We start from the raw sequence: 115,343 nt of genomic DNA, 5'->3' as shown, positions 1-115,343 counted from the left end.
AGGTGCCTACGGAACGTCCCGACGTCGTGCTCAAGGCGGTCGAAGACATGTTTGCCGCCCAGCACTGACCCCAGGACGCGATCTCCCCACCGACCGCAAGCGTCCCCGCTGCGTTCGGTGAGCGGTGTGCAGCGCGTAACTGCTGGTCACGAGGCTGGTGCTGTGTTGGATCCCTGCGTCCGCTCCCTGCTTGATGAGACTGGTGCAGCGGCTTCTTCCCGCGTCGGGGATCTGGTCGTGCAGCAGCACCGCAGACGGTCTCGAAGTCGTGCGGTCGGAAGCGTCGGTCGCACCGCAATTCTTCAGGCCCAGCGTGGACGACCACATGTTCACCACTCTCGGGATGGGACGTTCCGGCCGCGGCTGTTCACCGTGAGAGGGAGGGCGGGACGGGCGGCGCGGACGCCCCGGGGACCGGGGTGCGGTGTCCGCCGTGACAAGCTGTGCTTCCCACTGCCCGGTACCAGGAGGTCACCATGGCTGCAGAGTCTCCATTGCCCGAAGAGCCGGTAGACGGCGAGAGCCTTTCCCTCTCGCCCGACGATGATGCCCAGGACGACTTGAAGCGCAAGTTCCGGGAGGCCCTGGCGCGCAAGCGTGGTACGCAGGCGGACGCCGCCCTCACCGCGAGCACCAACACGTCGAAGATCCACGGCGCGCACGGCCCGGCCGCGAGTCAGCGGTCGTTCCGTCGAAAGAGCGGTGGCTGAGTCGTAACGGCCTCAAGAAGGGACTCGGCAGCGTCAGGCGATTTCTGGCGCTGACCAGTCGAGCCGCGACCAACCACGACATCACCGTTGCCCACCGGTCGGCGGCGAGCAGTTGCTGGAAGGTGGGCGCTGTGTCGTCGGCGGCCGCGACGTCGACGGCGACCAGGCCCGGCCGGCTTGCGTGAGTCTCGTTGATCGGGTCCATGTAAGGCATTACGCCCGGGCGTTCCGGGAGGGTCCGAGGAGAACGGCATCGAGCTCGCGGGGCGCCGAAGCCGGACCTTCGGCCTCGCACTCATCGGCCTCCCATGCATGCTTCGGTCCGAAGCATGCATGACCCGAAACTGGCGGGGGAAGGCAGAACACCTCCCCATGGGACTGCCCGGCATGCCTACGCCATGCCGGAGAAGGCGGCCTGGGATGCGGGATACGGGGCCTGGTCGCAGGCGGGCGCGGTAACCGACCCCGGGGCGCTCTGGCAGCACTCCGGGCGGCCGGTGAGGCAAATGACCTTGCGCCTGCGTGATCCAGCGCGAGAGCCAGCTCCCTCGGCCGGCGGCGGATCGCGCGATGCCGCGGCGAAGAAGGCCGCCCAGCCGCGGAACGCGTTCTGGCTGTCGGTCGGCGTGCCGTCCAGGTCGAGCAGGGCGAAGGCGGCGGGGCGGTGCGTGGCGGCCATCTGGGCGGCCTGGCCGGCCGGCAGGTCCTGGGCGAAGAGCTGCCGGAAGTGGGCGGTGTCGATGTAGGCGTCGGCGTCTGCGGTGGCGGCGCCGGGGAAGGGACGGGCGGTGATGTGCTGCAGCAGGTCGGTGGTCCCGCCGCCGAGGGTGGTGGCCTGGGCGACGGTTTCGCCCTGGTCGGGGGCATAGGCGGCGATGTAGACCAGGGTCTTGACCGCGGGGTTACCGGTGGCGGCGCAGGTGATGACGGCGCCGCCGTAGGAGTGGCCGACGAGGACGACGGGCCCGGGATGGTGGCCAGAAACGACTTGAGGTATGCGGTGTCGCCGGTCAGGGAGTGCAGCGGGTTTGCCGGGGCGTGGACGGTGTAGCCGCGTTTTTGCAGGGTGTGGAGTGGATGACGTCGTTCCAGCCGGAGGCGTCGGCGAATGCGCCGTGCTCCAGCACGATGGTGGGCCTGGGTCCGGCGGTTTTGGTGTCGTCGGTGTTCGAGGCTGCGGCGGGGGTGAGGGTCAGGCCGAGGGCGAGCAGTGCGGTCGGTGCGGCGACGGGGCCGGCCTTGCGTGGGACGCGTCGGATGGTGGGGGACAGGTGCGGCATTGAGTTCTCCGGCTGAGGCGGGGTCTCGGGTGGGTTGGGGCCAGGGACTGTGTCGAGTTGAGATCATGGGTTTGGCTGTCCGGTCCCGGTGATGCGTAGGCAGTCCCGCACTTCTGTAGGCAAGTGCGGGATGATCGCAGTCATGTCTTGAGGGGGACTGATGAGCGCCTACATAGCCGCAGCTGTCTTTTTCGGCCTGCTGGGCTTGATTCCGGTCAGGAAGGCGAGAGGGGTTCGTCGCCTCATAGCCCATGGAGAGCGCGCACCTGGTGTGTGTGACTACGTCACCTGGGACGACGGCAACGCGAGCGCCTGGTGTTCGTTCGTCACTCCAGACGGCAAGAGCAGACGGGTTGCGGTTCAGGGGTATGGATCTCCACGCTTTGAGGCCGGCGACGTGGTGGAGATCGCCTACTGGAAGGGCAGGCCACGTACCGCGGTGGTGGTGCAAGACGAGGAGAACCACCGGCGCACCCACCTCGTCGCTGTGATCGTCTGCTCCGTACTGGCCGGCGTTTTCGCGCTGGCCGCGATCCTGGCCGCAGCGCTCTAGGAGCTTCGGCAGCGCGACAAGATGCCCACAGTTCTCCGAGACGATTTGCGCTCTCGTGTCTCACATAGAGCTTGTAACACGATCATGCGACCCAGTCCCAGTAGTCGTGTCGTGGTGGAGCGTAAAAGCGTGGCCCTGGATCGTGGGCGATGACCTGTGTGGGGAAGAGGGACTGGATGAGCGTGGTGTGGGCGGCGACGTCGCCGGAATCGGGACTGTTCCATCCGGTTGAGAGACATTCAGAGATGAAGGATCTGTCAGACCGCTTCAACGACCTGCGTTCCCGTGGTCAGGGGTACGTCGAGGTCCGGTCGCCGAACAGGGAGTTCCCGGTGCTGATCCTGGCCTTCCGAGATGATCACGCGGTCGTCCATCTGATGAGTGACACCGAGCGGATGTCCCTGCTCGTAGGAGACGGCACCGTGCCCTCGGGTGCCGAGGTCGAAGTCCCGATCATGGACGACCTCGCCGCGTTCACGGGCGACTTTGTCCTGGATATCGATCGGGCGTGGGACCTGGTGCACGACTTCACCCAGACGCGGGCGGCCGGCTCTCTGGGTGAGTGGTGTGAGTTGTAGCTAGTGCCGCATCAGGCAACGTTCGCCCTGTTGATGAACCACGCGAACACAGCCGCGCCGACGGGTACGGCGACAACGTAGCCGATGAGGATACCGACGTCTGAGTCAGCCGACTCGGGAAGGGCCCAGTTCGCTGCTGCAGCCACGAGCAGTGTCACCGTTGCCAGCGCAAGGACAGCGGCAACAACGGCGAGCCGTCGGGGCGGTCCCGCACGGTGCAACTCAACCGCAGGCCAGAGCGCAAGCATGCTCGTAGTCAACATACCGAGAGTGGGATCGGGCAGCCACCCAAAAAACAGCCACGCCAACAGGGTGGCGATCCCGAACAAAGCGAGGCCGACGAGTTCCAGCAAGACGGTCTCCACCACCAGGTCCCACGGACGTTGCCGGATCGAGCCGTTCCCGCTGTCCTTCTCATCGGCCACGTCTGCACAGTACCCACCGAGAGGGTGAATGTTGCCTGATGCGGCACTAGAAGCTCGTGCCAGGATCATGATCGGTGCTTCTTCAGCCGCCTCCAGCAGATGAGGCCGCAGGCCAATGAGACGAAGGCTTCGTGGAGTTCGGTTCGGCGTTCCCAGCGGACGGCGAGTCGTTTGAAGTGGTGGAGCAGGGCGAAGGTCTGCTCGACGACGTAACGGAGCTTGCCCATGCCCTTGATGTTCGGGGCGCCCTTGCGGGAGATGACCGGCAGGATCCGCCGCTTGCGGAGCTCTTCGCGGTTCGGATCGGAGTCGTAGCCCTTGTCTCCGAGCAGGGCTTCGGGACGCCTGCGAGGACGGCTGGGGCGGCCGGCGACGGGTGAGATGCCGTCGACCAGGGCGAGGGTCTGGGTGACGTCGTTGACGTTCGCCGCGGTCGTGATGACCTTGAGCGGGGTGCCGCGTCCGTCGCAAGGTCCGCGCCTGGCTCGCCGATCACCCCGACCGGATCGAACTGCACTTCCTGCCGTCGTACTCACCCGAGCTGAACCCCGACGAGTTGGTCAACGCCGACCTCAAACGCAGTCTGCCGATGCGCAGTCGGGGCTGCGACCAGGCCCGACTCGCTGCCGAAACCCGCAGGTTCTTCTACCGCCGCCAACGCCAGCCGCACATCATCCGAGGCTACTTCGGCGGACCTCATGTCCGCTACATCCTCGAATAGAACTGATTGGGTTTCGGATCCGGATGTAGCGCGCCGGTTCGCCCGCGCCGGGGTCAGAGGAGGAGGAGAACGGCGAGAGCGAGCCCCACATCCAGGGTGGCGAGCAGGAGTATCACGGGAGTGATGGCGACGAGAACGAGCCGGTGGAAACGGATGGCCTCGCTCAGCAGGTCCGCCACCTCTGCAACGGCCGGGAACACGGGGTCGTACACGATAGGGAACGTGCTGCCGGGCGAGACAGATGTCCGCGACTCGTGGAAGGAGTCCGCCTCGTACTTCGTGCCGTCCGCGAGAGCGTAGGAGAAGCGCACCGAGACGTTGTCCTGGCTCCATGACAGCGATGTGCACTGCCCTGTCGTCTCCACACCTGACGCCTTCAGCCGCAGGCATGCACGATGGCGGCGGAAGGCGTGGGTGGCGGCGGCGCCGAGGCCGACGCATGCGACGGTCAGGAACAGCATGCACACCAGTGCACCCGCCATGCCGATCCCCCATCGATTGCGGCGACGTCGAGTAGTCACATCATGGAGCAACTGCTGTGTGCTGTCGACGTTTTGTGTGGCACCTGAGTCGCCGGTACGGCCCGCGCACCAGCTTCTCGGCGAGGCTGGCGAGCCGTGCGAAGGCGAATGCCGGGGGCAGCCAGACGCTCTTCGCCGACCAGGTCGGTATCTGCTCCGACCAGGTCACCGACCGCACCGGGGGCGAGCAGAGGCGCGCCCCCGACGAACTGTTCAACGACGGTCTCAAGCGCAGCCTGCCGATGCGCAGCCGGGCCCGCGACCAAGCCCGACTCGGCGCCGAGACCCGCAGCATCCTCGAATGAAACCGATTGAGTTTCGGATCGATAGGGGTTGGGCTCGCTCTTTCACGAGGCGGGCTTTTTGACTGGTGGTCAAGAAGACGCGAAGTTCCTCTGACCAGCGAGAATTAGGATTGCTGAGGTACTTGTTCCCGCCGCCGTCGGCGGCTCGGTAGCATGCAACGCATGGGCATCAAATTTGAGAACGTCGGCATCGCCGTTCGCGACCTCGAAGAAACGATCTCCTTTTTCACCGACCTCGGCCTCACGGTCGTCGGCCGTGACACGGTCAGTGGTGAGTGGACCGACACTGCCGTCGGTCTTGACGGCAATCACGCCAAAATTGCGATGCTCCAGACTCCGGACGGTCATGGTCGCCTTGAGCTCTTCGAGTACATCCACCCCGAAGCGATCGAGTCGAAGCCCACTCGTCCCAACGAGATTGGCATGCATCGCGTCGCTTTCTCGGTCGACGACATCGATAAAGCCCTTGAGGTAGCCGCAAAGCACGGATGCCACCCGCTTCGCGGTGTGGCGACGTATGAGGACGTCTACAAGCTCACGTACGTCCGCGGTCCCAGCGGCATTCTTGTGATGCTCGCCGAGGAGCTGAAGAAGAACTGACGGCAGATCGGGGGCCCAGCTGGATAGTTCCGTTACCCGAGCGATGAGCCGTTTGTGCCGCTGATGGATAGAGCATTCCAAGTAGGCGTGGATACGCCACAAGAAGCGGTCGACTCATTCTGGTGCGCCGGCGGTAACCGGGGCTGCCATGCCGGGCCCGAGGTCCGAGGTCCGATAATGGATCCAGCCTGCCCATGCGGACAGCAGCCTTCACGGGCAGGCTGGACAGACGAGGTCATTCCACTCGCAGGTGGCCCCGAGAAGATCATCGCCGTGGACCTCGTCCCCCCGAGGCCGGAGGCCGTCAAGCGTCTTGGCGCCTCCGTGACGGCCATGGCCGTTCCCGTGGAATCACCGGACGGCTGGGCCGAAGAGCAGCGCGGGTGCCTGGAGCGCGTCCTTCAGCTGACGTCGAAGTCCTGGCTGCCTCCACGCCGAGTTCGACATCCGTGAGCACGTGGTGCTCAGGACCGGTTTGTCGGCCTCAGTCCGCCGTGAGCAGATCCGCGGCTCGTTCCCCGATCACGATGGACGGGGCGTTGGTGTGGCCCCGGATGATCGTCGGCATGATCGAGGCATCCGCCACCCGCAGGCCCCGCACTCCCCGTACCCGCAGACGCGGGTCCACGACGGAGGCGTCGTCGCGGCCCATCCGGGCCGTGCCGACGGGGTGGTAGAGCGTGTGGGAGTGGTCGGCCAGGGCGAGCGCGTCGCGCCGGTCCCGTGGCATGTCCTCGGCCCCGGGCGGCATGAGGAAGCGACCCTTGGACAGCCCGCGGTCGGCGAGCCGGCCGATGATCTCCTCGCAGACGTCGAGTCCGGCCAACAGGGCCGCGCGGTCGGCGCCGTCCGGGTCCGTCAGATAGCGCGGGTCGATGACCGGCTTGGCGAAGGGGTCCGCCGAGGCCAGGGTGACCGAACCGGTGCTCTCGGGGCGCAGCAGGATCGCCCCCACGGTCAGCCCGTGCTCCGGCGCCTTGACGAGACCCTCGCCGAGGAAGGGCACCGGAGCGAAGATGATCTCGATGTCGGGCAGCTCGAGGTCGGGCCGGCTGCGGACGAATCCGTACGCCTCGCCGATGTTCGAGGTGAGCATCCCCCGGCGGCGGGTGAGGTATTTCAGCAGCTCGGAAGGCCGCTCGGCGGCGAACAGGGTCCGGTCGGCGGCGTCGACGGCGAGGCCGCTGATGAGATGGTCGGTGAGGTTGGCGCCGACCTGCGGGGCGTCCACCAGCACCTCGATGCCCCGCTCGCGCAGGTGTCCGGCGTCGCCGATGCCGGACAGCATGAGCAGCTGGGGCGTGTTGACCGCGCCCGCGCTCAGGACGACCTCGCGGCGGGCCAGCACCGTGCGCGTGACGCCCCCGGTGACGTACTCGACGCCGATCGCGCGGCGGTCCTCGAAGAGCACGCGGGTGGCCTGCGCGTCCGTGACGACCCGCAGGTTCGGGCGGCGGCGGGCCGGCTTGAGATAGCCGTCCGCGGTGCTGCACCGCGCGCCGCGCCGCTGGCTCACCATGGTCTGCGAGAACCCGTCGGGCGTCGCGGTGTTGGCGGGTTCGACGGTGTGGCCGAGTGCCCGGACGGCGTCGAGGAAGGCAGCCGTGTGCGGGTTCGGGTCGCGCTGCGGCTCGACACTCATGGGGCCGGTACGGCCGTGGTCGGGGTCGGTGGCGCCGAGGACCCGTTCCGTGCGGCGGAAGTACGGCAGCAGGCCCTTCCACGACCAGTCGGCGCCGCAGAGGTCGCCCCACTCGTCGTAGTCGGCTGCGAATCCGCGTACCCACATCATGGCGTTCATCGAGGAGGAGCCGCCGAGCATCCGGCCCCTGGGCCAGTAGACGGGGCGCCCGGAGAGCTCGGGCTGCGGGGCGGTCGAGTAGTCCCAGTCGAGCTCGGTCCTGAACAGCTGGGAGAAGGCGGCGGGTATGTGCACGGCCGCCTTCCGGTCCCGGCCGCCGGCTTCGAGGAGGACGACCGAGGCCGGGCCGCTCCCGGTCAGCCGGCCGGCGAGGGCCGCCCCGGCCGATCCCGCTCCGACGACGACGTAGTCGGCGCTTTCCGGGGCGCTCACCGGGTCACCCCGGTCGTGCTCCGGTCCGTGCGGCCGGGCGGCGTGCTGTTCCGGTCCGTACGGTCGAGCGTTCCCGCCGTCGGCCGGGCGGCGAGGCCGGGGGAGGCGACGCCGGGAGAGGCGACCCACCTCGCCCTCCTGCGGGGCCCGAACGGTGGCGCGGAGTGTGGTGCGGTGTCCGTCATGACGTCCTCCTCGTCGAGGTTCGCTCCAGAGCTTCCGGCCGGGCCGGTGCCACGGGGTAGCCCCTGGAGGTGATGAGTTCACGGAATCGGCCGGCGAACGGGCCCCGACGGCCGCCGAACGGCCGGCCGCCGTCAGGGAAGCGAGGTGTTGCGGGGCCCCTCAGGGTGCCGTGGGCGCGTCCCGCAGTTCGCGCTTGAGGATCTTGCCCGTGGCGTTGGTGGGCAGCCCGTCGCGGAACTCGACCAGGCGCGGGTACTTGTAGCCGGCCATCCGCTCCCTGCACCACGCGATCAGCTCCTCCCCGGTGAGTTCGGCCCCCGGGGCGAGGACCACGCAGGCCTTGACCTCCTCGCCATGGGTGGCGTGCGGCACGCCGAGGACGGCCACCGTGCTCACGGCAGGGTGGGTGAGCAGGACCTCCTCGATCTCCCGCGGATAGACGTTGAAGCCCCCGCGGATGATCAGGTCCTTGGTGCGGTCGACGACGTAGAGCCATCCGTCGGCGTCCCGGCGGGCCAGGTCCCCGGTGCGGAACCAGCCGTCGCGCAGCACCTCGGAGGTCGCCTCGGGCCGGTTGTAGTAGCCCTTCATGACGTTGTGCCCGCGCACGACGATCTCGCCGATGGCGTCCGGACCCTTCACCGGCGTGCCGTCCTCGGCGATCAGGTCCACTTCCACGCCCCAGACCGGACGGCCGACGGAGCCCGGGCGCGCCGGCTCGCCGCGCGGTGTGAACGTCACCGCGGGGCTGGTCTCCGACAGGCCGTAGCCCTCCAGGACGGTGACCCCGAAGCGCTCCTCGAACCGGCGGTGCGTCTCGACCGGCAGCGCCGAGCCCCCGGAGCCTGCGATCCGCAGGTTGCCGGCGATCTCCGCCCGTTCCGCCTCGGGCACGTCCTCGGCGAGCAGCGCCGCGTACATGGTGGGGACGCCCGCGAAGAAGGTGACGGCGTGATGCCGCATCAGGGCGAGGGCCGAGCCGGCGTGGAAGCGCGGCAGCAGGACCAGCGTCGCGCGGGCGGCGAGGCCGGCGTTCATCTGCACGACCTGGCCGAAGGAGTGGAACAGCGGCAGGGCGATCAGATGGACGTCGTGCCCGACCTCGCCGAACATCTTGTGGCAGGTCAGCGCGTTCAGCACCAGGTTGGCGTGGGTGAGTTCGGCGCCCTTGGGCCGGCCGGTGGTGCCGGAGGTGTAGAGGATGACCGCGGTGTCGTCCGCCTCGGTGGCGACCGTCTCGAACTCGGTGCTCCGGCCGGCCAGCGCCGACGTCAGGGTCCGCGTGCCCGGGATCGGGGAGGCCTCGGTCGGGGCCGCGGTGAGCAGGAAGAAGTGGTCGCAGCTCTCGGTCTCGTTGAACCCGTCCCATCCCTCCTGGCCCGTCCGGAGTTCGGAGGTGCCCTCGAAGCAGAAGTACGCCTTGGCGTCGGAGTCGGCCAGGTGATAGGCGATCTCACGGCCCTTCAGGAGCACGTTGAGCGGTACGACCACCGCGCCGGCCTTCAGGATGCCGTAGTAGACCACCGGGAACCACGGGAGATTCGGACAGGACAGCGCCACCTTGTCGCCGGGCTCGATGCCGCGAGAGCGCAGCAGGCCGGCCACCTGGCGGGCGGCGGTGTCCAGCTCCGCGTAGGTCATCCGCCGGTCGCCCAGGACGACCGCCGTACGGTCGGGCACGGCGTGGGCGCTGTTCTCCAGCATGACGGCGAGGTTGAGCATGGGCTGTTCTCCGTAGGGGTGTCGGCGGGGGTCGGTGCGGGCTGTCGGGCTCAGCCGCGCAGCGCGGAGGCGAAGAGGGCGGGCAGCCGCAGCGGACTGGGCGCCGTGGTGAAGCGGGTGAGGCGCTCCACGGTGGTCAGCGCGGTGCGGTTGGTGACGAAGTACGGCGGGCGGGGGGACAGCGAAGGGTCGCCCGTGACGAGCCCGCGGGGTGCGGGCGTGAACGGGGCACGCAGCACGGTCTTCTCGATGTCCTCGCCCCGGAGCATGAACGCGTTGTGCACGAAGCCGACGCCGCTGCCGATGTCCTGGCGGGTGTGGCCGGGGAAGGCGCCCCAGGGGGTGAAGCCGAGCAGGAAGCCCACCGCGGACCAGCAGTTGACGCCGAGGGTGCCGTAGCGCAGGTCGGCGACGGCGGCGTCCACCGCCGCGCGGTCCTGTCGCGCGGTCCTCGGGTGCACGATGAGGGTCGCCCCGAGGGTGCCGGGGAGACGGTCGTTGGCGAAGTCGACGGCGTTGCGGAGGAACGTCGCCGTGGTCGCGCCCGGCAGCCGTACGACGCCCAGCGCGCTGGCGAAGACCTCGTCGGTGACCAGGACGTCGTCGGGGTCGGTGACGTCGGGGACGAGGAAGCGGCACCCGTCGCCGTACCGTTCCGCCCGCGGGTGTGCGGCGAGAACGGCGTCGAGGCGCTCACGGGCCCCGGGGTAGTAGTCGGCGCGGGACGGCAGCGCGCGCAGCACCCGGCGGATCTCGTTCAGCAGCTTCTCGGTGCCGTCCCAGTCGCGCGGTACGACGAGGATCTGGCCGGCGATGCAGTTGTGGCCGGAGTTGTTCATCTTGCTGGTGACGATGTGTTCGGCCTGGAAACGGAAGTCGGCGTCGCTCCACGGGCCGGGAGCGACGACGCACGGGCTGATCCCGCCGAGTTCACTGCTGAAGGGCTTGCCGATCAGTGGCCGGTCCTCGAGTCGGCGCCGCCCGGCGTCCTCGTCCGTCCCCCAGACGATCGCGTCGTGCGTGCGGTCACTGCCGGTGACGTGGATCGCGTCGACGTCCTCGTGGTGGGCGAGGTATCCGCCCTCGGCCGCGCCGCCGTCGACGAAGCAGACCCAGCCGCGGGTGACGAACTCCGCGAAGACATGCTCGAAGTGGGGGCGCAGATAGGCGTTGACGGGGTTCATCTTGGCGACGACGACCTGGCCCTCGGCGTAGAGCTTGTGCAGGATGTCGAGCGCGGTGATGGAGGCGACGTTCCCGGCGCCGAGCACCAGGGCCACGGCCGAGGGCTCCGGCCGGCCCCGGTACGGGCCTGCCGCGCGGTCGCGCGTCTCGTCGGCGGTGACGCCCGGCCGCATCCACACCTGGGCGCTGAAGCCGTTGAGCAGCAGCCGGTCCCAGCCGGTCGCGGGGAACACGTCGACGCGGGTGCGGCCGGCCGTCTCCCGCACGGTCTTCGCCTCGAGCGGCTCGCGGCCCGCGGCGACGCGCCGCAGCACGTGCAGATACGCCGCGGCGTTCTGCGCGAGCGCCCACGGACCGCCGATCCAGTCCTCGGCGGCCCACGGGGAGTCAGGAGCGTAGCCCTTGGCGCGGGCACCGGCCGCGGCCAGTTCGGCCGCGCCGGAGTCCACCCGGCGCAGCAGCCGTTCGAGCAGCGCGATGCGTTCGGTGAGCGGGACGGCGGACCAGGACGCGGCACTGCCGCGCAACTCGGCGACGGCCCGGTCCAGGCAGGAGGTGTCGAGGGCGCTGGGGTTCACGTCATTCCTCGCGGTAGGGAAGGAGCGGGGGAGGCGGTGGGGGAATCGGTGGGCGGGGGAGTAGGAAGCAGGGCGAAGTGGTGGCGGAGGTGCCGCGTCCCCGGCCGGGAGGTCGGCTCACGGGGAGACGGGGAGACGGGGAGACGGGGAGACGGGGAGACGGGAGAGGCCTGCGCCGCTGGGAGACAGCTCGCGGCGCGGAGCCCCCTCCCGCGTGCTCCACTGGGCCCGTGGAGGCACGCGGGAGTGGTCGTCAGGCGAGCTGCCGCGGGGCGTCGTGGTCCGGGGCGAGAGGGTCGGCACGGCGTGCCGACAGCAGCCGGGCGTCGCGGGCCGGGTCGATCAGCGTGACGGCGGCGATTCCGCCCAGCAGGAGCAGTACCCCGGTGATCAGGAGCGCCTGCCGGTAGCCCGCGGTCCCGTGGGTGTCCACGAGATGCCCGACCAGGGTCGGGGCGATCAGACCCGCGGTGGTCACCACGGCGTTCATGATGCCCAGCGCCCCGCCGCGGCGGTCGGCCGGAGCCAGTTCGGCGACGGTGGTGGCGGCGACGCTGCCCATCGCCCCGGCGCAGCCGAATCCGGCGACCAGGAGCACGACCGTCGCGGCACCGGCCGGTGCCGCCGGCAGGGCGAGGCACGCCCCCGCGCCGACGAGGAGCAGGACGCCGCCGACCCCGCCGCGCGCCCGTCGGCTCGACGTCCCGCGACGCAGCAGCCATCCGGTCAGGCCGGCCTGACCGAGCACCACGACACCGCTCAGCCCCCAGACCAGCATGAGGAGCCGGGCGGAGGTGACCGAGGAGTACCCGAGGCCGTCATGGAGATAGGAGGGGAGCCAGACCAGGCAGAAGGCGATCACCCAGTAGGTGCCGAAGTAGGCGGCCGTGGCCCCGATCCAGGTACGGGTCGCGAGGATCCTGCGGTACGGCGTCCCGCGCGCGGCGCCGGCCGCCTCGGCCACGTCCTCCGCCGCCTCGGCCACGCGGTCCGCTTCGCGGCTGTCGGCCGCCGGGTCGGCTTCGGAGCCATGGGCCGCCCGATCGGCACCAGGGCCGTCGGCCGGGACCGGCTCCGGAGTCCCGCTGCCCCGTGTCCCCGCGTAGGGCCCCTCTCCGCCGAAGGGGATCCACAGCAGCGCCCACACCGCGCCGGCGACCGCGACCACCGCCACCGCGGTGCGCCAGCCGTGTTCGTGGATGACCCAGGTCAGCACCGGGGCGGCGACCAGGACTCCGAGGGTGATCCCCAGCACGATCAGTGCGCCGGGCAGGTTGCGGCGGTGGTTGGGGAACCAGGACAGCGTGGTCTGCTGGGCCACCGGGAACGCCGGCCCCTCGGCGGCGCCCAGGAGAACGCGCGAGGCGACGAGCACGGCGAGCCCTCCGCCCAGGACCAGCGGTGCCTGGGAGAGGGACCACAGGACGGCCATCGTGAACAGCAGCCACTTGGGCCGTACGCGGTCCGCGAGCAGTCCCACCGCGGCGCCGCAGATCGAGAACAGCAGGAAGAACGCGCTGTTGGCGAGTCCGAAGGCGGACGCGGACAGGCCGAGGTCCTCGCGGACGGGGTCGGCCGCCAGGCCCAGCACGGACTTGTCGGCGAAATTGACCATCATGAAGACGACCAGGAGCGCGGTGACGGTCCACGCGTGGCGGCGCTGGTCGGGTGGTGTCTTCACAGGGGCGGCGGGCACAGCGGGTACGACGTCGGTGTCGGTCACAGGGGCTCCGCGGGGACGGGTCGGGATGGGGAGACGGAGGGAGGGGCACGGGAAGGAGGCGGGGGGCACCCCTGGGACGCCGGCCGGGGAATCCGGGCCGGTACCCGGCCGGAGGACAGCCCGGATGTGGTCGGCGACGGGACGCCGTGCATGGCCGCGGCGGACGTCCGTCCGCCGCGCGTGTGCCCGCCCGGCCGACGAGGCGTGGGCCGGCCGGGCGGAAGCCTGCCGAGGCGGGCGGGTGCCCGTCCTGGCAGCGGGGCGTCCGGGCAGGAGCCCCGGGCGACGGGTCTCAGGACAGGGGCTCGCCGGCGATCGCGATGCGCTCCATGACGCGGCGCTGCGGGTAGTAGTCGTTGATCGCGTAGTGCTGCGTGGCGATGTTGTCCCAGATCGCGACGGAGCCGGGCTGCCAGCGGAAGCGGACCTGGTACTCGGGGATACGGGCCTGCAGGACCAGTTCGCCGAGCAGCTCATGGCTCTCGGACTCCGGCAGACCGGTGATCCGGGTGGTGAAGGGCTCGTTGACGTAGAGCAGCTTGCGGCCGGTGCGCGGGTGCCGCACGACCACGGGGTGCTCGACGGGCGGCAGGGCCTCCCGGTGCGCCGCGATCTGGCTGTCCGTCATTGTCAGGCCCCAGCTGGCGACCCAGTCGTGCACCGCGGTGAGCCCCTCGATCCGGGCCTTCGTCCGCTCGGACAGGTTGTCGTACGCGGCGCCCATGTCCGCCCAGAGGGTGTCGCCTCCCGCGGCGGGGACCTCGACGGCCCGCAGGACCGAGCCGAGGGCCGGTGCGGCCATGAAGGAGTGGTCGCTGTGCCAGATGTTCTCCGTGCCCACGGCCATGGCGTCCTTGGCCAGGCGCGAGACACCGGCGGTGTCGCCGGCGGGGAAGAACGGGTTGGGCTCCGGCGCGCCCCACAGGGCGGAGAGCGTGAGCTGGGAGCTCGGGTCGAAGGCGTGCTGGTCACGGAAGAAGATCACCTTCCACTCCAGCAGGGCCTGCTTCAGCTCCGCGGCGAGGTCCTCGCCGATCGGGAGCGAGAGGTCGACGCCGGCGATCTCCGCACCGATGTGCGGGGTGAACGGGCGGATGTCCATCAGCCGGTACTCGGTCGGGGCGGCACCGGGCGCGGTGCGCTCCAGCACCCGCTTTCCGTAGTGCATCAGGGGCTTGTCGAGGGTGGGCGCGGGAGGGGTGACGACGCTGTCCATGGGCTCTCCAGAACGACAACCGGGATTTCGTTACCTGGAGTATCGTTATTAAGGTGCGAGGTGGCAAGGGTCTGGAGCGATCGTTGTGAAGGGGCCTTTCGCGCGGGGCGGGGGCCGGGGCTGTCGGTCGGGCCGGCTGTCGACTGACTGCCGGAGCGATGCGGGTGCTAGCCGGCCACGAGGCCCGGTCGGCAGGTTCACGGTGATCTCCACCGGTCAGCCGTCGTCGTGGAGGGCGTCATCGACCGTCCCGGGACTGTCGTTCAGGTCGGAGTCGCGTCTGGCGACCGAGCCGGTCGAAGGCGTGGAAGCCTCGCTCGCCCTGGGGCCGGGGTACACGCAGGCGTCGGACCGCGCGCCGGCGCCCCCACATCGTGCCGTGCCGCACTGCGCGGACCCCGGCGGGTGTGCTGATGTGCCGGCCGGGCGGTATGTGCTCGGCCATTGCCTGCTTGTGAGGGGCCGTCATGCGCTCCAGCCGCCGTGCCGCGTCATGCGTGCTGTGCGCGCGGGTGTTCCTGACGGGCTGCACGCTGGCCGCAACCAGCGGATCGACCGCGCCGCCGGCCACCACGTCTTCGAGGTCGCCGACCACCGCGTCTTCGAGCGTGGACGCAGGCGGCGGGCCGGGCGCTGACGGTCGGACCGACCCGCAGGCTGCCTGCACCGTCAAGAGACAGCCTCCAGCCGGGAGTTGCCCTTTCCCGTACGAGAAAAGGGAGCCGCTGGAGGACCCGGCGTGCACGCGGGTGTGATTTCTCCGGTGGTCACGCAGACGAACCTGGAGACCGCGATCTGCCGCAGGGACGGGTGCACGTCCGGCAGTGACCGGTCGGGCACGGCGGTCCGTCGACGTACATGACGTCACGGACGGGCCTCGACTCAGTCTTCGACGAGGGCGTCCACCACGGCCTTGGCGACGCGGGCGGTTCGCTCGGTCGTCCAGTAGGCGGGCTCCTCCACGGAGGAGACGGCGTGCGCGAGGGTGCTCCCATCCAGCCTGCCGTCGACCCAGGCAGAGCCGAGCGGCCGCGGCCCAGGGTGTCAAGGCTCGGCCGGCCTCGCGCGAAGCGGCACCGCTCGGCCGGCCGACGATTCCTTGAAAGGACAGCCCGAAGCGTCAATCGTTCGGTGGGTCGGACTCCCGAGCGATGCCGCAGTCAATCCTCACAGTCGTTCGTACAGTGGTGCGCTCCACCTGGACTCCCTGAACCACGCCCGCTCCACGGTGTGTGGGCCGACGGCAGACGGGATGGGAGCTGGGGTGAGTGGTGGGTGAAGGTAGATCGTTGACGCGCCCAAGGGAACCCGCCAGGATGCGCGTCATGTCGCAGCTCAGCGCGCAAGCCACCCACGGCGGCCGGGTGTTCCTCTTGATCTGGGGGCTGGGCGCACTGGTCGTGGGATTGACACTCGCTTCGAAGACGGGAGTCGCCTGGTTTCGCGCAATGGTCGTGTCGGGGCTCCAGGGGCGACCTGTGGGGCAGGCCCGAGCGCAGAACTTCGGTGGCCTGCGAGTGATAGCCACAGTCGTTGCCATAGCAGGGCTGATCGGAATCGGGGCGGCTATCGTCCTGCTGTCCCGAGGCTAGAGCGCTCGGGCTTGTCAAGACCGCGCGTATCGGTTGACGCCGGCGGCTGACACCAACAGGCATGAACAGCGGCGGTCAGCGACGGTTTCCGGGCGGACAGTCGGCCAAGGCCCGCAAGGCATTGTCCCTCGTTGTCGATACCCCGTGATCGACCTGAAAAGGATGAGAGCCCTCAACGATGCTGGTCACGTGGGCGTGTCAGGCCAGAAAGCTTCGTCTTCCTCTGAGGGTTCCAGCGGTGCGAACTGTCGCAGTTTGCCGCCTCGAATCATCCACAGGCGGAAGAATGACTCCTCCTGATCCATGACGAAGAGTTGCACGGTGAGGTCGTGCACGACGTCGACGACACCGTCCAGCGGGCGCGTCGGACCCGCGCGACGGCGGCGCTGTGTCGCTTTCCAGCTGCCCGGTGAGCGTGACCGCACCGTCGTGGACGGCGACTTCGGAGATCTGGGGGCTGACCCGGAGCGCGTCGGCGAACACCTCACGTCGCACGGCCTGCCAGATCTCCTCGGCGGAGCGCGGGAGGACCTGGGGCAGGTCGCGGCGGCTGGCGATGTCGACGAGCCGGTCCTTTTCGTCGACCACCGGGAGTCGTTCGATGCCGTGTCGCGTCATCGGCCGGGTGGTCTCCGGCAGGGCCGCCTCCGCGGGACTGTCACGGCGGGCGCCGACACCAGCCCGCCGGCGGTGCGCGCCCGGACCTGGCAAGCCCCCGAGCTGACGGCGAGTCAGGTAAGACCTGTGGACCGCTCTGAGGTCCCCTCTGTTTCGGCGGTGTGTGCCGTATCACGCCTCCAAGAGTCGCCCAAGTTGCCTTAGTCACAGCCTAAATGTCCCTTTCGGGTCCATGCTCGACCTGGACAGCGACTCCCGAAGTGGAGCCCGTCGGCATGGGCGCGAAGTTCCGAAGCGGCCCATGACGCAGCCCTCGTGACGTTCCTCCTTGTTCCCCTGGAAAGGTGCCCATCATGGCCGCATACCTCTGCCCTCCTGCCGTGATACACGGCGAGCACGCCGTGGAGACCCGCCAGATCGTGGCGGAGGTGCGCGACCGGCACCCGCATGCGGCGTGGGCGCCGCGGATCGACGGCATCGCGGCCAGTACGGGCATCGAGACCCGCGGGTGGATGCTGCCGCTGGAGACCGTCGTCGCGCCCGGCGACGGCAGCGGCCTGCAGGCTGTCGGCATCGAGACCGCCCAAGAGGCGCTGGCACGCGACGGGTTCACCCAGCAGGACGTGGACCGCGTGATCGCCGCCCTCGAGGCGATACCCGCGCCGCAGACCGTCCAGGAGCGCACCGCGCCGGCCTGGGAGGCCGTGCAGTCCTACGGGGAGCGTGCGGCGCGCGGGGCCCTGCAGATCGCCGGGCTGGACCCCGCAGACATCGACTGCCTGATCACCAGTCACTCCACCACCCCGGCGCTGCCCGGTCTGGACATCGCCCTGGCCAACAAGCTTGCGCTCCGCAACGACGTGATGCTGCTGCCGGCCACGCAGTGGGCCTGTGTCGCGGGGACCCGCTCCCTGGCCCTGGCGGCTGATCTCGTGGCCGCGGACCCCGATCGGGTGGTCCTGGTCGTGATCGCGGAGGCGCTGAGCACGACCTACCAGCCCGCGGACGACACCCTCGAGTCCCTGATCGTCCGGTTGCTGTTCGCGGACACCGCGGTCGCCGCGGTGGTCACGGGCCGCCCGAGGCGCGAGTCGGTCCTGCGGCTGGACGCGGCCTGGCACCACACCGTGCCCGACACCCAAGACCTGCACTGCCTGGAAACGCGGGCGGACGGCACCCACTTCGTGATGGACCGGCGCGGGCCGCGCGCCGTACAGGAGACGGTCACCGCGATGTGGGAGTGGCTGCGCGTCCGTTACCAGGACGACCCCGACTCCTGGCACCCCGACGTGCTGCTCGCGCACCCCGGCGGGACCCGGGTGCTGGAGTACATGGAGCAGACGATGCCCGACGCGTGGCCGTCCGGGCTGCTGGACTACAGCCGGGACAGCTACACCAGCGGCAACCGTGGAGGCGCCGCCGTATTCGACATCCTGAGGCGGGCGCACGACGCCGGACAGAAGTCGGGCAGTCGCGCCGTCCTGTACGCGGCGGCACCGGGCCTCACCGCCACCGCCCTGGAAGGGGAGTGGCTGTAGTGCGAGCCCGCGCCACCCGTAGCAGCGAACGGGCCGCCCGCATCACCGGTCACGCCACCGGTACCGCTGAGGGCGCCTTCCGTACCGTCGGTGGCGCCGGCTGACACGCACGCCGCCCCTGCCCTCGCCGCGCTCGCGTACGCCGGGCAGCGCCCCGCCCCGCAGCCGCGTCATCTTGCGACATCCGCCCAGACCACCTTGCCGGTGTCCGTCCACCGCACCCCCCACCGGGTGGTGAGCCGGTGCACGATGTGCAGGCCACGCCCGCCGTCGTCGAGGAGGCCGCCCCGGCTCAGACGCGGCCTGCCGTTGCCGGTGTCGCCCACCTCGCACAGCAGGCCGTGACCACCGGCCCTGATCAGTCGTATCGTGATGGGACCGGCGGCAAAGCGCACCGCGTTCGTGACCAGCTCGCTGACCAGCAGCGTCATGTCGTCCTGGGTGTCGCTCCTGGTGTGCCATTGCCGCAGCAGTGCGGAGACGTGCGCGCGGGCACGGGCGGGCGCGTCGTCGCGAGCGGGTAGCCGCCAGGTCGCGGTGTCCCCCTTGCGGTAGCCGATCATGCGCGCGAGCAGCAGGGTCACGTCGTCGCGCCGGCGCACGGGCGCCAGTGCGGAGACGACGTGCCGTGCGGCCTGCTGCAGGGCATCCCAGGGGTGCACCGTGGAAACGGCATCCGCCAGCCTGCTGATGCCCTCGTCGATCGACAGGGCCGGATCCTCCACCAGGCCGTCGGTGTAGAGGGCGAGCAGGGAGCCCGGCGGCACGTCGAACGTGTGCACGTCGAACGGCTCCCGCAGCGCGAACTCGGCGCCAAGGCCGGGGTGAGGGCGGACCGCGAGCGGGCTTGCGTGCCCGTTCGGAAGCACCAGGACCGGAGGGAGGTGGCCCGCGCTGGAGAGCGTCACATGGTGGCTGACCGGGTCGTAAAGGGCGATGCAGCAGGTGGAGCCGAGGGCGCTGTAGCCGGCCGCCAGCCCGGACTCCGCGTCGTCCAGCAGCGTCACGGTCTCGTCCAGGTGCTCCAGCACCTCGTCGGGTGCCAGCCCCGCGGACAGCAGCGCGCGGGCCTCCATGCTCAGCTGGCCCATAGTCGCCGCGGCTCCCAGGCCGTGCCCGACGACGTCACCGACCACCAGCGCGGTACGGCCGTCCGGCAGCGGAAAGCTGTTCACCCAGTCGCCGCCGACGCCCGCGCTGTCGGGGGTGGCGGGCTGGTAGACGCTGGCGATCTCAATCGTGTGGCCGCCGGTCCGGGGCAGCAGCCGGCGCTGCAAAGCCAGCACCTGCGTGTGCTCGCGCTGGTGCTGACGGGCCAGGTCGACGTGATGGGCGGTCCTGGCCACCAGTTCCTGCAGGTCGAACAACTCGCTGTCGCGGAAGGGGCGGTCCGCCCGCCGCCAGACCTCCGCCAGGCCCAGCACGACGGGTGGCGCGCCGTCCAGGACCAGCGGCACGCACGCCACACTCACCGACCGGTCACCGGGCACCAGGGCACGGATCACTCGCTGACTGCCGAGCAGCCGCTCGACCGCCTCCCGGTCGGGTATGACGATGGGCTGCGGGGCATCGTCCCGCCGTACCGCCTGTGCCAGCAGGCGACTCGCGTCGCTCGGAAGATCGCCGCCCGGAGTCACGTAACCCTCGGGCCACGCCCGGTCCGGCACCAGGGCTGCCCGCCGTAGCCGGATGCGCCCCTGCGCGTGCTCGGTGACTCCCTCGCCCGTCCACACGGCGAAATCGAGGTCGACGGCGGCCACGTCTCCCCAAGCCAGCAGGGACTCCGCCAGCGACTGCGCGGTCTCGCCGATGTCCAGCGAGGTGCCGATCGCGGTCTCGGCGGCGTACAGGTGCAGCCTCCTGGCCATGGCGATCACGGAGACGGTCAAGCCCTCCTGAGGCGCCGCGGCGGGCAGGATGCTCAGCGAGACCACCAGCTCCGACCCGTCGGCGCGCCGCAGGCGCTGGATCCGGGCGACGTGTGCCTCACCGATCTCCAGGACCTGCCGCAACCGTCGTGTGACCGTCGGTGCGTCCCCGGCGGGCAGGAGATCGGCGAAAGGACTCCCGGCCTCGGCGTCCAGACCCGCGAATACGGGGGCGTCCAGATTGCAGCGGGTGATTCTCAGATCCCTGTCCAGGTTGACCACGCCGAGAATCTGATCCTGACGGTCGGCTGTCGGATTGTCGGGTACGCGTTGGCGGGTGGCGCGGTCGCCCTGCGCGTTCGCAGGACCGGCCGCCGCTGGCGCTCCGCCGCGCGGGATGTAGCGCCCGAGGGCACTGCTGACCGTGTCGAACGGCGAAGGGGACGAGGGGGAGGGTGTGGAGTCCATGCGGCTCTCTCGCAATCCCCGGCGCAGCGCCGGGGCTGTACTCGGACCCATGCGTCGGGGCACCGAGATCCCGGATCGCACACCTCATTGAATACCACCGGGGGTCGCTTCGCCCACACCAGCGGATCGCGCGGTGAACGCTGCCCCTGAGGGAATGGCGCGGCCGGTGGGGCCGTGCTGACCTTGCCGGGGGCGTCGCCCGCCAGGGTGCGACGACCGCCGCAGGATCACCGGGCGCCGGCGCCGACGGTGATGGCCGGTCCGAGTTCGCTGGAGAGACGCGCACAGGAGCAGCATGATCAGGCCGCCCTCGAGCGCATCACCGCGCAGCCGGTCGGCCTTGGCTTCTTGGATCTCCTGGAGAGCTTGCGGAATGCGGCCAATCAGTTCGGAGCCGGGCAGCTTCACCGGAGAACGCTTTTCGGCAGGCAAGGAGCCGAACCGGGAGTCGGTCGGCACGGACCGCGCGGTCTGCAGGCCGGTGACCAGGTGGCCGACGTGCCCATCGGGGGTACCGCAGCGGGGTCATCGGGTATTCCTCGCACGCTTGCGTGAAGGGGGCGGGCGGGTCGAAAGGGCAACCTGTGGGGCGCTGCAGAAAAGGCTGTGCTGAGTGATTCCCGGCTGCTTGCAAATGCGCCGTGAAAGACCTGGGGCCTCATCGGCGGAGGGGAATCGGGGGAGGCTGTACAAGCCGAAATTCTCCCACGACTGTCCCTAGGGTTCTCCTTAGAGATTCCCGGCTGTCAATGCTCGTGCACGACGATTATTGGGGATTCCCCTAAAGCTGATCCGATGCAGCGACGGAGCGCGGCTGCGGGGCCGAAACTAGGGTCACACCGCAACTTGTTGCCGCCCGGTCGAACCGATCGCCTGTGCCGTGGCCGGCACGGTGTGGTGCCTTTTCATTCTCTGTGCGGGTGGGTGGAGTGCAATATGGTCGAGTCCGAGCTCAGCGGAATGGTGAATCGGTCCGGTTCGGCTTCGGCGGATTCGGCCGATGGTATTGCTGTGATCGGCTTGGCGTGCCGACTGCCGGGGGCCGCCGGCCCAGCCGCCTTCTGGCGGCTGCTCAGCGAGGGCGCGGACGCGATCACCGACGTCCCCCCGGACCGGTGGGACGGGGCCGCGGTGGGTGACGCCGACCCGTCCGCACCCGGCAGGACCGACATCCGACGGGGAGGATTCCTCGACCGCATCGGCCACTTCGACGCCGGGTTCTTCGGAGTCTCCCCCAAGGAGGCCGCCGCCATGGACCCGCAGCAGCGGCTTGTGCTGGAGCTGGCCTGGGAAGCGCTGGAGGACGCGCACGTGCGTGCCGGGACGCTGCGCTCCACCCGGACCGGGGTATTCGTCGGCGCCATCTGGGACGACTACGCGACCTTGCACCACCGCTCCGGGCTCACCGCCATCTCTCCGCACACCGTCACCGGCCTGCACCGCAGCATCATCGCCAACCGGGTCTCGTACTTCCTCGGGCTCAACGGCCCCAGCCTGACCGTGGACTCCGGCCAGTCCTCCTCTCTGGTCTCGGTCCACCTCGCCTGCGAGAGCCTCCGCGAGGGCGAATCGACGATCGCCCTCGCGGGCGGCGTGAACCTCAACATCGTTCCCGAGAGCGCCATGGGCGCCGCCAAGTTCGGCGGCCTGTCCCCCGACGGCCGCTGCTTCACCTTCGACGCCCGCGCGAACGGCTACGTCCGCGGCGAGGGCGGCGGCATCGTCGTGCTCAAACCTCTCGCCCGGGCCGTCGCGGACGGCGACCCCGTCTACTGCGTGATCCGCGGCAGCGCGGTCAACAACGACGGTGGCGGCGACGGGCTGACCGTGCCGCTGCAGGCGGGGCAGGAACAGGTGCTGCGTCTCGCCTACGAGCGGGCCGGGATCGACCCCGCCCACGTCGGCTACGTGGAGTTGCACGGCACCGGCACCAAGGTCGGCGATCCCGTCGAGGCGGCCGCGCTCGGCGCGGTGCTCGGTGCGGGACGCGAGCGCGGCCGCCCACTGCGGGTCGGCTCGGCCAAGACCAACGTCGGCCACCTGGAGGGTGCCGCCGGCATCACCGGCCTGCTGAAGGCCGCCCTGTCGCTCAGCCACCGCGAACTGCCCGCCAGCCTCAACTTCGAGACGCCGAACCCGGCGATCCCCCTGAACCGGTTGAACTTGCGGGTGCAGACCGAGCACATGTCGTGGGAGGGCCATGAGGACCGCCCGCTGCACGCCGGCGTCAGCTCGTTCGGCATGGGCGGCACCAACTGCCACATCGTGCTGGCGGAACACCGGGCGACCGCGGCGGGCGCGGCCGCGGAGGCGGGTACGAGCGCGGCGCCGACCCTCTGGCCGCTGTCCGCCAGGACCGCGTCCGGGCTGCGCGCCCAGGCCGCCGCCCTGCTCGCACACGCCGAGGGGCACCCCGGTCTCGTCCTGCCCGACGCCGGCTGGTCGCTGGCCACCGGCCGCACCGCCTTCGAACACCGGGCGGTCGTCGTGGGCGAGGATCGCGACGACTTCTTGCGCGCCCTGCGAGAGCTGTCCACCGGCGGCATCGACGCCGCACTGACCACGGGCCGCACGGACCGCACGGGCGCGCGCGGCGAGCTCGCCTTCCTCTTCTCCGGCCAGGGCAGCCAGCGAGCCGGCATGGGACGCGAACTGGCCGAGGCCGTCCCCGCGTTCGCCACCGAGCTGGACGAGGTGTGCGCCCACCTCGACCCCTTGCTGCCGCGGCCGCTGCGCGAGGTCATGTTCGCCCCCGAAGGCACCGAGGAAGCGGCCGAACTCGACCGGACCCTCTACACGCAGACCTCGCTGTTCGCTCTCGAGGTCGCCCTGTTCCGGCTTCTGGAGAGCTGGGGCATCACCCCCGGCGTGCTCGTGGGCCACTCCATAGGCGAACTCGCCGCCGCGCACGTCGCCGGCGTCCTCTCGCTCGCCGACGCCTGCGCCCTCGTGGCCGCGCGCGGGCGTCTGATGCAGGCGCTGCCCGCCGGCGGCGTCATGATCGCCGTCCAGGCCACGGAGGACGAGGTCCGCGCCCGCATCGGCGACCGCACGGACCGCGTGAGCATCGCCGCCCTGAACGGACCGGACTCCGTCGTCGTCTCCGGCGAAGAGGACCTCGCCACCGAGATCGCCGACGCCTTCGCCGCCCTGGGCCGCAAGACCAGCCGGCTGAGGGTCAGTCACGCCTTCCACTCCCCGCACATGGAACCCATGCTGGCGGAGTTCCGCGACGTGGCCGAGGGCCTCACCTTCCACGCCCCGCGCATCCCGATCGTGTCCAACGTGACGGGCCGACTGTCAGAAGAGCCCTCGGAGTACGAAGGGTGCACGGCCGCGTACTGGGTCCGTCATGTGCGCGACGCGGTCCGCTTCGCCGACGGCATCGCCCGCCTCGACGAGCAGGGCGTCCGCACCTACCTGGAGCTCGGCCCGGGCGGCGTGCTCACCTCCATGGCCCGCGCCGGCGCTGACAGCGAGTCCCTGTTCGTCCCCGCCCTGCGCGCCCGTCGCCCCGAGGCGCAGGCCCTGCTTGCGGCAGTCGCCTCGCTGCACGTCCACGGCGTGGAGCCGGACTGGGACGCCCTGTTCGGCGGCGGGCGAGACGCACGCCGCAAGGTCGCACTGCCCACCTACGCGTTCGAACGGCAGCGGTACTGGCTGGACGGCGACACCACGTCGTCCGTCGCCACCACCGGCTGGGCTCCCGCGGCTCCGGAGCCGGACGCCATCGCCATCGCCGAGACCGACAGCGCGCCCCTCGGAGCCCTGGGCCGACGGCTGACCGGACTGCCCCGGTCCGAACGCGACGAGGCCGTGCTCGACCTGGTCCGCGCACACATCGCCGCCGTCCTGGGCCACGCCGAAGCCCGCCAGGTCAAGACCGAGTGGACGTTCAAGGACCTCGGCTTCGACTCGCTCAGCTCGGTGGAACTGCGCAACCAACTGGGCGAGGCCACCGGCCTGCGCCTGCCCAGCGGGCTGCTGTTCGACCACCCGACCCCTGCCGCGCTCGCCCGCCACCTCGCCGCCCGGTCCCTGGGCGGCGAGGACACGGCGGCCTCCGTGTCCGCGACGTCGGCCGACCCCGACGAGCCCATCGCCATCGTGGCCATGAGCTGCCGTCTGCCCGGCGGGGCGAGTTCCCCCGAGGACCTGTGGCGGCTGGTCGCCTCAGGTGGCGACGCCATCTCCGGATTCCCGGCGGACCGCGGCTGGGACGTCGAAGCGCTCTACGACCCGGAGCCCGGGACGCTCGGCAAGTCCTCGACGCGGCACGGCGGCTTCCTGCACGAGGCGGCCGAGTTCGACGCCGGCTTCTTCGGCATCAGCCCCCGCGAGGCCGCCGCGATCGACCCGCAGCAGCGGCTGGTCCTGGAGACCGCGTGGGAGGCCTTCGAGCGGGCCGGCATCGACCCGGCCACGCTACGCGGGAGCCGGACGGGCGTGTTCATCGGCGCGACGGCACAGGACTACGGCCCCCGGCTGCACGAGCCGGCCGACGGCATCGAAGGCTACCTGCTGACCGGCACGACGACCAGCGTCGCCTCGGGCCGCGTGGCCTACTCGTTCGGCCTCGAAGGCCCGGCGGTCACCGTGGACACGGCCTGCTCGTCCTCGCTGGTGGCGCTGCACCTGGCCGTCCAGTCGCTGCGGAGCGGCGAGTGCACGATGGCCCTGGCCGGCGGCGTCACCGTGATGTCCACGCCCGGCATGTTCGTGGAGTTCAGCCGCCAGCGCGGCCTGTCGGCGGACGGCCGGTGCAAGGCGTTCGCGGCCGGTGCGGACGGTACGGGCTGGGCCGAGGGCGCGGGCATGCTCCTGGTGGAGCGGCTGTCCGACGCCCGCCGCAACGGGCACCAGGTGCTGGCGGTCGTTCGCGGCAGCGCTGTCAACCAGGACGGCGCGTCGAACGGACTCACGGCGCCCAACGGCCCCTCCCAGCAGCGCGTCATCCGCCAGGCCCTGGCGGCCGCCGGACTCGCGCCCGCGGACGTCGACGCCGTGGAGGCGCACGGTACGGGCACGCGGCTCGGCGACCCGATCGAGGCAGAAGCCCTCGTCGCCGCCTACGGCCAGGGACGGGACGGCGACCGGCCGTTGTGGCTGGGCTCGCTGAAGTCGAACATCGGCCACGCCCAGGCCGCGGCGGGCGTGGCCGGTGTGATCAAGATGGTCATGGCGATGCGGCACGGCGTGCTGCCGCGGACCCTGCACGTGGACGAGCCGACGCCGCACGTGGACTGGTCGGCCGGTGGTGTCCGGCTGCTCACCGAGGCCGTGGAGTGGCCTGCGACCCACGTGCCGCGCCGTGCCGCAGTGTCGTCCTTCGGCATCAGCGGCACCAATGCCCACGTCATCGTCGAACAGGCCGCGACGAGCGACGAGCCCGCCCGCGAGACGGCCGTTACGGGGCCGGTGCCGTGGGTGCTGTCGGCGAAGAGCGATGGGGCGCTGCGGGAGCAGGCGGGCCGGTTGCTGTCCTTTCTGGAGGCCGATGGCGTCGGGGGCGCTGGGGTTCGGCCGGAGGATGTGGCGTTCTCGCTGGCGACGTCGCGTGCGGTGCTGGAGCGCCGTGCGGTGGTCGTGGGGGAGGAGTTCGGGGAGTTCCGGCAGGGGTTGGAGGCGCTTGTCTCCGGTGCTGCTGTGGTGGGTGGTGCCGTCGAGGGCAAGGTCGGGTTCCTGTTCTCGGGTCAGGGCTCGCAGCGGATCGGCATGGGGCGTGAGCTGTATGCGGCGTATCCGGTGTTCGCGGCGGCGTACGACGAGGTGTGCGCGCTTCTGGATGCGCCGGTCGATGTCGACTCGGAGGGCTTGAACCAGACGGGTTGCACGCAGCCGGCGTTGTTCGCGGTCGAGGTGGCGCTGTTCCGGTTGCTGGAGTCGTGGGGTGTGCGGCCGGATTACGTGGCTGGTCATTCGGTGGGTGAGATCGCGGCTGCTCATGTGGCGGGTGTGTTGTCGCTCGGGGATGCGGCGAGGCTGGTGTCGGCGCGGGCCGCGTTGATGCAGGCCCTGCCCGCGGGCGGCGCGATGGTGGCGGTCCAGGCGACCGAGGACGAGGTGCTGCCGCATCTGACCGAGGAGGTCGGGATCGCGGCGGTCAACGGCCCGCGGTCCGTGGTCGTTTCCGGGGCCGAGGACGCGGTTACGGCGATTACAGAGGTGTTCGCCGGTCAGGGTCGTAGGACGTCCCGTCTGAAGGTCAGTCACGCGTTCCATTCGCCGTTGATGGATCCGATGCTGGAGGAGTTCGCGCAGGTCGTTCGCGGGCTGTCCTACGGTGAGCCGCGGATTCCGGTGGTCTCGAACCTCACCGGTCGCCTGGCCGAGGCGTACACGCCCGAGTACTGGGTGCGGCACGTCCGTGAGGCGGTCCGCTTCGCCGACGGCATCGAGACTCTGGGCGATCTGGGTGTGAGCACGTTCGTGGAGATCGGCCCGGGCGGTGTGCTGAGTGGTATGGCGCAGGGCTGTGCGGACGACATCGTCACCATTCCCGTACTCCGGGCGGACCGTCCCGAGCGGCAGGCCGTCGTGACCGCGCTCGCCGAACTGCACGTCAGCGGTGCCGAAGTGGACTGGCACGCCTTCTTCCCGGGCGCCCGGCGTGTCGATCTGCCCACCTACGCCTTCCAGCGCGAGCGCTACTGGCTCGACGCGCCTCGGGCGACCGCCGGCGCCCCGGAGGCGATGGACACCGAGTTCTGGGACTCCGTCGAGAGCGAGGACCGGGCGTCTCTCGGTGCGCTCCTGGGACTGGAGCCCGCCGAACTGGGCGTGGTCGCACCCAAGCTGGCCGCCTGGCGCCGGCAGCGGCGCGAGCAGTCCACCGCCGACGGCTGGCGCTACCGGATCACCTGGCAGCCGCTCGGTGACATGGTCGGGGCCGCTCCGTCGGGGACCTGGCTCTACGCGGTCTCCGAGGAGACCGCGTGGACCGAGGCGATCCGAGCCGGGCTCACGCAACTCGGCGTCGCGCTCGTACCGTTCGCCGTGGGCGAGGACACCGACCGCGACGTGCTCGCCCGGGCCTTCGCCGGCGCCGGGCACGAGCAGGCCGACGGCATCCTGTTCGCCGCAGCACAGGGAGAAGCGGGGGCTGATGCCCTCCAGCGGCTCGTTCTGTTGCTCCAGGCCCTCGGCGACGCCGGGATCGAGGCCCCGCTGTGGTGTCTGACCAGCGGCGCGGTGTCGACCGGCACGACGGACCTGCTGACCGACCCCGTCTCCGCCCAGCTCTGGGGCCTGGGCAGGATCGTCGCCCTGGAACAGCCGCAGCGCTGGGGCGGGCTCGTCGACCTGCCTGCCGAGCTCGACTCCCGCGCGCTGGAGCGACTGGTCGGCGTGCTGGCCCAGGCCGACGAGGACCAGCTCGCCGTACGCGCCTCCGGAGTGTCCGGCCGCCGCCTCGTGCGCGCGCCGCAAAGCACGGAACCCGCGGACGCACCCTGGTCGCCGCGCGGCACGGTGCTGATCACCGGTGGTACGGGTGCGCTGGGCGGACACGTGGCCCGTTGGCTCGCCGGTGCCGGTGCCGAACACCTCGTGCTCACCAGCCGCCGGGGCCCCGACGCCCCTGGCGCCACCGAACTCAAGGCGGAACTGGAGGAGTTGGGCGCCCAGGTCACCGTCGTCGCGTGCGATGCGGCCGACCGCGACGCGCTTGCCGAGTTGTTCGGCCGGCACACCGTGAACGCCGTGGTGCACACCGCAGGCGTACTCGACGACGGTCTGGTCGAATTGCTCACGCCCGAGCGCCTCGACCACGTGCTGCGTCCCAAGGTGGACGCAGCGCTCAACCTGCACGAGCTCACCCGGGACCGCCAGGACCTCGACGCCTTCGTGCTCTTCTCCTCGATGACCGGTGTCTGGGGCAACGGCGGCCAGGGCGCCTACGGTGCCGCGAACGCCTTCCTCGACGCCCTCGCCGAGCAGCGCCGGGCGCAGGGCCTGCCCGCGCTGGCCGTTGCCTGGGGATCCTGGGCGGACGGAGGCATGGCCGACGGCGCCGCCGGTGACCACCTGCGGCGGCGTGGCGTACGGGCGATCGCGGCCCTTCCCGCGATCTCCGTGCTGCACGGTGCGCTGACCCACGGCGAAACCTCCGTGACCGTCGCGGACGTGGACTGGGACCGCTTCGTCTCGGCCTTCGCCGGAACGCGCCCCTGCCCGCTGCTGCACGGTGTACCCGAGGCCCGCAAGGTCCTCGAAGTACGCGCCCAGGCCGCGCGGAGTGCCGAAGTGCCCGCGTCCGCGCTGGTCCAGCGCCTCCTCGGCGCCACGCCGGGGGAGCAGAGCCGCATCCTGCTGGACCTGGTCCGCGAGCAGGCCGCCACGGTGCTCGGCCACACGGGCAAGGGCGCCTTCGAAGCCGACCGGACGTTCCGCGAGACCGGCTTCGACTCGCTCACCGCCGTCGAACTGCGCCACAGGCTCAACACGGCCACCGGCCTCAAGCTGCCCACCACCTTGGTCTTCGACCACCCGACCCCCACGGCCCTCGCCCGTCACCTGGGCGTGGAACTCCTCGGCCGGCACGGGCCGGCGGCGGACGCCGCGCAGGCGACGGCCGCCGCCGCGGCCGACGAGCCCCTCGCGATCGTCAGCATGAGCTGCCGCTTCCCCGGTGGCGTCCAGTCGCCGGAGGACCTGTGGGAGCTGCTGAGCTCCGGCCAGGATGCGATGTCCGGCTTCCCCACCGACCGCGGCTGGGACATCGACGCGCTCTACGACCCCGACCCCGACCGACCCGGCAAGACGTACGCGCGCGAGGGCGGCTTCATTCAGGGCGCCGACCGCTTCGACGCCGGTCTCTTCGGGATCTCGCCGCGCGAGGCGCTGGCCATGGACCCGCAGCAGCGGCTGCTGCTGGAGACCGCGTGGGAGGCCTTCGAGCGCGCCGGTATCGCCCCCGCCTCCGTCCGCGCCAGCCGCACCGGTGTCTTCATCGGCACCAACGGCCAGGACTACGCCAACGGACTGCGCAACGCGCCCGAGGAGATCGAGGGGTACGCGCTCACCGGCAAGGCGGCCTCGGTCGTCTCCGGACGCATCTCCTACACGTTCGGCCTGGAGGGTTCGGCGGTCACGGTCGACACGGCGTGCTCGTCGTCGCTCGTGGCCCTCCATCTCGCCGCGCAGGCCCTGCGGAGCGGCGAGTGCACGATGGCCCTGGTCGGGGGCGTCACCGTCATGACCACGCCGGACCTGTTCGTGGAGTTCAGCCGGCAGCGCGGTCTGTCGCCCGACGGGCGGTGCAAGGCGTTCGCGGCCGGTGCCGACGGTACGGGTTGGGGCGAGGGCGTCGGTCTGCTGTTGGTGGAGCGGTTGTCCGACGCCCGTCGGAACGGCCACAAGGTACTGGCCGTCGTGCGGGGGAGTGCGGTGAACCAGGACGGTGCGTCCAACGGTCTGACCGCGCCGAACGGTCCCTCGCAGCAGCGGGTGATCCGGCAGGCGCTGGCGAACGCCGGGCTCACGCCGGCCGACGTGGACGCCGTCGAGGCGCACGGCACGGGTACGAGGCTGGGTGACCCGATCGAGGCGCAGGCGCTGCTCGCCACGTACGGGCAGGAACACTCCGACGACCGGCCGTTGTGGCTGGGCTCGGTCAAGTCCAACATCGGTCACACGCAGGCCGCCGCGGGTGTCGCCGGTGTCATCAAGATGGTGCTGGCGATGCAGCACGGCATGCTGCCGCAGACGCTTCATGTGGACGAGCCGACCGCGCATGTCGACTGGTCGGCGGGCGCCGTGCGGCTGCTGACCGAGCCGGTGCGATGGCCCGGGACCGCCAGGCCCCGCAGGGCCGCGGTGTCGTCCTTCGGCATCGGAGGCACCAACGCGCACACGATCATCGAGGAGGCGCCCGCCACGGCCGTGGCCGACCCGGCCCGGGAACACCGCCCGGTGCCCGTGCCGTGGGTGCTGTCGGCAAAGAATGAAGTGGCGCTGCGGGCCCAGGCGGAGCGTCTACTGGCCTTCGTGACCGACGATGTGTCGCCCGTCGACGTCGGATTCTCGTCGGCCACGACGCGGTCGGCGCTGGAGCACCGGGCCGCGGTGATCGGCACCGACCCGGTCGAGCTGCGGGCAGGACTTGAGGCCCTCGCGGCAGGCGAACCGGTGGCGAACGTCGTCGCCGGACGCGCTCACTCGGCGGACAAGGTCGGGTTCTTGTTCTCGGGTCAGGGTTCGCAGCGGGTCGGTATGGGGCGTGAGCTGTATGCGGCGTATCCGGTGTTCGCCGCCGCCTACGACGAGATCCGCGCACATCTCGACGTCACGCTCGATGTCGACTCGGAGGGGTTGAACCAGACGGGTTGCACGCAGCCGGCGTTGTTCGCGGTGGAGGTGGCGCTGTTCCGGTTGCTGGAGTCGTGGGGTGTGCGGCCGGATTACGTGGCTGGTCATTCGGTGGGTGAGATCGCGGCCGCGCATGTGGCGGGTGTGTTGTCGCTCGGGGATGCGGCGAGGTTGGTGTCGGCGCGGGCCGCGTTGATGCAGGCGCTGCCCGCGGGCGGCGCGATGGTGGCGGTCCAGGCGACCGAGGACGAGGTGCTGCCGCATCTGACCGACGGCGTCGGGATCGCGGCGGTCAACGGCCCGCGGTCCGTTGTGGTCTCCGGTGCCGAGGACGCGGTGTTGGAGATCGGCGAGGTTTTCACTCGACAGGGCCGCAAGACCTCGCGGTTGAAGGTCAGTCACGCGTTCCATTCGCCGTTGATGGACCCGATGCTGGAGGAGTTCGCGGAGGTCGTTCGCGGGCTGTCCTACGGTGAGCCGCGGATTTCTGTGGTCTCGAACCTCACCGGTCGCCTGGCCGAGGCGTACACGCCCGAGTACTGGGTGCGACACGTCCGTGAGGCGGTCCGCTTCGCCGACGGCATCGACACCCTCGGCGATCTGGGTGTGAGCACGTTCGTGGAGATCGGTCCCGGCGGTGTGCTGAGCGGCATGGCGCAGGGCTGTGCGGACGACATCGTCACCATTCCCGTACTCCGGGCCGACCGTCCCGAGCGGCAGGCCGTCGTGACCGCGCTCGCCGAACTGCACGTCAGCGGTGCCGAAGTGGACTGGCACGCCTTCTTCCCGGGCGCCCGGCGCGTCGACCTGCCCACCTACGCCTTCCAGCGCGAGCGCTACTGGCTCGATGCCCCCGCCTCGGCCGGTGACCTGCGCGCGGTGGGGCAGGGCGAAGCCGGTCACCCGCTCCTCGGCGCCGCCGTGCCGCTGGCCGACGGCGACGGACACCTGCTCACCGGGCGGCTCTCGACGCACACGCACCCGTGGCTGGTGGACCACGCCGTCAGTGGGGTCGCGCTCCTGCCGGGGACCGCGTTCGTCGAGCTGGCGATCACCGCTGCCGACGCCGTGGGCTGCGACCTGTTGGAAGAGCTGACATTGGAGACACCGCTGCTCGTGCCCGAGCGCGGCGGCGTCGCCCTGCAGGTGCGCGTCGGCGCCGACGACGGCTCGGGCCGCAGGCCGCTGACCGTGCACTCGCGGATCGACGACGGGGACGTGTACGCCCACGAGGACGACTTCGAACGGGTATGGGTCCGGCACGCCTCCGGCTCGCTGACCGTCGCCACAGGAGGACCCGCGGACGGCTCGCTCACCGCGTGGCCGCCCGTGGGTGCGGAGCCGGTCGACGTCGACGGGTTCTACGACCGCCTCGCCGACATGGCACTCGACTACGGCCCCGTCTTCCAGGGGCTGCGTACCGCGTGGCGGAGCGGGGACGACTTCTTCGCCGAGGTGGCGCTGCCCGGCACGGAGCGAACGGAGGCCGGGAAGTACGGACTGCACCCCGCCCTGTTCGACGCCGCCCTGCACTCCGTCTGGCTGGGCGCGGTCGAGCCTGAGGCCGGGACGGGGAACGGACTGCTGCCGTTCGCCTGGAGCGGCGTGCGCCTGGCGGCTGGCGGAGCCTCCGACCTGCGGGTGAAGGTCTCGCGCGTCGGCACCGGCACCTCCACGGTGTCGCTGGTACTGGCCGACGGCACCGGTGAACCGGTCGCGCAGGTGGACTCGCTGACGCTGCGCCCGGCGCCCGCCGACCAGTTGCGCGCCGGTTCCGGCAGCGACGACGCGGTCTTCGGTCTGGAGTGGATGCCGTTCGGCCTGCCGTCCGCGCCGGACGGCATGAGGATCGAGACGTACGAGGATCTCGCCGCGCTCCGTTCCACTGACTCGCCGGCGGACAGCGATGCCGCAGCCGTCGCCGATGCCGTGGTCGTGCCCTGCCCGACCGGGACCGGTGCGGACCTGGCCACCCGGATCCGTGAGGTCACCCACGCCGTGCTGGAGCTGGTGCAGTGGTGGCTTGCCGAGGAACGCCCGGCGCGCCTGGTGCTGGTGACGCGTACGGGAGACCTCGCCCAGTCGGCGGTCCGCGGACTGGTGCGCTCGGCGCAGACCGAGAACCCCGACCGCATCGTGCAGGTGGAGACCTCCAGCGATGCCCATGCCGACATCGGCAGCGGTGTTGACGGCGCCGGTCTTGCCCGGGTGCTACCCGGCCTGATCGCGTCGGGTGAGCCGCAGGCCGCGGTGCACCCGGACGACGAGGTCCGGGTGCCGAGACTGGTCCGCGTCGCCGCGCCGAACGCGGAGCCGGAGCTGCCCGGCCTCGGCTCCGGCACCGTTCTGTTGACCGGCGCGTCGGGCGGGCTGGGCGGGCTGTTCGCCCGGCACCTGGTCGCCGAGCACGGCGTCCGCAGTCTGCTGCTCGTCAGCCGCCGCGGCGGCGACGCACCCGGCGCGGCCGAACTCACCGCCGAGCTGACCGCGAACGGCGCCGACGTCACCTGGGCCGCGTGTGATGTGGCCGACCGCGACGCCGTGCGCGCACTCCTGACCGGCCCCGGGCCGAGCCTGTCCGCGATCGTCCACACCGCCGGCGTCCTGGACGACGGAATCATCGGCTCGCTGACCCCCGAGCGGCTGGACGCCGTGTTCCGTCCGAAGGTGGACGCGGCGCTGAACCTGCACGACCTGGCGGGCGAGCTGTCCGGCGACCTGTCCGCGTTCGTGCTCTTCTCCTCGGTGGCGGGCACCCTCGGCACGCCCGGCCAGGCGAACTACGCCGCCGCCAACACCTTCCTCGACGCCCTCGCCGAGCACCGCCGTTCCGTGGGCCTGCGGGCCACGTCGCTGGCCTGGGGCCTGTGGGCGCAGGACAGCGAGAGCGCCATGACAGGCAGCCTCGACGACACCGATCTCACCCGCATCAAGCGGATGGGCCTCGCCGCGATCCCGCCGACGGACGGCCTGCGGATGTTCGACGCGGCACTGGCCATCGATCGGGCGGCAGTCGCCCCGATCCGGCTCGACACGTCCGCCTTCCGTGACGGACCGGGGCAGCCCGTGCCGCCTGTCCTGCGCGGACTGGTGCGGGTCGCGCCGGTGCGGCGCACGGCGCGGACCGCGCCGAAGGGATCGCTGGGTCAGCGGCTGGCCGGGCTGCCGGAAGCCGAACGTGAGCACGTGGTGCTGGACCTGGTGCGTACCCAGGTCGCCGCCGTGCTCGGGCACGCCGCCGCACAGTCGGTCGGCGCGGACGACTCGTTCAAGGACATCGGGTTCGACTCGCTCACCGCCGTCGAACTGCGCAACCGGCTCAACTCGGCCGTCGGTATGCGCCTGCCCGCCACCCTGATCTTCGACCACCCGAACCCGCTTGCCCTCGCCCGCTTCCTCACCACCGAGGCCGCAGGCTCCGGCGAGGCGGCGGCAGCCGTGCCGGCGACCCTCTCCACGGCCACCGGAACGGCGGACGAGCCCATCGCGATCGTGGGCATGGCCTGCCGCTATCCCGGCGGCGTGCGGTCGCCCGAGGACCTTTGGCAGCTGGTGTCCTCCGGCGGCGACGCCGTGTCGGGCTTCCCCGAGGACCGCGGCTGGGACGTGGAGAAGCTCTACGACCCGAACCCCGACCAGTGGGGCACCAGCTACACCCGGGAGGGCGGCTTCCTCCACGACGCGGCGGACTTCGACGCCGAGTTCTTCGGGATCTCGCCGCGTGAGGCGCTGGCGATGGACCCGCAGCAGCGGTTGCTGCTGGAGACGTCGTGGGAGGCGTTCGAGCGGGCCGGGATCGACCCGGCGACGGTACGGGGCAGCAGGACCGGTGTCTTCGCCGGCGTGATGTACCACGACTACGGCGGCCGCGTGCACACCTCGCCGGCAGGGCTGGAGGGCTACCTCGTCAACGGCAGCGCGGGCAGCGTCGCTTCGGGGCGCGTTTCGTACACGTTCGGGCTCGAGGGCCCGGCGGTCACGGTGGACACGGCGTGCTCGTCCTCGCTCGTCGCCCTCCACCTTGCCGCGCAGGCACTGCGCAGCGGTGAGTGCTCGATGGCCCTCGTCGGCGGCGTCACGGTGATGGCAGGCCCGTCCGTGTTCGTGGAGTTCAGCCGTCAGCGGGGCTTGTCGGCGGACGGCCGGTGCAAGGCGTTCGCGGCCGGTGCGGACGGTACGGGCTGGGCCGAGGGTGCGGGCATGCTCCTGGTGGAGCGGCTGTCCGACGCCCGGCGCAACGGTCACCGGGTGCTGGCGGTCGTTCGCGGTACGGCGGTGAACCAGGACGGCGCGTCGAACGGTCTGACGGCTCCGAACGGTCCCTCGCAGCAGCGGGTGATCCGGCAGGCGCTGGCCAATGCGGGCCTGTCTTCGGAGCAGGTCGATGCGGTGGAGGCGCACGGTACGGGTACGAAGCTGGGTGACCCGATCGAGGCGCAGGCATTGATCGCCACGTACGGTCAGGAGCGGTCGGAGGAGCGGCCGTTGTGGCTGGGCTCGCTGAAGTCGAACATCGGCCATGCGCAGGCCGCGGCCGGTGTCGGTGGTGTGATCAAGATGGTCATGGCGATGCGGCACGGTGTGCTGCCGCAGACCCTGCACGTGGACGAGCCGACGCCGCACGTGGACTGGTCGGCGGGTGACGTCCGACTGCTGACCGAGGCCGTGGAGTGGCCCAGGAGCGATGCGCCGCGCCGCGCCGCCGTGTCCTCCTTCGGCGTGAGCGGCACCAACGCCCACGTGATCGTCGAGCAGGCGCCCAGCGTGGCGGAGAAGTCCCCGGCTTCGGCCTCGACTTCGGCCTCGGGACCGGTCCCGTGGGTGCTGTCGGCGAGGAGCGATGCGGCGCTGCGAGCACAGGCGGGCCGGCTGCTGTCCTTCCTGGACGCTGCGGGCGTCGGGGGCGCTGAGGTTCGGCCGGAGGATGTGGCGTTCTCGCTGGCGACGTCGCGTGCGGTGCTGGAGCGCCGTGCGGTGGTCGTGGGGGAGGAGCTCGGAGAGTTCCGGCAGGGGCTGGAGGCGCTTGTGTCCGGTGCTGCTCCGGTGGGTGGCGTCGGGGGCAAGGTGGGGTTCTTGTTCTCGGGTCAGGGTTCGCAGCGGGTCGGGATGGGGCGGGAGCTGTATGCGTCCTATCCGGTGTTCGCGGCGGCGTACGACGAGGTGTGCGCATGTCTCGATGCCACGGTCGATGTCGACTCGGAGGGGTTGAACCAGACGGGTTCGGCGCAGCCGGCGTTGTTCGCGGTCGAGGTGGCGCTGTTCCGGCTTCTCGAATCGTGGGGCATCCGGCCGGACTACGCGGCTGGTCATTCGGTGGGTGAGATTGCGGCTGCGCATGTGGCGGGTGTGTTGTCGCTCGGGGATGCGGCGAGGCTGGTGTCGGCGCGTGCCGCGTTGATGCAGGCGCTGCCCGCGGGCGGGGTGATGGTTGCTGTGCAGGCGACCGAGGACGAGATACTGCCGCATCTGACCGACGGCGTCGGCATCGCGGCGGTCAACGGCCCTCGGTCGGTGGTCATTTCGGGTACCGAGGACGCAGTTGCGGCGATTGCCGAATCGTTCGCTGCCCGGGGTCGTAAGACGTCCTGGTTGAAGGTCAGTCACGCGTTCCATTCGCCGTTGATGGATCCGATGCTGGAGGAGTTCGCGGAGGTCGCCAGCGGTCTGACGTTCTGTGAGCCGCGGATTCCTGTGGTCTCGAACCTCACCGGCCGGCCGGCCGAGTCGTACACGCCCGAGTACTGGGTGCGGCACGTGCGCGAAGCGGTGCGCTTCGCCGACGGTGTGCGGACCCTGCACGAGCTGGGTGTGACCACGTTCGTCGAGATCGGTCCGGGCGGTGTGCTCAGCGCCTTGGTCCAGGGTTGTTTCGACGACGGTACGGACGTCGTCACCGTTCCCGTCCTGCGTGCCGACCGGCCCGAGCCGTACGCGCTCGTCACCGCCGTCGGACAGTTGCACACCCAGGGCATCTCGCCCGACTGGCGGACACTCCTCCCGGGCGCCCGCCGCCTCGACCTGCCCACGTACGCCTTCCAGCGTGAGCGCTACTGGCTCGACGTTCCCCAGACGCCCGGTGACGTCCGGGCCGCCGGCCTGGAGGCGGCGGACCATCCGCTGCTCGGTGCCGCGATTGCGACGGCCGACAGCAACGGGATCCTGCTCACCGGACTGATTTCCCTCAAAACCCACCCGTGGCTCGCCGACCACGCCGTGAACGGGACCGTTCTGCTGCCCGGCACCGCGTTCGTCGAGTTGGCGATCCGGGCGGGCGACGAGACGGGATGCGGCTGGGTCGAAGACCTCACCCTCGAGCTTCCCCTGGTCGTGCCCGAGCGCGGTGGCGTCACCCTTCAGGTGGCTGTCGGTCCGGAGGACGAGTCCGGCCGGCGGCAGCTGAACGTGCACTCGCGCGTCGACGACGGTTCGTGGCTGCGACACGCGACGGGTGTGCTGTCCTCGGCAGAGGCACCGTCCGCTGCGGACCTCGGCGCGTGGCCGCCGGTGGGTGCGGATGCCGTCGACCTGACCGGGTTCTACGAGGGCATGGCCGCTGCGGGCCTGGACTATGGTCCGGTCTTCCAGGGACTGCGCTCGGTGTGGCGCGCCGGGGACGACGTCTTCGCCGAGGTCGAGCTGCCGGACGAGTCGGCTGCCGAGGCAGCGGAGTTCGCCCTGCACCCCGCGCTGCTGGACGCCGCCCTGCACGCACTGGCCGCCGGTGGGCTGGTGGCGCTGGACGAGGGCCCGGTCCTGCCGTTCGCGTGGTCCGGCGTCGCCGTGCAGGCTGCCGGTGCGGCGATGGCGCGGGTGAAACTGTCGCGGACTGCCACCGGTTCGGTGACGCTTGCCGTGGCCGATGGCACCGGTGACCCGGTGGCCTCGGTCGAGTCGCTGTCGTTGCGGGCCGTCTCGGCGGAGCAATCGCGCGGTGCCGGTGGCGGCGATCAGCTGTTCGCGCTGGAGTGGACGCCGTTCACCCTTCCCTCCGCCACCGACGCGCTGGTGATCGAGACGGTCGCGGACTTCGACGCACTGCGGGAGTCGGAAGGGGCACCGGACGTCGTCGTCGTTCCGTGCCCGGCGGGGTCCGGTACGCAGACCGCCGACCGTGTGCGCAGCGTCGCGAGTGAGGTTCTGGGGTTGGTGCAGTGGTGGTTGGCGGAGGAGCGTCCGGGGTGTTTGGTGCTGGTGACGCGTCCGGGCGATCTGGCTCATGCTGCGGTGTGGGGGCTCGTGCGGTCAGCGCAGTCGGAGAACCCGGACCGGATCGTGCTGGTGGAGGCCGAGGACACCGATGAGGCGGTCGGTGTGCTGCCCGCCGTGCTCGCTTCCGGTGAGCCGCAGTTCGCGGTGGTCGACGGGGAGGTGTTCGTACCGCGCCTGGTGAAGGCCACCGGGACCGCCACCGGCACGCCGGACTTCGGCTCCGGCACCGTCCTGCTGACCGGCGCGTCCGGTGCGCTGGGCGGGCTGTTCGCCCGGCACCTGGTCGCCGAGCACGGTGTGCGCAGTCTGCTGCTGCTCAGCCGGCGCGGCGCGGACGCACCCGGTGCGGTCGAGCTGGAGGCCGAACTGGCCGCGTGGGGCGCCGAGGTGCGTTGGGCGGCCTGCGACGTGGCCGATCGGGACGCCCTCGCCGAGGTGCTGTCCGGCACGCCGGTGACGGCCGTGGTGCACACGGCCGGCGTCCTCGACGACGGAGTGATCGCCGCGCTCACCCCGGAGCGCATGGAGAAGGTGCTGCGCCCGAAGACCGACGCCGTGCTCAATCTCCATGAACTGACGAGCGACCTGTCGGCGTTCGTCGTCTTCTCCTCGGTGTCCGGAATCCTGGGCAGCGCGGGACAGGGCAACTACGCGGCGGCGAACACCTTCCTCGACGCCTTCGCCGAAGCCCGCCGCGCCCGGGGGCTTCCCGCCACGTCGCTGGCATGGGGCCTGTGGGAGCAGGGCAGTGGCATGGCCGACCGGCTCGACCAGGCGGACCTCGCCCGGCTCAAGCGGGTGGGCCTGGCCCCGATGGCCGTCGACGAAGGACTGCGGCTGTTCGACGCGGCACTGGCCCTGGACCGGGCCGTCGTCGCCCCGCTGAGGCTGGACCTGGGCGGGCCGCAGGGCACGGTGCCGCCGGTCCTGCGAGGGCTGCGCGGCCCGGTACGGGGCACCGCGCGGCGCACGGCGAGGACCGCGCCGAAGGGATCGCTGGGCCGGCGGCTGGCCGGGCTGTCCGAGGTCGAGCGCGAGCAGGTGGTGCTGGACCTGGTGCGTACCGAGGTCGCCGCCGTGCTCGGCCACGCCTCGGCCCAGGCCGTCCAGCCGGAACACGCGTTCCAGGACGCCGGTTTCGACTCGCTCACCTCGGTGGAACTGCGCAACCGGCTGAACACGGCGACCGGGCTGCGGCTCCCCGCGACCATGGTCTTCGACCACCCCACACCCGTCGCGCTCTCCCGCTTCCTGCTCGCCGAGACACTGGGCGTCCAGGAGCAGCCCGAGACCGTGGTCGCCGCGGTGACCGGAACGGCTGACGAGCCGATCGCGATCGTGGGCATGGCCTGCCGGTTTCCCGGTGACGTGCGGTCGCCCGAAGACCTGTGGCGCCTCGTCGCCTCCGGCGGCGACGCGGTCTCGGGATTCCCCGAGAACCGCGGCTGGGACGTAGAGAACCTCTACGACCCGGACCCCGACCGCTCCGGCAAGTCCTACGTGCGCCACGGCGGCTTCCTCCACGAGGCTGCCGAGTTCGACCCGGCTTTCTTCGGGATCTCGCCGCGTGAGGCGCTGGCGATGGACCCGCAGCAGCGGTTGCTGCTGGAGACGTCGTGGGAGGCGTTCGAGCGGGCCGGGATCGACCCGGCGACGGTACGGGGCAGCAGGACCGGTGTCTTCGCCGGCGTGATGTACCACGACTACGGCGGCCGCGTGAAGACGGCTCCGGAGGGCATGGACGCCTACCTGGGCAGCGGCAGCGCGGGCAGCATCGCCTCCGGCCGGCTCTCGTACACGTTCGGGCTCGAGGGGCCGGCGGTCACGGTGGACACGGCGTGCTCGTCCTCGCTGGTGGCGCTGCACCTGGCGACCCAGTCGCTGCGCAGTGGTGAGTGCTCGATGGCGCTGGTCGGTGGTGTGACCGTCATGGCGACTCCCTCGACGTTCGTGGAGTTCAGCCGTCAGCGTGGCCTGTCGGCGGACGGCCGGTGCAAGGCGTTCGCGGCCGGCGCGGACGGCACCGGGTGGGCCGAGGGTGCGGGCATGCTGCTGGTGGAGCGATTGTCCGATGCCCGTCGGAACGGGCACCGGGTGCTGGCCGTCGTGCGGGGCAGCGCGGTGAACCAGGATGGCGCGTCGAACGGTCTGACGGCTCCGAACGGGCCCTCGCAGCAGCGGGTGATCCGGCAGGCGCTGGCCAATGCGGGCCTGTCTTCGGAGCAGGTCGATGCGGTGGAGGCGCACGGTACGGGTACGAGGCTGGGTGACCCGATCGAGGCGCAGGCGCTGATCGCCACGTACGGTCAGGAGCGGTCGGAGGAGCGGCCGTTGTGGCTGGGCTCGCTGAAGTCGAACATCGGCCATGCGCAGGCCGCGGCGGGCGTGGCCGGTGTGATCAAGATGGTCATGGCGATGCGGCACGGCGTGCTGCCGCAGACCCTGCACGTCGACGGCCCGACCCCGCACGTGGACTGGTCGGCCGGTGATGTCCGGCTGCTCACCGAGGCCGTGGAGTGGCCGGTGACCGACGCGCCGCGCCGCGCCGCCGTGTCGTCCTTCGGCATCAGCGGCACCAACGCCCACGTGATCGTCGAACAGGCGCCCGCCTCTGCGGAGTTGCCGCCCGTGTCCGACACCGGCGCGGTCGTACCGTGGGTGCTGTCCGGCAGGACGGAGGCGGCGCTGCGGGCACAGGCGGAGCGTCTGCTGTCCCTGGCGACGGCTGCGGCCACGGACCTGCAGGCGGCCGACATCGGGTTCTCGCTCGCCACCACACGCTCGGCCATGGAGCACCGGGCCGCCGTGGTGGGGGAGCACCGGGATGAATTCCTGGAAGGGCTCCGTGCGCTGGCCGCAGGGTCTCCGTCCAACCGGGTCCTCCTGGGTGAACCGAACACCAGCGGCAAGGTCGGGTTCTTGTTCTCGGGTCAGGGTTCGCAGCGGGTCGGCATGGGGCGTGAACTGTACGCGGCGTACCCCGTGTTCGCTGCGGCGTACGACGAGGTGTGCGCGCTTCTGGACGTGCCGGTCGGCGTCGACGCGGAAGAGCTCAACCAGACGGGTTCGACGCAGCCCGCGCTCTTCGCCGTCGAGGTCGCCCTGTTCCGGCTTCTCGAATCGTGGGGCATCCGGCCGGACTACGTGGCCGGTCACTCGGTGGGTGAGATCGCGGCCGTGCACGTGGCGGGTGTGTTGTCGCTCGGGGATGCGGCGAGGCTGGTGTCGGCGCGTGCCGCGTTGATGCAGGCCCTGCCCGTCGGCGGGGCGATGGTGGCGGTCCAGGCGACCGAGGACGAGGTGCTGCCGTACCTGACCGACGGTGTCGGGATCGCGGCGATCAACGGTCCGAGGTCGGTCGTTGTCTCCGGGGCCGAGGACGTGGTGGTCGCCATAGGTGAGGCCTTCCGGGAGCAGGGTCGTAGGACGTCCCGTCTGAAGGTCAGTCACGCGTTCCATTCGCCGTTGATGGACCCGATGCTGGAGGAGTTCGCACAGGTCGTCGGCGGTCTGGCCTTCGACGAGCCGCGGATCCCGGTGGTCTCGAACCTCACCGGCCGACTGGCCGAGCCGTACACGGCCGAGTACTGGGTCCGGCACGTCCGTGAAGCGGTCCGCTTCGCCGACGGCGTCCGGACTCTCCACGAGCTGGGCGTGACGACCTTCGTGGAGATCGGCCCCGGCGGCGTCCTCAGCGCCCTTGCCGAAGGCTGCCTCGACGCGGACATCGTCACTGTCCCGCTGCTGCGCGCCGACTGCCCCGAGCCGCAGGCCGTCGTCACCGCGCTCGCCGAACTGCACGCTCATGGCGTCTCCCCGGACTGGCAGGCGCTCTTCCCCGGCGCCCGCCGCGTCGACCTGCCGACCTACGCCTTCCAGTACGAGCGCTACTGGCTGGATGCGCCCGAGGAGTTCACCGGCAGCGCCGCCGCCACCGGACTCGGGCTGGGTGCGGCGGAGCACCCGTTGGCCGGTGCGGCGGTCGCACTGCCCGGCGCCGACGGGTTCCTGGTCACCGGGAGGCTCTCGCTCAGGACGCACCCCTGGCTCGCCGACCACACGGTCATGGACAGCGTGCTGCTGCCGGGCACCGCGCTCGTGGAACTGGCGGTGCGCGCGGGCGACGAGGCCGGTTGTGCACAGGTCGAGGAGCTGACACTGGAAGCACCGCTGATCGTCCCGGACCGCGGCGGTGTGGCCGTGCAGGTGTGGGTCGGGGCCGAGGAGGAGCCGGGCAGGCGCGCGCTGAGCGTGCACTCGCGACGGGAGGACGCCCCGGACGACGCGCCGTGGGTGCGGCACGCAGTCGGCTCCCTGAGGGACGCGCTGCCCGAGCCGCCGCACGGTGCGGACCTCGGCGCGTGGCCGCCGGCGGGTGCGGATGCCGTCGACCTGACCGGGTTCTACGAGGGCCTGGACGGACTCGGCCTGGGCTACGGCCCGGTCTTCCGGGGCCTGCGGTCGGTCTGGCGCAGCGGGAACGACGTTCTCGCCGAGGTCACCCTCCCCGAGGGCACGGAGGCGGGCGCGTTCGCCGTTCATCCGGCGCTGCTGGACGCGGCGCTGCACGCGATCGGCGCGGGCGGGCTCGGCCCCGTCGTCGACGGGCCGCTGCTGCCCTTCGCCTGGTCCGAGGTGGGTGTGCGTGCCGCGGGGGCGACGGCGCTGCGGGTCAAGGTTTCTCGCACGGGTACGGACGCGGTGTCGCTGACCGTGGCCGACGCCTCGGGCGGTCTGGTGGCCACGGTCGGCTCACTGTCGCTGCGGCCGGTGTCGCGCGAGCAACTGCTCGTGGCGGGCGGCTCCGGCAGGCGTGTCGACGACTCGCTGTTCCGCCTCGTATGGCAGCCCGCGGCCCTCACGGCGACTGACGCTGCCGTCGGCCTCGACGTACGGAGCTACTCGGATCCGGCCGCTCTGCCCGCCGAGCCGGCCCTTCCCGATGTCGCGGTGGTCACCGTCGTTCCGTGCCCGGCGGGGTCCGGTACGCAGACCGCCGACCGTGTGCACCGCACTGCGAGTGAGGTTCTGGGGTTGGTGCAGTGGTGGTTGGCGGAGGAGCGTCCTGGGCGTCTGGCCTTGGTGACGCGTCCGGGCGATCTGGCTCATGCTGCGGTGTGGGGGCTCGTGCGGTCAGCGCAGTCGGAGAACCCGGACCGGATCGTGCTGGTGGAGGCCGAGGACACCGATGAGGCGGTCGGTGTGCTGCCTGCCGTACTTGCTTCCGGTGAGCCGCAGTTCGCGGTCCGCGACGGGGAGGTGTTCGTACCGCGCCTGGTGAAGGCCACCGGGACCGCCACCGCCACCGCTACCACTACCGCCGCCGACCTGCCGGACCTCGCCGGCGGCACCGTCCTCGTGACCGGTGCCTCCGGGGCGCTGGGCGCGCTCGTCGCGCGGCACCTGGTGTCCGAGCACAAGGTGCGCCGACTCCTGCTGGCGAGCCGCCGGGGCGCGGACGCACCCGGTGCGGCCGAGCTGGAGGCCGAACTGGTCGCATGGGGTGGCGAGGTCACCTGGGCGGCCTGTGACGTCGCGGACAGGGAGGCCGTCTCCGGAATGCTGGACGGGCTCGGCACGCATGCGCTGTCGGCCGTCGTGCACACCGCGGGTGTTCTCGACGACGGGGTCGTCGCCTCGGTCACACCGGAGAGGATGAGGGAGGTCTTCCGCCCCAAGGTGGACGCCGTGCTGAACCTGCACGAGTGCACCCGGGAAATGGGCCTGACCGCCTTCGTGGTGTTCTCGTCCGTCGCCGGCATGGTCGGCAGCGCCGGTCAGGCGAGCTACGCGGCGGCGAATTCCTTCCTCGACGCCTTCTCCGCACACCGGCGCCGTGAAGGGCTGCCCGCCACATCGCTGGCATGGGGTGTGTGGGAACAGCCCGGTGCGATGACGGACGGCCTCGCCGAGGCCGACCGGGCGCGGATGGCACGCAGCGGAGTGCTGCCGCTGTCGCCGGAGGAGGGGCTGCGGCTGTTCGACGCGGCACTGGTTTCGGACGAGGCGGTACTCGCCCCGGTCCGCATCGACACCGGCGCACTGCGCGCCGGTGAGGTATCGCCGGTGCTGCGCGCCCTCGTGCCGGCCGCGGCCGCCCGAAGGACCGCGCAGGCCGCCGCCGCTCCCCCCGCGTCCTCGCTGGCCGAGCGCCTGGAGGGGCTGCTGGAGGCCGAGCGGGAGAAGACCGTGCTGGACCTTGTCCGGGCCGAGGCGGCCGCGGTCCTGGGGCACGCGTCGGACCGTACGGTCCGGCCGGAACACGCCTTCCAGGACCTGGGCTTCGACTCCCTCACGGCCGTCGAACTGCGCAACCGGCTGAACAAGGCCACCGGGCTGCGGCTCCCCGCGACGCTGGTCTTCGACTACCCGACACCCGCTCTTCTGGCCCGTCACGTACTCATGGAGACGGCGGGGGCGGCCGGACCGGCCCTAGTGAATTCCCTACTTGCCGACCTGGACAGGATTGAACAAGAATTGGTCACGCGGTTGTCGGCGAGTGAAACTCGCGACCGGATCGTGTCAAAGCTCCAGGCCGTATTGGCGATTGCCGGTGAATTCGGCAAGGTGCCGGTCCAGGAAGGACCTGGTACGGGCGGCAGCGATCTGGAATCGGCTACGGACGACGAAGTATTCGATCTGCTCGGCAAGGAATTCGGGATTTCCTGACCGCTTCGGCGCGGTCCGGTGACCCCTTGCCGAATTCCGGTAAGTCTTCGCAGGGGTGAGGGACGATTTCGGTGGTGAACGACGACAAGCTCCGCTATTTCCTGAAGCGAGTCACCGCAGATCTCCAGGAGACCCGGCGGCGCCTTCGTGACTACGAGGACGCCGCCGGGGAGCCGGTGGCCATCATCGGGATGAGCTGCCGCTACCCGGGAGGGGTCGACTCGCCCGAGGATCTGTGGGAGGTGGTCGCAGGCGGCCACGACGCCGTCTCGGAGTTCCCCGCCGACCGTGGCTGGGACCTGGACGCGCTCTACGACCCGGACCCGGAGTCCCGCGGGACCAGCTACGCCCGCGAGGGGGCGTTCCTGCGGGACCTGGCGCGGTTCGATGCCGGCCTCTTCGGGATCTCGCCGCGTGAGGCGCTCGCCATGGACCCCCAGCAGCGGCTGCTGCTGGAGACGTCGTGGGAGCTCTTCGAGCGGGCCGGTATCGATGCCGCCTCGCTGGCGGGGAGCAGGACCGGCGTGTTCGCCGGCGTGATGAACCACGAGTTCCTCGCCGCCCTCCAGAACTCCCCGCAGGACCTGGAGGGTTACCTCGGGACGGGCACCTCGGGCAGTGTCGCCTCCGGCCGGGTGGCCTACACCTTCGGCCTCGAAGGCCCGGCCGTCACGGTCGACACGGCCTGCTCGTCGTCCCTGGTGGCCCTGCACCTGGCTGTCCAGTCGCTGCGCAACGGCGAGTGCTCGCTGGCCGTGGCGGGCGGTGTCACCGCGATGGTCGGTCCCGCCACCTTCGTCGGCTTCAGCCGTCAGCGCGGACTGGCACCCGACGGCCGCTGCAAGGCGTTCGCGGCCGGTGCCGACGGCACCGGCTGGGGCGAGGGCGCCGGCCTGCTGCTCGTGGAGCGCCTCTCGGACGCCCGCCGCAACGGACACGAGGTCCTCGCGGTCGTCCGGGGCTCCGCCGTCAACCAGGACGGCGCGTCCAACGGCCTGACCGCCCCCAACGGCCCTTCCCAGCAGCGGGTGATCCGACAGGCACTGGCCGCCGCCCAGTTGACCACCGCACAGGTCGACGCGGTGGAGGCGCACGGCACGGGCACCCGGCTCGGCGACCCGATCGAGGCGCAGGCGCTGCTCGCCACGTACGGGCAGGGCCGTCCCGACGACAAGCCGCTGTGGCTGGGCTCGATCAAGTCCAACATCGGTCACACCCAGGCCGCGGCCGGTGTGGCGGGCATCATCAAGATGGTCATGGCCATGCGCCACGGCGAACTGCCGCGCACGCTGCACGTCGACGCGCCGTCCCCGCACGTCGACTGGTCGGCGGGGGCCGTACGGCTGCTCACCGAGCGCACGCCCTGGCCGGCGTCGGACAAGCCGCGCCGGGCCGGTATCTCCTCTTTCGGAATCAGCGGCACCAACGCGCACACGATCATCGAGGAAGCCCCGTCGACCGAAGCGTTCGCGCAGGACGCCGAGGCCCGACAAGCGCCGGAGGAAGGCGCGGAGAGCGCCGGGGCCGTCGTCCCGGAGGCGGCGCGCCCGGCCGCGGGCGGACCGGTGCCGTGGGTGATCTCCGGCAGGACCGAGGAGGCCCTGCGCGCACAGGCCGAACGCCTGCTGTCCCGCACGGACGCCGAAGTCCCCCCGCTCGACGTCGCGTTCTCGCTCGCCACGACGCGCACGGCCCTGGAGCACCGCGCGGTGGTCCAGGGCGGGACGCAGACGGAACTCGCCGAGGGATTGCGGGCCGTGGCCTCCGGCTCCCCGGCACCGGGCGTCGCGCGCGGCCTCTCCGGCACCGGCGGGCGCGTCGGGTTCCTCTTCTCCGGCCAGGGATCGCAACACCTGGGCATGGGGCGTGAGCTGTACGCGTCCTACCCGGCGTTCGCCGCCGCGTACGACGAGGTCTGCGCGCACCTCGGCACCGCGGTCGACGTCGACTCGGAAGAACTGCACCGTACCGGCGCCGCCCAGCCCGCACTTTTCGCGGTCGAGGTGGCGCTGTTCCGGCTCCTCGAATCCTGGGGCGTGCGGCCGGACTACGTGGCCGGTCACTCCGTAGGCGAGATCGCCGCCGCACATGTGGCCGGGGTGCTGTCGCTCGACGCCGCCGCGAAGCTCGTGTCCGCCCGCGCCCGCCTCATGCAGGCCCTGCCCGCCGGCGGAGCGATGATCGCCGTCCAGGCCACCGAGGACGAAGTCCTTCCGCGTCTCACCGACGGCGTCGGCATCGCCGCGATCAACGGCCCGCGGTCCGTCGTGGTGTCCGGAGCCGAGGACGCGGTCACCGCGATCGCCGAGGCCTTCCGGCAGCAGGGCCGCAAGACCTCCCGGCTGAAGGTCAGCCACGCGTTCCACTCGCCGCTGATGGACCCCATGCTGGAGGAGTTCATTCAGGCCGTCCGCGGGCTGGCCTTCGAGAAGCCGCGGATTCCGGTGGTCTCCAACCTCACCGGCCGTCTGGCCGAGCCGTACACCCCCGAGTACTGGGTCCGGCACGTCCGCGAGGCGGTCCGTTTCGCCGACGGCGTCCGGACTCTGTACGACCTGGGCGTGACCACGTTCGTCGAGATCGGGCCGGGGGGCGTGCTGAGCGCCCTGGCCCAAGGCTGCCTGGACGACGACGTGGTCACCGTGCCCGCCCTGCGCGCCGACCGCCCCGAGCGGGCCGCACTCGTCGCCGCCGTCTCCGAACTGCACGCGCACGGCGTCTCCCCGGACTGGCACGCCTTCTTCCCCGGCGCCCGCCGCGTCGACCTGCCGACCTACGCCTTCCAGTACGAGCGCTACTGGCTCGACGCCTCACCGGCCGCACCCGGTGACGTCCGCGCCGCCGGACTGGGCTCGGCCGACCACCCGCTGCTGGGCGCCGCCGTCTCCCTGGCCGGCGGCGACGAGCGGCTGCTGACCGGCCGACTGGCCCTGCGCACGCACCCGTGGCTGAGCGACCACGCCGTGCTCGGAACCGTGCTGCTGCCGGGCACCGCGTTCGTCGAACTGGCGGTGCGGGCCGCCGACGAAGCCGGCTGCGACCTGCTGGAGGACCTCACCCTCGAAGCGCCCCTGATGGTGCCCGAGCAGGGCGGCGTCGCGGTTCAGGTGTGGGTCGGCGCGGCCGACGGCACCGGCCGCAGGCCGCTGACCGTGCACTCGCGCCCCGAGGACGACACCGATCTGCCGTGGGTCCGCCACGCGACCGGCTTCATCACCGAAGGGACCGAAGAGACAGGCGCCGCGGCTGCCGGCCGGGCGCTCACGGCGTGGCCGCCGACGGGCGCCGAGCCGGTCGACCTGGACGGTTTCTACGACCGGCTGGCCGCCCTGGGCCTGGCCTACGGACCGGTGTTCCGTGGACTGCGGAACGCCTGGCGCGCGGGCGGGGAGGTCTTCGCGGAGGTCGCCCTCCCCGACGGCACGGACACCGGCTCCTTCCTCCTGCACCCGGCTCTGCTGGACGCGGCGCTGCACGCGATCGGCGTGATCGGTGCGGGCGGTGCGGGCAGCTCCCTCGCGGCCGAGACGGACGGGCCGCTCCTGCCGTTCGCCTGGTCCGGGGTGTCCGTGCGCGCCATGGGCGCGTCCACCGTACGGGTCAGGGTGGCACCGGCCGGTACGAACGTGGTGTCCCTGCTGGTGGCCGACGGTGCCGGCGAGCCGGTGGCGTCCGTCGAGTCGCTGACACTGCGCGCGGTGTCGGCCGAGCAGCTCCGCAAGCCCTCCGGTGACGCGATGTTCACCGTCGGGCGGGCGTCGCTGACCCTGCCCTCCGACGACGCGGACGGGACGGCGGTCGTGTACGTCCCGGACATCGCCGCACTGGCCGAGGCCGACGGGCCGTCGCAGCCGGACGTGGTCGTGGTCCCGTGCCCCGACGGTCCGGAAGGGGCGACCGGGGCCGAGCGGGTGCGTGCGGTCACCACCGACGTGCTGCGGCTGGTTCAGCGCTGGTTCGCCGACGACCGGACGCCACGCCTCGTGCTGGTGGCGCGCTGCGACGACCTCGCGCACGCCGCGGCGGGCGGACTGGTGCGCTCGGCCCAGGCGGAGAACCCCGGCCGGATCGTGCTGCTCGAAACCGACCGCCCGGACGAGGCGGCCGCGTTCGTGCCCGGCGTCGTACTGTCCGGCGAGCCCCACGTCGTCGTCCGCGAAGGGGAGGTCAGCGCACCGCGCCTGGCCCGCGCCGCCTCCCCGGCAACGCAGGACGCGGCCACCGGCCCCGCGGACGAAGCGGCCTCCGCCCCCGCCGAGGGCGCTGCCTTCGGCCTCGGCACCGTGCTGCTCACCGGCGCCTCCGGCGCGCTGGGCACAACCCTCGCCCGTCACCTGGTGACCGGACACGGCGTGCGCCGGCTGCTGCTCGTCAGCCGCCGCGGCGCGGACGCCCCGGGCGCCGCGGACCTGAAGGCCGAACTCGCGGCGCTCGGCGCCGAAGCGACGTGGGCCGCCTGCGACCTCGCCGATCGTGACGCCCTCGCCAGGCTGCTGGCCGCCGTCCCGGTCGACTCCGTCGTGCACACCGCCGGCGTGCTCGACGACGGCGTGATCGCCGCGCTGACCCCGGAGCGTGTGGGCGCCGTCCTCGCGCCCAAGGCCGACGCCGTGCTCAACCTGGACGAACTCACCGGCGAGAGCACGACGTTCGTGCTGTTCTCCTCCGCCGCGGGCGTCTTCGGCAACCCCGGCCAGGGCAACTACGCCGCGGCCAACGCCTTCCTCGACGCCTTCGCCCGGCGCCGCCACGCCCAGGGGCGGCCCACGGTCTCGCTGGCGTGGGGCCCGTGGGAGCAGGAGGGTGCCATGGCCGACGCCCTCGACGAGACGGGCAGGTCGCGGATGGCGCGCTCCGGCGTCCTGCCCTTGTCCACCGAGGACGGCCTGCGGCTGTTCGACGCGGCGCTCGCCTCCGACGAGCCCGTGCTCGTCCCCGTCCGCCTCGACACCGCCGCCCTGCGCAACCGGGAGGCAGAAACCGTACCGGCCCTGCTGCGCGGACTCGTCCGCGTCCCCATACGCGGCACGGCCCAGCGCGCCGCCACCGGATCCCTGGCCGAACACCTCGCCGCTCTGGCCGCCGACGAGCGTGACGAGGCCCTCCTGGAACTGGTCCGGACCGAGGTCGCCGCCGTGCTCGGTCACTCCTCGCCCCGGGCCGTACCGCCCACGCACGCCTTCCAGGACCTGGGCTTCGACTCGCTGACGGCCGTGGAGCTGCGCAACCGGCTGTCCCCCGCCATCGGCCTGCGCCTGCCCGCCACCCTCGTCTTCGACCACCCCACCCCCGCCGCCCTCGCCCGGTACATCGGCACCGAACTCCTCGGCGAGGCCCCGGCCGCTCCGGCCGCGACCTCGGCGAGGCAGGCCGCGGCCGCCGTCGACGAGCCGATCGCCATCGTCGGCATGAGCTGCCGCCTCCCGGGTGGGGTCCGCTCGCCGGAGGACCTGTGGCGGCTGGTGGCCTCCGGCCGGGACGGCATCTCCCGGTTCCCGGACAACCGCGGCTGGGACGTCGACGGGCTCTACGACCCCGACCCCGAGCGCCTCGGCAAGACCTACGCGCGCGACGGCGGCTTCCTGTACGAGGCTGCCGAGTTCGACGCCGGCTTCTTCGGCATCAGCCCCCGCGAGGCCCTGGCGATGGACCCGCAGCAGCGGCTGCTCCTTGAGGCGTCCTGGGAGGCGTTCGAACGCGCCGGGATCGACCCGGCGACGGTCCGGGGCAGCCGTACCGGTGTCTTCACCGGCCTGATGTACCACGACTACGGCCAGGGCCCGCGCGAACTGCCCGAGGGCGTCGAGGGTTTGCTCACCACCGGAGGCTCCGGCAGCGTCGCCTCCGGGCGCGTGTCCTACACGTTCGGTCTGGAGGGCCCCGCCGTCACGGTCGACACGGCGTGCTCGTCGTCGCTCGTCGCCCTGCACCTGGCCGTCCAGTCACTGCGCAACGGCGAGTGCACGATGGCGCTGGCCGGCGGCGTCACCGTCATGGCCGGCCCGACGGTCTTCGTGGAGTTCAGCCGGCAGCGCGGACTGGCCCCCGACGGGCGGTGCAAGGCGTTCGGTGCCGGGGCCGACGGCACCGGTTGGGCCGAGGGTGTCGGCATGCTGCTGGTGGAGCGGCTGTCCGACGCGGAGCGCAACGGCCATCGTGTGCTGGCCGTCGTGCGGGGGAGCGCGGTCAACCAGGACGGCGCGTCCAACGGTCTGACCGCGCCCAACGGTCCCGCGCAGCAGCGCGTGATCCGGCAGGCACTCACCTCCGCGGGCCTCACCACCGCTGATGTCGACGCGGTGGAGGCGCACGGTACGGGCACGAGGCTGGGCGACCCGATCGAGGCGCAGGCGCTCCTCGCCACGTACGGGCAGGGACGGGACGGTGACCGGCCTTTGTGGCTGGGCTCGTTGAAGTCCAACATCGGTCACGCGCAGGCCGCGGCGGGTGTCGCCGGTGTGATCAAGATGGTCATGGCGATGCGCCACGGAGTGCTCCCGCGGACCCTGCACGCCGATGAGCCGACGCCGCACGTGGACTGGTCGGCCGGTGACGTCCGGTTGCTGACCGAGGCCGTCGACTGGCCCGAGTCGGACCGCCCGCGCCGTGCCGCGATCTCGTCCTTCGGTGTCAGCGGCACCAACGCGCACACCATCATCGAACAAGCCCCCGCGACCGAGGCGCTGCCCCCGGCGTCCGGCTCCGGCACGGCCGTGCCGTGGATGCTCTCCGGCAGGACCGAAGCAGCGCTGCGGGCGCAAGCCGCCCGCCTCGCGTCCTTCCTGGACGACAACGACAGGGACAGGGACAGGGACAGGGACAGGGACAGGGACAGGGACAGGGACAGGGACAGGGACAGGGACGACGACGGCGACAGGGACGACGACGGTGAGGCGGCCTTGGCGGCCGACGTTGCGTACTCTCTGGCCACGACCAGGGCGGCCTTCGAACACCGCGCCGTAGTGGTCGGGCAGACTCTCCAGGAACTCCGGCGGGGACTGGCCGGTGTCGCCGGCGGCGCTACGCCGCCCGGCGTGGTGACCGGGACCGCACGCACCGGCGGCAGGACCGTCTTCGTCTTCCCCGGGCAGGGGTCGCAGTGGGTGGGCATGGCCACCGAACTGCTGGAGACCTCCCCGGTCTTCCGTGACCGGATCGAAGCCTGCGAACGCGCCCTCGCGCCGCACGTGGACTGGTCGCTGACCTCGGTGCTGCGCGGCACCTCCGAGGCCGAGCAGGACCGGGTCGACGTGCTGCAGCCCGTGCTCTGGGCGATGACGGTCGCCCTCGCCGAGGTGTGGCGCTCCTTCGGAGTGACCCCCGACGCGGTCGTCGGGCACTCCCAGGGCGAGGTCTCCGCGGCGGTGATCGCCGGAGCGATCTCCCTGGAGGACGGAGCGCGCATCGTGGTGCGGCGCAGCCTCGCGGTCCGCGAGCTCCAGGGCCGCGGTGCCATGGCCTCGGTGACGCTCCCGGACGAGAAGGCACGGGAACTGGTCGGCCGGTGGACCGGCCGCCTCGGCATCGCCGCCGTGAACGGGCCCGCCACCGTCGTGGTCTCCGGGGACACCGACGCCCTCGACGAACTCCTCGCGCACTGCCGACAGGAGGGCGTCCAGGCTCGCAAGGTCGCCGTCGACTACGCCGCACACTCGCCGCAGATCGAACACGTCGAAGCACAGGCGAGCGAGGGGTTCGCCGGCATCAGCCCGCTCCCCGGCTCCGTGCCCTTCTACTCCACGGTGACGGGCGGGAAGCTGGCCGCGGACGAGCTCGGCTCCGGCTACTGGTACCGCAACATGCGGCAGACGGTACGGTTCCACGACGCGATCCGGTCCGCTCTCGCCGACGGGCACGACGTGTTCGTCGAAGTCAGCCCGCACCCCGTCCAGTTGGCGGGCATCCAGGATGCCATCGAGGCCGCCGACGCGGACGCCGCGGTCGTACCGACGCTGCGCCGCCGCGACGGCGGACGGAACCGGCTGATGCTCGCCCTGGCCCAGGCCCAGGTGCACGGTGTCACCATCGACTGGGACGCCGTCCTGCCGGGCGCGCGCCGTGTCGACCTCCCGACCTACGCGTTCCAGCACGAGAGGTACTGGCTGGAGGCGGGCGCTCCGGCCGGTGACGTACGAGCGGCCGGGCTGGACGCCACCGATCACCCGTTCCTCGGCGCCGCGGTGGAGCTGCCGGACGCCGGCGGCCACCTGCTGACCGGGCTGCTGTCCCTGCGGTCCCAGCCCTGGCTGGCCGACCACGTGGTGCTGGGCACGGTGCTGCTGCCGGGCACGGCCTTCGTGGAACTGGCCGCCCATGCCGCGGCCGAGACCGGCTGCGACCATGTCGAGGAACTCACCCTGCAGGCACCGCTGGTGCTGCCCGAGCACGGCGGCGTCGCGCTCCAGGTCCTCGTGGGAGCCCAGGACGACTCCGGTCGCCGCCCGCTGAGCGTGCACTCGCGAGCCGGGGACGGCCCCTGGACACGCAACGCCACCGGCGTCCTCACCACCGGCACAACCCCCTCCGGGACAGACCTGAGCAGCTGGCCCCCGGTCGATGCCCAGCCGGTGGACCTGGACGGCTTCTACGACCGCCTGGCGGACCTCGGCCTGAGCTACGGTCCGCTGTTCCGGGGGCTGCGCGCCGTGTGGCGCGGCCACGACGCGGTCTACGCCGAACTCGCCGTCACCGACGAGGCGCAGGCGAACGCGTTCGGCGTGCACCCGGCCCTGCTCGACTCCGCGCTGCACGCGCTGGGCGCGGGCGGCCTCGTACCGGCCGCCGACGGGCCCCTGCTGCCCTTCGCGTGGTCCCGCGTCACGCTGCACGGAACCGGAACGGCGAGCCTGCGGGTACGGCTCTCCCCGGCCGGCGGGGACACGGTAAGGCTGGAGGCCGCCGACGACACGGGCCGTCCCGTCATGTCGGTCGAGTCGCTGACGCTGCGCCCGGTGTCGGCCGAGCAACTGCGCACGAGCTCCCGGGACTCCCTGTTCACCGTGGAGTGGGCACCGCTCGCCACCACGGCCGACGCGCGGACACCGGTCGTACGGGCCTACGACGACATCGCCGCCCTCCTCGCCGCCCCCACGGTGGAGACCGGGGCGCAGGCGGACACGGACGCCGTCGTCGTCCCCTGCCCCGGCGGGTCGGGTACCGATGCCGAGCGGGTCCGGAGCGTCCTCGCCGAAGTGCTCCGGCTGGTCCAGTGGTGGCAGGCCGAGGACCGGGCCGCCCGCCTGGTGCTGGTGACCCGGGGCGCGGTCGCCTCCGGGGACGAGCCGGAAGCGGGCGACCCGGTGCAGGCGGCCGTGTGGGGCCTGGTCCGGTCGGCACAGTCGGAGAATCCGGACCGCATCGTCCTCCTCGACACCGAAGAGAATGCCGACCTGGAGCGGGCCGTGGCGACAGCCGTCCCCCGGCTCCTCGCCTCCGAGGAGCCGCAGGCGGCGCTCCGCGGTGACGCGCTCCTGCTACCCCGGCTCGCCAGGGCCGCCGCCGACGCCCCGCGGGCCACCCCGGACCTCGGGACCGGCACAGTGCTCCTGACCGGCGCGTCCGGCGCCCTGGGCGGGCTCGTCGCCCGGCACCTGGTCGCCGAGCACGGCGTGCGCAGCCTGCTGCTGATGAGCCGGCGCGGCGCGGATGCCGAGGGTGCGGCGGAGCTCCGGGCGGAACTGACCGCCGCGGGTGCCGAAGTGCTCTGGGCCGCCTGCGACGTGGCCGACCGGAACGCCCTCGCCGAGGTGCTGTCCGGCTCGCCGGTGACGGCCGTCGTCCACACGGCCGGCGTCCTCGACGACGGCGTGATCGGTTCGCTCACGCCGGAGCGCCTGGAGAAGGTGCTGCGCCCCAAGGCCGACGCGGTGCTGAACCTGCACGAACTGGCGGGCGACGTGTCGGCGTTCGTGCTCTTCTCCTCGCTCGCGGGCACGCTCGGCACCCCCGGCCAGGCCGGCTACGCCGCGGCCAACGCCTTCCTGGACGCCTTCGCCCGGCTCCGCCGCGCCCAGGGGCTGCCCGCGGTGTCGCTGCCGTGGGGCCTGTGGCAGCGCACCGGCACCATGACTGAGTCCCTCGGCGGCGCCGACCGGACCCGGCTCGCCCGCGGCGGCGTGCTGCCACTGTCCGACGAGGACGGCCTGGAACTTCTCGACGCCGCGCTCGCGCTGCGGGAACCCCTCGTGGTGGCGGCACGGTTGGACCTCGCCGCCCTGCGGAACGCGACCGCACCGGTGCCGCCGCTGCTCAGGGCGCTCGTCGGCGGCCGGCCGCGGCGCATGGACCGGGCGGCTTTAGTACCGCTGGCGCAACGGATCGCGGGCCTGCCCGAGAGCGAGCGCGAAGAGGCCGTCCTGGACCTCGTCCGCTCCGAGGTCGCCGCCGTCCTCGGCCACAGCTCGGCCAAGGCCGTCCAGCCCGACCAGGCCTTCGGCGACCTGGGCTTCGACTCGCTGACCGCGGTGGAGCTCCGCAACCGGCTGAACAAGGCCACCGGCCTGCGGCTGCCCGCGACGCTGGTCTTCGACCACCCGACGCCCGCGGTACTCGCGCGGCGGGTGCTGAAGGACCTCCCCGGTGGTACGGGCGGGACGGCGCCGGTCCTCGACGAGCTCGACCGCCTCGCCGCCGCCCTCGACGGCGCCGGAGCGGACGGCGTCGACAACGTCACCCGAACCAAGATCAACATGCGTCTCCAGGCGCTGCTCGCCCGCTGGAACGGGGACGAGCCCGCCGATCCGGGAGGCGCCGGCGGAGCCGGGGACGAAGACGACCTCAGCTCGGCGAGCGACGAAGAGCTGTACGAGCTCCTCGACGACGAACTCGGCATCTTCTGAACTGCGCAGGTCAAAAGGGGGCGGGCGACACCGATGATGAACGAGGACAAGCTCCGGGACTACCTCAAGCGGGCCACCACGGACCTGCGCCAGGTCCGGCGGCGCGTGCGCGAGCTGGAGGCCCGCGACCAGGAGCCGATCGCCATTGTGGGCATGAGCTGCCGGTTTCCCGGCGGCGTCGGCTCCCCCGAGGAGCTGTGGCGGCTGCTGGCCGAGGGCGAAGACGCCATCTCGCAGTTCCCCGAGGACCGCGGCTGGGACGTCGACGCGCTCTACGACCCCGACCCCGAGCAGCCCGGCAAGGTCTACACCCGGCACGGCGGCTTCCTGCACGACGCGGCGGACTTCGACGCGGACTTCTTCGGAATCTCGCCGCGTGAGGCACTGGCCATGGACCCGCAGCAGCGGCTGCTGATGGAGACCGCCTGGGAGGCCTTCGAGCACGCGGGCATCGACCCTGCCGGCCTCAAGGGCAGCCGCACCGGTGTTTTCGCCGGCCTGATGTACCACGACTACGGCTTCACGCCCGGAGTCCTCCCCGAGGGGGTCGAGGGGCTGATGAGCACCGGCAACTCCGGCAGCGTCGCCTCCGGGCGCATCGCCTACACCTTCGGGTTCGAGGGCCCCGCGGTCACCGTCGACACCGCCTGCTCGTCCTCGCTCGTCGCCCTGCACCTCGCCGTGCAGGCGCTGCGGGGCGGCGAGTGCTCCATGGCGCTCGCCGGCGGCGTGACGGTCATGGCGGGCCCAAGCGCCTTCGTCGAGTTCAGCCGCCAGCGTGGACTCGCCCCCGACGGCCGCTGCAAGTCCTTCGCGGCGGCCGCGGACGGCGCGTCCTGGTCCGAAGGCGTCGGCCTGCTGCTCGTGGAGCGGCTGCGGGACGCCCGCCGGCTCGGCCACAAGGTGCTCGCCGTCGTCCGGAGCAGCGCCGTCAACCAGGACGGCGCGTCCAACGGCCTGACCGCGCCCAACGGCCCCTCGCAGCAGCGCGTGATCCTCGAAGCGCTGGCCGGCGCCCGGCTGTCCGCCGAGGAGGTCGACGCCGTCGAAGCACACGGCACGGGCACGAACCTCGGCGACCCGATCGAGGCGCAGGCACTGCTGGCGACCTATGGACAAGAGCGCGAACGACCGCTCCTGTTCGGCTCGCTGAAGTCCAACATCGGCCACACACAGGCCGCGGCGGGCGTCGCCGGCGTGATGAAGATGGTGCTGGCGATGCAGCACGGCGTGCTGCCGAAGACGCTCCACGTGGACCGGCCGACCCCGCAGGTCGACTGGTCGGCCGGCTCGGTCGAGCTGCTGACCGAGGCGATCGCGTGGCCGGAGACCGACCACCCCCGCCGGGCCGGGATCTCGTCGTTCGGGATCAGCGGCACCAACGCGCACGTCATCGTCGAGCAGGCGCCCGAACCGGAGGCGGAGGACCCGGCCGACGACAGGACCGAAGGCGAGGGCGTGGCCGAGGAACTGCTGCGGGCCCGGACCACGGTGGTGCCGTGGGTACTCTCCGCGAAGACCGGGGAGGCGCTGCGGGAGCAGGCACAACGACTGCTGTCGTCCGTGGACCTCGCGGCCGCGTCCCCGGCCGACGTGGGGTTCTCGCTGGCGGCCACCCGCTCGGCGCTGGAGCACCGGGCGGCGGTCGTCGGCGCGGACGGGGCAGAGTTGCGCGCGGGGCTGACCGCCCTCGCGGCGGGCGAGCCCGCGGCACAGATGGTGACGGGGCGCGCCGGTGCCGACCGGGGCAAGGTCGGGTTCCTGTTCTCGGGCCAGGGTTCGCAGCGGCTGGGAATGGGGCGCGAGCTGTACGCGGCGTACCCGGTGTTCGCCGCCGCCTACGACGAGGTGTGCGCGCTCCTGGATGCGCCGGTCGATGTCGACGCGGATGAGTTGAACCAGACGGGTTGCACGCAGCCGGCGTTGTTCGCTGTCGAGGTCGCCCTGTTCCGGCTTCTCGAAATGTGGGGCATCCGGCCGGATTATGTGGCTGGTCATTCGGTGGGTGAGATCGCGGCCGCTCATGTGGCGGGTGTGTTGTCGCTCGAGGACGCGGCGAAGCTGGTGTCGGCGCGGGCCGCGTTGATGCAGGCCCTGCCCGCGGGCGGCGCCATGGTCGCTGTCCAGGCCACCGAGGACGAGGTACTGCCCTACCTGACCGACGAGGCCGGCGTCGCGGCGGTCAACGGGCCTCGGTCGGTCGTGGTTTCCGGTGCGGAGGACGCGGTCGTCGCCATCGGTGAGGTCTTCGCCGGTCAGGGTCGTAGGACATCCCGTCTGAAGGTCAGTCACGCGTTCCATTCGCCGTTGATGGATCCGATGCTGGGGGAGTTCGCGCAGGTCGTTCGCGGGCTGTCCTATGGTGAGCCGCGGATTCCGGTGGTCTCGAACCTCACCGGTCGCCTGGCCGAGCCGTACACGCCCGAGTACTGGGTGCGACACGTCCGTGAGGCGGTCCGCTTCGCCGACGGTGTGCGGACCCTGCACGAGCTGGGTGTGACCACGTTCGTGGAGATCGGCCCCGGCGGCGTGCTGAGCGCCCTTGCCGAAGGCTGCCTCGACGACGCGGACATCGTCACTGTTCCCGCCCTGCGTACCGACCGTCCCGAACCCCAGGCGCTCACCCTCGCCCTCGGGCAGGTCCACGCGCACGGTGTCTCCCCGGACTGGCAGGGGCTGTTCCCCGGCGCCCGGCACGTCGACCTGCCCACGTACGCCTTCCAGCGCGAGCGCTACTGGCTCGAAGGCACGGCCGCGCTCGACGTCTCCTCGGCGGGCCTGGACTCCTCCGGCCACGCCCTGCTCGGCGCGGTGGTGGAGACCGCCGGTACGCGGGACGTGCTGTTCACCGGTCGGCTGTCCCCGGCCGACCTGCCCTGGACCGCGGAACACACGGTCGGCGGCGTGCCGGTGCTCCCGGTCGCCGCGTTCGTGGAGCTCGCCCTGTCCGCGGGACGGCAGACCGGGTTCCCGCACCTGGAACAGCTGGACGTGGACGCCCCGCTGGTCCTGGCCGAACAGGGCGCCGTACGCGTCCAGGTGCAGGTCGGTGCGGGCGACGATCCCGACCGGCGCTCCGTGCGCGTCTTCAGTCGGCCCGCTGCCGACGGCACCGGCGAGCCCTGGGTCTGCCACGTCACCGGAGAGCTCACCCGGAACGCTCCGGCGCCGGATTTCGACATGACGATGTGGCCGCCGACGGGTGCCGAACCTGTCGACGTCGAGGGCCGTCCGGGTCTGGGCGCCGCCTGGCGTGCCGGGGACGAGCTGTACGCCGAGGCCGTACTGGCCGTCGCGGAGCGGGACCGGGCGGACCGCTACGTCCTGCACCCCGTACTGCTGGACGCCGCCCTCGGCATGCTGGCGTCGAGCCGCGCCGAAGACCCCGGCAAGGTGCTCATGCCCCACGCCTGGAGCGGTATGTCCGTGCACGCTCCGGGGCCCGGGGCCGTACGCATACGCATCCGGCCCGTCGCCGACGACGCGGTGGCGATCGAACTGTCCGACGCCGACGGCTCTCCCGTCGCCTCGGTCGCGTCCGTCTGGACACGGTCGATGTCCCCGCAGCAGGTGCTGGCCTCGCGCGTGGCGCACCAGGACCGGATGTTCGAGGTCGACTGGGTCGAGCACACCGCGGCTTTCGCCCCCGCACCCGCCACCGCTCCCGAAGCCGCGTGGGCGGTCCTGGGCGACGAGGGGTCCCACTCCGACATCGACGGGCTCCGCAGGGCGGTCGACGGCGGCGCGGCCACGCCTGCCCACGTCCTCCTGCCCTGCGCCCCGAGCGAGGGCGATGCCGCCGCCGCGACGCGCGGGCTGCTGGCCGATGTGCTGTCGGCCGTCCAGGAGTGGGTCGCCGACGAGCGGTTCTCCGACGCGCGGCTCGTGGTGATGACGCGCGGGGCCGTCGAGCCGGACGGCACAGCTCCGGACCTCGCGCACGTCGCGGTCTCCGGTCTGGTGAAGTCGGCCCAGACCGAGCACCCGGACCGGCTCCTGCTCGTCGACGCGGACGACTCGGTCACGAACAGCGGCACGGTCACGAATGGCGGCCTCGACCCGGCGCTGGCCGCGGCCCTCGCCGCTCTGGACGAACCGCAGGCCGCGGTGCGCGACGGAAAGCTGTACGTGCCGCGCCTCGCCCGGATCACCCCGCCCGAGGAGCCCACCGCTCACGCATGGGACCCCGAGGGGACCGTGCTGCTCACCGGCGCGACCGGTGGCCTCGGACGGTCGCTCGCCCGGCACCTCGTCGCCGAACGCGGCGCACGGAGGCTGCTGCTGACCAGCCGACGGGGCCCCGCGGCCGAAGGCATCGGCGAACTCGTAGCCGCCCTCTCCGAACTGGGCGCGCACGTAGACGTGGCCGCCTGTGACATCGGGGACCGGGACGCCCTCGCGGAACTGCTGGCCTCTGTCCCGGCCGAGCACCCGCTCGTGGCCGTGGTGCACGCGGCGGCGGCCCTGGACGACGGCGTGGTCACCGCCCTGACGCCGGGGCGCCTGGACACCGTGCTGCGGCCGAAGGCCGACGGGGCGCTGCACCTGCACGAGCTGACCCGGGACCTGGACCTCTCCGCGTTCGTGCTCTTCTCCTCCCTGGCCGGAGTCCTGGGCAGCGCCGGCGCGGCGGGCTACGCCGCTGCGAACGCCTTCCTGGACGGGCTGGCGCGGCAGCGCCGGGCCGCGGGCCTGCCCGGCACCTCGCTGGCATGGGGCCTGTGGACGGACAACGGCGGCATGGGCGACCGGATCACCGACGCCGACCGCAACCGGATGGGGCGGGCCGGAGTCGTGCCCTTCACTCCGGCGGAGGGGCTGGCCCTGTTCGACGCCGCCCTCACCGTGGACCGGCCGGTGATCGTGCCGGTCCGGCTGGACGTTCCAGGACTGCGCGCCATGGCCCGCGCCGACATGCTGCCCGCCGTCCTCCGCGGCCTCGTCGGCGACACCGGCGCCGCGGCCTGCGAGACCGCGGCCGCACGGACCCCCGCCCTGGCCCGCCGCCTCGCCGGGATACCGGAGGCCGACCAGGAGAAGGTCCTGCTGGACCTGGTGCGCCATCAGGCGGCAGCCGCCCTCGGCCACGCCACCGCTGCCCGCATCGAGCCCACCACGGCCTTCCGGGACATCGGCTTCGACTCCCTGACCGCCGTGGAGCTGCGCAACCGGCTCAAGGCCGCGACCGGGCTCCGGCTCAAGCCCACCCTGGTCTTCGACCACCCCAACCCCGTCGCGATCGCCCGGCTCCTCCACAAGTCCCTGGTGCTCGACCTCACCGCCGAGGCCCCACCCGTGCTCGGCGAACTGGACCGGCTGGAGGCGCAGCTCGCCGCGCTCGACCCACAGGACGCGGTGCGGGACAAGGTCACCGCCCGGCTCAAGGCGCTGCTCTGGAAGTGGACCGACACCCACCAGGACGCCGTGGCGAACACCGCCGACGCCGGCCACGGCCCCGGCCCCGACCGCGACTTCGGCCCCGACCGGATCGACGCCGCCACCGACGACGAGATGTTCGACCTGATCGACCAAGAGCTCGGGTCCCACTGACTCATCTCACGCACTGCTACCGAGGACGTAAAAGATGTCGAACGACGACAAGCTCAGGGATTACCTCAAGCGCGTGATGGTGGACCTGCGCCAGACCCGCAGGCAGCTGGGTGAGCTGGAGGCGAAGGAGACCGAGCCCATCGCCGTCGTCGGGATGGCCTGCCGCTACCCGGGCGGCGTCGGCTCGCCCGAGGACCTGTGGCGACTGGTCGCCTCGGGCGGCGACGGTCTGTCCGAGTTCCCCACCGACCGCGGCTGGGACCTGGGCACGGTCTACGACCCCGAGCCCGGGCGGACGGGCCGCACGTACGTGCGCGAGGGCGGCTTCCTCCACGACGCCGGCGAGTTCGACCCCGCGTTCTTCGGGATCTCCCCCCGCGAGGCCCAGGTCATGGACCCGCAGCAGCGGCTGCTCCTGCAGACGTCCTGGGAGGCCCTCGAACGCGCGGGCATCGACCCCGTCACCGCACGCGGCACCCGGGCCGGCGTGTTCGTCGGTACCAACGGCCAGGACCACGCCTACCTCCAGCGGCAGGGCGACAGCGACATCGAGGCCCACCTCGTCACTGCGAACACCGCCGCCGTGGTGTCCGGCCGCATCTCCTACGCCCTCGGCCTCGAAGGTCCGGCGGTCACCGTCGACACGGCCTGCTCGTCCTCGCTGGTGGCGCTCCACCTGGCCGCCCAGGCGCTGCGCCGCGGCGAGTGCTCGCTCGCCCTGGCCGGCGGCGTGACCGTGATGGCCACGCCGAACACCTTCATCGCGTTCAGTGCGCAGCGCGGCCTGTCGCCCGACGGCCGCTGCCGCGCGTTCTCCTCGACCGCCGACGGCACCGGCATGTCCGAAGGCGTCGGCGTGCTCCTGCTGGAGCGGTTGTCCGACGCCCGCCGGCTCGGCCACGACGTGCTGGCCGTCATCCGCGGCAGCGCCGTCAACCAGGACGGCGCCTCCAACGGCCTCACGGCCCCGAACGGCCCGTCGCAGGAGCGCGTGATCCGGCAGGCGCTGGAGAACGCGCGCCTGACCGCCTCTCAGGTCGACGCGGTCGAGGCGCACGGCACGGCCACTACTCTCGGCGACCCGATCGAGGCGGAGGCGCTGCTCGCCACGTACGGCCAGGAGCACTCGGGCGACCGGCCGCTGTGGCTGGGATCCATCAAGTCCAACATCGGCCACACGCAGGCCGCCGCGGGTGTCGCCGGTGTGATCAAGATGGTGATGGCCATCCGCAACGGCGTCCTGCCGCAGACGCTGCACGTGGACGAGCCGACCGCTCAGGTCGACTGGTCGGGGGGCGGCGTCAAGCTGCTGACCGAGGCCGTCCAGTGGCCCGAGTCGGACCACCCCCGCCGCGCCGCCGTCTCTTCCTTCGGCGTCAGCGGCACCAACGCGCACACGATCATCGAACAGGCCCCGGCCCTCGACGAGGAGCCCGCCGCCGAGCCGGCCGGGGACCCGGCCGCCGGGGCGCTGCCGTGGGTGCTATCGGCGAAGAGCGACGCGGCACTGCGCGCCCAGGCGGAGCGCCTGCTCTCCTTCCTGGAAGACGGCCGGAGCGGCCCCGGGAGCGCCCCGGCCGACATCGGCTTCTCCCTCGCCACGACGCGCACCGCCTGGGACCGCAGGGCGGCCGTCGTCGGCGAGAGCCTGGAGGAACTCACGGAGGGTGTACGGGCGTTGGCGTCCGACACCCCGTCCGCGGCCGTGGTCCACAACGCGGCCCGCCGCGGCGACAAGACCGGGTTCCTGTTCTCGGGCCAGGGTTCGCAGCGGGTCGGTATGGGCCGCGACCTCTACGACGCCTTCCCGGCGTTCGCCGCCGCCTACGACGAGATCTGTGCCCATCTCGACGTCACGCTCGATGTCGACGCGGAGGAGTTGAACCAGACCGGTTGCACCCAACCGGCGTTGTTCGCCGTCGAGGTGGCGCTGTTCCGGTTGCTGGAGTCGTGGGGCATCCGGCCGGATTATGTGGCTGGTCATTCGGTGGGTGAGATCGCGGCCGCTCATGTGGCGGGTGTGTTGTCGCTCGCGGATGCGGCGAAGCTGGTGTCGGCGCGGGCCGCGTTGATGCAGGCCCTGCCCGCGGGCGGCGCCATGGTGGCGGTCCAGGCGACCGAGGACGAGGTACTGCCCTACCTGACCGACGAGGCCGGTGTCGCGGCGGTCAACGGGCCTCGGTCGGTCGTGGTCTCCGGTGCCGAGGATGCTGTGCTGGAGATCGTCGAGGTCTTCGCCCGACAGGGCCGCAAGACCTCCCGGTTGAAGGTCAGTCACGCGTTCCACTCGCCGTTGATGGACCCGATGCTGGAGGAGTTCGCGCAGGTCGTTCGCCGTCTGGCCTTCGACGAGCCGCGGATTCCTGTGGTCTCCAACCTCACCGGTCGCCTGGCCGAGCCGTACACGCCCGAGTACTGGGTCCGGCACGTCCGCGAGGCGGTGCGCTTCGCCGACGGCGTACGGACCCTGCACGAGCTGGGTGTGACCACGTTCGTGGAGATCGGCCCCGGCGGTGTCCTCAGCGCCCTGGCGCAGGGCTGTGTGGACGACGTGGTTGCCGTGCCCGTGCTGCGCGGTGATCGCCCCGAGCAGCAGGCCGTCGTGACCGCGCTCGCCGAACTGCACGTCAGCGGTGCCGAAGTGGACTGGCAGGCTTTCTTCCCGGGCGCCCGGCGCGTCGACCTGCCCACCTACGCCTTCCAGCAGCAGCGCTACTGGCTCGATGCCCCCGAGGCCGAGACAGCCGCCGCGGACGCGGTCGACGCCGAGTTCTGGGCGAGCGTCGAGCGCGAGGACGCCCAGTCCCTCGCCGCCACGCTGGGGCTGAGCCCCGAGGAACTAAACGTCGTAGTACCGAAGTTGTCGGCCTGGCGGGGTCGGCGGCGCGAGCAGTCCGTCGTGGACGGCTGGCGCTACCAACTGGCCTGGCAACCGCTGAACGGCCTGTCCGCAGGCGACCTGTCCGGCAGCACATGGCTGTTCGCCGCGCCCGAGGGCGACGAGTGGGCCGGCACGGTCCGCGCGGCCCTCGCCGGACGCGGCGCGCGTCTGATCCCGCTGACGGTCGGTGCCTTCGTCGACCGTGCGTCCCTGGCCGACGAGCTGACCCGGGCCGCAGCCGAAGCCGGATCGCTCGACGGCGTCCTGTCGCTGCTCGCGACCGACGAGACCGCCTCGCCCGAGCACCCCGCGCTCTCCCAGGGCTTCGCGCAGACCGTGGCCCTGGCCCAGGCACTTGGCGACGCGGGCGTCGACGCGCCGCTGTGGTGCGCCACCCGTGGCGCAGCCGCCACCGGCCGCTCCGACGACGCACCGCTCAGCGCGGTGCAGAACCAGGTGTGGGGCCTCGGCCGTGCCCTGGCCCTGGAGCACGCCCGGCGCTGGGGCGGCCTGATCGACCTGCCGGCGGCTGTCGACGAGCGTGCCGCCGGCCGCATCGCCGCCGTACTGAGCCAGGGAGTCGGCGCTGCGGATGGCCAGGAGGGCGATGGCCAGGAGGACCAGGTCGCCGTCCGCGCCACCGGCGTGTTCACCGCCCGGCTCGCCCACGCCCGAAGCGCCACCGGCCGGCCGTGGTCGCCGCGCGGCACGGTGCTGATCACCGGTGGTACGGGTGCGCTGGGCGGGCACGTGGCCCGCTGGCTCGCCGGTGCCGGTGCGGAGCACCTGGTGCTCGCCGGCCGCCGCGGTGCCGACGCGCCCGGCGCGACCGCGCTCAAGGCCGAACTGGAGGCGCTGGGCGCGCGTGTCACCCTCGCCGTGTGCGATGTCGCCGACCGCGACGCGGTGGCGGCGCTGCTCGCCGAGCACACGTTCACCTCCGTCTTCCACGCCGCGGGCGTGGAACAGTTAGCCCCCTTCGACGAACTGACACCGGCCGACTTCGCCCGCACGGTGACGGCGAAGGCCCGCGGCGCCGCACACCTGGACGAACTGCTCGGCGACCGTGAGCTGGACGCCTTCGTCCTCTTCTCCTCGATCGCCGGCGTGTGGGGCAGCGGACTGCAGACCGCCTACGCGGCCGGCAACGCCTTCCTCGACGGGCTCGCCGCCCGGCGGAGGGCCCGGGGCCTGGCCGCCACCGCGATCGCCTGGGGCCCGTGGGCCGACGGCGGCATGGTCACCGACGCCGACGAGGAGCACCTGCGCCGCCGCGGCGTCGTCACCCTGCCCGCCGCACTCGCCGTGACCGCGGTCCAGCGCGCCCTGGACTGCGACGACACCGCGGTCGTCGTGGCCGACATCGACTGGGAACGGTTCATCGGACCGTTCACCCTCAGTCGCCCGAGCGCCCTGCTGTCCGAGTTGCCCGAGGTACGCCGCGTCGGCACCGCCGCACCGGCCGGCGCCGCCACCGGCGCCGCGCCCCTGGCGGCCCGGCTCGCCGGGCTGCCGGAGGCCGAGCGCACGGAGAGACTGATTGACCTGGTCCGCGCGCACGTCGCGGCCGTCCTGGGCCACTCCTCGGCGGCGGAGGTCGAGCCCGACCGGGCGTTCAAGGACCTCGGCTTTGACTCCCTGACCGCCGTCGAACTCCGCAACAAGGTGAACACGGCGACCGGTCTCGCGCTGCCGCCCACGCTGGTCTTCGACCACCCCAACGCCACGGCGCTCGCCCGCTTCCTGCAGAGCGAGCTGTTCGGATCGAAGGCCGCCGTGGAGCAGGAGCGGCACGCGGCCGCCGACGACGAGCCCATCGCCATCGTGGCGATGAGCTGCTACCTGCCCGGCGGCGTCGACTCGCCCGAGGCCCTGTGGGACCTGGTGACGTCCGGCGGCGACGCCGTCTCCGCGTTCCCGTCGAACCGCGGCTGGGACGTCGAGGCCCTCTACGACCCCGACCCCGACCGCCCCGGCAAGACGTACGCGCGCGACGGCGGCTTCCTTTATGGCGCCACCGACTTCGACGCCGGCTTCTTCGGGATCTCTCCGCGTGAGGCCCTGGCGATGGACCCGCAGCAACGCCTGCTGCTGGAGGCCTCGTGGGAGGCCTTCGAGCGGGCCGGGATCGCCCCCGCGCAGCTGCGCGGCAGCCGGACCGGCGTCTTCGTCGGCATGGCCTACCAGGGCTACGGAGCCGATGTGCGCCGCGCGCCGGAAGGCGTCGAAGGACACCGGCTCGTCGGCGGCGCGTCCAGCGTCGTCTCGGGCCGGGTGGCCTACACCTTCGGACTCGAAGGGCCCGCCGTCACGATCGACACGGCGTGCTCGTCGTCCCTGGTCGCCCTGCACCTGGCCATCCAGTCGCTGCGCAACGGCGAGAGCACGATGGCGCTGGCCGGCGGCGTCACCGTCATGGCCAGTCCGAGCGTTTTCGTGGAGTTCAGCCGCCAGCGTGGTCTGTCGCCCGACGGGCGCTGCAGGGCGTTCGGCGCGGACGCCGACGGCACCGGCTGGGCGGAGGGCGTGGGCGTGGTGCTCGTGGAGCGGCTGTCCGACGCCCGCCGCAACGGGCACCAGGTGTTGGCGGTGGTACGGGGCAGCGCGGTGAACCAGGATGGGGCGTCCAACGGGCTGACCGCGCCGAACGGTCCGGCGCAGCAGCGGGTCATCCGGCAGGCCCTAGCCTCCGCCGGGCTCGCTCCGGGCGATGTGGATGTCGTCGAGGCGCACGGTACGGGCACGAGGCTGGGTGACCCGATCGAGGCGCAGGCGCTCCTTGCGACCTATGGACAGGAGCGTGAACGACCCCTCCTGCTCGGCTCGTTGAAGTCCAACATCGGTCACACGCAGGCCGCGGCGGGTGTCGCCGGTGTGATCAAGATGGTCATGGCGATGCGCCACGGAGTGCTCCCGCGGACCCTGCACGCCGATGAGCCGACGCCGCACGTGGACTGGTCGGCCGGTGATGTCCGGTTGCTGACCGAGGCCGTCGACTGGCCGGAGTCGGACCGCCCGCGCCGTGCCGCGATCTCGTCCTTCGGTGTCAGCGGCACCAACGCGCACACCATCATCGAACAGGCCCCCGCCACGGCGGAGTTGCCTCATACGCCCGACTCCGGCGCGCTCGTGCCATGGGTGCTGTCGGGCAAGGGCGGGTCGGCGCTGCGTGCCCAGGCGGCCCGGCTGGCCGGCCACCTCGACGCGAACGACGGCTGGACGGCTTCCGACATCGGCCTCTCCCTGGCCTCCCGCGAGACGTTCGAGGACCGCGCGGTGCTCCTGGCAGAGGGCCCGGACAAGCTCCGGCAAGCCCTCACCGCCCTCGCCGCCGGCCAACCGGCGGCGAACGTGACGCTGGGACGAATCCGTCCCGAGGGCAAGGTCGGTTTCCTGTTCTCGGGTCAGGGTTCGCAGCGGATCGGTATGGGGCGTGAGTTGTACGGGGCGTTCCCTGCGTTCGCCGATGCGTATGACGAGGTGTGTGCGCGTCTGGACGCGCCGGTCGATATCGACGCCGAGGCGCTGCATCAGACCGGGTGTGCCCAGCCCGCGCTCTTTGCGGTCGAGGTGGCGCTGTTCCGGCTTCTCGAATCGTGGGGCATCCACCCGGACTACGTGGCCGGTCACTCGGTCGGTGAGATCGCGGCCGCTCATGTGGCTGGGGTGCTGTCGCTGGACGACGCCGCGAAGCTGGTGTCCGCGCGTGCCGCGCTGATGCAGGCCCTGCCCGTCGGCGGTGCCATGGTCGCGGTCCAGGCCACCGAGGAGGAAGTGCTGCCGCACCTGACCGACGACGTCGGCATCGCGGCACTCAACGGACCGCAGTCCGTTGTGATCTCCGGAGCCGAGGATGCTGTGCTGGAGATCGCCGAGGTCTTCGTCCAACAGGGCCGCAAAACATCTCGGTTGAGGGTCAGTCACGCGTTCCACTCGCCGTTGATGGACCCGATGCTGGAGGAGTTCGCCGAGGTCGTCCGCGGTCTGACGTTCTGTGAGCCGCGGATCCCGGTGGTCTCGAACCTCACCGGCCGCCTGACCGAGCCGTACACCCCCGAGTACTGGGTGCGGCACGTGCGCGAAGCGGTGCGCTTCGCCGACGGCATCGAGACCCTCGGCGACCTGGGCGTGACCACGTTCGTGGAGATCGGCCCCGGCGGTGTTTTGAGCGGCATGGTGCAGGGCTGCGCGGACGACATCGTCACCATCCCCGTACTCCGAGCCGACCGCCCCGAGCGGCAGGCCCTCCTCACCGCGCTCGCCGAACTGCACGTGCACGGCGCCTCCTTGGACTGGCAGGTCCTCTTCCCCGGCGCTCACCGCGTCACCCTGCCCACCTACGCCTTCCAGCGCGAGCGCTTCTGGCTGGACGGGGAGGGGGACGAGGACCTGACCGCCGCCGGCACCCTGGTCGACGCGGCGGACTCCGGCTTCTGGGACAGCGTGGAACGCGAGGACGCGGAGACCCTCGCCGCGATCCTGGGCGTCGGCGCGGACGCCTCGCTGAGCGCGCTCCTGCCCAGGCTGTCCGCGTGGCGCCGTCAGCGCCGCGAGCAGTCCGTGGTCGACGGCTGGCGCTACCGCGTCACATGGAAGCCACTCGGCCCGCTTCCTCGGCCCGGCGCGTCCGGGACCTGGCTGCTCGTCGTGGCCGACGAGAGCGAGTGGACCGCCTCGGTCCGTACTGCGCTCGGCGAGCGCGGCCTGGAACTGGTGACGCTCGTCGCCGGTCCCGGCACCGACCGCGGGACGCTGGCCGGCGAGCTGGCCGGCGTCGGCCCGCTGACCGGCGTGCTGTCCCTGCTCGCCGAGGACGAGAGCGCCTCGGCAGGCCACCCCGGCCTGTCGCACGGCCTCGCGGCGACCCTCTGCCTCGTGCAGGCGCTCGGTGACGCGGGCGTCGACGTCCCGCTGTGGTGCGCCACGCGCGGCGCGGTGGCCACCGGTCGCTCCGACCGCGTGGACCGCCCGCTGCAGTCGCAGGTGTGGGGCTTCGGCCGGGCGGCGGCGCTGGAACACCCGCAGCGCTGGGGTGGACTGCTCGACCTTCCGGATCTGCTGGACGCCCGCGCCGCGGCCCGCGTGGCCGCCGTCCTCGGCCAGACGGCCGAGGACCAGGTGGCGGTCCGAGCCTCGGGCCTCTTCGGGCGCCGGCTCGTCCGGGCCGCCCGCGCCACCGGCCCCGCCCAGGAGTGGTCGCCGCGCGGCACGGTGCTGATCACCGGTGGTACGGGTGCGTTGGGCGGGCACGTGGCCCGCTGGCTCGCCGGTGCCGGTGCCGAACACCTCGTGCTCACCAGCCGCCGAGGCCCCGCGGCGCCCGGCGCCGCGGAGCTCGTCGCGGAGCTGGAGGAGCTCGGCGCGGCCGCGACCGTCGTGGCCTGTGACGCGGCCGACCGTGACGCCCTGCGGGCGCTGTTGGCCGAGCATCCCGTCAATGCCGTCGTCCACGCCGCCGGCGTCGGCGACCACGTCATGATCGAGGACTCCGATCCGGCCGGGTTCGCCGACACGGTGGTGGCCAAGGCCGCAGGTGCCACGCACCTGGACGAACTGCTGGCCGGTCAGGAGCTCGACGCGTTCGTCATGTTCTCCTCGGGCGCCGGCATCTGGGGCGGCGCCGGCCAGGGCGCCTACTCGGCGGCCAACGCCTACCTGGACGCCCTCGCCGAGTACCGGCGGGCACATGGGCGCACCGCGCTCGCCGTCTCCTGGGGCGGCTGGGCCGAGGGCGGCATGGCCGGCGTCGGCGACGGAGAGGAGATGCTGCGCCGCCGCGGTCTGCCGCCCATGCGGCCCGCCCTCGCGGTCTCCGTGCTCCAACAGGCGCTGGCCCAGGGCGAGACCGCCCTCACCGTCGCGGACTTCGAGTGGGAGCGGTTCATCGGCCCGTTCACGGTCATCCGCCCCAGCGCTCTGTTCTCCGATGTGCCCGAGGCGCGCCGAGCCCTGGAGGCACCGACCGCCGGCGGCGCCGAAGCCGGCAACGCGCTCGCCGCGAAGCTGGCCGGGCTGTCGGCGGGCGAGCAGGACCGCACGCTGGTGGACCTCGTCCGTACGCACGCGGCCGCCGTGCTCGGCCACGACGATGCCGCGGCGGTGGAGCCCGGCCGGGCGTTCAACGACCTCGGCTTCGACTCGCTCACCGCCGTCGAACTGCGCAACAAGCTCACGGCCGACACCGGCCTGAAGCTGCCCACCACGCTGGTCTTCGACCACCCCAACGCCACGGCTCTGGCCCGGTTCCTGCGTGCCGAACTGCTCGGTTCGCAGGGCGCCGTGCCGCAGGAGCAGCGCACGGCCGCCGTCGGCGACGAACCCATCGCGATCGTGGCCATGAGCTGCCGCCTTCCCGGTGGCGTCGGCTCGCCCGAAGACCTGTGGCAGCTCGTGACGTCCGGCGGCGACGCGATCTCCGGCTTCCCCGAGGACCGCGGCTGGGACGTCGAGGACCTCTACGACCCCGACCCGGGCACCCCCGGCAAGACCTACGCGCGCGACGGCGGCTTCCTCTACGACGCCGGCGACTTCGACGCCGCGCTGTTCGGGATCTCGCCGCGTGAGGCGCTGGCGATGGACCCGCAGCAGCGCCTGCTGCTGGAGGCCTCGTGGGAGGCCTTCGAGCGGGCCGGCATCGATCCGGCCTCCCTGAAGGGCAGCCGCACCGGCGTGTTCGTCGGCATGTCCTACCAGGGCTACGGCGCGGGCCTTCAGCAGGTCCCGGAAGGCGTCGAGGGCCACATGCTCACCGGCAGCGCCGCGAGCGTCGTCTCCGGGCGCGTGGCCTACTCGTTCGGCCTGGAGGGCCCGGCCGTCACGATCGACACGGCGTGCTCGTCGTCCCTGGTCGCCCTGCACCTGGCCATCCAGTCGCTGCGGAGCGGCGAGAGCACGATGGCCGTCGCGGGCGGGGTGAACGTCATGGCCGTACCGGCCGCGTTCGTGGAGTTCAGCCGCCAGCGCGGGCTGGCCCCCGACGGACGGTGCAAGGCGTTCGGCGCCGGCGCCGACGGCACCGGCTGGGCGGAGGGCGTGGGCGTGGTGCTCGTGGAGCGGCTGTCCGACGCCCGCCGCAACGGGCACCAGGTGTTGGCGGTGGTACGGGGCAGCGCCGTGAACCAGGACGGGGCGTCCAACGGGCTGACCGCGCCGAACGGCCCCGCGCAGCAGCGGGTCATCCGCCAGGCCCTGGCCTCCGCCGGGCTCACCGAGGCTGATGTCGACGCGGTGGAGGCACACGGCACGGGCACCGCTCTGGGTGACCCGATCGAGGCGCAGGCGCTGCTCGCCACGTACGGCCGGGAACGCCCGGAGGACCGGCCGCTGTGGCTCGGCTCGCTGAAGTCCAACATCGGTCACGCCCAGGCGGCGTCCGGCGTGGCCGGTGTGATCAAGATGGTGATGGCGATGCGCCACGGTGTCCTGCCGCGGACCCTGCACGCCGATGAGCCGACGCCGCACGTGGACTGGTCGGCGGGCGCGGTGCGGCTGCTGGCCGAGGCCGTCGGCTGGCCGGAGACGGACCGTCCGCGCCGTGCCGCGATCTCGTCGTTCGGTGTCAGCGGCACCAACGCGCACACCATCATCGAGCAGGCCCCGCCGGCCGAACCGGCCGCCGTCGCACCGGTCGAGGTCGCCTCGCCGGCCGTACCGTGGGTCCTGTCCGGCAAGTCCGAGGCCGCGCTGCGCGCCCAGGCCGAGCGCCTGCTGTCCCTTACGGCCGACGGCGCCGAACCGTCCCTCACCGACGTCGGCTTCTCGCTGGCCACCACCCGGACCGCCCTGGAGCACCGCGCCGCCGTGGTCGGTGCCGACCAGGGCCGGATCGCCGAGGGCCTGCGGGCCCTGGCTTCGGGGGCGCCCGCTCCCGGCGTCGCTCTCGGCCGTGCCGGCGCCGGTCAGGTCGGGTTCCTGTTCTCCGGGCAGGGCTCGCAGCGCATCGGTATGGGGCGGGAACTGTACGAGGCGTTCCCGGTCTTCGCGGAGGCGTACGACGAGGTGTGCGCCCACCTCGACCGGCACCTCGACCGGCCGCTGCGGGACGTGGCCTTCGGCGAGAACGGTCACGAGGACGGCGAGGAGCTGAACCGCACCGTCTTCACCCAGCCGGCGCTGTTCGCGCACGAGGTCGCCGTGTACCGCCTGCTCGAATCGTGGGGTGTGCGGCCGGACTTCCTGGCCGGGCACTCCGTGGGCGAGATCGCGGCCGCCCACGTGGCCGGGGCCCTGTCGATGGAGGACGCGGCCGCACTGGTGACGGCTCGTGCCGCGCTGATGCAGGCCCTGCCCGCCGGCGGGGCGATGATCGCCGTCCAGGCCACCGAGGACGAGGTGCTGCCGCAGCTCACCGACGACGCCGACATCGCGGCGGTCAACGGCCCGCAGTCCGTCGTGGTCTCCGGAGCCGAGGACGCAGTGGCCGCCGTCGCGGACCACTTCGCCCGGGAGGGCCGCAAGACCTCCCGGCTCACCGTGAGCCACGCGTTCCACTCACCGCTGATGGACCCCGTGCTGGCGGACTTCGCCCGCGTCGTCGGCGGTCTGCGCTTCGAGACACCCCGGACACCGGTCGTCTCGAACCTCACCGGTGAGCTCATCGACGCGTACACACCGGACTACTGGGTCCGGCACGCCCGCGAGGCCGTGCGCTTCGCCGACGGCATCCGGACCCTGGCCGGGCTGGGCGTGACCACGTTCGTGGAGACCGGCCCCGGTGCGGTGCTGAGCGCCATGGCCCAGGGCTGCCTGGACGGCGCGGTCACCGTTCCCTCCGCACGGTCCGGCAGCCCCGAACCCGAGGCGATCACCGGCGCCCTCGCGCAACTCCACGTGCACGGTGTTCCCGTCGACTGGCAGGCGTTCTTCGCCGGCCGCGGCGCCCGGCGCGCCGACCTGCCCACCTACGCCTTCCAGCACCGGCGGTACTGGCTGGAGACCACCACGCCCACGGCTGCCGCCGTCGCGGGAACCGACGCCGTGGAGGCCGGGTTCTGGGCGACGGTGGAGCGCGAGGACACCCAGTCCCTCGCCGCCACCCTCGACCTGCCCGCCGAGCAGTTGGACGCGGTGCTGCCCCGGCTGTCCGCGTGGCGGCGACAGCAGCGCCGGGAGTCCGCCGTGGAAGGCTGGTCCTACCGCACGGGCTGGAAACCACTCAGCGGCCTCCGAGCGCACGAACTGCCGGGCGACTGGCTGTTCCTGGTCACCGAGGACACCGCGGACGCCGAGGCTGTCGAGTGGACCGCCGCCGTCGCCGACGGGCTCGCCGCCCGCGGGGCCCGGCTGGTCCGGGTGGCGGTCGACCCGGCCGCCGACCGCGGCGCACTGCTGCGGCAGCTCGGCGACACCGTCCGGGAGACCACGGTCGACGGGGTGATCTCCCTGCTCGGCACCGACGAGCGTCCCCACAGCGGACACCCGGCTCTCTCCGTCGGCATCGCGCTGTCCCTCGCGCTCGTCCAGGCCCTGGGCGACGCCGGCATCGACGCTCCGCTGTGGGCGCTGACCCGGTCCGCCATGTTCACCGGCCGTGCGGACATGGTGCCGAGCGCCACTCAGAATGCCGTCTGGGGCCTCGGCCGGGTCGCCGCGCTGGAGCACGCGCCGCGCTGGGGCGGTCTGATCGACCTCCCGGACACGGTCGACGACCGGGTCGCCGACCGACTCGCCGCGGTGCTCGGCCAGTCAGTCGAGGACCAGCCGGTCGAGGACCAGATCGCGATCCGCGCCCGCGGCGTGTTCGGCCGCCGGCTGTCCCACACCGCCGCCCGCAGGAACACCCGGGCCGGGCAGCGGTGGTCGCCGCGCGGCACGGTGCTGATCACCGGTGGTACGGGTGCGTTGGGCGGGCACGTGGCCCGCTGGCTCGCCGGTGCCGGTGCCGAACACCTGGTGCTCGCCGGCCGCCGCGGCCTCGACGCGCCGGGCGCGGCCGGTCTCCTCGCAGAGCTGGAGGCGACCGGTGTCCGGGTCACCGTCGCCGCGTGCGACGTCGCCGACCGTGAGGCGCTGGCCGCGCTGCTCGCCGAGCACCCGGTGAACGCCGTCGTCCACACGGCGGGCGCGGACCACTTGGAGCCGCTGGAGGCCATGACACCGGGCTCCTTCGCCGACGTGCTGTCCGCCAAGGCAACCGGCGCCCTGCACCTCGACGCGCTCCTCGCCGACCGGGAACTCGACGCCTTCGTCCTCTTCTCATCCATCGCCGGCGTGTGGGGAAGCGGCCATCAGGCCGCCTACGCGGCGGCCAACGCCCTGCTCGACGGACTCGCCGAACGCCGCCGGGCCCAAGGCCTGCCGGCGACCTCCGTGGCCTGGGGCCCGTGGGCCGGCGGCGGCATGGCCGAAGCCGACGGCGCGGACGAACGACTGCGCCGCCGCGGCCTGATCCCGATGCCCGCCACGCTCGCCGTGGCCGGCCTCCGGCAGGCGCTGGAATCCGGCGAGGCGACCGCCACGGTGGCCGACATCGACTGGGAGCGGTTCCTGCCCCCGTTCACCCTGGGCCGCCCGAGCGCCCTGCTCGGCGACCTCCCGGAGGCCGAGCGGATCCTCACCGCGGGCAGCACCGCCGGCGGGCCCGGCACGGCCGCCACCTCCCTCTTGGCCGACCGCCTCACCGGGATGCCCGAGACCGAGCAGCACGCGCTGCTGGTCGACCTCGTCCGCACACACGCGGCGGCCGTCCTCGGTCACAACAGCGCCGGCGAGGTCGAGGCCGACCGTGCCTTCAAGGACCTGGGCTTCGACTCCCTGACCGCCGTCGAACTGCGCAACAAGCTCAACGCCGAGACCGGCCTCGCACTGCCGCCCACGCTGGTCTTCGACCACCCCAACGCCCAGGCACTCGCCCGGCAGCTGCGCACCGAGCTCACCGGCCTCACCATCGCGGCCTCACCGGAAGCCGCCGCCGCGCCCGCCGAGGACGACGACCCCATCGCGATCGTCGGTATGGCGTGCCGGTATCCGGGCGGGGTGCGTTCGCCGGAGGACCTGTGGCAGTTGGTGGTCTCCGGCGGCGACGCGGTCGGCGAGTTCCCGGCGGACCGCGGCTGGGACGTGGAGGACATCTACGACCCGGACCCGGACGCGTCCGGCAAGACGTACACGCGCCGCGGTGGATTCCTCTACGACGCGGGGGAGTTCGACCCGGGGTTCTTCGGGATCAGCCCGCGTGAGGCCGTGGCGATGGATCCGCAGCAACGGCTGTTGCTGGAGACCACGTGGGAGACGTTCGAGCGCGCCGGCATCGACGCGGAGTCGGTGCGCGGCAGCCGTACCGGAGTCTTCGTCGGCTCCGGCTACCAGGACTACGCCGCCCAGGCCTTCCACGCGATCGACGACTCCGAGGGCTTCTTCGGCACGGGCAACTCGGCGAGCATCATGTCCGGCCGTATCGCCTACACCCTCGGTCTGGAAGGACCGGCCGTCACGGTCGACACCGCCTGCTCGTCGTCGCTCGTGGCCCTGCATTGGGCGGTCCAGGCCCTCCGCAACGGCGAGTGTTCCATGGCGCTGGCCGGGGGCGTAATGGTCATGTCCACCCCGCGTGCCTTCGTGGAGTTCAGCCGGCAGCGCGGGCTGTCGCCCGACGGGCGGTGCAAGGCGTTCGGTGCCGGTGCCGACGGCACGGGCTGGGCGGAGGGTGTCGGCATGCTGCTGGTGGAGCGGCTGTCCGACGCGGAGCGCAATGGCCACCGGGTGCTGGCCGTCGTGCGGGGGAGCGCGGTCAACCAGGACGGCGCGTCCAACGGTCTGACCGCGCCGAACGGTCCCGCGCAGCAGCGGGTCATCCGGCAGGCACTCACCTCCGCGGGCCTCACCACCGCTGATGTCGACGCGGTGGAGGCGCACGGTACGGGCACGAGGCTGGGCGACCCGATCGAGGCGCAGGCGCTGCTGGCGACCTATGGGCAAGAGCGTGAACAGCCTTTGTGGCTGGGCTCGTTGAAGTCCAACATCGGTCACGCCCAGGCCGCGGCGGGCGTCGGCGGCATCATCAAGATGGTCATGGCGATGCGCCACGGCGCGCTGCCGCGGACCCTGCACGCCGATGAGCCGACGCCGCACGTGGACTGGTCGGCCGGTGATGTCCGGTTGCTGACCGAGGCCGTCGACTGGCCCGAGTCGGACCGCCCGCGCCGTGCCGCGATCTCGTCCTTCGGCGTCAGCGGCACCAACGCGCACACCATCATCGAACAGGCCCCGCCGGCCCCGGCCGAAGAGGCCACAGCCGTTCCGGCCCCGGCACTCCTGCCGTGGGTGCTCTCCGCCAAGACCCGCGATGCTCTGCGCGACCAGGCACGACGGCTGCTGGACTTCGTGGAGGACGGCACGTCACCGGCCGATGTCGGCTTCTCGCTGGCCACCACCCGGAGCACCCTGCGCCACAGGGCGGCCGTCATCGGCGAGAGCTGTGACGACTTCCGCCGCGGACTGGAACGCCTGGCAGCCGGAACGCCGTCGCCCGGAGTCATCCAGGGTCGGCCGGGAGGCAAGGTCGGTTTTCTGTTCTCGGGTCAGGGTTCGCAGCGGATCGGTATGGGGCGTGAGTTGTACGGGGCGTTCCCCGTTTTCGCCGATGCGTACGACGAGGTGTGTGCGCGTCTGGACGCGCCGGTCGACGTCGACGTCGAGGCGCTGCATCAGACCGGGTGTGCCCAGCCCGCGCTCTTCGCGGTGGAGGTGGCGTTGTTCCGTCTCCTTGAATCGTGGGGTGTGCGGCCGGATTACGTGGCCGGTCATTCGGTCGGTGAGATCGCTGCCGCGCATGTGGCCGGGGTGCTGTCGTTGGACGACGCCGTGCGACTGGTGTCGGCGCGTGCCGTGTTGATGCAGGCGTTACCCGTCGGCGGCGCGATGGTGGCGGTGCAAGCCACCGAGGACGAGGTGCTGCCGCATCTGACCGACGAGGTCGGGATCGCCGCGGTCAACGGCCCCTCGTCGGTGGTGGTCTCCGGTGCCGAGGGTGCCGTGCTGGAGATCACTGAGGTCTTCTCTCAACAGGGCCGCAAAACATCTCGGTTGAGGGTCAGTCACGCGTTCCACTCGCCGTTGATGGACCCGATGCTGGAGGATTTCGCCGAGGTCGTCCGCGGTCTGACGTTCAGTCAGCCGAAGATTCCGGTGGTCTCCAACCTCACGGGTCAGCTCGTCGAGGCCTACGCCCCTGAGTACTGGGTCCGGCACGTCCGTGAGGCGGTCCGCTTCGCCGATGGCGTCGGGACCCTGCACGGCCTGGGCGTGACCACGTTCGTCGAGGTCGGCCCCGGCGGCGTCCTCAGTGCCCTGGCGCAGGGCTGTGCGGACGACATCGTCACCGTCCCCGTACTCCGAGCCGACCGCCCCGAGCGGCAGGCACTCCTCACGGCGCTCGCCGAACTGCACGTGCACGGCGTGTCCGTGGGCTGGAGCTCGTTCTTCGCCGGTGCGCGGAAGACCGACCTGCCGACCTATGCCTTCCAGCGCGAGCGGTACTGGGTCGACGCCCCGGAAACCGCTGCCGCCGCCCCGGCGGTGGATCCGTTGGACGCGGAGTTCTGGGAGACCGTCGAGCGCGAGGACCTGCAGTCCCTCGCCGAGACGCTCGACATCGGGGCAGGGGACGCGTTCAGCGACGTGCTGCCGAGGCTGTCGTCGTGGCGGCGGCAGCGCAAGGAGCAGTCCACCGTGGACGGCTGGCGCTACGGCGTCACCTGGAAAGCGATACCCGACCCCTCCCCGGAGGACCCTGCCCGGAACGGCATATGGCTGGTTCCGGTCAGCGCCGCGCAGCTCGGCGAGGACTGGGTCGCCGCCTGCCTCCGCGCGCTGACCGAGCGGGGCCTGGCCCCGCTGCCGGTCCCGGTCGAGCCGGCCACCGGCCGTGAGGACCTGACCGCGCAACTCGCCCGAGCGGCCGGGGACGAGACCGTGGCGGGTGTCCTGTCGCTGCTCGCCGTCGACGGCGAGGCCGCCCCGCAGGCCGCCGCTATGCCCGTCGGTGTCACGCTGTCCGTGCTGCTCGTCCAGGCCCTGGGCGACACGGGCATCGGCGCCCCGCTGTGGTGCGCGACCCGGAACGCGGTGGGCGTGAACTCCGCCGACGAGGCGGCGGACCCGTACCAGTCCCTGGTCTGGGGTCTGGGCAGGGTGGTGGCGCTGGAGCACTCGCGGCGCTGGGGCGGTCTCGTCGACCTTCCCGGCACGGTCGACGACCGGGTCGCCGGCCGCCTCGTCGCGGTGCTCGGCCAGTCGGCTGAGGACCAGGTCGCGATCCGCGACCACGGGGTGTTCGCACGGCGCCTGTCGCGTCTGCCCGCAGTCCGGAGCGACCGTTCGTGGTCGCCGCGCGGCACGGTGCTGATCACCGGTGGTACGGGTGCGCTGGGCGGGCACGTGGCCCGCTGGCTCGCCGGTGCCGGTGCGGAGCACCTGGTGCTCACCGGCCGCCGCGGTGCCGACGCGCCCGGTGCCACCCGCCTCAAGGACGAACTGGAGGAGCTGGGAGCGCGCGTCACCCTCGCCGTGTGCGATGTCGCCGACCGCGACGCGGTGGCGGCGCTGCTCGCCGAGCACCCGGTGAACGCCGTCGTCCACACGGCCGGCACCGCCGAGGCGGGCATGCTCGCCGAGACGAGCCTCGGCGACTTCGCGGCGACGGTCGCCGCAAAGGCCGTGGGGGCCGCGCACCTCCACGAACTGCTCGGCGATCAGGAGCTGGACGCCTTCGTCCTCTTCTCCTCCATCTCCGGTGTGTGGGGAGGCGGCGGGCAGGCCGCGTATTCGGCCGCGAACGCCTTCCTCGACGGCCTGGCGCAGTACCGGCGGGCCCGGGGCCTCACCGCGACCGCGATCGCCTGGGGCCCGTGGGGCCAGGGAGGCATGGTCGCCGACGCCGGGGACGAAGAGCGGCTGCGACAGCGCGGCCTGACCGTGCTGCGGCCGGACCGGGCGATCTCCGCGCTGCACGGTGCGCTGAGCGGCGGGGACGGCACGGTCACCGTGGCCGACGTGGACTGGGAGCGGTTCGTCGTCCCGTTCACCGTCGGCAGGCCGAGCGCGCTGCTGAGCGACCTGCCCGAGGTCAGGGACGCCCTCGCGGAGGAGCCCGCCGAGCAGACCGCGGAGCCGTCCGCGCTCAAGGCGAAGCTGTCCACGCTGTCCGAAGGCGAACAGCAACGCCTGCTCGTGGACACGGTGTGCGCGCACGCGTCGGCAGTACTGGGCCACAGCGGATCCGCGGCGGTGGAACCGGACCTGGCGTTCCGGGACCTCGGCTTCGACTCCCTGACCGCGGTGGAGCTGCGCAACCTGCTCACTGCCGACACCGGCCTGACCCTGCCCGCGACGCTGGTCTTCGACCACCCGACGCCCGAGGCGATCGCCCGCCACCTGCGGAGCGAACTTACCGGCGAGACGGGCCCGGAGGAGGTGTCGGTCTTCAGCGAGCTCGACCGGCTGGAGTCGGTGATCTCGACGGCCGCCTCGGCCGAGGAGACGGTCCGGTCGGGGGTGCGGAGGCGGCTGCAGGAACTGCTGTCCCTGGTGAATTCCGCCGGAGAGCAAGGCGCGGAATCCGCCGACGCGCAGCGACAGCTCCAGGACGCGACGATCGACGACATCTTCGATCTGATCGATCAAGATCTAGAAATTTCCTAGTTCTTGGCGCTCTACCTTTAACGACAGCCGAGGACGGATGAGGCGGATGAGCAGCAACGAAGACAGGCTTCTCGAGTATCTCAAGCGCGTCACCGGAGACCTTCGTCAGGCCCGGGAGCGCCTTCGCGAGGTCGAGGAGAAGGACCAGGAACCCATCGCGATCGTCGGTATGGCGTGCCGGTATCCGGGCGGGGTGCGTTCGCCGGAGGACCTGTGGCAGTTGGTGGCCGCCGGTGGTGACGCGGTCGGCGGGTTCCCGGCGGACCGGGGCTGGGACGTGGAGGACATCTACGACCCGGATCCGGAGGCGACGGGGAAGACGTACGCGCGGCACGGTGGATTCCTGTACGACGCGGGGGAGTTCGACCCGGGGTTCTTCGGGATCAGCCCGCGTGAGGCCGTGGCGATGGATCCGCAGCAGCGCCTGTTGCTGGAGACCACGTGGGAGGCGTTCGAGCGCGCCGGCATCGACGCGGAGTCGGTGCGCGGCAGCCGTACAGGAGTCTTCGTCGGCTCCGGCTACCAGGACTACGTCAACCTCCTGGTCGGGGTGGGCGGCGAGTCCGACGGCCATCTCGGGACCGGCAACTCCGCCAGTGTGATGTCCGGTCGCATCGCCTACACCTTCGGCCTGGAGGGCCCGGCGGTCACCGTCGACACGGCGTGCTCGTCGTCGCTGGTGGCGCTGCACTGGGCGATCCAGGCTCTGCGCAACGGCGAGTGCTCCATGGCGCTGGCCGGCGGCGTGCAGGTGATGACCACGCCTACCGCGTTCGTGGAGTTCAGCCGTCAGCGCGGGCTGGCCCCCGACGGACGGTGCAAGCCGTTCGCCGCCGGGGCCGACGGCACCGGCTGGGCCGAGGGCGTCGGCCTGCTCCTGGTGGAGCGGCTGTCCGACGCCCGCCGCAACGGGCACCAGGTGCTGGCCGTCGTCCGTGGCAGCGCCGTCAACCAGGACGGTGCGTCCAACGGTCTGACCGCGCCGAACGGCCCCGCGCAGCAGCGGGTGATCCGCCAGGCGCTGGCATCGTCCGGCCTGTCTCCCGCCCAGATCGACGTCGTCGAGGCGCACGGCACCGGCACGACGCTGGGCGATCCCATCGAGGCACAGGCACTGCTCGGCACGTACGGCCGGGAGCGGCCGGAGGACCGGCCGCTGTGGCTGGGCTCGCTCAAGTCCAACATCGGCCACGCGCAGGCGGCCGCGGGCGTCGGCGGCATCATCAAAATGGTCATGGCCATGCGCCACGGAGTGCTTCCGCAGACCTTGCACGTGGACGAGCCGACGCCGCACGTGGACTGGTCGGCGGGCGCGGTACGGCTGCTCACCGAGGCCGTCCAGTGGCCGGGGACCGATCACCCGCGCCGTGCTGCCGTGTCGTCCTTCGGCGTCAGCGGCACCAACGCCCACACCATCATCGAGCAGGCCCCGCCGACCCAGGACGAGGAGCCCGCGAGGGTTCCCGCCGACGGCCCCCTGGCGTGGGTGCTCTCCGCCAGGAGCGACGCGGCGCTGCGGGCCCAGGCTGCCCGGCTGCTGCCCTTGGTACGGGGCGAGGTCCGGCCCCAGGACGTCGGACTGTCGCTGGCCACGACTCGCGCGGCCATGCGTCACCGGGCCGCGGTCGTGGGGAGGAACCGTGAGGAACTGCTCCTCGGGCTGGCGGACCTGGCCGCCGGGACCCCTTCGTCCCGTGTGCTGCTGGGGCGCCCGGCCGGCGGCAGGACCGGCTTCCTCTTCTCCGGGCAGGGATCGCAGCGCATCGGCATGGGGCGGGAACTGTACGCGGCGTTCCCCGCCTTCGCCGCGGCCTACGACGAGGTGTGCGCGCATCTGGACGCCCCCGTCGACGTCGATGCCGAAACGCTTCACCGGACCGGGTGCACCCAGCCCGCCCTCTTCGCGGTCGAGGTGGCCTTGTTCCGGCTCCTCGAATCCTTAGGCGTCCGGCCCGACTTCGTCGCCGGCCACTCCGTGGGCGAGATCGCCGCCGCGCACGTGGCCGGTGCGTTGTCCCTCGACGACGCGGCGAAACTGGTGTCCGCGCGTGCCGCAATGATGCAGGCACTGCCCACGGGCGGCGCGATGGTCGCCGTGCAGGCCACCGAAGAGGAAGTCCTGTCCCACCTCACCGACGGGGTGAGCGTCGCCGCGGTCAACGGCCCCTCGTCGGTTGTGGTTTCCGGTGTCGGGACGGCGGTCCTGGCGATTGCCTCGGGCTTCGCCGAGCAGGGCCGTAAGACGTCCCGGCTGAAAGTCAGTCACGCGTTCCACTCGCCGCTGATGGACCCGATGCTGGAGGAGTTCGCCGAGGTCGTCCGTGGCCTGGCCTTCGAGCAGCCGCGGATCCCCGTCGTCTCCAATCTCACGGGTCAGCCCGTCGAGGCGTACACCCCCGAGTACTGGGTCCGGCACGTGCGCGAGACCGTCCGCTTCGCCGAGAGCGTGCGCACCCTGCACGACCTGGGCGTGAAGACCTTCATCGAGATCGGTCCGGGCGGTGTGCTGAGCGGTATGGCGCAGGGCTGTGCGGACGACATCGTCACCGTCCCCGTACTCCGAGCCGACCGCCCCGAGCGGCAGGCACTCCTCACGGCGCTCGCCGAACTGCACGTGCACGGCGTGTCCGTGGACTGGAGCTCGTTCTTCGCCGGTGCGCGGAAGACCGACCTGCCCACCTACGCCTTCCAGCACAAGCGGTACTGGGTCGACGCCCCGGAAACCGCTGCCGCCGCCCCGGCGGTGGATCCGTTGGACGCGGAGTTCTGGGAGACCGTCGAGCGCGAGGACCTGCAGTCCCTCGCCGAGACGCTCGACATCGGGGCAGGGGACGCGTTCAGCGACGTGCTGCCGAGGCTGTCGTCGTGGCGGCGGCAGCGCAAGGAGCAGTCCACCGTGGACGGCCGGCGCTACCGCGAGTCGTGGAAGCGCCTGGGCGAGCCCGCGTCGGCCGGCATCGGCGGCACCTGGCTGTTCGCCGTGCCGGAGGAGGAGAACGAGCAGACCGCCGCGGTCCGCACCGCGTTCACCGCCCGCGGCGCCACTCTGAAGACGCTGGCCGTCGGCGCGGCGAGCGACCGCGCCGCTCTGGCCGGGGAACTGGCCGGGATCGGACCGGTCGACGGCGTGCTGTCCCTGCTCGTCACCGGCGACCCCGTCCTGCCCACGCTGCTGCTCGTCCAGGCCCTGGGCGACGCGGGCGTCGACGCCCCGCTGTGGTGCCTCACCTCGGGCGCGGTGGCCGTGAGCGACTCCGACGCGTTACGCGACGCCCGGCACGCCCAGGTCTGGGGTCTGGGCCGCACCGTCGCCCTGGAGCTGCCCCGGCGCTGGGGCGGCCTGATCGACCTGCCGGAGTCCGTCGACGACCAGGCCGCCGCACGCCTGGCCGACGTGCTGGGACAGGCGCTGACGGGCCGGTGGAAGGAGGACCAGCTCGCCGTCCGTTCCTCCGGCGTCTTCGCCCGGCGGCTCGCCCACGCACCGGCACGGGCGGCCACCCGCCGCTGGCAGCCCCGCGGCACCGTCCTCATCACCGGTGGTACGGGTGCGCTGGGCGGCCACGTCGCCCGCTGGCTGGCGCGCGGCGGCGCCGAACACCTCGTCCTCACCAGCCGTCGGGGCGCGGACGCCCCGGGCGCCGCCGCCCTGCGGGACGAACTGGAAGCCCTCGGTGCCCGCGTCACACTCGCCGCCTGCGACGTGGCCGACCGCGACGCCGTGGCGGCCCTGCTCGCCGAGCACGCCTTCACCGCCGTCGTACACGCCGCCGGAGTCGCCGACGGCGGCACCGTGGACGCCACCGCCCCGGCCGCCTTCGCCGCCGCGCTCGCCGCCAAGGCCGGCGGCGCGGCGCACCTGGACGAACTGCTGGGCGACCAGGAGCTCGACGCCTTCGTCCTCTTCTCCTCCGTCTCAGGCGTCTGGGGCAGCGGCGGCCAGGCCGCCTACGCCGCCGGCAACGCCTTCCTCGACGCTCTCGCCCGGCGGCGCCGCGACCGCGGACTCACCGCGACCGCCGTCTCCTGGGGCCCCTGGGCCGACGGCGGCATGGTCGAGGACGGCGACGACGAGGAGCGGCTGCGCCGCCGCGGCCTTCGCGCGATGACCCCCGCATCGGCGATCACCGCCCTGCAGCACGCGCTCGACCGCGACGAGATCCTGCTGACCGTGGCCGACGTGGACTGGCCGCGCTTCATCGTGCCCTTCACCCTCGGCCGGTCCAGCCCGCTGCTCGGCGACCTCCCCGAGGTACGCGCGATCCTCGCGGAGGACGCCCCCGAAGCGGGCCGCGGCTCCGGGGCGCTCGCCGAGAGCCTGGCCGGGCTGTCGCACGAGGACCGCGCACGGGCCCTCGTGGACCTCGTGCGCACGCACGCCGCCGCCGTCCTCGGCCACCGCGGAGCGGGCGCCGTCGAGACCGACCGGCCCTTCCGGGACCTCGGCTTCGACTCCCTGACCGCGGTGGAACTCCGCAACCGCATCAACGAGGCCACCGGCCTCGCCCTGCCCACGACGCTGGTCTTCGACCACCCCACGGCCGCGGACCTCGCCGCCCACCTGCTCACCGAACTCACCGGCGGCCAGGACGCGAAGGCCACGGCCGCCACGGCCGCCGCGGTGCTGGACGAGCCGATCGCCATCATCGGCATGGCCTGCCGCTACCCCGGCGGCGTGCGCTCACCCGAGGACCTGTGGGAACTGGTCGCCTCCGGCCGCGACGCCATCTCCCGCTTCCCCGGCAACCGCGGCTGGGACGTCGAACGGCTCTACCACCCGGACCCCGATCACCCCGGCACCACGTACACCACCCAGGGCGGATTCCTGCACGACGCGGACGAGTTCGACCCCGCGGTCTTCGGAATCAGCCCGCGTGAGGCCGTCGCCATGGACCCGCAGCAGCGCCTGCTGCTGGAGACCACCTGGGAGGCCTTCGAGCGCGCCGGGATCGCCCCCCACGCGATGCGCTCCACCGCCACGGGCGTCTTCGTCGGCTCCGGCTACCAGGACTACACCGGCCGCCCGCTCAAGGTGCCCGACGGCGTCGAGGGCTACATTCCCAGCGGCAACGCGGCCAGCGTGATCTCCGGCCGGCTCTCCTACACCTTCGGCCTGCAGGGCCCGTCGGTCACCGTCGACACCGCCTGCTCGTCCTCGCTGACCGCCCTCCACCTCGCCGTGCAGGCGCTGCGGGGCGGCGAGTGCTCCATGGCACTGGCCGGCGGAGTGATGGTGATGGCCGGACCGTCCGCGTTCACGATGTCCAGCCGGCAGCGCGCGCTGTCCGCCGACGGCCGCTGCAAGGCGTTCTCCTCGTCCGCCGACGGCACCGGCTTCGCCGAGGGCGTGGGCCTGGTCCTGGTGGAGCGGCTGTCCGACGCCCGCCGCAACGGGCACGAGGTCCTCGCCGTCGTGCGGGGCAGCGCGGTCAACCAGGACGGCGCCTCCAACGGCCTGACCGCGCCCAGCGGCAAGGCCCAGCAGCAGGTCATCCGGCAGGCGCTGGCCAATGCCCGGCTCGCCGCGGACGAGGTGGACGCCGTGGAGGCCCATGGCACCGGGACCCGGCTCGGCGACCCGATCGAGGCACAGGCGCTGCTGGCCACGTACGGCGAGGAGCGTGCCGAGGACCGGCCGCTGTGGCTCGGTTCGCTGAAGTCCAACATCGGCCACACGCAGGCGGCCGCGGGCGTCGGCGGCGTCATCAAGATGGTGATGGCCATCCGCAGCGGTGTCCTGCCGCGGACGCTGCACGTCGATGAGCCGACCCCGGACGTCGACTGGTCCAGGGGGAACGTGCGCCTGCTCACCGAGCAGACCGCCTGGCCCGACCGGGACAGGCCACGGCGTGCGGCTGTCTCCTCGTTCGGGATGAGCGGCACCAACGTGCACACCATCATCGAGCAGGCCCCGCGGACCGTGCCCGCCACCGAGGGCGAGCAGACCCCCGCAGCGCAGGACGCGACCGCCGCCCGGCCCCTGGACGTGCTCCCGTGGGCGCTGTCCGCGAAGACCGCCCTGTCCCTGCGCGAGCAGGCCCGCCGGCTCCTGAACCACCTCGACCGTGCCGAAGGGCTCTCGCTGCCCGACGTCGGCCGCGCCCTCGTGACCACGCGGACGCCGCTGGAGCAGCGGGCCGTGGTCGTCGGCCACGACCGGCACGAGCTGCGGGCCGGGCTCGCGGCGCTCGCCGACGGCGAACCCGCGGACACCGTGGTTCAGGGCATCGCCGCGGCCTCCGGCAAGGTCGCCTTCGTCTTCCCCGGCCACGGCTCGCAGTGGACCGAGATGGCCCGCGAACTGCTGGACACCGCCCCGGTCTTCGCCGAGCGGGCGAAGGCCTGCGCCGAGGCGTTCGCTCCCTACCTCGACTGGCCGCTGCTCGACGTCCTGCGCGCCGAGCCCGACGCGCCGGACGTGGCCGAGGTGGAGGTCGCCCAGCCCGCGCTGTTCACCGTCATGGTGTCGCTGGCCGCCCTGTGGCACTCCTACGGTGTGACGCCTGCCGCCGTCGTCGGCCACTCGCAGGGCGAGGTCGCCGCCGCGTACGTCGCGGGCGCGCTGACCCTGGACGACGCGGCCCGGATCGTGGCCCTGCGCAGCCGCTCGCTGACCAGGCTCATCGGCAAGGGCGCCATGCTCGCGGTCGCCATGCCCGCCGATCGGGTGCGCGCGAGGCTGGAGAAGTACGGGGACCGGCTGTCGGTCGCCGCCGTGAACGGGCCCGCCGCCCTGACCGTCTCCGGAGAGCCCGACGCGGTCGACGAACTCCTGGCGGAACTCGAAGCCGAGGGCGTGCGCGTGCGCAGGGTCCGCGGCGCCACCGGCGCCGGGCACTCCGCCCAGGTAGAGAGCCTGCGCCCCGAACTGCTCGAGCTGCTCGCCCCGGTCGCGCCGCACGCGGCGGACATCCCCTTCTACTCCACGGTGACCGGCACCGTGCTGGACACCACCACCCTGGACGCCGAGTACTGGTACCGCAACGCGCGGCACACGGTGGAGTTCGAGCGGACCGTACGGTCGCTGCTGACGGACGGGCACGGGGTGTTCGTCGAGTGCAGCGCGCACCCGCTGCTGGCCGGCTCGGTGCAGGAGATCGCGGAGGAGGCCGGTGCCGACGCCGTGACCGGCGCCTCGCTGCGCAGGGGTCAGGGCGGCATGGACCGCTTCCTGCGCTCAGTGTCCGAACTGCAGGTGAGCGGCGTGCACGTCGACTTGACGGTCCCCTTCGCCGGGCGTCCGGTACGGCGTGTGGACCTGCCGACGTACGCGTTCCAACGGCAGAGGTACTGGCTGGAGAGCGCCGACCCGGTGCCCGCGGGCACCGATCCGGTCGAGGCCGGGTTCTGGGAGCTGGTGGAGAACACGGACCTGTCCGGGCTCGCCGATGAACTCGGGGCGGATGACGCCGACCTCGTCGGCCCGGCGCTGCCGGTGCTGTCCGCGTGGCGTCGGCGCAGTCGCGAGAAGTCCACCGTGGACGGCTGGCGCTACCGAGTCTCCTTCCGGCGGCTGGCCGACCACCCGGCCCCCGGCCTGGACGGCCTGTGGCTCGCCGTTTTCCCCGCCGGAATGGCGGACGAGCAGTGGGCGCCGTGCGTCGTCGGCGTGCTCGGCGCCCACGGCGCCAAGGTGCGGGTCGTCGAACTCCCCGCCGACTGCGACCGTGCCCGGGCCGCGCAGCGGCTCACCGAGGAACTCGGCGGCGAACAGCCCGCCGGTGTCCTGTCGATGCTCGGCCTCGCCCCCGGCCGCCACCCGGCCCACCCCACGTTGTCCGCGAGCCTCGCCGCGACCGTCACCCTGGTGCAGGCGCTGGGCGACGCCGACGTCCAGGCACCGCTGTGGTGTGCGACCCGCGGAGCCGTGTCCACCGGAGCCACCGACCCGCTGCGCGACGCCGGCCAGGCACAGCTCTGGGGCCTGGGCGTCGTCGCCGCACTGGAACTGCCCCGGCGCTGGGGCGGTCTCGTCGACCTGCCCGAGAAGCTGGACGAGCACGCGCTGCGCCGCCTGGCCGGGGCGCTGGCCCGGCACGACGAGGATCAGCTCGCCGTACGGGTCGACGGCGTGTACGGCCGGCGCTTGGGCCGGGCGCGGCCCGCCGACGTGGAGTCCGCGACACCGTGGCAGCCGCGCGGCACCGTCCTGGTCACCGGCGGAACCGGTGGCGTGGGCCGGCACCTCGCCCGTTGGCTGGCCGGCGCGGGCGCGCAGCACCTGGTGCTCACCAGCAGGAGCGGGCCCGACGCCCCCGGTGCGCGGGAGCTGCACGCGGAGCTGACCGCCCTGGGCGCCGACGTGACCATCGCCGCCTGCGACATCGCCGACCGCGACGCGGTCGCGCGGCTGCTCGCCGGCATCGAGTCCCGGCACCCGCTCACCGCGGTGCTGCACGCCGCCGGCACGGCACGGTCGTCCATGCTGGCCGCCGCCGGTCTCGACGAGTTCGCCGAGACCGCGGCCGCCAAGGTCGCCGGCGCCGTCCACCTCGACGAGCTGCTCGACGGCCGTGAGCTGGACGCGTTCGTCCTCTTCGCCTCCGGTGCCGGCGTCTGGGGCAGCGGTGGGCAGGCCTCCTACGCCGCCGCCAACGCCTTCCTCGACGCCCTGGCACTGCGGCGGCGGGCCCGCGGCCTGACCGCGACCTCGGTCGCCTGGGGCGGCTGGGCGGGCGGCGGCATGGTCGACGACGCGGTCCAGGAGCGAGGCGAGCGGCGGGGTCTGGGCACCATGGCCCCCGAGCTCGCGATCTCCGCCCTGCGCCAGGCCGTCGATCACGACGAGGTGGCCCTCGTCGTCGCCCCGATCGACTGGGAGAAGTTCCTGCCCGCCTTCACCGTCGGACGGCCCAGCCCGCTGCTGGCCGACCTGCCCGACGTACAGCGGCTCCTGGAGGCCGAGCAGGCCGCCGGCGAGGAGACCGGCGCCGAAGCGGCGCTGGCGACCGAGCTCGCCGCACTCGCCCCGGCCGAGCAGGAGGAGCGGCTGCTGGAGCACATCCGCGCCCAGAGCGCCGTGGTCCTCGGCCACGCGTCGGCCGAGGACGTGCCGCCCACCGCGCACTTCCTGGAGCTCGGCTTCGACTCGCTCACCGCGATCGACCTGCGTCGGCGCCTGTCGGCGGCGACCGGTGTCCGCCTGCCCGCCGGACTGGCCTTCGACCATCCCACGCCCGCCAGGCTCGCCAGGCACCTGTTGACGCGGCTCCGGGGCGCCGACCACGGCACGGCGGAGGAGCGGTCCGCCGACATGCTGGTGCAGCTCTACCGGCACGCGAGCGAGAACGGGACGGCCGCCGAGGCCATGGGGATGCTGATGGAGGCGGCCCGTTTCCGGCCCTCGTTCGCGCGGCCCGAGGAACTGGACCGGCGGCCCGCCCCGGTACGGCTGTCGCAAGGCGACCGTCCCCTCGCGCTGATGTGCTTGGCGCCGTACGTCGTACCGGCCGGGGCGCATCAGTACGCGCGGTTCGCCGCACCCTTCCGCGACCGGCTGGACGTGTGGGCGCTGGTCCACCCCGGCTACGAGAAGGGCGAGCCGGTCCCGTCCGATCCGGACGTCGTGCTCCGGCTGCACGCGCAGACCGTACGGGAGTGCGCCGGCGGAAAGCCGGTCGTCCTGCTCGGCTACTCCTCGGGCGGCTGGATCGCCCACGGCGTGGCGGCACACCTGGAGGCCATGGGCGAGCGACCGGCGGCCGTGGTCATGGTCGACAGCTTCAGCCGCGAGGTCCCCTTCGACCACCAGGTGCTCAACGCGATGGCCCAGGCACAGTCGCAGCGCCTGGACTTCATGAGGTCCGGCGGCGAACAGCTCACCGCGATGGGCCGCTACATGCGCCTGTTCGACGGCTGGGCCGCGCCGCGGATCGCCGCGCCGACCCTGCTCGTACGGGCGAGCGAGCCCATGCTGGCCGACGCCGCGGACGGCGACGGGCGCGCGGCACCGCCCGAGCACGTGGACACGATCGTCGAAGTGACCGGAAACCACTACTCGATGCTGGAGGACCACGCCGGCAGCACCGCGGCGGCGGTGGATTCCTGGCTGGCGGACGTCGTCACCGATCCGTCCGGCCCTGCCGCACCTCCGGACGCAACGACCGCATGACCGGCCCGCGACCACCGCGGGCACCCCGGACCCGGACAGAGCAGATGTGGGAGAGAAACCATGACGAAGACTCTCTACGAGATAGGCGAGACCCCGCCCCTCGGTGAGGTCCCGCGGCAGATGTACGCCTCGGTGATCCGCCAGAACCGCTTCGGAGAGCCGAAGCAGGCGTTCCGCACCGAGGTCGTCGACACCCCCCAGGTGGGCCGGGGCCAGGTGCTGGTCTACGTGATGGCCGCCGGCATCAACTACAACAATGTGTGGTCCTCGCTGGGCGAGCCGGTCGACGTCATCGGCATGCGACAGCGCCAGGGCCAGCCCGAGGACTTCCACATCGGAGGCTCGGAGGCCTCCGGCGTGGTGTGGGCCGTCGGCGAAGGCGTCCGCAGTGTCAAGGTGGGTGACCACGTGCTGCTCACCAGCGGCCAGTGGGACGAGGCCGCCGCGGACATCCGGCTGGGCACGGACCCTCTGGTCTCGGAGAGCATCAAGGCCTGGGGATACGAGACCAACTACGGTTCCTTCGCGCAGTTCTGCCGCGTCGACGAGTACCAGTGCCACCCCAAGCCCGCCCATCTGTCGTGGGAGGAGTCGGCGGCCTTCCTGCTCACCGGGCCCACCGCCTACCGACAGCTGTTCGGCTGGCAGGGCAACACGGTCCGCCCCGGCGACCCCGTGCTGATCTGGGGCGGCGCGGGCGGCCTCGGCTCGATGGCCATCCAACTCGTCAGGCTGGCCGGCGGCATCCCGATCGCCGTGGTCTCCAGCGAGGACCGCTCCGCATACTGCCGCCGTCTCGGTGCGGCGGGCACCATCAACCGCCGCGACTTCGACCACTGGGGCCGGCTGCCCGATGCCGGGGACGCCGAGGCGTCGGCGCGGTTCCTGCGCGGCGCCCGCGGGGTCGGCAAGAAGGTCTGGGAGATCCTCGGCGAGCGCAGGTCCCCGCGGATCGTGCTGGAGCACAGCGGCCAGGACACCCTGCCGACCTCGATGTACCTGTGCGACAACGCCGGCATGGTGGTGATCTGCGGTGGCACCTCCGGCTACAACGGCGACGTCGACCTGCGCCACCTGTGGATGCGCTCCAAGCGCCTCCAGGGCTCGCACTACGCCGACACCCGCCAGTGCCGCGAGGTCATCAGCCTCGTCGGCGCCGGCATGCTCGACCCCTGTCTGTCCGTCTGCGAAGGCCTCCAGGACATCGGGCGCATGCACCAGATGATGCACGACAACGTGCACCCCTCCGGGAACATGGCCGTCCTCGTGAACGCGCCCCGGCGCGGCGAGATCGCGCTCGAACTCGCCGCCGCCTGACCGTCCCGCCGTACGAACCCCCTTTCCACAAGCGCAAGGAGAGTCATGCCCGAGCCCACCGTCGACGTGCCCGCCGTCCCCAAGGCCCGCAGCTGTCCGTTCCTGCCGCCGGACGGCATCGCCGACATCCGGGCGGCCGCCCCGGTGACCCGGGCCACCTTCACCAGCGGCCGCGAGGCGTGGCTGGTGACCGGTTACGAGGAGGTGCGCGCCCTGTTGCGCGACCCCTCGTTCAGCGTCCAGGTGCCCCACGCACTGCACACCCGGGACGGCGTCGTCACCCAGAAGCCCGGCCGCGGCAGCCTGCTGTGGCAGGACGAACCGGAGCACACCTCGGACCGCAAGCTGCTCGTCAGGGAGTTCACCGTCCGGCGCATGCAGGCGCTCCGGCCGAACATCCAGCGCATCGTCGACGAGCACCTCGACGCCATCGAGGCGCGGGGCGGCCCGGTCGACCTGGTGAAGACCTTCGCCGATCCGGTGCCGTCCATGGTGATCTCCGACCTGTTCGGTGTCCCGGTCGAACGCCGGGCGGAGTTCCAGGACATCGCCGAGGCGATGATGCGGGTCGACCAGGACGCCGCCGCCACCGAGGCCGCCGGCATGCGCCTGGGCGGGCTGCTCCACCAGCTCGTCCAGGAGCGCCGGGCCGACCCCGGTGACGACCTGATCTCGGCGCTGATCACCACCGAGGACCCCGACGGCGTCGTCGACGACATGTTCCTCATGAACGCGGCCGGCACCCTGCTGATAGCGGCCCACGACACCACCGCCTGCATGATCGGCCTCGGCGCGGCGCTGCTCCTGGACCGCCCCGACCAACTGGCCCTGCTTCGCGAGGACCCGTCGCTGGTCGGCAACGCGGTCGAGGAGCTGCTGCGCTACCTCACCATCGGCCAGTTCGGCGGCGAGCGCGTCGCCACCCGGGACGTGGATCTCGGTGGCGTGCGTATCGCCGAGGGCGAGCAGGTCGTCGCGCACGTCCTCGCCGCCGACTTCGACCCCGCCTTCGTGGAGGAGCCGGAGCGTTTCGACATCACTCGCCGCCCCGCCCCGCATCTGGCCTTCGGCTTCGGCGCACACCAGTGCATCGGCCAGCAACTCGCCCGGATCGAGCTGCAGATCGTCTTCGAGACCCTGCTCCGCCGTTTCCCGACCCTGCGCCTGGCCAAGCCCGTCGAGGAACTCCGCTTCCGCACCGACATGGTCTTCTACGGCGTGCACGAGCTGCCCGTCACCTGGTGACCTTCGCACCACGGCTCACTCCCAGAGGTGATCAGCGCCCGCGGACCGCGTGCGCTGATCACGCCTTCCGTCGCCGCCTCGCGCCGGGGGCGGCCAAGGCGTCCGTGCGCACCACTGGTCGCCCTGCTTCGGGTGCGTGACCGTCGGACCTGGAGAGCCCGCATGCCGGTCTTCGTGCCGCCGGGACTCTCCCGCCGCTGCCGCGGTCCTCGCGCCGGCCGTCCGCGAAGCCGCTTGCCGCACGCCACAGCGCGACGCAGCGGCGGTCGCGTCCCGGGCGGCCCGGCGCGCAGTCCCGTTCACCGAGGCGGCCGTCACCGAGCACGGAGCCGGTCACTTGCCCGACGAAGGGTCCGGGGCCGGACGGCCGGGTGCAGACAGGGCTGCGTACGGCCTTGCCGACGGACTGAAACCTGTTTCCCGTAGCCCATCACTCACCGATGAACGACCGCACTGCCGATTGTTCGAAAGGCACGACATGACCGACACCGAAATGCGCCTCACCGGGTCGCGGACTCCGTCCTTCCCTCAGGACCGGACCTGCCCGTACCAGCCGCCGAAGGCCTACGCGGAATGGCGGGGCGAGAGCCCGCTGAAGCGGGTCACGCTGTTCGACGGCCGACCGGCGTGGCTGATCACCGGGCATGCCGAGGGACGGGCGCTGCTCGTCGATCCCCGGCTGTCCTCCGACTGGGGTCACCCGGCCTTCCCCGTCGTCGTCCGGCGCACCGAGGGCCGCGGCGGGCTCGCGTTCCCGCTGATCGGCGTCGACGACCCCCTGCACGCCCGGCAGCGGCGCATGCTGATCCCCAGCTTCGGCGTCAAGCGCATGAACGCCATCCGTCCCAGGCTTCAGAGCCTCGTCGACCGGCTCCTGGACGACATGCTGGCGAAGGGGCCGGTCGCGGACCTGGTGTCGGCCTTCGCGCTGCCCGTGCCCTCCATGGCGATCTGCGAGCTCCTCGGCGTCCCGTACGGCGACCACGGCTTCTTCGAGGAGTGCTCCCGCAATTTCGTGGGCGCCGCGACGTCGGCGGAGGCCGACGCGGCCTTCGGCGAGCTCTACACGTATCTGCACGGCCTGGTCGGGAAGAAGCAGGCCGAGCCCGAGGACGGCCTGCTGGACGAGCTGATCGCACGCCAGCTGGAGGAGGGCGACCTCGACCACGACGAGGTGGTCATGATCGCGCTGGTCCTGCTGGTGGCCGGCCACGAGACCACCGTCAACGCGATCGCCCTCGGTGCCCTCACGCTCCTCCAGCACCCCGAGCAGACCGACGTGCTGCTGCGCGACCCCGGTGCGCTCCCGGGAGTGGTCGAGGAGCTGCTGCGGTTCACCTCCGTCTCCGACTACTTGGTCCGGCTGGCCAAGGAAGACATCGATGTCGGCGGCGAGACCGTCAGGACCGGGGACGCGGTGCTGGTCTCCATCACGCTGATGAACCGCGACGCCAAGGCGTACGAGAACCCCGACGTCTTCGACGCCCGGCGCACCGCACGTCACCACGTCGGTTTCGGCCACGGCATCCATCAGTGCCTGGGGCAGAACCTCGCCCGCGCCGAGCTCGAGATCGCCCTCGGCGCGCTCTTCGCCCGTATCCCGGGCCTGCGGCTGGCGGTACCCCTGGACCAGGTGCCCATCAAGGCCGGCCACGACGCCCAGGGCCCGATCGAGCTCCCCGTCACCTGGTGAGGGCCCGGGCGGAAGGAACGGAAGGAACGGAAGGAACGGAAGGAAGAGAGGCGGGCCACACCATGCGCATCACCATCGACCGCGACCGGTGCATCGGCTCCGGCCAGTGCGTCATGACCGCACCCGGCGTCTTCACCCAGGACGACGACGCGCTGGTCGCCCTGGTCCCGGGACACGAGGACGGGGCGGGGGACCCGCGCGTGCGCGACGTCCCCATGGCCTGTCCGGTACAGGCGATCGCGATCCACGAGGACTGAGCTGCATCGGTCGTGAGGCCCGGGGTCCGCGACCGTGCGAGTGGTGGCTCTCCGGAAGCCGGGCGGCCAGGGCCACCGCTTGCCGAATCCCGCAGCGGCGCGTCACGGGGACATGGAACCGGACGAGTCGGCCGACGAGGCAGAGCATGGATCCATCACGCTCGTCGGCCGGAGCCGGGCCCGGCCCGTCCCGGGCCCCGTCCCGTGAGCGCGTCGACGGCACCGTGGCCCAGCAGTTCGTGGAGCAGCGGGGTCGCGGGCAGTGCCGGGTGGAGGTACACGCTCTCGCGGCGTTGTTCGACGGCGGCCAGCAGCTTCCGGAAAGTGGTCCTCGCCTCCTCGATCCGCCCGCCGTGATGTTGCGCCTGGCCCAACAGGCCAAGGTGGAGCGGGTGGCGTAAGTACGTCCTGGACTGGCCCAATTCAGCCAGTGAGGTGTGCATGAGGGCGAGGCCGTCGTCGTGATGTCCTGTGTGCGCCAGGCCCCACCCTTTGACGACGCCCAGCATTGCCTTCCAGTAGAGCAGCCCGTGTTCGCCCGCGACGCGGACGCCCTCGTCGCTCGAGGCGAGTGCGGTGCGGGTGTCACCCTCCCAAGCCGCCACGACCCCGTCCACGTACAGCGCGAAGGAGCGGTCGGACGGCCTGCTTTCGTACTTGGTGAGGCTCAACAGCTCACGTCGGCGCGTGCCGGCGGTCTGCCGGTGGCCGAGGAGCCAGTGGGTGAAGGTGTCGTAGGAGCGGCAGGAGACGCGTGGGTCGTGCTGGAAGGTTCGCGCCAGCGCGTGATCCTCGCCGGCGAAACGATCCGCTATGCCGACGCCGCGCTCCAGTTCGGCGAGTGCCTGCGGGAGCATTCCGCGCACATGCAGCACGATGCCTTCGCCGTACGCCGCACCGAGCGCCGCCAGGGGCTCCCAGGTCTGCCGCGAGATGCCCCGCAGCAGGCCGGAGAACTGCCGCGAGGCGTCGTAGCGGCCGGTGACCAGGTACGCCGTGCACAGCGCCCAGAGCACCGACGGGTCCTCGGGGGCATGAGCGGCCGTGCTGAGGGCGCGACCGTGCGTCAGTGCCGTCTCGGCCTCGGGGTGGCCGTAGCCGCGAGTGGTGGCGAGTACCTGGCCGAGTTGTATGTGCAGGTCCTGTTCCAACCTCCCTGTGGCGGGATCGTCCGGCGGCAGGAAGCCGACCAGGTGCACGGCGCGGCGCAGCCAGATCTCCACCTGCTCGTACGCCATGGACTGCTCGGCGTGTTCCGCGGCGAGCAGCAGCCGAGGCAGCACCTCGGCGGCGGGCAGCGCACTCTTGGCGTGCCAGCTGTGATGCGCCACCCGCTCGATCTCCTCGTCCCCCACCTGCCCGCGCCTGCGCGCGCACAGCGCCTCGGCGACCCTGGCGTGCAGACGGTGGCGGTCCTCACGGGGGAGCTCGTCGACGAGCGTCTCCTGGACCAGGGCGTGAGCGAAGTGCAGCCGCCCCGGATGGTGCGGGTCCTCCCCGAGCAGGCCGGCACGGATGGCCGACTCAAGACCCGCGACGACCGGTTCGTCGTGCGTGGCGGTCCGGTGCAACAGGTCGGTGTCCACCTCGGCGCCTATGACGGCGCACAGGTGAAGCACCCGCAGGACCGGCTCGGGCAGCGCGGCGAACCGCTGGTGCAGCGCCTCGCGCACTCCGGTGGGAATGTGAGCCAGGAGCGTGTCGACCGCATCCGGGCGACGGAGCTTGCGCGCGTCGTCCACGAGAGAGAGAAGCTGGATCACCGAGTACGGGTTGCCTTCGCTGCGCCGGTGCAGCACCTCGACGACCTTCGGGTCCACACCAGGTCCCGCGTGTGCCTCGACGAGGGCTCCGACGGCCTGCAGGGAAAGCCCGCCGAGCCGCAGCGTCTCGGTCCTGGGGCCGCGCAGCACCTCGGAGACCATCCGGCGCAGCGTCGCGTCCGACTCGGCCTCGAACGCCCGCGCCGTGAGCACGATGCTGATCGGATGGCCCTGGCAGCGGGTGCTCAGCAGCCTGAGCAGGTCGAGGGAGGCGGTGTCCGCCCATTGCAGATCTTCGAGGAGCAGTACGAGCGGGTGCTGCCCGGCGAGGGTGAGCAGCACCTCGCAGACCGCATCGTGGGCGAGGAAGCGGGCCTGGCACCAGTCGGAGGCCCCTTTCGGGCCTTCGGGCCGGGCCGCCGACCGCTCGGGCATCAGTGGGGCGAGCAGGGCGCCGAACGGTTCCGTCGCCTCGCGAAAGGCATCCGGCCGGGTCGCGGACAGCCGGCGCAGGATCTGCGTCCACAGCCAGTAGGCGGGCACGCCCTCGCCGGGGAAGCAGTGGCTCCAGAGCACCTCCAGCCTGGAGCCCTTCTCGTGCGCGTCCATGCTCTCCAGACGTGCCGCGAGTTCGAGCAGCAGGCGGGTCTTCCCGACTCCTGGGGGACCGAGGACACCGGCCACATGGCCGTGGCCCACGACCGCGCTCGCGGCGGCGGTCGTCAGGCGGTCGAGCTCCTGGCTTCGGCCGGTGAACGGCGAGGGGGCAGGCGCCCACCCCGACTCGAACTCCGGGGATTCCCCGGCTTCCAGGGCGGCGGCCGGCTCGTGTTCCGGTCCGGGTACGGGCCGCAACCGGGACGGCCCGGTCTGTGTGCCGGCGGCATCCGCCCGCGAGCCCGGCGGCACATCGGTTCGCGCCCCCGGGCGAGCGTCGGTCCCCGCGATCCCCTCGCGTTCGACGGCCGTGCCGGACTCGTCCGTCCCGTCGGCGCCGCCGGGTGCCACCGCCGGGTCGTACCCCCGGACCGTGACGGCCGTCCCGTCGTTCCAGGAGCCCCCGAAGCCCTGCAAGCCCTCGGAGTTCCGTACTCCGACGTCACCGGTCTCGTTCGTCACCGGCGGGACGTACGACGCTCCGGTGGACTCGAGCGATGGGGGAGACAGCTTCTTCGAGGGGGCGCTCGCTCCCGGCTCCTGGCGCAGGATCGCGCTTCTGACCCGGCGCAGTTCGGCCGCGGTGTCCACGCCGAACTCCTCGACCAGATGACTGCGCGTCCGCTCGTACACCTCGAGCGCCTCGGCCTGCCGCCCGAGCCGGGACAGTGCCGTCATGAGGTGGCCGACGAGCCGCTCCCGTGTGGGATGACGGCGCGCCTCCCCGTCCAGGTCGGCGGCCACCTCCTCGGCCGCGCCGAGAGTCAGCCGTGCCTCGGCGCGGGACTCGACGGCGGTGAGCCGGATCTGTTCGAGTCGGGTGCACTCGTCGCTGAGCGGCGGATGGCCGTCGAACTCCGCGTACGGCGAGCCGCGCCACAGCCCCAGGGCCTCGGTGAGCCGTGCGTGCGCGGCGCGCGGATCGCGCTGCTCCAGCAGCCGCCGTCCGTCTGTGACCAGACGCTCGAAGCGGCAGGCATCGACTTGTTCGGGATCGAGATCGAGGACGTAGCCCGGTGTCCGATGACGCAGCGCCGAAGTTTGGCCGGTTCCCGTCTTTGTGCGCAGGGACCGCCGCAGATGGGAGATGTGGCTCTGGAGTGTGGCGACGGCGTGTCGGGGCGCCTGGTCACCCCACAGTTCCTCGACGAGCAGCTCGGTGGGCACCACGCGGCCGAGGCGGATGAGCAGCAGGGCGAGCAGGGTTCGCCGACGTGGCGGGCCGAGCGGCAGGTCATGCCCGTCGTGTCGCGCCGACATGGGCCCCAGAACGCTCAGGAGGAGCTCAGCCTGGCCGGTCGTCCTGGGGGACACGTTCGCGGGCGGAGGTAAAGGCATGAACGGTCCTCATCGCGCTTGCGGATATGACTGACGACGGTTTGAGCTGGCTGGTCTCACACCTTCTTCTGCGGATCCTGACATGGCGAACGACGCCCTCCAAGCCGGAGATGCATCGATTGGCAAGAAAGCGTCATGTGTCCGGCAACGATTTCGACAAGGGGGCCGGAAAACGACGACGGGCGGCGGCAAGGTGCCGCCAGCGGCTCGACCAGAACCCTGCAAGGGCCGTGACGCACGATATTCGCATCTGGAGTTACCGCTGGTCTCAGGGCCGATGACGCCCCTGCCGACAGCCTCACGGCCGTTCGCCGGCGTCCGAGTTCATTTCGCCCAAGTTTCCTGACTGGGAGGTCTCTCTTGCTGAGTCCAGCACCTGCAACTCCGGGCCTGTGCATGGCGAGCCTCGATAAGACCTTGACCATCCAACAGGCGAACCAGGAGTTCTTCAGGCAGTTCAACGGATCGTCCGAGGACATATGCGGTCGCAATTTCCGTGACGTCGTGCACCCGAGCGTGCAGCAACCGTTGATGCGTCAATTATTGAATTTACTCGAAGGGAAACACCAGCGATTCGTCACGCCCGTCATCGCCGTGGGGCCCGGCGCGGAGTCCGCCTTCACCGTTCCCCTCACCGCGGTCGCGGTACGCGGCGTCCTTCCCGACACGACCGCGATCCTGGTCATGATGCCCACGGCCGGGGACGCCGAGCAGACACCTGTGATGCCCCGACGCAAGAAGGTCCTCTCCTCGATGGACGCGCGCATCCTCGAAGGCATTGCCGCCGGCGTCTCGACCATCCCCTTGGCGGCAAGCCTCTACCTCAGCCGGCAGGGCGTCGAGTACCACGTGACCTGCCTGCTGCGGAAGCTGAAGGTGCCCAACCGCGCTGCTCTGGTCTCCCGTGCCTACTCACTGGGCGTACTCAAGGTCGGCACCTGGCCGCCCCAGGTCGTGGACGACTTCGTGAAGTGAGCGGGCACGGCCACTCGCACGGGTGGCCGCGGCAGCGTTCACCCGTGCCGGACGCAGGGTCGCCGGACTCGCCGCTCGCCCGGTATCCGGCAAGTACATATGGCGGAGCGGCTCGCGTGTGCGCACGCGCGGTGGACGAGTACCTCACCGGCACCTACCACAGGCTCCGGGGCGCCGGGACGGCCCGAACCGGCCGCGTCCTGCCCTCTGCCGCCCGGCCCGGCGGACGCCTGAAGACATGCGTGAGCGCGGCCCGCGCCCGGGAGCGGGCCGTACCGTGACGCCCTCTTCCGCGCCCCGGCAACCGAACAGCCGTGCCTGGCCTTCACCGGGTCGGCCCGCGTCCGATCCGGACGTCGCCGACGGCCTTTGCGCGATCTCCACACGGTCCGTTCCACCCCGGACCGCCACTCCGGTCGGCGTTCCGATTCACCTTTCCCCCAAGTTCAGGAGCCACAGCGTGATTGCCCACCAGCCTCTGTCCCGCCGCCGCATGCTCGGCCTGGCGGTCCTGGGTGCCGCCGCACTCGGGGGGCAGACCACGATCACCGCCGCCCCCCGGGCGGCCGCTGCCACCGCAACCAGTGGTTCCGGCGGCACGTTCGTCCCTGCCGTCGTGGTCGGCACCGGTTACGGCGCGGCCGTCTCCGCCCTGCGCCTCGGCGAGGCAGGGGTCCCCACCCTGATGCTGGAGATGGGCCGGCTGTGGAACCAGCCCGGTCCGGACGGCAACGTGTTCTCCGGAATGCTCAAGCCCGACAAGCGCTCCAGCTGGTTCAAGAGCCGCACCGAGGCGCCGCTCGGCTCCTTCCTGTGGCTCGACCTCGCCAACCGGGACATCGAGCCCTACGCGGGCGTACTGGACCGGGTCAACTTCGACCAGATGTCCGTGTACGTGGGACGCGGTGTCGGCGGCGGTTCGCTCGTCAACGGCGGCATGGCGGTCACGCCCCGGCGCTCGTACTTCGAGGAGGTGCTGCCCCAGGTCGACGCCGAGGAGATGTATACCAAGTACTTCCCCCGCGCGAACTCCACCCTCCGGGTCAACAGCATCGACAAGAGCTGGTTCGAGCAGACCGACTGGTACTCGTTCGCGCGTGTCTCGCGCGGACAGGCCTCGAACGCGGGCCTGAGCACCACCTTCGTGCCCAACGTCTACGACTGGGACTACATGCGCCGCGAGGCGGACGGTGCGGTGCCCAAGTCCGCGCTGGCCGCCGAGGTGATCTACGGCAACAACCACGGCAAGGTCTCGCTCGACAAGAGCTACCTGGCGGCAGCCCTGGGCACCGGCAACGTCACCATCGAGACCTTGCACCAGGTCAGGACGATCCGTCAGCAGAACGACGGCACGTACCTGTTGACCGTCGAGCAGAGGGACGCCGACGGCAAGCTGCTCGCGACCAAGGAGGTCTCCTGCCGCCACCTCTTCCTCGGCGCAGGCAGCCTCGGCTCGACCGAGTTGCTGCTGCGTGCCCGGGAGACCGGAACTCTCCCGAACCTCAGCCCTGAGATCGGCGGAGGCTGGGGCCCCAACGGCAACATCATGACCGCCCGCGCCAACCACTTGTGGAACCCCACGGGCACCGAGCAGTCGTCGATCCCCGCCCTCGGCATCGACGACTGGGACAACCCGGACACCCCCGTCTTCGCCGAGATCGCCCCCCTGCCGGCGGGAGTCGAGACCTGGGCCAGCCTCTACCTGGCCATCACCAAGAACCCGGAGCGCGGCACCTTCGTCTACGACGCCGCCAAGGACCGGGCGGACCTGCGCTGGACCCGGGACCAGAACGCACCCGCGGTCGCGGCCGCGAAATCGCTGTTCGACCGCATCAACAAGGCCAACGCCACCGTCTACCGGTACGACCTCTTCGGCAAGCAGATCAAAGCCTTCGCCGACGACTTCTGCTACCACCCGCTCGGCGGCTGCGTCCTCGGCAAGGCCACCGACAACTACGGCCGCGTCGCCGGATACAAGAACCTCTACGTGACCGACGGCTCACTCGTCCCCGGCAGTATCGGCGTCAACCCGTTCGTGACCATCACGGCACTGGCGGAGCGGAACGTCGAGCGCATCATCAAGCAGGACGTCACGGATTCCTGACCAGCGGTAGGCGCGGCCCGACCGCGCCCCACCCCTTCTCCTCCCGGCGAACGCCCCGCCACGGCAGGCGGTCGAACCGAAACCGAAAAGGATCGACTCCGTGAACTCCCCGCTCACCGAGAACAACAGCCTCTGGATCCGCAGGTTCCACCCGCGCCCCGACAGCCGCGTCCGGCTGGTCTGCCTGCCCCACGCGGGCGGCTCCGCCAGCTTCTACTTCCCCGTGTCCCGGTCCATGCCCGACAGCGTCGACGTGCTGTGCGTGCAGTACCCCGGCCGCCAGGACCGCCGCACCGAACCTCTCCTGGACTCCGTACCGGCGCTCGCCGACAAGGTCTACGAGGCCCTCCTGCCCTGGACCGACCGGCCCATCGCCCTGTTCGGCCACAGCATGGGCGCCTCCCTCGCCTACGAGATCGCCCGACGGCTGGAGCAGGAGCGGGGCGTCATGCCCGCCGCCCTCATCGCCTCCGGCCGCCGCGCCCCGTCCACGCACCGTGACGAGACCCTCCACCTACGCGACGACGACGGCCTCGTCGCCGAGATGCGCGGCCTCAGCGGCACCAACCCCCAGCTGCTGGGCGACGAGGAAGTCCTGCGCATGATCCTCCCGGCCATCCGGGCGGACTACCGCGCAGCCGAGACCTACGTCTGGGAACCCGGGCCGCCCCTGCGCTGCCCCGTGACCTGCCTCGTCGGCGACGACGACCCGAAGGTCACCGTGGAGGAGGCCGCCGCCTGGTCCGGGCACACCGACGGCCCCTTCATGCTGAAGGTCTTCCCCGGCGGCCACTTCTTCCTGGCCCAGCACCAGACGGAGATCGTCCGCCTCATGGCCACCCAACTGGAGGCGTCCGACCGGTCATGAGGACCGGCCTGCCCGGCCGAGGCCAGCAGCATCGTCGCCCGCCGGAACCGCACCGAACTGGTGCTGCCACGGCGCACGATCTGTTGCAGCTTCCGGTCCTCTTGGTCGGTCAACCTGCGCACGCGGACCGGCTCAGCCACCACACCCCCCAAACGGTCGGACGAACGTCAACGGACATCCAACCGCTTGGACCACCAACCCGGCGAACCTATGCGGTCAGAGCACTACACATCAACGTGGGCGGCTGCGGCGGGCACCTGCCGTGCTGCCGCAGCCGCCTCGTCGTCAGGGCCGGGGGCGTCTGGAGGCCCGGCCCTGATCGGGGACGTCCCGGCTACCCCGGCGTCGGCCTGCCGCTCAGTGTCAGGCCGACGCCGGCGTACCCGGGACGGGCGTGGGTGCGGTTCGTGCCCGTGTGACGGCGTCGTGGAGGGCCTTCGGGTCGTCCGCGTGCAGCCGGATCACGTTGACGAGGCGGGGCGCGCCGAGGAACTTCGGAGCGTTGACCGGTTCGGTCAGTGAGAGGGTGATGGAGGTCTGTGAGCCGATGGGCAGGTTCAGCTCGTCGTCTTTCTTCTCGTGGGTGAACCGTGTCTCGCGCCGGATGGAGGAGATCTGGTCGAGTGGCACGTGGATGTCGACGTGGGCTGCCTGCCGGACGCGCAGGGCACCGTCGGCCAGGACGTGTGGCCGGGTCACGGAGGCCGCGTGCACACCGAGGACGAACAGGACGGTGTAGACGTCCACGAACAAGAAGAAGGCGTGGACGACGGGCCAGTCCGTAAGCAGGTACGACAGGGCGACGGTCTCGACGACGCACGCGAACGTGAAGCCATACATCGTGATGGCCGGGTCACGGCCGTGTGAGAAGGCCGCGTCGGCGCCGTTGACGCCGTGCCGGCGGCGGGTGGCCCACCGGACCAGGCTCGCCATGATCCGCAACTCGTGTGCGACGAACCGCAGCACGAACTCGGGCACGAGCTGCGTGAGCGTCTCCCGCCGGGACAGCCCGTGCCGCCGCAGCCGCAGCCAGACGTGCGCCTCGGTGCCGAGCAGCACCAGCAGGAGCAGCTTGCCGCCGAGCAGGACGGTGTCGGGTACCGGCACTCCGCCGATCAGGCAAACGGCCAGCACGAGCTGCCCGGGGAACGCGATGCTGCGCAGCTTCCGCAGGACCGGCCCCCGGACGGAGGCGGCGGGCTGGGGCAGGGCCGCCCGGATCTCCGGAGCCGTCATGATGGTCCTTCCTGTCGTTGCGTCACGAGTTCCATCGCACGGCGGACAGCCGCCGACTGGGCGGGGGCCAGGTCCGCGAAGATGGCGTCCGCCGGACCGTCGGTGCCCTTGTCCGGGAAATGCACCGCCAGGTGGTCGGGCAGAAGGGCCGCCAGCGCTGTTGCGGCACGGGCCACCCGCGGGTCGTCCGGCTCCTCGTCGGCGAGGGAGTCCAGCAGGCCGTACACCTCTGCCGCGTGCTCTCTCATCCCGTGCAGCGCGGACATCAGCGAGCCCCGCTTCTCCTCAGGAACCACGGCGTCGAGGAAGGCCAGATGCTCTCGGTCCCGCACCGCCATCAGGGAGTCCGGCACCTCACCGAGACCTGCCAGCAGCCTGGTGAGCTCCGGCGACACCGGACCCTCGGCGGCGAGCCGCCCGGCCCGCGCCTCGGCCAGCAGCGCGGCGAGCCGTGCCCGCCGCTCCCGGAGGACCTCCTCCTGCCGTCCGAGGTCCTGGTCCAATTCGTCCAGCACCTCCGCCAGCTCCCGGCCCTCGTCGTCCGCGAGGACGTCCCGCACCTCGTCGAGCCCGAGCCCGAGCTCGGTCAACCGCCGGATCCGGGCGAGCAGGACAGCCTCCCGCATGCCGTACTCGCGGTAGCCGTTACTGCGCCGTACGGGCTCGGGCAACAGCCCGAGATGGTGGTAATGCCGCACGGCCCGCGGGGTGACCCCGACGATGGCGGCGATCTCGCCGATTCGCATGAGCCCAGTAGAAACCCTGACGTCGCGGCAAGGTCAAGGGCGGCCTCAGCGGCGGGCAGCATGCCGGCGCGACCGTGGTGGAGTCCGGCAGGGGGAGTCCGGCGGCCTCCTTGACCTTGCCGCGACGTCAGGGTTTCTACTGAGAGGCATCCGGCCCGAAACACTCACTGAGCTCGCGGGACGATCTCCCAGAGAGGGCACCGAGATGAGCACGACCACCGAGAAGAACATGGCCGGCTTTTTTTCACGTTCAGCGGTTCTGGCTCGCTTTCCGTGAACCGGTCACGGTGGGTCATGCGACGTAGCTCAAAGGCTGTGGTTCTGGTGCGCTTCTGTGGCGAGAAAGTCTCGTGCCGCGGAGGTGACCCGGTCGCGAATGTGCTGCTGGTCCGGAGGTTGATCGTTCGGCAGATCGAGCGCTCTCGCCAGATCAACGATGGGGTGCAACGCGTCGGGGTAGTCGAGTTCGGCTGCAGCTTCCTCATAGATCAGCTTCGCTCCGCGCACGGGATCGAGTTGGCACGCCACGATCTGGCCGGCCCACCACTGGGCCGCGGTCCATCGCGCCTTGGCAAGATCTTTCGAGGTCAGCGGCAGCAGACCCAACTCTTCCAGCACAAGGTCGAACAGCTCACGGGCCTGGGGATACTCACCACGCGCGAGGCCAGCCAGCAGGGGAAGCGAGGGAGCCTCGATGTCGGCCATCAGGGCGTCCAGGCCCAACTGGACCAAGTAAGCGTCCGAGGGGTGCTGCCAGGGTTCCATGGCCAAGTCTGCAGCGGCCATGCGGATCAGGCTGATCGCTACTACTGCGTCCACGCTGTCGCCTTCTCATCATCTTTCCGTAGAGGGAAGTCCTATCACCGAGAGCCGGGTGGTTGATCAGGTGGCCAGCAATACGCGCTTGCGTAGCAGGCTGAAACCGGCTCGGCCGAACATCTGGCGCTTGAGCATCTTGATCCTGTTGACGTGTCCCTCGACGACGCCGGAGTTCCAAGGCAGGGTCAGGCCGGCGATGACGGCGTCGCGGTCTCGATCGATGCCGGCCGCGAGAGTGTGGTGGAGACCGGGAAGGTCGTCCTGGCGGACGGCGTCGAGCCACTGCGGGAGTCGCTCCCCCCTGCCGCTCGGTGAGAATTTGGGCGAAGGACCGGACGTGACCGGTCAGGGCTTCGAGCTCAGGGCAGTTGGCAAGAACGGCCTTGAGCCGGAGCTGTTCGATCTCGGTCAGCGTCTCGGGTCGGCTGAGGATCCATCTCGTCACCACGCAGGGTGCCGGCGGTTGCGCGGTGACCGGCCGTGGCGATAGCCCACGGTGCCGACAGCCAGCGGGCGGCGAACACGGGGCTCCAACGCGGCCCTGCGCCGCCGGTACGGCCACCCGGTCGTGTCCGTCGCGGACAGCCTCAATAGATCGAACGCGATGAAGTGGGCCAGCCACTCCTGAGCAGCCCGGGCCGCCCCGGCACCATGCCAGGCAAGCCGGTTCTGCAACCGCTCGAACGCGAGGCGGCCCGTGGCATCCCATACGACTAGCTCGCCGTCCAGCGCGGTCGCGTCCGACAGTTGCAGGGCCCCGGCCGCGACCTTCGGAAATGAGGCCGCCATTTCGGTGCCGCGCCTGGAGCGCAGCACCACCCGACCTGCATCGACGGAGACCAGGGCTCGGAATCCGTCTCACTTCGGCTCCGCAGCGCAGCCCTGCCGTAGATCGGGCTCGGGCACGGGGGCGCTCAGCATCGGTTCTGGCAGCATCCACGTCGCAGTGGATGCCTTCCACCAGACGTCCCGGTGCTGTCCTCTTGCCTTTGCGCGGGGACCGAGGCGAGGGCGTGTTCGTCGCCCAACGCCGCGAGGTGGCGTTCGGCGTCCAGGGCGGCCTGGCAGCCGCTGGCGGCGGCGGTGATGGCCTGGCGGTAGGTGCGGTCGACGACGTCACGGCATCTACGCCGGCGGCCTCGACGCGCTCCTGCGCACGGTCACCGCCGCCTGACTGCCCCCCCACGCCGGGCACCGAAAGGGTTGTGGGGAAAGTCAGTGACATCCCTCACGTGCCCGGTCCCCATCAACGTGCCGCGATAGTACGTGGCATGTGGCTGATATAGGCGGATCTGGCATATGGAAGCAGGCATACGCGGCATCTCGGCCGGGGTCACCGGCCCGGGTCACCGGCCTCGAGCCGCCGGACCGCCTCTGCCGCCCTTCTGACGGAGTGTGAGGCGCCGTCGGCGTCCGGCGCGGCGGCCCGGCACAATCCCGGGCCGGATTCAAGGGTGCCCTCGCCTACTAGGCGAGGTAGTTGAAGCCCCCGTTGTCGTGCCCTCCCGCGGCTTTTAACAATGACGGCCCCGCAAGGCGTCCCCGCAGGTCAAGCGCAGTGTCTGTGCGAAACCGAGCCCGCCGGAGGCGCAAGGAGAGTCGACCGAACGAGGTCCGCATGAGGAACCACCGGAAGCACGGCAGGAAGACGCGCCGCCGGCCCATAGTCGTCGCCGTCCTGGCGATGGGCGCGGTGGCGGTGCCGTCGGCCGCCATGGCGTGCATGGGCGACGAAGGAGCCGAGGCCACCACCGCCACGTCCAGCGGTCCCTGGACGGACGGGAGGAAAGCGTCCTGGGACGGACACCGGACGGACGGGAGGAAGGGGCCCTGGGACGGACACCGGACGGACGGGAGGAAGGAGTCCTGGGACGGGCACCGGGGGCGGGACGTCCGGACCGCGAAGCCCACGGCGACGGCTTCGCCCTCGGCCTCGCCGACGACCTCTCCCAGGACTGAGGCGCCCGCCCCGGAGAAGTCCAAGGCGCCCGTCTCGAAGGCGACCACCTCGCCCGCCCCGACGAGGACCGCCGCCGCGCCGAAGCCGACCGCCGTGCCCCCCTCGACGACCGCCTCACCGAAGCCGCCCACCATCACGGCTCCCGCCGCAGGCACGGCGACCCCCGCCGTCGCCCGCGTGGTCGCCCTGGTCAACAGCGAGCGTGCCAAGGTCGGTTGCTCCCCGGTCGCCCTGAACGCGAAGCTCTCGCAGGCCGCCCAGGCCCACAGCGCGGACATGGCGAGCCACAACACCATGTCGCACACCGGTTCCGACGGGTCCGACCCGGGACAGCGGATCACGCGCGCGGGCTACCTCTGGAGCACCTACGGCGAGAACGTCGCGTACGGGTACTCCACGCCCGAGCAGGTCATGGCGGGCTGGATGGCCAGCGCCGGCCACAAGCGCAACATCCTGGACTGCGGCTTCAAGGAGATCGGTGTGGGGGTGGCGCAGCCCGGCAACTACTGGACGCAGGACTTCGGCACGGCCCGCTGACGCTCACGGGGCCCACGCCCGTCATGGCCCGCCGACCATCACGCCTGCCGCGGCCGCTCCGCTCGCTCCGGAGCGGCCGCAGCCGGCGTGGGTGCCGTTCTGTCCAGGGCGCAGGTACCGCGCGAGTCCGGGTCGCCGAAGAAGAATTAACGTGAGGGCCCTGATGGTGGGCACCGAAGAAACCCGGCTAGTCGTGGTCCGCGGCAACAGCGCCTCACGGAAGTCGTCCGTCGCGGCCGGCCTGCGTGAGCGGTTCGGCCGCGGCCTGGCCCTGGTCGGCCAGGACAACCTCCGCCGCATCGTGCTCCGGGAGTGCGACCGGCCCGGTGCCGCGAACATCGGCCTGATCGACCTGACCGCCCGCTACGCCCTGGACGCCGGATTCCACGTTGCGGTCGAAGGCATCCCCTACGACATGCTCGCGCAGCTGCGCGCCGACCACCGCGGCTACTACCTGGACGTGCCGTTCGGCGAAACCCTCACCCGGCACGCCACCAAGCCGATCGCCGACGACGTCAACGAGACGCAGCTGCGCGATTGGTACCGCCTCGACCGGACCGAGGGCCAGGAGCACGCCCTGTACGTAGCCGTGGAGAAAGACACCCTGCGCCAACAGCTCACCGGCCGGCTCGCCGAGGCGGGCGTCCTGGTGCTCGTGGTCCGCGGCTTCAGCTCCCAGTCGTACGCCGACGTCGTCCGCGGCCGCGTCACCCGGGGGCAGCGCGAAGCCGTTCTTGTCGTGGTCGGTGACTTCGACTGCTCCGGCGAGGACGCCGAACGGGACTGGGTGGCCCCTACGGGATGCTGGAGCCGGACCGGGCGGGTGTTGCTGACCTGCCACCAGGCTGCGGTGCTGCGCGGCGAGCTGGAACGTCCGGGCGGCGCTTTCTAGGGGTCGTCGCAACAACGGTCGTGTTGATCAGGCCGTGAGGAGTTTATGCAGCCGCTCGGCTGGGGTTTCCCAGCCGAGCGTTTTGCGTGGGCGGCCGTTGAGTTCGGCGGCGACCGCGTCCAGGTGCTCACGGGTGTGGACGGACAGGTCGGTGCTCTTGGGGAAGTACTGCCGCAGCAGCCCGTTGGTGTTTTCGTTGGAGCCGCGCTGCCATGGGCTGGCCGGGTCGCAGAAGTAGACCGGGACTGCGCTGGCAATGGTGAACTCGCGGTGACGGCCCATCTCGCTGCCCTGGTCCCAGGTCAGTGACCGCTTCAGATGGGCGGGCAGTGTCTGGACCGTCTCGACCAGGGCATCGCGGACCGGTTCGGTGCCCCGGCCGTTCGGCAGGTGCAGCAGCATCACGTAGCGGGTGGAGCGCTCGACGAGCGTGCCGATGGCAGAGGTGCCGTCCTTGCCGATGATCAGGTCGCCTTCCCAGTGACCGGGCACGGCCCGGTCCTCCGCTTCAGCGGGTCGTTCGCTGATCATCACCATGGGGTCGCGGAAGCGGGGCTGGCGCTGCTGGGCCTGGCGGCGGGGCTTGCGCCGGACGCGACCGGTCCGTAGTGCCTTGGCGAGCTCACGGCGCAGCTCGCCTCTGCCCTGGACGTAGAGGGCCTGGTAGACGGTCTCGTGGACCACGTGCAGCTCCGACCGTTGGGGGAAGCGGGTGCGCAGGGCCTGGCATATCTGCTCCGGACTCCATCGCAGGTCCAGATACTCCTGGATGAAGGCGCGCAGTTCCGGGTTCTGGGCGATCTTCCCCGGCTTGGGGCGGGGGCGCCGGCTGTCGGCCCGGGCCTGGGCCGAGTGCGGGCGGTAGTGCCGGGCTCCGCGCGGGTCGACCGTGCCGTTGCGGCGGATCTCCCGGCTGGTCGTGGAGGGGCTGCGGCCCAGCTCGGCGGCGATCTGCCGGATCGTGGTCTTCTCCCGCAGCCGGTCGGCGATATGGATCCGGTCGGCTTCACGGAGGTGGCGGGAAGGACCCGAAGGCGCCACCGCAGGGATCGGTGGCGCCCCGACCGTCCTGCCGGACGGGGCGCGGCCGTTACGCCACCGCTTTCCCGTCCGGTAGTTGATCCCGACGATCCGGCACGCTTCCACACTGCTCATGCCCTGTTGCACGAGCTGAAGGTAGATGCGCCGTTCCTCGGTCAACCTACGGCGTCCCTGGTTGACCGACCGGTCCCGAATCTCGAAGTCCATCGCACTCCCCAACTGGGGTGTTGCGACGACTCCTAGAACTCAAGTTACCTGGTCAGGGGCCGTTCACCTGCGGTGGGTGTGGGATTTGAACCCACGGTGACATCGCTGCCACGACGGTTTTCAAGATTGTTCAGGAGGGTCCCCTCATGGTCCGTTCTGAAAGGACAGCCCGAAGCGTCATTCGTTCGGTGGGTCAGACCCCCGAGCGATGCCGCAACCAATCCTCACAGTCGTTCGTACAGTGGCGCGCTCCACCTGGACGCCAGGAATCACGCCCGCTCCACGGTGTGTGGGTCGACGGCAGACGGGATGGGAACTGGGGTGAGTGGTGGGAAGGCTGGCAGGGAACAGGCCTGGCCGCGATCACTTGGTCCCGAGCCGTTCCGCTGGACGAACTCCGACTGGACACGATCATCGGATTGAATACTGTTCGGAACCGCCGTCACATTGAGGGGAACATGACATGCTCGTCGCCAAGCTTCTGAGACCCACCCTCGTCGCCACTCTCCTGGCCTCAGTCACTGCTTGCGGAGCGTCATCCGTGCCGGACGTCTCGGCGAGTACCACGACCAGCTCGGGGGCCGCCGAGACGCGTCGTTCGGCAAACCCCGAGCCGGTCGCCGCCACCATGCCCGATGTCATCGGCGGCAACGCCGGGCGCGCGTACGAGCAGATGAGCTCCGAACTCGACATGACCTTCAAAGACGCGAGCGGACAGGGCCGTCCAGTGGACGACCCAGCCGCGTGGAAGATCTGCAACTCCCAGCCGGGCCCGAACCAGCAGATCACCGATTTCCCGGTGATCTTCGAGGTGGTGGAAGTTTCGGAGAGCTGCGAGGGCGTGACGCCGAAGTGATGTGTCCGAGGATTCCGACGTTCGGCCACGACCTTCCCGACCAGTGCTGCGCAACGGCGAGGCAGCCCTTGTCAAGACTCAGGAGAAGCCCCCCGAGTAGGGCCATCACCCCTGTGCCGAAATCGTCAGCCGGAGTTGGACGGCTTTGCTACACGGTCCAGAGTCAGGAGCGACGCTCAGCGGACCGCCTCGGAAGACGACGGCTGTCCTGAGCGCCGGGGCCAGGAGGACGGCGCTACGGCAGGACTGAGTCACATGTGATAGCGCGATGAGCCGAGACGCACTTGGTGCCCGACAATGCTCATCTCCACACCATCCTGGTTGCTGCGGGCCGCTGAGAAGTCGGCACCGGCCGGAAGGCCGACTTGCCACACCATGTTGGCTTGCTCGACACCCGGAATATTCAGGGTGATCTCTTCGCCTTGCGCAAGGAGCGTCCCCGTGGCGTCCACCGCCCTTCCCTCGATAGTGCCTGAGACCTTGACACGTGCCGCCTGGCCGCTCGATCCAGGAGCTGGTGAGACCGTCAGCTGACTGCCGTGGCCGGCCAGCCGCGTCACCACACTGGATAATTCCTTGTAGGACAGGTTCAGGGTGCCGGTGACGAGATTCGCTTCAGCACTACGCGCGGTCAGCGAGCCTACGTTCACATCATGCAGATCAAGGTGGAGACGGTCGATGTGTAGGTAGCCGCCCTGCGCGTTGGTCGTGGTGTCGACGTAGAACATGCCCGCGTTTAAGGTGACGTGATCGAACTCTCCACTGGCGGCCTGGGTCAGGAACGGGAAGCCCTCGATCGACAAGTCCAGATATCCGTCAGTGGTGTTCTCGTAGCCGTACTTCTCCCTTGCGAGCTGGGCAACCTCCTTGTCCGCGTAATGCACGGCTATCCGGTCGACCGCAGTGAAGAGCACTGCGAGCGCCACCATCGTGATCACCAAGACCTTGACCCATCTTCGACTCACGCCACTTCCTTCACACGCTCATTTGTTCGATCACCTTTGGTGATCATGCGGTATCTGGCAGGTACAGGGAAGGATGCTTGGCAAAGGCATTGCCCCGCCGTGCAAGATCTGTGATCTGGACCGCGAAGAGCTCCGCAAGCGGCGGATCCTGCCTGTCATCTCCCGCAAGGGCGCCCCGAACATCAAGGGCATGGGCAAGCTCCGTTACGTCGTCGAGCAGACCTTCGCCCTGCTCCACCACTTCAAACGCCTCGCCGTCCGCCGGGAACGCCGCATCGAGCTCCACGACGCCTTCGTCTCCCTCGCCTGCAGTCTGATCTGCTGACGACGCCTCAAGAAGGCCTGCTCATCATCGTGTTACGACCTCTAAGACCGTGTCCTACGTGGTGAGGCGGACGTTGGTCTGTGCATGGGGCGGGGTACGTGGAGTTGGATTGTTCCGGACGGCCTGTGGGAGATCGCGAAGCCGCTGATCCCACCTTCGAAGGCGCGGCCGCAGGGCGGCGGAACGCAGGACACGCCTGATGAGACGCTGTTCGCGGCCATCATCTACGTCCTGGTCAGCGGCTGCGCCTGGCGGGCCCTGCCGCCCTGCTTCGGCATATCGAAGTCGACCGCGCATCGAAGATTCCTGATCTGGTCGAGAGCCGGTGTCTGGGGACGTCTGCACGAGGCCGTGCTGCACCGGCTCGACGACGCCGGCCTCATCGACGTCACCCGTGTCGTCCTCGACACCGCCCACGTCCGGGCTAAAAAGGGCGAACATACAGGTCCGAGCCCTGTGGACCGGGGCAAGCCGGGTTCCAAGATGCACGTTCTGTCGGACGCGAACGGACTGCCCCTCCTCGTCGGCATCTCGGCCGGCAACACCCATGACAGCGAAGGGCTCAAACCCATGATCGAGGGTCACCAAACGAGACACGACCCTCACAACGGCCGCCATTTCAAGCCCCAGCGCCTCCACGCCGACAAAGCTTACGACCGAGCCGACCTGCGCAGATGGCTCAGATGGAAGCGCATCGGCGTGCGCATCGCCCGCAAAGGGATCGAGTCCAGCGAGCGATTAGGGCGACGCCGCTGGGTCATCGAGCGGACGATGTCCTGGCTATCCGGCTACCGACGCTTGAGCCCTCGCTACGAACGCAATCCCCGCAACTACCTGGCCTTTCTCGGCCTCGCCGCCGCACTCTGCTGTTACAAACGACTCGTCCGCCTCACCACGTAGGACACGGTCTAAGTCATTGCCGACGCAAGCTCGCGGAGCCACAGGATCAGCGAGGCAACGCGGCGCCCGGCCTGGTAGCCATCCGCGAGCTTGTCGAACCGAGTCGCTATCGCGCGGAACTGCTTGAGCCATTGAAATGTGGACACCAGCGTCACGACCGGCGGATCCCCGGACCGGTCTTGCGGCGGGGAGTCAAACCCGATGATTCTCCTGACATCAGCGACTGACACCAACAAGGGCGAACGGCCGTGGTCAACGCTGAACGTCAGCGGACAGCCAGTCGAGGCGCCGGGTGGGTGGACCAACACCGGCAGCACCCCGTCATTGACCTGATAAGGATGAGGCCACAGGTTCCAATCTTATGCCCAGCGCTGTGTACCTTCCGCGACCGATGAACGGCGCCCCGCCAGCCGCACCAGGTTCCGTTCACTGCATTCGGCGCTCTCCTGGCCCGGCAGTGGTGACGTATTTGGCGTCGAGAGGCCCCGTACTACCTACGTCAACAACCGCGAGTGCGCGAGGAGCTATCGGGATGTCTGTGGGCGCTCGACGACAACCAGCGCTGACAAACGTCGGCGGCTCCGCCGCTGGATGACTGAAAGATCAGCGCCACCCTACTTCAATAATGAACCTTTCCTGAGGCCCGGCTCCCGCCAGCTTTAGTTGCTGGGAGGTGGAACGCGAGCCCCTCCATCATCATCTATGTCATTGCTGCGGTAGGCCCACTTTGATGTTAGATCAGATTCTTGCTCAGATGATGCTCAAGTCTCGCAGTCTTTCGCCATGGTCATGATGAGCTCATCTCAGAGGCCAGCACTGCACGGAGTTGGCAGAATTTAGGGGGACTCATGCCGAAGAGATCTGGCATTTTCGTCGGATTCAGCGGGCTGCTCATGTTGGCGACCAGCGTGCCAGCCTTCGCAGCCGACGGCCCGACAGCAGGAGTCAGCCGCGTGGCGCCGCCCATGGTCACCGGCGATGCGCCTGTCGAGCCCGGAAGCGTGACTGGTAATCCGAGTGCAGGTGCGGTGCCAGGATCAGATGGTGGCGGGGCACTTGAGGAAGATGCCCCCATCCCGGGTGAGACCGATGTGACTACCGATCCTGTCGAACCAGAATTCCCGGGTAAGCCCGGTGATGAGCTGTTTCCCGACGCGACGCGCTGTGAGACGTCATGGTTCGTCCATATCACCAAGAACACGAAGAACACGATGTCGGTCAAGGACAAGACGTTCGTCAAGAATGACTTGTCCTACCCCGTCGACTTCAAGTTCACATCCAAGAAGTCGGGCACGACGACCATCGGCACGTCGGTAACCGTCAGTGGTGAGATCAAGGTCTTGTGGCTCGGCAAGCTGAAGGTCGACGTCAACGGCAACGCAAGTAAGAGTTGGACATCTGAGCTGGGCGTCGAGACCGGTGGCAAGGTGAAGGCTCACTCCACGGTCAAGGGCGACTACGGCATCATGAAGGAGAACGTGGAGGGCTACGCCGCGATGCAGTACGACAACTGCAGGATCGGCGACAAGCAGTATATGAACGTATGGGCTCCGTACCGCGAGGGCTGGCGCGTTCACAGCTAGCCCGCATGCCGTGATGGGGCGCCTCGTCGTGATCGTCGGCGCCAAGAGCACGTCCCACCTACTCACCAGAGGAGTCATCGCATGCGCCGAAGTGTCGCCGCGTCAATCCTGTTCGCTCTCCTGCTCTCGGCATGCGACGCCAACGACGGCCACGACAGCTCGCAGGGTCCGGCCACTTCGCCGCCGAGCGCAACGACGGCGAGCCCCAAGAAGAACCCTGGAGATGTTCTGGCCCTCCCGGAGAAGCCCGACTTTCTGCTTCCGGTGACCACCGGCACAAGCAGTCGCGCGTTGCCGGTGTTCACGTCGACCAAGAAGGTGTACACCATCCACGCGCTCTGTACGGGTAGAGGCACCATGACAATCCAGTACGGACCACAGGACTCAGACCCGTCCAAGATCACGTGTGGTGACCCGCTCACCATCGGTCGTGTCTATACCGCCGCCGACGAGCAGAAGCACCTGTCCGTGAAGGTGGATGGCACTGATGTGCACTGGTCCCTGGCCATCCTGTCCGGAACTCACGCCATGTGATGACCGGAAGGGGCAGGCGGCCTTGGGATCATCTGCCCGCCCCCTCCCAAGCCCGGCAGCGGGTAAGGGAGTTGGCTGTCAGTGCATAGCCCGTCGGGGCTGACATCACCAGCTGACATCAACGGCGGCGAACGATGGTGCACCGCGGCGACCAGCGCCGGATCGGCGAGCGGCCATCAGGCGCCGTTCCTGCACGCCGCACCGCGCTGCGAGCGAACTCCTAAGACCGTGTCCTACGTGGTGAGGCGGACGAGTCGTTTGTAACAGCAGAGTGCGGCGGCGAGGCCGAGAAAGGCCAGGTAGTTGCGGGGATTGCGTTCGTAGCGAGGGCTCAAGCGTCGGTAGCCGGATAGCCAGGACATCGTCCGCTCGATGACCCAGCGGCGTCGCCCTAATCGCTCGCTGGACTCGATCCCTTTGCGGGCGATGCGCACGCCGATGCGCTTCCATCTGAGCCATCTGCGCAGGTCGGCTCGGTCGTAAGCTTTGTCGGCGTGGAGGCGCTGGGGCTTGAAATGGCGGCCGTTGTGAGGGTCGTGTCTCGTTTGGTGACCCTCGATCATGGGTTTGAGCCCTTCGCTGTCATGGGTGTTGCCGGCCGAGATGCCGACGAGGAGGGGCAGTCCGTTCGCGTCCGACAGAACGTGCATCTTGGAACCCGGCTTGCCCCGGTCCACAGGGCTCGGACCTGTATGTTCGCCCTTTTTTAGCCCGGACGTGGGCGGTGTCGAGGACGACACGGGTGACGTCGATGAGGCCGGCGTCGTCGAGCCGGTGCAGCACGGCCTCGTGCAGACGTCCCCAGACACCGGCTCTCGACCAGATCAGGAATCTTCGATGCGCGGTCGACTTCGATATG

48 protein-coding genes and 9 pseudogenes (2 of these 57 only partly in view) are annotated in these 115,343 nt (G+C 71.5%); 29 read left to right on the top strand and 28 right to left on the bottom strand.

Features of this window, described 5'->3' with window-relative positions; genetic code table 11:
* A protein-coding gene (locus tag OG780_RS01660; protein ID WP_328443875.1) for an alpha/beta fold hydrolase crosses the window boundary here: on the top strand, positions 1–68 show its 3' portion. 868 nt of this gene lie to the left of the window's left edge; 68 of the gene's 936 nt are visible here — the last part of the coding sequence; its start codon lies beyond the left edge, outside the window; the stop codon is at positions 66–68.
* A gap of 408 nt (positions 69–476) precedes the next feature.
* Positions 477–710, top strand: coding sequence for a DUF5302 domain-containing protein (locus OG780_RS01655; protein WP_328443873.1), 234 nt, complete (start codon positions 477–479; stop codon positions 708–710).
* Here the strand turns inward: OG780_RS01655 and OG780_RS01650 are convergent.
* The 3 genes from OG780_RS01650 to OG780_RS01640 all read right to left on the bottom strand — a co-directional run bounded on the left by OG780_RS01650 (position 622) and on the right by OG780_RS01640 (position 1,990).
* Positions 622–915, bottom strand: coding sequence for a DUF6207 family protein (locus tag OG780_RS01650; RefSeq protein ID WP_328443871.1), 294 nt, complete (start codon positions 913–915; stop codon positions 622–624). The genes OG780_RS01655 and OG780_RS01650 overlap by 89 nt on opposite strands.
* Positions 916–1,101: 186 nt before the next feature.
* Positions 1,102–1,707 carry an alpha/beta fold hydrolase gene (locus OG780_RS01645; protein ID WP_328457824.1) on the bottom strand — a complete coding sequence of 202 codons (606 nt, stop codon included), beginning with the start codon at positions 1,705–1,707 and terminating at the stop codon, positions 1,102–1,104.
* Positions 1,708–1,720: 13 nt separating this feature from the next.
* Positions 1,721–1,990 carry a hypothetical protein gene (locus OG780_RS01640; protein ID WP_328443869.1) on the bottom strand — a complete coding sequence of 90 codons (270 nt, stop codon included), beginning with the start codon at positions 1,988–1,990 and terminating at the stop codon, positions 1,721–1,723.
* Positions 1,991–2,150: 160 nt separating this feature from the next.
* Here OG780_RS01640 and OG780_RS01635 point away from each other — a divergent pair, with 160 nt between their 5' ends.
* Both OG780_RS01635 and OG780_RS01630 read left to right on the top strand, forming a co-directional pair.
* Positions 2,151–2,543, top strand: a complete 393-nt coding sequence (locus tag OG780_RS01635; RefSeq protein ID WP_328443867.1) for a hypothetical protein — start codon at positions 2,151–2,153, stop codon at positions 2,541–2,543.
* A 176-nt stretch (positions 2,544–2,719) separates the two neighbouring features.
* On the top strand, positions 2,720–3,121 hold the full coding sequence (locus OG780_RS01630; protein WP_328443865.1) for a hypothetical protein: 402 nt from the start codon (positions 2,720–2,722) through the stop codon (positions 3,119–3,121).
* Positions 3,122–3,132: 11 nt separating this feature from the next.
* Here the strand turns inward: OG780_RS01630 and OG780_RS01625 are convergent, their stop codons facing one another.
* Both OG780_RS01625 and OG780_RS01620 read right to left on the bottom strand, forming a co-directional pair.
* On the bottom strand, positions 3,133–3,546 hold the full coding sequence (locus OG780_RS01625) for a hypothetical protein (protein ID WP_328443863.1): 414 nt from the start codon (positions 3,544–3,546) through the stop codon (positions 3,133–3,135).
* A 65-nt stretch (positions 3,547–3,611) separates the two neighbouring features.
* Entirely contained in the window at positions 3,612–4,082 is a 471-nt protein-coding gene (locus OG780_RS01620) for a transposase (protein ID WP_328443861.1), read from the bottom strand.
* On the opposite strand from OG780_RS01620, the pseudogene OG780_RS01615 reads away from it, so the two are divergent.
* Positions 4,013–4,267 (top strand): annotated as a pseudogene (locus OG780_RS01615) (transposase); the annotation flags it as partial. The gene OG780_RS01620 and the pseudogene OG780_RS01615 sit on opposite strands and share 70 nt — an antisense overlap.
* 53 nt (positions 4,268–4,320) lie before the next feature.
* Here OG780_RS01615 and OG780_RS01610 read toward each other — a convergent pair.
* On the bottom strand, positions 4,321–4,749 hold the full coding sequence (locus OG780_RS01610; RefSeq protein WP_328443859.1) for a DUF3592 domain-containing protein: 429 nt from the start codon (positions 4,747–4,749) through the stop codon (positions 4,321–4,323).
* A 74-nt stretch (positions 4,750–4,823) separates the two neighbouring features.
* Here OG780_RS01610 and OG780_RS01605 point away from each other — a divergent pair, with 74 nt between their 5' ends.
* Together OG780_RS01605 and OG780_RS01600 are read left to right on the top strand one after the other, a co-directional pair.
* A complete protein-coding gene (locus tag OG780_RS01605) occupies positions 4,824–5,093 on the top strand; it encodes a hypothetical protein (RefSeq protein WP_328443857.1) in 270 nt (89 codons plus the stop codon).
* Positions 5,094–5,255: 162 nt separating this feature from the next.
* Positions 5,256–5,693, top strand: a complete 438-nt coding sequence (locus OG780_RS01600) for a VOC family protein (RefSeq protein WP_328443855.1) — start codon at positions 5,256–5,258, stop codon at positions 5,691–5,693.
* A gap of 484 nt (positions 5,694–6,177) precedes the next feature.
* Here OG780_RS01600 and OG780_RS01595 read toward each other — a convergent pair whose 3' ends face one another.
* The 6 genes from OG780_RS01595 to OG780_RS01570 form a co-directional block, all read right to left on the bottom strand.
* On the bottom strand, positions 6,178–7,767 hold the full coding sequence (locus OG780_RS01595; protein WP_328443853.1) for a GMC family oxidoreductase: 1,590 nt from the start codon (positions 7,765–7,767) through the stop codon (positions 6,178–6,180).
* Positions 7,764–7,952, bottom strand: a complete 189-nt coding sequence (locus OG780_RS01590; protein WP_328443851.1) for a hypothetical protein — start codon at positions 7,950–7,952, stop codon at positions 7,764–7,766. The genes OG780_RS01595 and OG780_RS01590 overlap by 4 nt, the downstream gene beginning before the upstream one ends.
* 160 nt (positions 7,953–8,112) lie before the next feature.
* Positions 8,113–9,675 carry a long-chain-fatty-acid--CoA ligase gene (locus OG780_RS01585; RefSeq protein ID WP_328443849.1) on the bottom strand — a complete coding sequence of 521 codons (1,563 nt, stop codon included), beginning with the start codon at positions 9,673–9,675 and terminating at the stop codon, positions 8,113–8,115.
* 50 nt (positions 9,676–9,725) lie between these two features.
* Entirely contained in the window at positions 9,726–11,438 is a 1,713-nt protein-coding gene (locus OG780_RS01580) for an aldehyde dehydrogenase family protein (protein WP_328443847.1), read from the bottom strand.
* A 253-nt stretch (positions 11,439–11,691) separates the two neighbouring features.
* A complete protein-coding gene (locus OG780_RS01575) occupies positions 11,692–13,161 on the bottom strand; it encodes an MFS transporter (protein WP_328443845.1) in 1,470 nt (489 codons plus the stop codon).
* A 292-nt stretch (positions 13,162–13,453) separates the two neighbouring features.
* Positions 13,454–14,377: a TauD/TfdA dioxygenase family protein gene (locus OG780_RS01570; protein ID WP_328443843.1), complete on the bottom strand. Its 924-nt coding sequence runs from the start codon at positions 14,375–14,377 to the stop codon at positions 13,454–13,456.
* Positions 14,378–14,870: 493 nt separating this feature from the next.
* Here OG780_RS01570 and OG780_RS01565 point away from each other — a divergent pair, with 493 nt between their 5' ends.
* The gene (locus OG780_RS01565; RefSeq protein WP_328443841.1) at positions 14,871–15,014 is read left to right on the top strand and encodes a hypothetical protein; all 144 of its coding nucleotides are present in this window, start codon (positions 14,871–14,873) and stop codon (positions 15,012–15,014) included.
* Between the two features lie 1,140 nt (positions 15,015–16,154).
* Here the strand turns inward: OG780_RS01565 and OG780_RS01560 are convergent.
* Positions 16,155–16,304, bottom strand: a complete 150-nt coding sequence (locus OG780_RS01560) for a hypothetical protein (RefSeq protein ID WP_328443839.1) — start codon at positions 16,302–16,304, stop codon at positions 16,155–16,157.
* Between the two features lie 214 nt (positions 16,305–16,518).
* Positions 16,519–16,587: pseudogene (locus OG780_RS44500) on the bottom strand (CBS domain-containing protein); the annotation flags it as partial.
* 353 nt (positions 16,588–16,940) lie between these two features.
* Here OG780_RS44500 and OG780_RS01555 point away from each other — a divergent pair.
* Positions 16,941–18,125 (top strand): type III polyketide synthase, encoded by a 1,185-nt coding sequence (locus tag OG780_RS01555; protein ID WP_328443837.1) that lies wholly within the window; start codon positions 16,941–16,943, stop codon positions 18,123–18,125.
* A gap of 170 nt (positions 18,126–18,295) precedes the next feature.
* Here the strand turns inward: OG780_RS01555 and OG780_RS01550 are convergent, their stop codons facing one another.
* Complete coding sequence (locus tag OG780_RS01550) at positions 18,296–20,461, bottom strand: ATP-binding SpoIIE family protein phosphatase (RefSeq protein WP_328443835.1); 2,166 nt, start codon at positions 20,459–20,461, stop codon at positions 18,296–18,298.
* 84 nt (positions 20,462–20,545) lie between these two features.
* Positions 20,546–20,920, bottom strand: a complete 375-nt coding sequence (locus OG780_RS01545) for a hypothetical protein (RefSeq protein ID WP_328443833.1) — start codon at positions 20,918–20,920, stop codon at positions 20,546–20,548.
* 477 nt (positions 20,921–21,397) lie between these two features.
* Here OG780_RS01545 and OG780_RS01540 point away from each other — a divergent pair, with 477 nt between their 5' ends.
* From OG780_RS01540 to OG780_RS01500, 9 genes and pseudogenes are all read left to right on the top strand, one after another.
* On the top strand, positions 21,398–44,647 hold the full coding sequence (locus tag OG780_RS01540) for a type I polyketide synthase (protein WP_443062088.1): 23,250 nt from the start codon (positions 21,398–21,400) through the stop codon (positions 44,645–44,647).
* A 71-nt stretch (positions 44,648–44,718) separates the two neighbouring features.
* Positions 44,719–55,485, top strand: coding sequence for a type I polyketide synthase (locus OG780_RS01535; protein WP_328443831.1), 10,767 nt, complete (start codon positions 44,719–44,721; stop codon positions 55,483–55,485).
* Positions 55,486–55,554: 69 nt separating this feature from the next.
* Positions 55,555–61,035 (top strand): annotated as a pseudogene (locus tag OG780_RS01530) (SDR family NAD(P)-dependent oxidoreductase); the annotation flags it as partial.
* Positions 61,036–61,069: 34 nt separating this feature from the next.
* The gene (locus OG780_RS01525) at positions 61,070–79,555 is read left to right on the top strand and encodes a type I polyketide synthase (protein ID WP_328443829.1); all 18,486 of its coding nucleotides are present in this window, start codon (positions 61,070–61,072) and stop codon (positions 79,553–79,555) included.
* A gap of 61 nt (positions 79,556–79,616) precedes the next feature.
* A pseudogene (locus OG780_RS01520) lies at positions 79,617–89,666 on the top strand (type I polyketide synthase); the annotation flags it as partial.
* A gap of 60 nt (positions 89,667–89,726) precedes the next feature.
* Positions 89,727–90,983, top strand: coding sequence for a crotonyl-CoA carboxylase/reductase (gene ccrA / locus OG780_RS01515; protein WP_328443825.1), 1,257 nt, complete (start codon positions 89,727–89,729; stop codon positions 90,981–90,983).
* A 45-nt stretch (positions 90,984–91,028) separates the two neighbouring features.
* A complete protein-coding gene (locus OG780_RS01510; protein WP_328443823.1) occupies positions 91,029–92,228 on the top strand; it encodes a cytochrome P450 in 1,200 nt (399 codons plus the stop codon).
* Positions 92,229–92,706: 478 nt separating this feature from the next.
* Complete coding sequence (locus OG780_RS01505) at positions 92,707–93,921, top strand: cytochrome P450 (RefSeq protein ID WP_328443821.1); 1,215 nt, start codon at positions 92,707–92,709, stop codon at positions 93,919–93,921.
* A gap of 62 nt (positions 93,922–93,983) precedes the next feature.
* On the top strand, positions 93,984–94,178 hold the full coding sequence (locus tag OG780_RS01500; RefSeq protein ID WP_328443819.1) for a ferredoxin: 195 nt from the start codon (positions 93,984–93,986) through the stop codon (positions 94,176–94,178).
* Positions 94,179–94,333: 155 nt separating this feature from the next.
* Here the strand turns inward: OG780_RS01500 and OG780_RS01495 are convergent, their stop codons facing one another.
* Positions 94,334–97,858 carry a BTAD domain-containing putative transcriptional regulator gene (locus OG780_RS01495; protein WP_328443817.1) on the bottom strand — a complete coding sequence of 1,175 codons (3,525 nt, stop codon included), beginning with the start codon at positions 97,856–97,858 and terminating at the stop codon, positions 94,334–94,336.
* A 495-nt stretch (positions 97,859–98,353) separates the two neighbouring features.
* Between OG780_RS01495 and OG780_RS01490 the strand changes: the two genes are divergently transcribed.
* The 4 genes from OG780_RS01490 (at position 98,354) to OG780_RS01475 (ending at position 101,883) form a co-directional block, all read left to right on the top strand.
* Positions 98,354–98,911, top strand: a complete 558-nt coding sequence (locus tag OG780_RS01490; protein ID WP_443062087.1) for a LuxR C-terminal-related transcriptional regulator — start codon at positions 98,354–98,356, stop codon at positions 98,909–98,911.
* A 116-nt stretch (positions 98,912–99,027) separates the two neighbouring features.
* Positions 99,028–99,192: a hypothetical protein gene (locus OG780_RS01485; RefSeq protein WP_328443813.1), complete on the top strand. Its 165-nt coding sequence runs from the start codon at positions 99,028–99,030 to the stop codon at positions 99,190–99,192.
* A 212-nt stretch (positions 99,193–99,404) separates the two neighbouring features.
* Complete coding sequence (locus OG780_RS01480; RefSeq protein ID WP_328457818.1) at positions 99,405–101,015, top strand: GMC oxidoreductase; 1,611 nt, start codon at positions 99,405–99,407, stop codon at positions 101,013–101,015.
* Between the two features lie 100 nt (positions 101,016–101,115).
* Complete coding sequence (locus OG780_RS01475) at positions 101,116–101,883, top strand: thioesterase II family protein (RefSeq protein ID WP_328443811.1); 768 nt, start codon at positions 101,116–101,118, stop codon at positions 101,881–101,883.
* Positions 101,884–101,894: 11 nt separating this feature from the next.
* On the opposite strand, the pseudogene OG780_RS01470 reads toward OG780_RS01475, so the two are convergent.
* From OG780_RS01470 to OG780_RS44490, 7 genes and pseudogenes are all read right to left on the bottom strand, one after another.
* Positions 101,895–102,023: pseudogene (locus OG780_RS01470) on the bottom strand (IS630 family transposase); the annotation flags it as partial.
* A gap of 223 nt (positions 102,024–102,246) precedes the next feature.
* Positions 102,247–103,119 carry a hypothetical protein gene (locus OG780_RS01465; RefSeq protein WP_328443810.1) on the bottom strand — a complete coding sequence of 291 codons (873 nt, stop codon included), beginning with the start codon at positions 103,117–103,119 and terminating at the stop codon, positions 102,247–102,249.
* A complete protein-coding gene (locus OG780_RS01460) occupies positions 103,116–103,865 on the bottom strand; it encodes a MerR family transcriptional regulator (RefSeq protein ID WP_328443808.1) in 750 nt (249 codons plus the stop codon). The genes OG780_RS01465 and OG780_RS01460 overlap by 4 nt, the downstream gene beginning before the upstream one ends.
* Positions 103,866–104,171: 306 nt before the next feature.
* Positions 104,172–104,684, bottom strand: a complete 513-nt coding sequence (locus OG780_RS01455) for a hypothetical protein (protein ID WP_328443806.1) — start codon at positions 104,682–104,684, stop codon at positions 104,172–104,174.
* 63 nt (positions 104,685–104,747) lie between these two features.
* Positions 104,748–105,186, bottom strand: a pseudogene (locus OG780_RS44495) (ISL3 family transposase); the annotation flags it as partial.
* Positions 105,126–105,500, bottom strand: a complete 375-nt coding sequence (locus OG780_RS01445; RefSeq protein WP_443062291.1) for an ATP-dependent DNA ligase — start codon at positions 105,498–105,500, stop codon at positions 105,126–105,128. The pseudogene OG780_RS44495 and the gene OG780_RS01445, both read right to left, overlap by 61 nt.
* A 98-nt stretch (positions 105,501–105,598) precedes the next feature.
* Positions 105,599–105,802, bottom strand: a pseudogene (locus OG780_RS44490) (hypothetical protein); the annotation flags it as partial.
* 500 nt (positions 105,803–106,302) lie between these two features.
* On the opposite strand from OG780_RS44490, the gene OG780_RS01435 reads away from it, so the two are divergent.
* Entirely contained in the window at positions 106,303–107,181 is an 879-nt protein-coding gene (locus OG780_RS01435) for a CAP domain-containing protein (RefSeq protein WP_328443802.1), read from the top strand.
* A gap of 163 nt (positions 107,182–107,344) precedes the next feature.
* Positions 107,345–107,728: pseudogene (locus OG780_RS01430) on the top strand (kinase); the annotation flags it as partial.
* 372 nt (positions 107,729–108,100) lie between these two features.
* Here the strand turns inward: OG780_RS01430 and OG780_RS01425 are convergent.
* Positions 108,101–109,321, bottom strand: a complete 1,221-nt coding sequence (locus OG780_RS01425) for an IS30 family transposase (RefSeq protein ID WP_328443800.1) — start codon at positions 109,319–109,321, stop codon at positions 108,101–108,103.
* 541 nt (positions 109,322–109,862) lie between these two features.
* Here OG780_RS01425 and OG780_RS01420 point away from each other — a divergent pair.
* Complete coding sequence (locus OG780_RS01420) at positions 109,863–110,177, top strand: hypothetical protein (protein WP_328443798.1); 315 nt, start codon at positions 109,863–109,865, stop codon at positions 110,175–110,177.
* Positions 110,178–110,428: 251 nt separating this feature from the next.
* Here the strand turns inward: OG780_RS01420 and OG780_RS01415 are convergent, their stop codons facing one another.
* Positions 110,429–111,142 (bottom strand): LmeA family phospholipid-binding protein, encoded by a 714-nt coding sequence (locus OG780_RS01415; RefSeq protein ID WP_328443796.1) that lies wholly within the window; start codon positions 111,140–111,142, stop codon positions 110,429–110,431.
* Positions 111,143–111,215: 73 nt separating this feature from the next.
* Here OG780_RS01415 and OG780_RS01410 point away from each other — a divergent pair, with 73 nt between their 5' ends.
* Together OG780_RS01410 and OG780_RS01405 are read left to right on the top strand one after the other, a co-directional pair.
* Positions 111,216–111,467 carry a hypothetical protein gene (locus OG780_RS01410; RefSeq protein ID WP_328443794.1) on the top strand — a complete coding sequence of 84 codons (252 nt, stop codon included), beginning with the start codon at positions 111,216–111,218 and terminating at the stop codon, positions 111,465–111,467.
* 84 nt (positions 111,468–111,551) lie between these two features.
* The gene (locus OG780_RS01405) at positions 111,552–112,367 is read left to right on the top strand and encodes an IS5 family transposase (RefSeq protein ID WP_328443792.1); all 816 of its coding nucleotides are present in this window, start codon (positions 111,552–111,554) and stop codon (positions 112,365–112,367) included.
* 8 nt (positions 112,368–112,375) lie between these two features.
* On the opposite strand, the pseudogene OG780_RS01400 reads toward OG780_RS01405, so the two are convergent.
* A pseudogene (locus OG780_RS01400) lies at positions 112,376–112,504 on the bottom strand (IS5/IS1182 family transposase); the annotation flags it as partial.
* A 711-nt stretch (positions 112,505–113,215) separates the two neighbouring features.
* Between OG780_RS01400 and OG780_RS01395 the strand changes: the two are divergent.
* Both OG780_RS01395 and OG780_RS01390 read left to right on the top strand, forming a co-directional pair.
* On the top strand, positions 113,216–113,950 hold the full coding sequence (locus OG780_RS01395; protein WP_328443790.1) for a hypothetical protein: 735 nt from the start codon (positions 113,216–113,218) through the stop codon (positions 113,948–113,950).
* 81 nt (positions 113,951–114,031) lie between these two features.
* Positions 114,032–114,484 (top strand): hypothetical protein, encoded by a 453-nt coding sequence (locus OG780_RS01390; protein WP_328443788.1) that lies wholly within the window; start codon positions 114,032–114,034, stop codon positions 114,482–114,484.
* 233 nt (positions 114,485–114,717) lie between these two features.
* Here OG780_RS01390 and OG780_RS01385 read toward each other — a convergent pair.
* A protein-coding gene (locus tag OG780_RS01385) for an IS5 family transposase (protein WP_328443786.1) occupies positions 114,718–115,343 on the bottom strand; the annotation gives its coding sequence in 2 pieces (ribosomal slippage) (positions 114,718–115,186 and positions 115,185–115,343; 819 coding nt in all); it runs 191 nt beyond the window's last position.

Origin of the sequence: Streptomyces sp. NBC_00386 (genome assembly GCF_036063235.1) — a bacterium.
Lineage (GTDB): Bacteria > Actinomycetota > Actinomycetes > Streptomycetales > Streptomycetaceae > Streptomyces.
Note: the sequence above shows the minus strand (reverse complement) of the source record. Positions and strands in the feature narration are given on the sequence as shown.

What these genes read in the sequence shown, in the direction of transcription:
- OG780_RS01655 (WP_328443873.1), top strand. Translation starts at nt 477, where the DNA reads ATGGCTGCAGAGTCTCCATTGCCCGAAGAGCCGGTAGACGGCGAGAGC.
- OG780_RS01650 (WP_328443871.1), bottom strand. Translation starts at nt 915, where the DNA reads ATGGACCCGATCAACGAGACTCACGCAAGCCGGCCGGGCCTGGTCGCC.
- OG780_RS01640 (WP_328443869.1), bottom strand. Translation starts at nt 1,990, where the DNA reads ATGCCGCACCTGTCCCCCACCATCCGACGCGTCCCACGCAAGGCCGGC.
- OG780_RS01635 (WP_328443867.1), top strand. Translation starts at nt 2,151, where the DNA reads ATGAGCGCCTACATAGCCGCAGCTGTCTTTTTCGGCCTGCTGGGCTTG.
- OG780_RS01630 (WP_328443865.1), top strand. Translation starts at nt 2,720, where the DNA reads ATGAGCGTGGTGTGGGCGGCGACGTCGCCGGAATCGGGACTGTTCCAT.
- OG780_RS01610 (WP_328443859.1), bottom strand. Translation starts at nt 4,749, where the DNA reads ATGGCGGGTGCACTGGTGTGCATGCTGTTCCTGACCGTCGCATGCGTC.
- OG780_RS01600 (WP_328443855.1), top strand. Translation starts at nt 5,256, where the DNA reads ATGGGCATCAAATTTGAGAACGTCGGCATCGCCGTTCGCGACCTCGAA.
- OG780_RS01590 (WP_328443851.1), bottom strand. Translation starts at nt 7,952, where the DNA reads ATGACGGACACCGCACCACACTCCGCGCCACCGTTCGGGCCCCGCAGG.
- OG780_RS01585 (WP_328443849.1), bottom strand. Translation starts at nt 9,675, where the DNA reads ATGCTCAACCTCGCCGTCATGCTGGAGAACAGCGCCCACGCCGTGCCC.
- OG780_RS01570 (WP_328443843.1), bottom strand. Translation starts at nt 14,377, where the DNA reads ATGGACAGCGTCGTCACCCCTCCCGCGCCCACCCTCGACAAGCCCCTG.
- OG780_RS01565 (WP_328443841.1), top strand. Translation starts at nt 14,871, where the DNA reads ATGCGTGCTGTGCGCGCGGGTGTTCCTGACGGGCTGCACGCTGGCCGC.
- OG780_RS01555 (WP_328443837.1), top strand. Translation starts at nt 16,941, where the DNA reads ATGGCCGCATACCTCTGCCCTCCTGCCGTGATACACGGCGAGCACGCC.
- OG780_RS01550 (WP_328443835.1), bottom strand. Translation starts at nt 20,461, where the DNA reads ATGGACTCCACACCCTCCCCCTCGTCCCCTTCGCCGTTCGACACGGTC.
- OG780_RS01540 (WP_443062088.1), top strand. Translation starts at nt 21,398, where the DNA reads ATGGTCGAGTCCGAGCTCAGCGGAATGGTGAATCGGTCCGGTTCGGCT.
- OG780_RS01525 (WP_328443829.1), top strand. Translation starts at nt 61,070, where the DNA reads ATGTCGAACGACGACAAGCTCAGGGATTACCTCAAGCGCGTGATGGTG.
- ccrA (WP_328443825.1), top strand. Translation starts at nt 89,727, where the DNA reads ATGACGAAGACTCTCTACGAGATAGGCGAGACCCCGCCCCTCGGTGAG.
- OG780_RS01510 (WP_328443823.1), top strand. Translation starts at nt 91,029, where the DNA reads ATGCCCGAGCCCACCGTCGACGTGCCCGCCGTCCCCAAGGCCCGCAGC.
- OG780_RS01505 (WP_328443821.1), top strand. Translation starts at nt 92,707, where the DNA reads ATGACCGACACCGAAATGCGCCTCACCGGGTCGCGGACTCCGTCCTTC.
- OG780_RS01500 (WP_328443819.1), top strand. Translation starts at nt 93,984, where the DNA reads ATGCGCATCACCATCGACCGCGACCGGTGCATCGGCTCCGGCCAGTGC.
- OG780_RS01495 (WP_328443817.1), bottom strand. Translation starts at nt 97,858, where the DNA reads ATGTCGGCGCGACACGACGGGCATGACCTGCCGCTCGGCCCGCCACGT.
- OG780_RS01480 (WP_328457818.1), top strand. Translation starts at nt 99,405, where the DNA reads ATGCTCGGCCTGGCGGTCCTGGGTGCCGCCGCACTCGGGGGGCAGACC.
- OG780_RS01465 (WP_328443810.1), bottom strand. Translation starts at nt 103,119, where the DNA reads ATGACGGCTCCGGAGATCCGGGCGGCCCTGCCCCAGCCCGCCGCCTCC.
- OG780_RS01460 (WP_328443808.1), bottom strand. Translation starts at nt 103,865, where the DNA reads ATGCGAATCGGCGAGATCGCCGCCATCGTCGGGGTCACCCCGCGGGCC.
- OG780_RS01435 (WP_328443802.1), top strand. Translation starts at nt 106,303, where the DNA reads ATGAGGAACCACCGGAAGCACGGCAGGAAGACGCGCCGCCGGCCCATA.
- OG780_RS01425 (WP_328443800.1), bottom strand. Translation starts at nt 109,321, where the DNA reads ATGGACTTCGAGATTCGGGACCGGTCGGTCAACCAGGGACGCCGTAGG.
- OG780_RS01410 (WP_328443794.1), top strand. Translation starts at nt 111,216, where the DNA reads ATGCTTGGCAAAGGCATTGCCCCGCCGTGCAAGATCTGTGATCTGGAC.
- OG780_RS01405 (WP_328443792.1), top strand. Translation starts at nt 111,552, where the DNA reads ATGGGGCGGGGTACGTGGAGTTGGATTGTTCCGGACGGCCTGTGGGAG.
- OG780_RS01395 (WP_328443790.1), top strand. Translation starts at nt 113,216, where the DNA reads ATGCCGAAGAGATCTGGCATTTTCGTCGGATTCAGCGGGCTGCTCATG.
- OG780_RS01390 (WP_328443788.1), top strand. Translation starts at nt 114,032, where the DNA reads ATGCGCCGAAGTGTCGCCGCGTCAATCCTGTTCGCTCTCCTGCTCTCG.